The organism is Flavonifractor sp. An52 (assembly GCF_002159385.1).
Lineage (GTDB): Bacteria > Bacillota > Clostridia > Oscillospirales > Oscillospiraceae > Flavonifractor > Flavonifractor avicola.
The window spans coordinates 1-113,999 of sequence record NZ_NFIB01000002.1; the positions used below are offsets into that span (position 1 = coordinate 1).

General features: G+C 61.6%; 108 protein-coding genes, 3 pseudogenes and 1 other annotated feature (1 of these 112 running past the window's edge). Of the genes and pseudogenes, 52 read left to right on the forward strand and 59 right to left on the reverse strand.

Going from position 1 to position 113,999, the window contains the following annotated elements:
* Together B5G06_RS13980 and B5G06_RS00810 are read left to right on the forward strand one after the other, a co-directional pair.
* Positions 1-398 (forward strand): annotated as a pseudogene (locus B5G06_RS13980) (hypothetical protein); the annotation flags it as partial.
* Positions 399-602: 204 nt separating this feature from the next.
* A complete protein-coding gene (locus B5G06_RS00810; protein WP_087187211.1) occupies positions 603-1,163 on the forward strand; it encodes a recombinase family protein in 561 nt (186 codons plus the stop codon).
* Between the two features lie 183 nt (positions 1,164-1,346).
* Here the strand turns inward: B5G06_RS00810 and B5G06_RS00815 are convergent, their stop codons facing one another.
* Complete coding sequence (locus tag B5G06_RS00815; protein WP_087187212.1) at positions 1,347-2,639, reverse strand: hypothetical protein; 1,293 nt, start codon at positions 2,637-2,639, stop codon at positions 1,347-1,349.
* Positions 2,640-2,726: 87 nt separating this feature from the next.
* On the opposite strand from B5G06_RS00815, the gene B5G06_RS00820 reads away from it, so the two are divergent.
* The 5 genes and pseudogenes from B5G06_RS00820 to B5G06_RS00840 form a co-directional block, all read left to right on the forward strand.
* Positions 2,727-4,535, forward strand: a complete 1,809-nt coding sequence (locus B5G06_RS00820) for a type IV secretory system conjugative DNA transfer family protein (protein ID WP_158094649.1) — start codon at positions 2,727-2,729, stop codon at positions 4,533-4,535.
* A gap of 56 nt (positions 4,536-4,591) precedes the next feature.
* Positions 4,592-5,362 (forward strand): MobA/MobL family protein, encoded by a 771-nt coding sequence (locus B5G06_RS00825; protein ID WP_087187214.1) that lies wholly within the window; start codon positions 4,592-4,594, stop codon positions 5,360-5,362.
* Between the two features lie 113 nt (positions 5,363-5,475).
* Positions 5,476-5,655 carry a hypothetical protein gene (locus B5G06_RS00830; protein WP_087187215.1) on the forward strand — a complete coding sequence of 60 codons (180 nt, stop codon included), beginning with the start codon at positions 5,476-5,478 and terminating at the stop codon, positions 5,653-5,655.
* A gap of 93 nt (positions 5,656-5,748) precedes the next feature.
* Entirely contained in the window at positions 5,749-7,284 is a 1,536-nt protein-coding gene (locus tag B5G06_RS00835; RefSeq protein WP_087187216.1) for a recombinase family protein, read from the forward strand.
* Positions 7,271-7,417: pseudogene (locus tag B5G06_RS00840) on the forward strand (sporulation transcriptional regulator SpoIIID); the annotation flags it as partial. The gene B5G06_RS00835 and the pseudogene B5G06_RS00840, both read left to right, overlap by 14 nt.
* 255 nt (positions 7,418-7,672) lie before the next feature.
* Here B5G06_RS00840 and rny read toward each other — a convergent pair.
* From rny to B5G06_RS00855, 3 genes are all read right to left on the reverse strand, one after another.
* Positions 7,673-9,220, reverse strand: coding sequence for a ribonuclease Y (rny, locus tag B5G06_RS00845; protein ID WP_087187217.1), 1,548 nt, complete (start codon positions 9,218-9,220; stop codon positions 7,673-7,675).
* Positions 9,221-9,476: 256 nt separating this feature from the next.
* Positions 9,477-10,259 carry a TIGR03915 family putative DNA repair protein gene (locus B5G06_RS00850; RefSeq protein ID WP_087187218.1) on the reverse strand — a complete coding sequence of 261 codons (783 nt, stop codon included), beginning with the start codon at positions 10,257-10,259 and terminating at the stop codon, positions 9,477-9,479.
* Positions 10,260-10,288: 29 nt separating this feature from the next.
* The gene (locus B5G06_RS00855) at positions 10,289-11,539 is read right to left on the reverse strand and encodes a putative DNA modification/repair radical SAM protein (RefSeq protein ID WP_087187219.1); all 1,251 of its coding nucleotides are present in this window, start codon (positions 11,537-11,539) and stop codon (positions 10,289-10,291) included.
* Between the two features lie 193 nt (positions 11,540-11,732).
* On the opposite strand from B5G06_RS00855, the gene B5G06_RS00860 reads away from it, so the two are divergent.
* The 6 genes from B5G06_RS00860 to B5G06_RS00885 all read left to right on the forward strand — a co-directional run bounded on the left by B5G06_RS00860 (position 11,733) and on the right by B5G06_RS00885 (position 17,168).
* Entirely contained in the window at positions 11,733-12,560 is an 828-nt protein-coding gene (locus tag B5G06_RS00860) for a purine-nucleoside phosphorylase (RefSeq protein ID WP_087187220.1), read from the forward strand.
* Positions 12,561-12,605: 45 nt separating this feature from the next.
* The gene (locus B5G06_RS00865; protein ID WP_087187221.1) at positions 12,606-13,907 is read left to right on the forward strand and encodes an amidohydrolase family protein; all 1,302 of its coding nucleotides are present in this window, start codon (positions 12,606-12,608) and stop codon (positions 13,905-13,907) included.
* Positions 13,908-13,919: 12 nt separating this feature from the next.
* The gene (locus B5G06_RS00870; protein WP_242955297.1) at positions 13,920-15,680 is read left to right on the forward strand and encodes a putative polysaccharide biosynthesis protein; all 1,761 of its coding nucleotides are present in this window, start codon (positions 13,920-13,922) and stop codon (positions 15,678-15,680) included.
* A gap of 36 nt (positions 15,681-15,716) precedes the next feature.
* The gene (gene mazG / locus B5G06_RS00875; protein WP_087187222.1) at positions 15,717-16,505 is read left to right on the forward strand and encodes a nucleoside triphosphate pyrophosphohydrolase; all 789 of its coding nucleotides are present in this window, start codon (positions 15,717-15,719) and stop codon (positions 16,503-16,505) included.
* A gap of 60 nt (positions 16,506-16,565) precedes the next feature.
* On the forward strand, positions 16,566-16,841 hold the full coding sequence (locus B5G06_RS00880; RefSeq protein WP_087187223.1) for an HU family DNA-binding protein: 276 nt from the start codon (positions 16,566-16,568) through the stop codon (positions 16,839-16,841).
* Between the two features lie 81 nt (positions 16,842-16,922).
* Complete coding sequence (locus tag B5G06_RS00885; RefSeq protein WP_087187224.1) at positions 16,923-17,168, forward strand: RNA-binding S4 domain-containing protein; 246 nt, start codon at positions 16,923-16,925, stop codon at positions 17,166-17,168.
* Here the strand turns inward: B5G06_RS00885 and B5G06_RS00890 are convergent.
* Entirely contained in the window at positions 17,161-18,594 is a 1,434-nt protein-coding gene (locus B5G06_RS00890) for a M20/M25/M40 family metallo-hydrolase (protein ID WP_087187225.1), read from the reverse strand. The two genes, B5G06_RS00885 and B5G06_RS00890, sit on opposite strands and share 8 nt — an antisense overlap.
* A 382-nt stretch (positions 18,595-18,976) precedes the next feature.
* On the opposite strand from B5G06_RS00890, the gene B5G06_RS00895 reads away from it, so the two are divergent.
* Positions 18,977-20,065, forward strand: coding sequence for a PTS transporter subunit IIC (locus B5G06_RS00895; RefSeq protein WP_087187226.1), 1,089 nt, complete (start codon positions 18,977-18,979; stop codon positions 20,063-20,065).
* Positions 20,066-20,137: 72 nt separating this feature from the next.
* On the opposite strand, the gene B5G06_RS00900 is transcribed toward B5G06_RS00895, so the two are convergent.
* Positions 20,138-20,665 carry a nitroreductase gene (locus B5G06_RS00900; RefSeq protein ID WP_087187227.1) on the reverse strand — a complete coding sequence of 176 codons (528 nt, stop codon included), beginning with the start codon at positions 20,663-20,665 and terminating at the stop codon, positions 20,138-20,140.
* 310 nt (positions 20,666-20,975) lie between these two features.
* Between B5G06_RS00900 and B5G06_RS00905 the strand changes: the two genes are divergently transcribed.
* Positions 20,976-22,226 (forward strand): M16 family metallopeptidase, encoded by a 1,251-nt coding sequence (locus B5G06_RS00905; RefSeq protein ID WP_242955298.1) that lies wholly within the window; start codon positions 20,976-20,978, stop codon positions 22,224-22,226.
* Positions 22,227-22,438: 212 nt separating this feature from the next.
* On the opposite strand, the gene B5G06_RS00910 is transcribed toward B5G06_RS00905, so the two are convergent.
* Complete coding sequence (locus B5G06_RS00910) at positions 22,439-22,771, reverse strand: branched-chain amino acid transporter permease (protein WP_087187229.1); 333 nt, start codon at positions 22,769-22,771, stop codon at positions 22,439-22,441.
* Positions 22,765-23,475, reverse strand: coding sequence for an AzlC family ABC transporter permease (locus tag B5G06_RS00915; protein ID WP_087187230.1), 711 nt, complete (start codon positions 23,473-23,475; stop codon positions 22,765-22,767). The genes B5G06_RS00910 and B5G06_RS00915 overlap by 7 nt, the downstream gene beginning before the upstream one ends.
* A gap of 205 nt (positions 23,476-23,680) precedes the next feature.
* On the opposite strand from B5G06_RS00915, the gene B5G06_RS00920 reads away from it, so the two are divergent.
* Genes B5G06_RS00920 through B5G06_RS00955 form a run of 8 tightly spaced genes read left to right on the forward strand, consistent with a single transcriptional unit; the run spans position 23,681 to position 32,082 of the window.
* On the forward strand, positions 23,681-24,574 hold the full coding sequence (locus tag B5G06_RS00920; protein ID WP_087187231.1) for a diacylglycerol/lipid kinase family protein: 894 nt from the start codon (positions 23,681-23,683) through the stop codon (positions 24,572-24,574).
* 48 nt (positions 24,575-24,622) lie between these two features.
* On the forward strand, positions 24,623-26,431 hold the full coding sequence (mnmG, locus tag B5G06_RS00925) for a tRNA uridine-5-carboxymethylaminomethyl(34) synthesis enzyme MnmG (RefSeq protein ID WP_087187232.1): 1,809 nt from the start codon (positions 24,623-24,625) through the stop codon (positions 26,429-26,431).
* A 9-nt stretch (positions 26,432-26,440) separates the two neighbouring features.
* A complete protein-coding gene (mnmA, locus tag B5G06_RS00930; RefSeq protein WP_087187233.1) occupies positions 26,441-27,454 on the forward strand; it encodes a tRNA 2-thiouridine(34) synthase MnmA in 1,014 nt (337 codons plus the stop codon).
* A gap of 27 nt (positions 27,455-27,481) precedes the next feature.
* Positions 27,482-28,795 carry an aminotransferase class I/II-fold pyridoxal phosphate-dependent enzyme gene (locus B5G06_RS00935; protein WP_087187234.1) on the forward strand — a complete coding sequence of 438 codons (1,314 nt, stop codon included), beginning with the start codon at positions 27,482-27,484 and terminating at the stop codon, positions 28,793-28,795.
* A gap of 51 nt (positions 28,796-28,846) precedes the next feature.
* Positions 28,847-29,170 (forward strand): cyclic-di-AMP receptor, encoded by a 324-nt coding sequence (locus tag B5G06_RS00940; protein ID WP_087187235.1) that lies wholly within the window; start codon positions 28,847-28,849, stop codon positions 29,168-29,170.
* 1 nt (position 29,171) lies between these two features.
* Positions 29,172-30,167 carry an ATP-binding protein gene (locus B5G06_RS00945; RefSeq protein WP_087187236.1) on the forward strand — a complete coding sequence of 332 codons (996 nt, stop codon included), beginning with the start codon at positions 29,172-29,174 and terminating at the stop codon, positions 30,165-30,167.
* A gap of 34 nt (positions 30,168-30,201) precedes the next feature.
* Positions 30,202-31,467 carry a PSP1 domain-containing protein gene (locus B5G06_RS00950; RefSeq protein WP_087187237.1) on the forward strand — a complete coding sequence of 422 codons (1,266 nt, stop codon included), beginning with the start codon at positions 30,202-30,204 and terminating at the stop codon, positions 31,465-31,467.
* Positions 31,468-31,515: 48 nt separating this feature from the next.
* On the forward strand, positions 31,516-32,082 hold the full coding sequence (locus B5G06_RS00955) for a sugar O-acetyltransferase (RefSeq protein WP_087187238.1): 567 nt from the start codon (positions 31,516-31,518) through the stop codon (positions 32,080-32,082).
* A gap of 262 nt (positions 32,083-32,344) precedes the next feature.
* On the opposite strand, the gene jag is transcribed toward B5G06_RS00955, so the two are convergent.
* The 5 genes from jag to rpmH all read right to left on the reverse strand — a co-directional run bounded on the left by jag (position 32,345) and on the right by rpmH (position 35,305).
* Positions 32,345-33,103 (reverse strand): RNA-binding cell elongation regulator Jag/EloR, encoded by a 759-nt coding sequence (gene jag / locus B5G06_RS00960; RefSeq protein ID WP_087187239.1) that lies wholly within the window; start codon positions 33,101-33,103, stop codon positions 32,345-32,347.
* A gap of 38 nt (positions 33,104-33,141) precedes the next feature.
* The gene (locus B5G06_RS00965; RefSeq protein ID WP_087187240.1) at positions 33,142-34,470 is read right to left on the reverse strand and encodes a YidC/Oxa1 family membrane protein insertase; all 1,329 of its coding nucleotides are present in this window, start codon (positions 34,468-34,470) and stop codon (positions 33,142-33,144) included.
* 31 nt (positions 34,471-34,501) lie between these two features.
* Complete coding sequence (gene yidD, locus B5G06_RS14125; protein ID WP_204220704.1) at positions 34,502-34,720, reverse strand: membrane protein insertion efficiency factor YidD; 219 nt, start codon at positions 34,718-34,720, stop codon at positions 34,502-34,504.
* Between the two features lies 1 nt (position 34,721).
* Positions 34,722-35,069 carry a ribonuclease P protein component gene (gene rnpA, locus B5G06_RS00975; protein ID WP_204220706.1) on the reverse strand — a complete coding sequence of 116 codons (348 nt, stop codon included), beginning with the start codon at positions 35,067-35,069 and terminating at the stop codon, positions 34,722-34,724.
* Between the two features lie 101 nt (positions 35,070-35,170).
* Entirely contained in the window at positions 35,171-35,305 is a 135-nt protein-coding gene (rpmH, locus tag B5G06_RS00980) for a 50S ribosomal protein L34 (protein ID WP_006570963.1), read from the reverse strand.
* Positions 35,306-35,831: 526 nt separating this feature from the next.
* Here rpmH and dnaA point away from each other — a divergent pair.
* The 13 genes and pseudogenes from dnaA to bilS all read left to right on the forward strand — a co-directional run bounded on the left by dnaA (position 35,832) and on the right by bilS (position 47,547).
* Positions 35,832-37,148: a chromosomal replication initiator protein DnaA gene (gene dnaA / locus B5G06_RS00985; RefSeq protein ID WP_087187242.1), complete on the forward strand. Its 1,317-nt coding sequence runs from the start codon at positions 35,832-35,834 to the stop codon at positions 37,146-37,148.
* Between the two features lie 346 nt (positions 37,149-37,494).
* Positions 37,495-38,607: a DNA polymerase III subunit beta gene (gene dnaN / locus B5G06_RS00990; RefSeq protein WP_087187243.1), complete on the forward strand. Its 1,113-nt coding sequence runs from the start codon at positions 37,495-37,497 to the stop codon at positions 38,605-38,607.
* Between the two features lie 37 nt (positions 38,608-38,644).
* Positions 38,645-39,085 carry an acyl-CoA thioesterase gene (locus B5G06_RS00995; RefSeq protein ID WP_087187341.1) on the forward strand — a complete coding sequence of 147 codons (441 nt, stop codon included), beginning with the start codon at positions 38,645-38,647 and terminating at the stop codon, positions 39,083-39,085.
* The gene (locus tag B5G06_RS01000) at positions 39,082-39,294 is read left to right on the forward strand and encodes an RNA-binding S4 domain-containing protein (protein ID WP_087187244.1); all 213 of its coding nucleotides are present in this window, start codon (positions 39,082-39,084) and stop codon (positions 39,292-39,294) included. The genes B5G06_RS00995 and B5G06_RS01000 overlap by 4 nt, the downstream gene beginning before the upstream one ends.
* Positions 39,291-40,397, forward strand: coding sequence for a DNA replication/repair protein RecF (gene recF / locus B5G06_RS01005; RefSeq protein WP_087187245.1), 1,107 nt, complete (start codon positions 39,291-39,293; stop codon positions 40,395-40,397). The genes B5G06_RS01000 and recF overlap by 4 nt, the downstream gene beginning before the upstream one ends.
* A gap of 40 nt (positions 40,398-40,437) precedes the next feature.
* Positions 40,438-40,749 carry a Tat pathway signal protein gene (locus B5G06_RS01010; protein WP_087187246.1) on the forward strand — a complete coding sequence of 104 codons (312 nt, stop codon included), beginning with the start codon at positions 40,438-40,440 and terminating at the stop codon, positions 40,747-40,749.
* Positions 40,750-41,013, forward strand: a complete 264-nt coding sequence (locus B5G06_RS01015; protein ID WP_087187247.1) for an extracellular matrix regulator RemB — start codon at positions 40,750-40,752, stop codon at positions 41,011-41,013. It begins immediately after the preceding gene.
* Positions 41,014-41,081: 68 nt separating this feature from the next.
* Positions 41,082-43,031 (forward strand): DNA topoisomerase (ATP-hydrolyzing) subunit B, encoded by a 1,950-nt coding sequence (gene gyrB, locus B5G06_RS01020; RefSeq protein WP_087187248.1) that lies wholly within the window; start codon positions 41,082-41,084, stop codon positions 43,029-43,031.
* A gap of 110 nt (positions 43,032-43,141) precedes the next feature.
* Positions 43,142-45,649, forward strand: coding sequence for a DNA gyrase subunit A (gene gyrA, locus B5G06_RS01025; RefSeq protein WP_087187249.1), 2,508 nt, complete (start codon positions 43,142-43,144; stop codon positions 45,647-45,649).
* Between the two features lie 3 nt (positions 45,650-45,652).
* Positions 45,653-46,027, forward strand: coding sequence for an SHOCT domain-containing protein (locus B5G06_RS01030; protein ID WP_087187250.1), 375 nt, complete (start codon positions 45,653-45,655; stop codon positions 46,025-46,027).
* Between the two features lie 68 nt (positions 46,028-46,095).
* A pseudogene (locus tag B5G06_RS14250) lies at positions 46,096-46,413 on the forward strand (endonuclease domain-containing protein); the annotation flags it as partial.
* A gap of 90 nt (positions 46,414-46,503) precedes the next feature.
* Positions 46,504-46,941, forward strand: a complete 438-nt coding sequence (gene rnhA, locus B5G06_RS14255; RefSeq protein WP_242955305.1) for a ribonuclease HI — start codon at positions 46,504-46,506, stop codon at positions 46,939-46,941.
* A gap of 99 nt (positions 46,942-47,040) precedes the next feature.
* Positions 47,041-47,547: a flavodoxin family protein BilS gene (bilS, locus tag B5G06_RS01040; RefSeq protein ID WP_087187252.1), complete on the forward strand. Its 507-nt coding sequence runs from the start codon at positions 47,041-47,043 to the stop codon at positions 47,545-47,547.
* A gap of 41 nt (positions 47,548-47,588) precedes the next feature.
* On the opposite strand, the gene B5G06_RS01045 is transcribed toward bilS, so the two are convergent.
* The 5 genes from B5G06_RS01045 to coaBC all read right to left on the reverse strand — a co-directional run bounded on the left by B5G06_RS01045 (position 47,589) and on the right by coaBC (position 54,846).
* Positions 47,589-48,245 (reverse strand): helix-turn-helix transcriptional regulator, encoded by a 657-nt coding sequence (locus B5G06_RS01045; protein WP_087187253.1) that lies wholly within the window; start codon positions 48,243-48,245, stop codon positions 47,589-47,591.
* A gap of 188 nt (positions 48,246-48,433) precedes the next feature.
* Positions 48,434-49,807 (reverse strand): sodium-dependent transporter, encoded by a 1,374-nt coding sequence (locus tag B5G06_RS01050; protein WP_087187254.1) that lies wholly within the window; start codon positions 49,805-49,807, stop codon positions 48,434-48,436.
* Positions 49,808-50,195: 388 nt separating this feature from the next.
* Positions 50,196-51,587, reverse strand: a complete 1,392-nt coding sequence (locus B5G06_RS01055) for a tryptophanase (RefSeq protein ID WP_087187255.1) — start codon at positions 51,585-51,587, stop codon at positions 50,196-50,198.
* 238 nt (positions 51,588-51,825) lie between these two features.
* Entirely contained in the window at positions 51,826-53,262 is a 1,437-nt protein-coding gene (locus B5G06_RS01060) for a glycine--tRNA ligase (RefSeq protein WP_087187256.1), read from the reverse strand.
* Positions 53,263-53,389: 127 nt separating this feature from the next.
* Positions 53,390-53,591, reverse strand: a binding site (T-box leader).
* Between the two features lie 55 nt (positions 53,592-53,646).
* A complete protein-coding gene (gene coaBC, locus B5G06_RS01065; RefSeq protein WP_087187257.1) occupies positions 53,647-54,846 on the reverse strand; it encodes a bifunctional phosphopantothenoylcysteine decarboxylase/phosphopantothenate--cysteine ligase CoaBC in 1,200 nt (399 codons plus the stop codon).
* Between the two features lie 254 nt (positions 54,847-55,100).
* Between coaBC and B5G06_RS01070 the strand changes: the two genes are divergently transcribed.
* On the forward strand, positions 55,101-55,787 hold the full coding sequence (locus tag B5G06_RS01070; protein WP_087187258.1) for an ECF transporter S component: 687 nt from the start codon (positions 55,101-55,103) through the stop codon (positions 55,785-55,787).
* 1 nt (position 55,788) lies between these two features.
* Complete coding sequence (locus tag B5G06_RS01075) at positions 55,789-56,529, forward strand: type III pantothenate kinase (protein ID WP_087187259.1); 741 nt, start codon at positions 55,789-55,791, stop codon at positions 56,527-56,529.
* Positions 56,530-56,719: 190 nt separating this feature from the next.
* Here the strand turns inward: B5G06_RS01075 and B5G06_RS01080 are convergent, their stop codons facing one another.
* Together B5G06_RS01080 and rpsT are read right to left on the reverse strand one after the other, a co-directional pair.
* Positions 56,720-57,589 carry a YihY/virulence factor BrkB family protein gene (locus tag B5G06_RS01080; protein ID WP_087187260.1) on the reverse strand — a complete coding sequence of 290 codons (870 nt, stop codon included), beginning with the start codon at positions 57,587-57,589 and terminating at the stop codon, positions 56,720-56,722.
* A gap of 135 nt (positions 57,590-57,724) precedes the next feature.
* Entirely contained in the window at positions 57,725-57,988 is a 264-nt protein-coding gene (rpsT, locus tag B5G06_RS01085) for a 30S ribosomal protein S20 (RefSeq protein WP_087187261.1), read from the reverse strand.
* Between the two features lie 199 nt (positions 57,989-58,187).
* On the opposite strand from rpsT, the gene gpr reads away from it, so the two are divergent.
* A complete protein-coding gene (gene gpr / locus B5G06_RS01090) occupies positions 58,188-59,090 on the forward strand; it encodes a GPR endopeptidase (protein ID WP_087187262.1) in 903 nt (300 codons plus the stop codon).
* A gap of 307 nt (positions 59,091-59,397) precedes the next feature.
* On the opposite strand, the gene lepA is transcribed toward gpr, so the two are convergent.
* The gene (lepA, locus tag B5G06_RS01095; RefSeq protein ID WP_087187263.1) at positions 59,398-61,206 is read right to left on the reverse strand and encodes a translation elongation factor 4; all 1,809 of its coding nucleotides are present in this window, start codon (positions 61,204-61,206) and stop codon (positions 59,398-59,400) included.
* Positions 61,207-61,394: 188 nt separating this feature from the next.
* On the reverse strand, positions 61,395-62,090 hold the full coding sequence (locus B5G06_RS01100; protein ID WP_087187264.1) for a helix-turn-helix domain-containing protein: 696 nt from the start codon (positions 62,088-62,090) through the stop codon (positions 61,395-61,397).
* A gap of 181 nt (positions 62,091-62,271) precedes the next feature.
* Between B5G06_RS01100 and pta the strand changes: the two genes are divergently transcribed.
* Entirely contained in the window at positions 62,272-63,255 is a 984-nt protein-coding gene (gene pta / locus B5G06_RS01105) for a phosphate acetyltransferase (RefSeq protein ID WP_087187265.1), read from the forward strand.
* 353 nt (positions 63,256-63,608) lie between these two features.
* Complete coding sequence (locus B5G06_RS01110; RefSeq protein WP_087187266.1) at positions 63,609-65,096, forward strand: peptidoglycan DD-metalloendopeptidase family protein; 1,488 nt, start codon at positions 63,609-63,611, stop codon at positions 65,094-65,096.
* Positions 65,097-65,154: 58 nt separating this feature from the next.
* Here the strand turns inward: B5G06_RS01110 and B5G06_RS01115 are convergent, their stop codons facing one another.
* The 6 genes from B5G06_RS01115 to B5G06_RS01140 are packed head-to-tail and all read right to left on the reverse strand — an operon-like array spanning position 65,155 to position 70,765.
* Positions 65,155-65,898: a 2Fe-2S iron-sulfur cluster-binding protein gene (locus B5G06_RS01115; protein WP_087187267.1), complete on the reverse strand. Its 744-nt coding sequence runs from the start codon at positions 65,896-65,898 to the stop codon at positions 65,155-65,157.
* Complete coding sequence (locus tag B5G06_RS01120; protein ID WP_087187268.1) at positions 65,895-67,688, reverse strand: NADH-quinone oxidoreductase subunit NuoF; 1,794 nt, start codon at positions 67,686-67,688, stop codon at positions 65,895-65,897. Before B5G06_RS01120 ends, B5G06_RS01115 begins: the two co-directional genes overlap by 4 nt.
* Entirely contained in the window at positions 67,685-68,158 is a 474-nt protein-coding gene (locus B5G06_RS01125; protein WP_087187269.1) for a complex I 24 kDa subunit family protein, read from the reverse strand. The genes B5G06_RS01120 and B5G06_RS01125 overlap by 4 nt, the downstream gene beginning before the upstream one ends.
* Before the next feature lie 44 nt (positions 68,159-68,202).
* Positions 68,203-68,484, reverse strand: coding sequence for a MoaD/ThiS family protein (locus B5G06_RS01130; protein WP_087187270.1), 282 nt, complete (start codon positions 68,482-68,484; stop codon positions 68,203-68,205).
* A gap of 4 nt (positions 68,485-68,488) precedes the next feature.
* Positions 68,489-70,291, reverse strand: a complete 1,803-nt coding sequence (locus B5G06_RS01135) for an aldehyde ferredoxin oxidoreductase family protein (RefSeq protein ID WP_087187271.1) — start codon at positions 70,289-70,291, stop codon at positions 68,489-68,491.
* A gap of 3 nt (positions 70,292-70,294) precedes the next feature.
* Entirely contained in the window at positions 70,295-70,765 is a 471-nt protein-coding gene (locus B5G06_RS01140) for a 4Fe-4S dicluster domain-containing protein (RefSeq protein WP_087187272.1), read from the reverse strand.
* A gap of 283 nt (positions 70,766-71,048) precedes the next feature.
* Between B5G06_RS01140 and B5G06_RS01145 the strand changes: the two genes are divergently transcribed.
* The 5 genes from B5G06_RS01145 to B5G06_RS01165 are packed head-to-tail and all read left to right on the forward strand — an operon-like array spanning position 71,049 to position 77,455.
* Positions 71,049-71,960, forward strand: a complete 912-nt coding sequence (locus tag B5G06_RS01145) for a LysR family transcriptional regulator (protein ID WP_087187342.1) — start codon at positions 71,049-71,051, stop codon at positions 71,958-71,960.
* Complete coding sequence (gene glp / locus B5G06_RS01150; RefSeq protein ID WP_087187273.1) at positions 71,938-73,155, forward strand: molybdopterin molybdotransferase MoeA; 1,218 nt, start codon at positions 71,938-71,940, stop codon at positions 73,153-73,155. Before B5G06_RS01145 ends, glp begins: the two co-directional genes overlap by 23 nt.
* A gap of 22 nt (positions 73,156-73,177) precedes the next feature.
* On the forward strand, positions 73,178-75,079 hold the full coding sequence (locus B5G06_RS01155; protein ID WP_087187274.1) for a molybdopterin biosynthesis protein: 1,902 nt from the start codon (positions 73,178-73,180) through the stop codon (positions 75,077-75,079).
* A gap of 29 nt (positions 75,080-75,108) precedes the next feature.
* Entirely contained in the window at positions 75,109-76,560 is a 1,452-nt protein-coding gene (locus B5G06_RS01160) for an NAD(P)/FAD-dependent oxidoreductase (protein WP_087187275.1), read from the forward strand.
* On the forward strand, positions 76,547-77,455 hold the full coding sequence (locus B5G06_RS01165; RefSeq protein WP_087187276.1) for an NAD(P)/FAD-dependent oxidoreductase: 909 nt from the start codon (positions 76,547-76,549) through the stop codon (positions 77,453-77,455). Before B5G06_RS01160 ends, B5G06_RS01165 begins: the two co-directional genes overlap by 14 nt.
* Before the next feature lie 54 nt (positions 77,456-77,509).
* On the opposite strand, the gene aspS is transcribed toward B5G06_RS01165, so the two are convergent.
* From aspS to B5G06_RS01260, 19 genes are all read right to left on the reverse strand, one after another.
* Complete coding sequence (gene aspS, locus B5G06_RS01170) at positions 77,510-79,303, reverse strand: aspartate--tRNA ligase (protein WP_087187277.1); 1,794 nt, start codon at positions 79,301-79,303, stop codon at positions 77,510-77,512.
* A gap of 73 nt (positions 79,304-79,376) precedes the next feature.
* On the reverse strand, positions 79,377-80,306 hold the full coding sequence (locus tag B5G06_RS01175) for a hypothetical protein (protein ID WP_087187278.1): 930 nt from the start codon (positions 80,304-80,306) through the stop codon (positions 79,377-79,379).
* A 71-nt stretch (positions 80,307-80,377) separates the two neighbouring features.
* On the reverse strand, positions 80,378-81,727 hold the full coding sequence (hisS, locus tag B5G06_RS01180) for a histidine--tRNA ligase (RefSeq protein ID WP_087187279.1): 1,350 nt from the start codon (positions 81,725-81,727) through the stop codon (positions 80,378-80,380).
* Positions 81,728-82,525: 798 nt separating this feature from the next.
* A complete protein-coding gene (locus B5G06_RS01185) occupies positions 82,526-82,942 on the reverse strand; it encodes a methylglyoxal synthase (RefSeq protein WP_087187280.1) in 417 nt (138 codons plus the stop codon).
* A 27-nt stretch (positions 82,943-82,969) separates the two neighbouring features.
* Positions 82,970-83,713, reverse strand: coding sequence for a septum site-determining protein MinD (gene minD / locus B5G06_RS01190; protein ID WP_087187281.1), 744 nt, complete (start codon positions 83,711-83,713; stop codon positions 82,970-82,972).
* 87 nt (positions 83,714-83,800) lie between these two features.
* Positions 83,801-84,562, reverse strand: coding sequence for a 16S rRNA (guanine(527)-N(7))-methyltransferase RsmG (gene rsmG / locus B5G06_RS01195; protein ID WP_087187282.1), 762 nt, complete (start codon positions 84,560-84,562; stop codon positions 83,801-83,803).
* 64 nt (positions 84,563-84,626) lie between these two features.
* Positions 84,627-86,441, reverse strand: coding sequence for a WG repeat-containing protein (locus B5G06_RS01200; RefSeq protein ID WP_087187283.1), 1,815 nt, complete (start codon positions 86,439-86,441; stop codon positions 84,627-84,629).
* Between the two features lie 52 nt (positions 86,442-86,493).
* Positions 86,494-86,847 carry a hypothetical protein gene (locus B5G06_RS01205; RefSeq protein ID WP_087187284.1) on the reverse strand — a complete coding sequence of 118 codons (354 nt, stop codon included), beginning with the start codon at positions 86,845-86,847 and terminating at the stop codon, positions 86,494-86,496.
* On the reverse strand, positions 86,840-87,259 hold the full coding sequence (gene mscL, locus B5G06_RS01210) for a large-conductance mechanosensitive channel protein MscL (RefSeq protein ID WP_087187285.1): 420 nt from the start codon (positions 87,257-87,259) through the stop codon (positions 86,840-86,842). The genes B5G06_RS01205 and mscL overlap by 8 nt, the downstream gene beginning before the upstream one ends.
* 52 nt (positions 87,260-87,311) lie before the next feature.
* Complete coding sequence (gene serS, locus B5G06_RS01215; protein WP_087187286.1) at positions 87,312-88,613, reverse strand: serine--tRNA ligase; 1,302 nt, start codon at positions 88,611-88,613, stop codon at positions 87,312-87,314.
* A gap of 173 nt (positions 88,614-88,786) precedes the next feature.
* Complete coding sequence (locus B5G06_RS14265; RefSeq protein WP_242955299.1) at positions 88,787-89,338, reverse strand: hypothetical protein; 552 nt, start codon at positions 89,336-89,338, stop codon at positions 88,787-88,789.
* The gene (locus B5G06_RS01225; protein ID WP_087187287.1) at positions 89,335-90,225 is read right to left on the reverse strand and encodes a ParB/RepB/Spo0J family partition protein; all 891 of its coding nucleotides are present in this window, start codon (positions 90,223-90,225) and stop codon (positions 89,335-89,337) included. The genes B5G06_RS14265 and B5G06_RS01225 overlap by 4 nt, the downstream gene beginning before the upstream one ends.
* A gap of 2 nt (positions 90,226-90,227) precedes the next feature.
* Complete coding sequence (locus B5G06_RS01230) at positions 90,228-91,013, reverse strand: ParA family protein (RefSeq protein WP_087187288.1); 786 nt, start codon at positions 91,011-91,013, stop codon at positions 90,228-90,230.
* Between the two features lie 186 nt (positions 91,014-91,199).
* The gene (locus B5G06_RS01235) at positions 91,200-92,006 is read right to left on the reverse strand and encodes a ParB/RepB/Spo0J family partition protein (RefSeq protein WP_087187289.1); all 807 of its coding nucleotides are present in this window, start codon (positions 92,004-92,006) and stop codon (positions 91,200-91,202) included.
* A gap of 102 nt (positions 92,007-92,108) precedes the next feature.
* Positions 92,109-92,798 carry a response regulator gene (locus B5G06_RS01240; protein WP_087187290.1) on the reverse strand — a complete coding sequence of 230 codons (690 nt, stop codon included), beginning with the start codon at positions 92,796-92,798 and terminating at the stop codon, positions 92,109-92,111.
* Between the two features lie 3 nt (positions 92,799-92,801).
* Positions 92,802-93,158: a helix-turn-helix domain-containing protein gene (locus B5G06_RS01245; RefSeq protein ID WP_242955300.1), complete on the reverse strand. Its 357-nt coding sequence runs from the start codon at positions 93,156-93,158 to the stop codon at positions 92,802-92,804.
* Between the two features lie 174 nt (positions 93,159-93,332).
* Entirely contained in the window at positions 93,333-94,589 is a 1,257-nt protein-coding gene (locus B5G06_RS01250; RefSeq protein ID WP_087187291.1) for a peptidylprolyl isomerase, read from the reverse strand.
* A gap of 156 nt (positions 94,590-94,745) precedes the next feature.
* Entirely contained in the window at positions 94,746-95,603 is an 858-nt protein-coding gene (locus tag B5G06_RS01255; RefSeq protein ID WP_242955301.1) for a YitT family protein, read from the reverse strand.
* Between the two features lie 34 nt (positions 95,604-95,637).
* Positions 95,638-97,293 (reverse strand): S-layer homology domain-containing protein, encoded by a 1,656-nt coding sequence (locus B5G06_RS01260; RefSeq protein WP_087187292.1) that lies wholly within the window; start codon positions 97,291-97,293, stop codon positions 95,638-95,640.
* 256 nt (positions 97,294-97,549) lie between these two features.
* On the opposite strand from B5G06_RS01260, the gene B5G06_RS01265 reads away from it, so the two are divergent.
* The 5 genes from B5G06_RS01265 (at position 97,550) to B5G06_RS01285 (ending at position 103,248) form a co-directional block, all read left to right on the forward strand.
* The gene (locus tag B5G06_RS01265; protein WP_087187293.1) at positions 97,550-98,122 is read left to right on the forward strand and encodes a xanthine phosphoribosyltransferase; all 573 of its coding nucleotides are present in this window, start codon (positions 97,550-97,552) and stop codon (positions 98,120-98,122) included.
* Positions 98,123-98,224: 102 nt separating this feature from the next.
* Complete coding sequence (locus tag B5G06_RS01270; protein ID WP_087187294.1) at positions 98,225-99,493, forward strand: BMP family ABC transporter substrate-binding protein; 1,269 nt, start codon at positions 98,225-98,227, stop codon at positions 99,491-99,493.
* Between the two features lie 107 nt (positions 99,494-99,600).
* A complete protein-coding gene (locus B5G06_RS01275; RefSeq protein ID WP_087187295.1) occupies positions 99,601-101,181 on the forward strand; it encodes an ABC transporter ATP-binding protein in 1,581 nt (526 codons plus the stop codon).
* Positions 101,174-102,256: an ABC transporter permease gene (locus tag B5G06_RS01280; RefSeq protein ID WP_087187296.1), complete on the forward strand. Its 1,083-nt coding sequence runs from the start codon at positions 101,174-101,176 to the stop codon at positions 102,254-102,256. The genes B5G06_RS01275 and B5G06_RS01280 overlap by 8 nt, the downstream gene beginning before the upstream one ends.
* Positions 102,257-102,258: 2 nt before the next feature.
* A complete protein-coding gene (locus tag B5G06_RS01285) occupies positions 102,259-103,248 on the forward strand; it encodes an ABC transporter permease (protein WP_087187297.1) in 990 nt (329 codons plus the stop codon).
* A gap of 365 nt (positions 103,249-103,613) precedes the next feature.
* Here B5G06_RS01285 and B5G06_RS01290 read toward each other — a convergent pair whose 3' ends face one another.
* The 4 genes from B5G06_RS01290 to B5G06_RS01305 are packed head-to-tail and all read right to left on the reverse strand — an operon-like array spanning position 103,614 to position 106,440.
* Positions 103,614-104,369 (reverse strand): XdhC family protein, encoded by a 756-nt coding sequence (locus B5G06_RS01290; RefSeq protein ID WP_087187298.1) that lies wholly within the window; start codon positions 104,367-104,369, stop codon positions 103,614-103,616.
* Positions 104,357-105,160, reverse strand: coding sequence for a selenium-dependent molybdenum cofactor biosynthesis protein YqeB (yqeB, locus tag B5G06_RS01295; RefSeq protein WP_087187299.1), 804 nt, complete (start codon positions 105,158-105,160; stop codon positions 104,357-104,359). Before yqeB ends, B5G06_RS01290 begins: the two co-directional genes overlap by 13 nt.
* Complete coding sequence (yqeC, locus tag B5G06_RS01300; protein WP_087187300.1) at positions 105,148-105,864, reverse strand: selenium cofactor biosynthesis protein YqeC; 717 nt, start codon at positions 105,862-105,864, stop codon at positions 105,148-105,150. Before yqeC ends, yqeB begins: the two co-directional genes overlap by 13 nt.
* 3 nt (positions 105,865-105,867) lie before the next feature.
* Positions 105,868-106,440, reverse strand: a complete 573-nt coding sequence (locus B5G06_RS01305) for a manganese efflux pump MntP (protein WP_204220714.1) — start codon at positions 106,438-106,440, stop codon at positions 105,868-105,870.
* A 113-nt stretch (positions 106,441-106,553) separates the two neighbouring features.
* On the opposite strand from B5G06_RS01305, the gene B5G06_RS01310 reads away from it, so the two are divergent.
* Positions 106,554-106,997, forward strand: coding sequence for a nucleoside deaminase (locus B5G06_RS01310; protein WP_087187301.1), 444 nt, complete (start codon positions 106,554-106,556; stop codon positions 106,995-106,997).
* A gap of 396 nt (positions 106,998-107,393) precedes the next feature.
* On the opposite strand, the gene B5G06_RS01315 is transcribed toward B5G06_RS01310, so the two are convergent.
* From B5G06_RS01315 to B5G06_RS01350, 8 genes are all read right to left on the reverse strand, one after another.
* Entirely contained in the window at positions 107,394-107,813 is a 420-nt protein-coding gene (locus tag B5G06_RS01315; protein WP_087187302.1) for a hypothetical protein, read from the reverse strand.
* A 323-nt stretch (positions 107,814-108,136) separates the two neighbouring features.
* The gene (locus tag B5G06_RS01320; protein ID WP_087187303.1) at positions 108,137-108,511 is read right to left on the reverse strand and encodes a lipocalin family protein; all 375 of its coding nucleotides are present in this window, start codon (positions 108,509-108,511) and stop codon (positions 108,137-108,139) included.
* Positions 108,512-108,696: 185 nt separating this feature from the next.
* Entirely contained in the window at positions 108,697-109,254 is a 558-nt protein-coding gene (locus tag B5G06_RS01325; RefSeq protein ID WP_242955302.1) for a nucleotidyltransferase family protein, read from the reverse strand.
* 5 nt (positions 109,255-109,259) lie between these two features.
* Complete coding sequence (gene hydA, locus B5G06_RS01330; protein ID WP_087187304.1) at positions 109,260-110,642, reverse strand: dihydropyrimidinase; 1,383 nt, start codon at positions 110,640-110,642, stop codon at positions 109,260-109,262.
* Between the two features lie 15 nt (positions 110,643-110,657).
* On the reverse strand, positions 110,658-110,996 hold the full coding sequence (locus tag B5G06_RS01335) for a hypothetical protein (protein ID WP_087187305.1): 339 nt from the start codon (positions 110,994-110,996) through the stop codon (positions 110,658-110,660).
* Positions 110,997-111,025: 29 nt separating this feature from the next.
* The gene (locus B5G06_RS01340) at positions 111,026-112,264 is read right to left on the reverse strand and encodes a threonine synthase (protein ID WP_087187306.1); all 1,239 of its coding nucleotides are present in this window, start codon (positions 112,262-112,264) and stop codon (positions 111,026-111,028) included.
* 14 nt (positions 112,265-112,278) lie between these two features.
* Positions 112,279-113,745: a pyridoxal-phosphate dependent enzyme gene (locus tag B5G06_RS01345; RefSeq protein WP_087187307.1), complete on the reverse strand. Its 1,467-nt coding sequence runs from the start codon at positions 113,743-113,745 to the stop codon at positions 112,279-112,281.
* Between the two features lie 171 nt (positions 113,746-113,916).
* Positions 113,917-113,999, reverse strand: the 3' portion of a protein-coding gene (locus tag B5G06_RS01350) for a hypothetical protein (RefSeq protein ID WP_143382689.1). 1,819 nt of this gene lie beyond the right edge of the window; only the last 83 of its 1,902 coding nucleotides appear in the window; its start codon lies off the right edge, out of view; the stop codon is at positions 113,917-113,919.

Sequence of the window (113,999 nt, forward strand, 5' to 3'; positions counted from 1 at the left end):
AGGGGGATAACCCGCTGACCATCTGGCATTACCCGCGGCTGGGGCTGTACATCTACGCCTCAACCCTGGCCATTCTGCATCAGGCAGTAAACCGCACCTGGCTGGCCGGGGAGCCCTTCCGGGAGGTACCGGTTTCTGACGGGGAGATCCTGAGATGGGACAAGCATGGCCTGACCACGGCGGGACAGTTCATGATGACCTATCCGATCTATCGCCCATGGCATCCCTGCGCCCGCTCGTATCAGCCGGACCGGAGCTATCTGCGCACCCTCAAGAACATTGCCTCCGCGCTGGGCTATACGCCGGAGGACATCGACGAGCTGCTGGAGGCCGGGTACTCCACCGATGAGATCGAGGAGGAGCTGTACGGAATCCCCAGCTGGCAGGGGTATCGTTAGGGTATACCTCAGCGAGACATAGATAAAGTCCCAACATAGTAACCTGGCCTAAGGAACAATTTCTGTAGTCTCAATAACCTTCGTTTTTAAGACAAGAGTGAAAAGGAGTCAAACGACACCTTTTGTACCTCTGTTTCTGTTGCAAAACCCGTATCAAAATCAATATATCAATTACCATACGTTTTTGAGACAGAGGAGGGAACTATGCATCACCAATTGATTGGATATGCCAGAGTATCCACTGCTGACCAAAATCTGGAGCGGCAGTTGGACATGCTTCGGCAACATGGAGCGGAAATTATCTTTCAGGAAAAAATGAGCGGTACCAAACGAGAGCGGCCAGAGCTAAACAAGCTGCTTTCCCACATAGCGTCAGGAGATACAGTCATTGTGGAGTCCCTTTCCAGACTGGGCAGGAGCACCAAAGACCTCATTGAATTGGTAGAGCAGATGAACAAAAAAGGGGTGCAGTTGGTGAGCCTCAAAGAGCAAATCGACACCAGCACCTCTACTGGCAAGCTACTCTTCACTCTCATGTCTGCCCTGGCTCAATTTGAACGGGATGTAATCGCCGAGCGTACCCGGGAGGGGTTAAATGCCGCCCGGGCCCGTGGTAGAAAAGGTGGACGGCCCCGGTGCAACCCGCATAGGTTGAACCAAGCACTCAAGCTCTATGTGTCTGGCCAACATACCGTGGCTGAAATCGAGGACTTAACGGGCATCAAAAAAGCTACCTTGTATAGATACCTGAAATATCAGCAATAGAGCCCTTGTCCACCGGGCACCTCGACACCAGCCCTGCCTAAATTTTCCATAAGCTTTACCTTTATTGTCACTGCCCCACTTAAGCAAATCCAGTTGCTTACGGAAAATTTATTCAGCTCTGGGATCTCACCGCCCGGTGGACAAGGCTTCATAATGAAATACTGGGAAATGGTTTCTATAAAATTAAATCAACAAATCCATAATGCTAAACTTAAAATTACACGCCATGTGAGTTTCAATAAACACACCTGCATGAAGTAGCCGGATAAATTTCTCTTGGGCATGATCTGCCATAAAATCGCGTGTATTTAACTCTTCTTTTGCTTTTTCGGGATTATAAAATACTTCATCAGCCATTCCATTTACTTTATTAAGGAGCATAGCCTCCCACTCTTCCCCTAAAAAGCCTTTTTCTACCAGCACATCAAGAATCAAATTACTGATTACCATCTCGTCGTTCAAGGTATAGTAAAATTCATTTGCATAACGATCAATGAGGCCAACTGGGTTAGGCAGGAGATCCTCGTAGATCTTCGGGAAACAGATTTCATTTAAGAAAACCGTTTTGAGCAACAATTCAGCTTCTAATTCTGGAGAGCTGCACTCCGTCAATTTTTTTACTTCATTTATGATTTTATGAGGCTGAAGCCGTCTTTCAAGTCTGTATAGATTTATTCCAAGATACTTATTATCTTTTGTGCTTTTGCAAATACGGGTCAAATCTGCTTTATAAAGCTCTAAAAAATCTTCATATTTTATTTTCCTTAATTTCGACAAGAATTTCTTATACGATTTCTGCACCCTATCTTGATACCCGCCGTCTTGCTCTGTATTTAAAGCATCCTTGATTCCCTTGTAAAGATTTCCGATGCGTTTGTCCACTTTACTGACAACATCATCTGTTTCCTCCAAATCGTAATAACGAGTCCATTCATACTCGCTATCTTTGGTTATCGCATTCCACTGAGTACCTTCCTTGATATATACCCGCCCTTGATTTAAGCGACGCTGGCGGAATTTCCGCAGTTTGTCTGCCTCTGATTGTAACAGGAATGGTTCCCTGTAATTTGGAGAGTCTGGATTTACAAAATCGAGTGGATGATTTTTCTTTACAAAGTCAAGATATGTCATTGCTTTCACTCGCTTACTTGCGTGCAAAAAGGAACTACATACAGCAAATACATATGCCTCATAAGCGTGGTGTGCAAGTGGAGAGTCCACACAGAATAGCTGGGATGCCAAATCTGACTTTTTTATCATATCATATATTTTTCGGAGGACTCGATCCAAACGTTCTGATGGAGAGAGTTCTTTAATAAAACTGTTTTCGCAAAATTTTGCAATCACCTCTCCGAGTATTTCCAGATCCAAAAAACAATCTTTGTCTTCACGGTACTGTTTCTCTAAGGGCGCTGAATTCCAACGGAAGTTCTTTGTGCGGCTAAACACACTGTCTTCGGGGAAATAGGTCTTCATGATTACCTCCAAAAATTTTTGTCCCAACTCTCCCGGCTCAAATTGGCTAGAATTGTAGCCAGAAAGTCAAGTGAAGAGGTGATGCATTTGTCCAAAAGGGAGAAAATCAAGCTACCCGTCAAAGCGGGCATCTACGACTACGAACAGCGTGCGGGGGCAATTTCCCTAAGAAAAAAGTATCAATTTCAAATAGAAAGGGGTGATATTGGAGAAGCACCTAACTGTCTGCTTCTCAAGGATGATGCCAGTGGGTTCACTTTCGGTTATCTTGAGGCGGATGACCAAGACTCTCTTGTCGGGATACCCGAAGGGGAAGAGGGAAATATCCTCGTGGTTGGTGGAAATGGGAGCGGAAAAAGTTACGGAGTCGCAGCGCCTACACTAAAAAGTTGGCACGGTGCGATTTGTGCGACAGATATAAAGGGCGAGCTCTCTAAGCGGTACGAAGTGTTATACCAAAGCGGAACCGCTGTCCGTCCATACCTTATCTTCGATCCCACTCAAACGGATGGTCCCAGTTATGACCCATTCTGGTGGCTGTTGGAGGATTCTGCAAGCAATCTTATGAGTAATATCTGGGAAATTGTCCTGGCGATTGTCCCCGCTGCTATGGAGGACAACCAGCCCTTCTGGGTTGAGTCTGAGCAAGCCCTATTCGCTGCGTCACTCCTCTATTTTTTCAAACTTGGCCTGAGTTTCAGTGAAACAGTCTGCGAAATTATGAGTACCGACATTTCTTCTCTATGTGAGACGATCTCTGTCAGCGAGGACGTTCAGGTAAAGATGCTCCTAGGAAGTCCTATGGCTCTGAAAGCTGATGTACTGGCTGCAATCGACCGTGGCCTGCGTAATAAACTCATGCTTTTCGCCAGTGATCCTTACATCGGTCACGCCTTCCGAGGTGTGAGAGAGGGGGCCATGTGCTTTAACTGGAATGATCTGGAGCACACCAATATTTTCTTGCATATTCCGGCAAACAAAGTGGAGCAGTGGGGCGGAGCAGTCAATCTTATGTTGACACAACTTCTGCGTTACTTGGAGCGGCGGCCAGAGAAATACTGCCTGGAAGCAGAACAAATCCCACAGACGCTCTTACTGCTGGACGAATTTGCGCGATTTGGAAAGCTGGAAATGCTCCCGGCTGCCATGGCTACTCTGCGGAGCAAGAAGGTCAACATCTGTCTCATGGTTCAGAGTATCGCCCAGATCGATGCAATCTACGGGGAATCAGAGCGACGCATCATCTTGGACAACTGCCAGTTCCAAGCCATTTTGCGGGCTAATGACCCAGAGACCCAAGAAACCCTTTGCAAGCTGATCGGAACGCGCATCCAACGGCATCATAGCGTCAGCCAGCAACTAGGTACTTCCATGAAGGACACTGTTGAGTACAGTATTCAGACTAGCGAGGTGAGGGACTGGATGGTCTGTCCCCACGAACTTGCCACATTAAAGGATGTTCTGCTATTAACTCCGCACGGTTTTTTGCGCGTACAAAAGTTTGCTCCAAGTGAAATTAATGTACCTTCTAGGAGCTTTACCAATACCCACTCGAACCCATTCTTTTGCAACGAGGGAGCAGTGATACTCATGATTGAGGAGAGGATAAAGAACGCTGATAGGCGAACCCGATCTATGGAACACCAGAGACGGCTGGCTCAAAAGCAGGCCAACGATAATAAGCGCAAACAGAAGGATCAGCTTAAGTATATCCTCGGCGGCTTGGTATTGAAATACTTCCCGGAGCTGAGCGAGATCGTCCCAGAAAGAACAGAGACTGAAACACAGGAACGATTTCGACATATAGAAGTCCTCCTGTCCTACCTCTCCAACAGGCGTGATCTGGTTCAGCAGCTCCAAGATAATGCCAGCAGCAAAGCGTCAACTATCTCCTAGGACATCGATGTGTAAGTGGACAGGCAGAAAAAAGTCTAGAGAAAGGAACGGTATCCATGGCTAACTACCATCTCGAAGTGCAAGTCATCAGCCGCGGCAAGGGCCGCTCTGTTACTCGTTTGGCAAACTATATCAGTGGTAAACGACTGTGCGACCCCTATCAGAGTACGACCTACTACAAGCAGCGAAAAGATGTACTATATTACAATATATTCCAGCCTGCCAATGCACCGCCTGCATTCCACGACCTCCAGCATCTCTGCAACGCCATTGAGGAAGCAGAGCACCGCTATGATGCCCGAACTGCAAGGGAGTTTAAAGGGTCACTCCCAAACGAACTCCCCCGGCAGGAATTAATTCAGATCATCAGTGAATTCATAGAGACAAACTTCTTGAGTCGAGGACTATGTGCAATCGCTGCAATACACGAAGGACGCAACTATCAAGATCCTTCAAGGAATAATCCCCATGTTCATATCATCGTTCCCACCCGCACAGTAGAGTTGGATGGGTTCAGCAAGAGGAAAGACCGTGAACACAATAAGCGGAAATACATTGATATCTGGCGGGAGCAATGGGCACTTGTCCAAAATCTAGCCTATGAGCGCAACGGTCTAGATGTCCGAGTCAGCCACGAAAGTCTCTTCGTGCAAGGTCGCTATGGCCGAGAACCAGTCAACCATCTCTCGTTAGTGGATTGGCAAAAGGAACAGCGAGGAGAGATCACACCTGCCGGAGCGCGCAGGCGGGAACTAGAGGCACAAAACAAGGCTCGTATCCTGCGTCCCCAGATAGACCTGGAAATTGACCACATGTTGAGGCGATAAAGGTTGCTATTACTTATTATATCACAGATGTAGCCCGTAGAGAGGGGACATTTTTTACAACGGTACGCATATATTGGGGATAAAGCCTTGGAAACAGGAGGTGAGCTACTGCTGTGAAGGAGCGCAGGCTAAATTACCGGTTTCACAATCCAAATTCAGCGGTAGCCACCGCTGATTACATATTAAAAGTTTTTGTGGAAGCAAGTCAGGAAAAGGCACGGCTTGCCATACAGCAAGCCGCCGATGGGCCGGATGACGCCAGAAAAAAGGACAGTGAGGGACACCCTGCATGAGTGGGGTGTCCCTTTTCCTGTTGTACTATTAATCACTTCATGATAAAATAAAGATGCAACAGGAAGGCTTGATTTTAACAGAGAGGTTTTGCTATGAACATCGCTGCTTACTGCCGCGTTTCTACCGACAAGGAAGATCAACTCAACAGCCTGGAAGCGCAGAAAGAGTTCTTTTCCGAATATACCAAACGCACTGGAGATAATCTTGTGCGCCTCTATGCCGACGAGGGTATTTCCGGGACAAAAATAAAGAACCGCAAGGAGTTCCTGCGGATGATGGCGGATGCAGAGCATGGGCTTTTTGAGATGGTGGTAGTCAAAGACATTTCACGCTTTGCTAGAAATACCGTTGACCTCTTACAAAATGTTCGTAAATTAAAGGCACTAGGAATTGAAACGCAGTTCCTGACCGCCAACATGACCAGCATGGGCAACAGCGAATTTGTGCTGACCATCTTCGGGGCTCTGGCCCAGGAGGAGAGCGCCAACACCTCCAAGCGCGTGAAATTCGGCAAGAAGATGAACGCGGAAAAAGGCCGCGTCCCCAACATTGTCTACGGGTACGATAAGACCATTGGTGACTACTTCAATCTTGCTATCAATGAGAAAGAGGCTGCGGTGATCCGCCAAATTTACCAGTGGTACCTCAAAGATGGCTACGGTGCAGCTAAAATCTCTATCCTGCTCAACGAGCGGGGGTTGCGTACCAAGCGAAATTGCCAATGGAGCCAGGCTGGCGTCTGCCGTATCCTGACCAATGAACTCTATACGGGGAAGATTATCAACGGCAAACAGGAGGTCACTGACTTTTTGACCGGCCAGCGGGCAGACAAGGATGTCTCGGAATGGATGGTCGTAGAACGTCCGGAACTGCGTATTATTGACCCGGAGTCCTTTGAACAGGCTCAGCGTATGATGGAGGAGCGAGGACGTCAGTTCAAAGTGGAAAAAATGAGACAAAGCAATAAGTATCTGTTCTCCACTCTGATTCGATGTAAAGAATGCGGTTGGTCCTTCCGGCGGACTGTCCGCACCTATAAGAACACCTATGTCCGCTGGGTCTGCTCCGGCCACAACGGCAAAGGGGCAGACAACTGTCCCAACGCTGTGACGGTAGACGAGGAGGAACTCATTGAGGTTTTGCAGGAATACTTCGCCGGGCTGCTGAAAGCAAAGAAGAATGTCATCCGCTATGTGGTAGGGGAATTCCAGCGGGTCTACAGGGCAAAGGATGAAAACCTGAACTATGAAAAGGAACTGACTTCCCAGCTTACCAAGCTGCAAAAGACCCGGCAGAAATACATGGATATGTATGCTGACGATCTGATTAGCCGGGAGGAACTCAACGACAAGATTGGCGGAATGCGCAAAGAGATCGAGCGGCTGGAAAATGAGCTGAAAATGGTGTCCTACCACCTCACCAAGGGGGAGCAGCTGGAAACCATCCTGCATCAAACCTTCAAGGAGATTGAGGACATTGCCGATGTACGGCAGATGACCAACGCCCAGCTCAAGCGGATCATCCAGAAGATCGAGGTGGACAAGGACGGGAATGTGGACATTTATCTGCGCCTGTTCGGTGATTTGGGCCTGGATGAAACCGTTCTGATTCGTCACGACGAAACATAAGGACCTCAGTGAACGCCTGCCCTCCTTCAACCGGCCCCTGTACCTCCAGGTAAAGGGGGTGCTGGAGGAGAACAAGGCCGAGCGCCACATCCGGGGAGGCATCGCCACCCGGCGAAAATACAAAGGCATCTAAACAAAAACCGGCGGGCTGCTGATGCAGCCCGCCGGTTCAGACAGTCAAAAAAGTGGCTGCGGCCACTTTTTTGACTGTCTGCTAAACTTTTGAGGCCTTCCATAAGTCCTCAAAAGTTGTTTGATTGCACGCGAAAGGGAACCCTGACGGTTCCCTTTCACACTATCCTTCCCTCCGAAACCTTTGGCCAGGGGTCTTTTTCGACAGTCTAAACCGGCGGGCTGCTGATGCAGCCCGCCGGTTTCATCCCTCTGATTACTTGGCGTAATCCACCACTTTGGTCTCCCGGATCATGTTCACCTTGATCTGGCCGGGGTATTCCAGCTCTTCCTCGATCTTCTTGGCGATGTCCCGGGCCAGCAGCACCATCTGGTCCTCGCTGACCTTGTCGGGAGCCACCATGATGCGGACCTCCCGGCCCGCCTGGATGGCGTAGGACTTCTCCACACCGGGGAAGGAAGAGGTGACCTCCTCCAGCTTCTCCAGACGCTTGATGTAGTTCTCCAGGTTCTCACGCCGGGCACCAGGCCGGGCAGCGGAGATGGCGTCGGCCGCCTGAACCAGGCAGGCCACCACCGTCTGGGGCTCCACATCGTTGTGGTGGGCCTGGATGGCGTGGATCACGTTCTCGCTCTCCCGATATTTCCGGGCCAGCTCCACGCCGATCTGGACGTGGGAGCCCTCCACCTCGTGGTCGATGGCCTTGCCCAGGTCGTGGAGCAGGCCGGCCCGCTTGGCCTCGGTGACGTCGGCGCCGATCTCGGCGGCCAGCAGGCCCGCCAGGTGGGACACCTCGATGGAGTGGTTGAGCACGTTCTGGCCGTAGCTGGTGCGGTAGCGCATCCGGCCCAGCAGCTTGATGAGCTCGGGGTGCAGGCCGTGGACGTTGGTCTCGAACACGGCGCGCTCGCCCTCGGCCTTGATGGTGGCGTCCACCTCCCGCTTGGCCTTCTCCACCATCTCCTCGATGCGGGTGGGATGGATGCGGCCGTCCTGGATCAGCTTCTCCAGCGCCAGCCGGGCGATCTCCCGGCGGACGGGATCGAAGCAGGAGACGGTGATCACCTCGGGGGTGTCGTCGATGTTCAGGTCCACGCCGGTCAGGGTCTCCAGCGTGCGGATGTTGCGGCCCTCGCGGCCGATGATGCGGCCCTTCATCTCATCGTTGGGCAGGGGTACCACAGAGACGGTGGCTTCCGCCACATGGTCCGCGGCGCAGCGCTGGATGGCCAGGGACAGGATCTCCTTGGCACGCTGGTCGGCCTCCTCCTTGAACTGGGCCTCGATCTCCCGCACCTTCATGGCCGACTCATGCGTCACTTCCTCGGCCAGCTGGCTGATCAGGTAATCCTTGGCCTCCTCCGCGGTGAAGCCGGAAATGCGCTCCAGCACTTCCATCTGGGTCTTTTTAACGGTGGCCACCTCTTCCCGGGCCTCTTCCAGCTCGGCCAGCTTGCGCTGCAGGGTGTCCTCCTTCTTCTCAATGTTCTCGGTCTTGCGGTCCAGGTTCTCTTCTTTCTGCTGCAAGCGCCGCTCCTGCTTCTGCAGGTCGGCCCGGCGCTCTTTTACTTCTCGTTCGTACTCGTTGCGGGCCTGGAGGATCTCCTCCTTGGCCTCCACCAGGGCCTCGCGCTTCTTGCTCTCGGCGCTCTTGATGGACTCGTTGATGATGCGCTTGGCCTCCTCCTCCGCGCTGGAGATCTCCTTCTCCGCCACGCGGCGGCGGTACTGGATGCCGAGCACAAAAAACACCACAGCCGCGACCACGAACGCGATGACGGCTGCTAATATAATAGGCAACATGAGCCGGGTTCACACCTCCATCTGTTTGGATTTTTTGTTCAATCGTTTTGTTCAATTCCCATGTGGGCGGCGGGCACGGATTTGTCCGACCCGCACAAAAATTTGAAGAGCGTACCCCTTGCTCTTCAAAAAATGCACCGAATCTATTTTAAGGCTGTCCGCCTCTTCTGTCAAGAAAATTCGTCTCCGGAAGAATCCCTTCCTGCCTGATTTCCCGGGAAAAAACAGGACGCGCCGCAATTTTGCAGCACGTCCGTCAGGTCTGGGTGGCCAGACCGGGGGCAGGGGGCTCCTCCCGCTGAAACTCCGTCATGGTACCCCAGTATCGTTTGGGCATATGGGTCATGCGGCATTTGGGGTTATAGCGGCCCTCAATGGCGATGGTATCATAAAACCGCCGCCACAGAGCCCGGTAATCCAGCTCACCCGCCCTTGGCGGGGCCAGGTCGAACCGGTCCAGAGGCACAATGGCCCACTTCCCCTTCTGGCAGAACAGGGCCTCCCGGTGGGTGCGGTCGTAGAGCACCAGGGTCTCCCCGGGATAGCGGGCGGCAAAGTGGGGCCGCAGCAGGGGGAGCACCCGGTTTTTGGGCTCGATCTCTCCCACCAGGGCCCCGTCCTGGTCGGAGAAGCGGGTAAAACCCTTAAGCAGGTGGGCCTCGTTTGTCAGGTGCCCGACCGCCTTGCCCAGGACGGACACCCGGGGATCGGTGAGATCCCGCACCACCGACGGCCCCCGCTCATAGCCCAGCCGGAGGAAGTCCCACAGGGCCAGCTCCCGCTCCTCCAGGCAGGTGAGAAAGCCGTAGGTCACCAGGCGGCGGCCCTGCTGGCCCATGCTCCGGTCCAGAGAGCGGTACACCCGCCGGGCCTTCTGGTCGTCGGTGTCCACCGTCCGCTGGGGCCACAGAGTCACCCGGCCGTCCCCGTAGGTGAGGAAGCAGGCGGGCTCCTCCTTGTTGGCGTAGGCCGCAAAGACGCAGGTGAGGAATCCGGCAAAGCTGCCATCATATTCGTAGGCAAATCTGGGCCAGTCCATGGGGACCTCCTTTCCAGAGGGCGTAACCTTCAAAACAACGACAACTGCTCCGGCTCATTACCCGCCAGGGCGGGCCTTTCCAGAGCCACCAGGTGGTGGAGCACCCCGTCGGGGTTCACCCTTAACCCCTCCAGCATTTTTCCCGAGCAGGTGATGAAATACTGGGCCCGTTTCAGCACCACCCCCAGGGTTTTCAGGCCCAAGAAGGTGAGGGGCCCCACCCGCCGGGCGGTGAGAATCCGCCGGGCGGACACCACCCCGATGCCGGGCACCCGCAGCAGGGTCTCGTAGTCGGCTTTGTTCACCTCCACCGGGAACCGTTCCATATGTCCCAGGGCCCAGGCACACTTGGGGTCCACCCGGGTGTCGAAGTTGGGGTGGGCCTCGTCCAGCAGCTCCTCCGCCCGGAAGTGGTAGAACCGCAGCAGCCAGTCGGCCTGGTACAGCCGGTGCTCCCGCAGCAGGGGCGGCTTGAAGTCCTGCCGGGCGGGGAGGAGGGAACTGTCGGACACAGGCATATAGGCGGAGAAAAACACCCGTTTCAGCTTGTACTGGTCATATAAAGCCTGAGTCAGGGTCAAAATGTGCTTGTCGCTCTCAGGGGTGGCCCCAATGATCATCTGGGTGGACTGGCCCGCCGGGGCAAACCGGGGAGCGTGCTTATACTTCACCAGCTCCCCCTTGGCCTGAGTGATGCCGTCCCGGATCTGGGCCATGGGGGCCAGAATGGCCTTTTTCTCCTTGTCGGGGCACAATTTATGGAGGCTGTCCTCGCTGGGCAGCTCAATATTCACCGAAAGCCGGTCGGCCAGCTGACCCAGCCGCTGGGTAAGGAGCGGGTCGGCCCCGGGGATGGCCTTGGCGTGGATATAGCCATGAAAGCCGTACTCCTGCCGCAGGAGGGTGAGGGCAGATATCATCTCCTCGGTGGTGCGGTCGGGGCTGACCCACACCGCGGAGGAGAGAAACAGCCCCTCAATATAGTTGCGCCGGTAGAAGCCCATGGTCAGCTCCGCCAGCTCCCTTGGGGTGAAGGCCGCCCGGGGCAGGTCGTTGGACCGGCGGTTGACGCAGTAGGCGCAGTCGTAGATACAGCGGTTGGTGTACAGTACCTTCAAAAGGGAGATACACCGGCCGTCGGCGGAGAAGGAATGGCAGCACCCGGCGGCCATGGTGCTCCCCATGCCTTTGCCGCCCCGCCGGTCCACCCCGCTGGAGGTGCAGGCCGCATCGTACTTGGCCGCATCCGCCAAAATGGTCAGCTTATCCATCAGGTCCACCGTGCTCCCCCCTTTGGCCCCATTATATATCGAACAAACGTACCAGTCAAGAGGGGAGTTCTGGAACTTTTGTTCCTCATTCCACACAGCAATCCTCATTGCTTTTTCCTATTACAAGGTGTATAATTGCATAGATTAACCTTTCATAGGACCGAAAACTTTTACTTTCATCCGCTGTTAAGGAGGATCTGTTATGCACTATACCTTTGCGCAGTATCAGGAGAGCGCCGACTACATCCGCAGCAAGATCGGTACCTTTGCCCCCAAGGTGGCCATGATCCTGGGCTCCGGCCTGGGCTACATGGGGGATATTGTAGAGAACGCCGTGGCCGTGCCCTACGGGGAGATCCCCCACTTCAAGGCCTCCACAGCCCCCGGCCACAAGGGCCGCCTGGTATTCGGCACCCTGGAGGGCCAGAGCGTGGCCGTCATGCAGGGCCGGATGCACCACTATGAAGGCTACTCCTACGAGGAGGTGGCCTACGCCGTCCGGGTGCTCAAGCTGCTGGGCTGCGACACCCTCATTGTCACCAACGCCGCCGGCTGCGTCAACACCAGCTGGAAGGCGGGCGACCTGATGCTCATCACCGACCAGATCAAGATCTTCATGGAGTCCCCCCTGCGGGGCGAGAACCTGCCCGAGTTCGGCGTCCGCTTCCCCGACGCCTCCCACCTGTACACCCCCGCCCTCCAGGACGTGGCCCGGAAGGCCGCCGGGGAGCTGGGTATTGAGCTGAAGGAAGGCGTGTATATGTACTTCCCCGGCCCCCAGTACGAGACCCCCGCCGAGGTGCGCTTCGCCCGCATCGCCGGGGCCGACGCGGTGGGTATGTCCACCGCCCCCGAAGTCATCGTGGCAGGCCACTGCGGGATGCAGGTGCTGGGCTTCACCCTCCTGTCCAACATGGCCGCCGGCATCCTGGATCAGCCCCTCTCCGAGGAGGAGGTGCTGGAGGCCGCCGAGGCCTGCAAGGACAAGTTCTCCCGGCTGGTACTGGCCTGCCTGAAGCAGATCGGGTAAGACGGGGCTTTCTTCTGTATCACAAACAAAGGAGATCAACAGTTTATGTCCATTCTCATTCACAACTGCACCGCCGTGCTGATGGACGAGGCGGGCACCGTAATGCCCGGCGCCTATGTGGCGGTGGAGGGCACCAGGATCGTCTCCGTGGGCACCGTCCGCCCTCAGGGGACCTTTGACCAGGAGATTGACGGCCGCGGCAACGTACTGATGCCCGGCTTTGTCAACGCCCACACCCATGTGCCTATGACCGCCATGCGGGGCTACGGCGACGGCAACAACCTCCAGGACTGGCTGAACAACTACATCTTTCCGGTGGAGGCCCGCTGGGACGACCGGGCCGTCCGGTCCTGCACCGCCCTGGGTCTGGCGGAGATGATCGCCTCCGGCGTCACCACCATTGCCGATATGTATATGCATACCGACATCATTGCCCAGGAGGCTGCCTCCGCCGGCATCAGCGCCAACCTGAGCTGCGGCGGCGTCCTCTTCGGGGAGGGCTTTGATCCCGACACCAACCACGACTGCGTGGCCCAGCGGGAGCTCACCGAGAAGTGGCACAACTACAACGACGGCCAGATCCGCATCGACGCCTCCATCCACGGGGAGTACACCTCCCATAAGGAGCTGTGGCAGTGGATGGCCGGCTATGCCCGGGAGCACAAGCTGGGGATGCACGTCCACATCTCCGAGACCCGCGCCGAGCACGAGGCCTGCCTGTCCCGCCACGGCAAGACCCCCATCCAGATCCTCAATGACTACGGCGTGTGGGACGGCCGGGCCATCGCCGCCCACTGCGTGTGGACCACCCCGGAGGACTGGGCCATTATGGCCGAGAAGGGGATCTCCGCCATCCACAACCCCATCTCCAACCTGAAGCTGGGCAGCGGCATCGCCCCGGTGCCCGCCATGAAGAAGGCGGGGGTCAACGTGTGTCTGGGCACCGACGGCGTGTCCTCCAACAACTGCACCGACTTCTTCAGCGACCTGAAGTTTGCCGCCATCCTCCACAACGGGGCGGGCTGCGATCCCCTGGCCCTGCTGCCCCTGGACGCCCTGAAGATGGCCACCCGGGACGGCGGCGTGGCTCTGGGCCGCCAGACCGGCGTCATCCAGGCCGGGTATGAGGCCGACCTGATCCTGGTGGACTTCTCCCACCTGAACCTGACCCCCTGCCACAGCGTCATCTCCAACCTGGCCTACGCCGCCCATGGCTCCGATGTGTGCATGAATATGGCCCGGGGCAAGGTCATATACAAGGATGGGGACTTTTTGACCATCGACCTGGAGCGGGTACGACGGGAAGTGGCGGACTACGCCCTGCCCCTGCTGTTCCAGAACAACTAAGGGGGACTACCGTTGTCAAACCAGCAGAAAAAAAATACCTTCTACGGCGCGGCGGCCTTTTTGGCCATGACCACCATCATCGTCAAGGTCATCGGCGCCATCTACAAGATCCCGCTGACCGCCCTGCTGCCTGACGAGGCCTACGGCGACTTTAACGCCGCCTACAACATCTATACCTTCTTCCTCACCATCTCCACCGCCGGCCTGCCTGTGGCCCTGTCCAAGACGGTGAGCGAGTGCAACACCCTGGGCCGCCAGAACCAGAAGAGCAAGGTGTTCCAGGTGGCCTTCTTCGCCTTCCTGTTCATGGGCCTGTTCAGCTTCGTGTGTATGTCGGTGTTCTCTCCCATTGTGGCCAAGTATGTGCTGCAGAACGAGAAGGCCGTCTTTGCCGTGCTGGCCTTGTCCCCGTCGGTGCTGTGCACCTGCATCTGCTCCGCTTTCCGGGGCTACGCCCAGGGCCACATGAACATGGTGCCCACCGGCATCTCCCAGGTCATTGAAGCCCTGTCCAAGATGTTCCTGGGCCTGGCCCTGGCCTTCCTCATCCTCAACTCCGCCATCCCCGACCAGGATCTGAAGAGCCGCCTGTCCGCCTCCGGCGCCCTGCTGGGCGTGTCCATCGGCTCCATTTTGTCGGTGGCCTTCCTGGCCTTTAACCACATCCGCACCAACAGGCGGGAACAGACTACCTCCAGCGATACGCCCGACACCTCCAAGCAGATCCTGTCCCGGCTGCTCAAGCTGGCCATTCCCATCACCCTCAGTTCCTGCACCCTGACCATCGTCAACCTCATCGACACCGGCCTGGTGCAGAGCCAGCTGCAGACCGTATTTACCGCCATTCAGGACGGCCTCACCGGCATCTCCAACAGTGTGCTGGACATCTTCCCCAAGGCGGTGGCCATCTTCCAGGACAACCTGGCCGCCTTCCAGACGGAGGTGCTGGTCAATCCGGGCACCCAGCTGGACCCCATCCTGGACTCCGCCCGGGAGCTGTACGGCGTGTACAGCAAGACCATGAGCATCTACAACCTGCCCTTTAACCTGATGGTGCCCCTGACCGCCTGCATCGTGCCCGGCGTGTCCGCCTGCATCGCCCGGCGGGACCGGCGGGGCGCCCAGCGCACCACCGAGTCCGCCATGCGCATCTCCGCCCTCATCGCCCTGCCCTGCGGCTTCGGCCTGTTTGCTCTGGGCACCCCCATCATCCAGCTGCTCACCGTGGGCAACGTGGACGAGACCATTGCCGGACCCCTGCTGTCCATCCTGGGCATCGCCGCCCTCTTCGTGTGTATCCAGGTGGTGGCCTCCGCCATCCTCCAGGCCAACGGCATCGTCAACCTGCCCATCATCACCATGGTGATCGGCGGCGTGGCCAAGGTTATCGTCAGCTACACCCTGGTGGGCAATCCCAAGTTCATGATCTTCGGCGCCCCCATTGGCACCCTGACCTGCTTTGTGGTGGTGTCGGTACTCAACCTCATCGTCATCAAGCGCATGGTGCCCAATCCCCCCCGGCTCATTCCTGTCTTTGTCAAGCCCCTCATCGCCTCGCTCTTTATGGCGGCTGCCGCCTGGGGCTGCCAGGGCCTGCTGGCCCGGTATTTCTCCGGCTCCTTTATCAAGAACGCCATCTCCACCGGCGGCGGCATCCTGGCCGGCGTGGTGGTATATGCCATCCTCATCGTGGTGCTGAAGGTGCTGTCCAAGGAGGACCTGGAAATGATGCCCAAGGGTGATAAGATTGCGAAACTCTTGCGGATTCGCTGACTTTTTTGAAAAAGAGGTTGCAGGAGGCTTTGAAATATGGTAGATTTTCAGTATAAAGATTTCTATGACGTTCGGGACCTGGAGGAGATCGTCCGCATTCTCCGCGCCCCCGGCGGCTGCCCCTGGGACGCGGAACAGACTCATGAGTCTATCCGCCGCAACTTCCTGGAGGAGGCCTATGAGGCCGTGGAGGCCATCGACGAGCAGAACCCCGACCACCTGAAGGAGGAGCTGGGGGACGTGCTGCTCCAGGTGCTCTTCCACGCCCGCATGGAGCAGGAGGCCGGCCGGTTTAATCTGGACGATGTGGCCGACGGCGTGTGCAAAAAGCTCATCTACCGCCACCCCCATGTGTTTGGGGACGTGAGCGTGTCGGGCACCGGCGAGGTGCTCACCAACTGGGAGGAGCTCAAGCGCAAGGAAAAGGGCCAGGCTACCAACACCGACGCCCTGGACGCCGTGGCCCGTTCTCTGCCCGCCCTGTGGCGGGCCGAGAAGGTGCAGAAAAAGGCCAAAAAGGCGGGCTTCGACTGGCCGGATATCTCCGGCGCTCTGGACAAGCTGTCCGAGGAGCTGGAGGAGCTGAAAACCGCCGTGGCTGAGGGCACCAACGTGGAGGAGGAGCTGGGCGACTTGCTCTTCTCCGCCGTCAACGTCTCCCGCTTTTTGAAGGTAGACCCGGAGGTGGCGCTGGGCAAAGCCACCGACAAGTTCATCAGCCGGTTCTCCAAGGTGGAGGCGCAGGCCGCCGCCCAGAATCAGTCCATGGAGGGCATGACTCTGGAAGAACTGGACAAGCTATGGGAGCACGCCAAGGAAACTTAAAGGCACACTGCCTTAAGTAAATATCAAGTACAACAGAGCAAAACAGGAGGAACGCACCAAATGAACAAGGCTGAACTGATCAATGCGGCCGCCGAGAAGGCCGGCCTGTCCAAGAAGGATACCGAGAACGCCATCAACGCCGCCATCGAGGTCATTTCCCAGTGCCTGGCCGAGGGTGATAAGGTCCAGCTGGTGGGCTTTGGCGCCTTTGAGGTGAAGTGCCGTGCCGAGCGCACCGGCCGCAACCCCAAGACCAAGGAGAGCATCAAGATCCCCGCCTCCAAGGTGCCCGTATTTAAGCCCGGCAAGGCCCTGAAGGACGTCGTGGCTCAGTAATCTGACCTGATAAAAAGTGCCAGTCCGGAAGGACTGGCACTTTTGTAATATTACGTTTTTATATAACAAGGAGGACTCAATATGCGCCTGGATAAATGGCTCAAGATCTCCCGGCTCATCAAGCGCCGGACGGTGGCCAACGAGGCCTGCGACAACCAGCGGGTCACCGCCAACGGCCGGCCGGTAAAGGCCAGCTACGACGTGAAGGTAGGCGACGTGCTGGAGCTGCGCTTCGGCGAGCGCACCGTGAAGGTGGAGGTGCTGTCGGTGGCCGAGCACGTGGGCAAGGCCGACGCCCCCGCCCTGTACAAGGAGCTGCTCAGCTGAGGGGCTCCTCCAGCAGCCCCGCCAGCAGCAGGGCGTAATCCGCCAGCCCCGCCAGCGGCGCCCGCTCGTCCACCGAGTGGGCGTCCATGATATCCGGTCCCGTGGAGGCCATCACCAGTCCCGGCGCTTTCGCCCGGAACACCGAGGGCTCCAGCCCCACATGGACCATATTGATTTCCAGCCCCCGCCCGGTCTGGACCCGGTACACCCGGTCCAGGGCCTGGGCCAGGGGGTTGTTTTTATCCCCCGGCCAGCCTGGGTAGCTGGTGACCTTGAGGGAGAAGCCCGCCCCCTCCGCCAGGGTGCGGTTGTCCGCCGCCATGGCCCCCTCATCCTCCTCCCGGGCAGCCCGGAGGAAGAGGCGGACGGTGAAGGTATTTTCCTCCCGCCGGGCCATCCCCAGATTGACCGAGGCCCCCACCACGCCGGGGAACTGGGGGTCCATGGCAAACACACCGTGGCCCAGGGCGGTGAGCAGGTCCAGCACTTCCCGGCGGAAATCTACCGTCCACACCGTCTCGGGCCGGGAGGCGAGGGACAGGTCCAGTTTCAGGTTGGGATCGGTGGTCCGAAAGGGGAGAAGGGCCTCCTCCAGCGCTCCCAGATCGGGCTTCTGACCCACCACCACAGCCTCTGCCCCGGCGGGGATGGCGTTGAAAGCGGAGCCGCCGGTGAAATCGGCCACCGCCAGGGCGGGCCGGTCCTTCAGATAAGCGGCCAGCACCTTGATAGGGTTGATGCGGCCCAGGTGGATGTCATCGCCGGAGTGGCCGCCAGTGCCGCCGGTCATGGAGATGCGCCAGGCCTCGCCAACCGGGGCGGGGCAGGTATCCAGGGTCCGGATCCAGCACTCCCGCCGCCCTCCGGCGGAGCCCACAATGGCTCTGCCCAGATGGAAGCCGTCGGTGTTGAGCAGCCAAGCCGCCCCCGCCAGCCAGGCCGGGTCCACCACCTTGGCTCCCTCCAGGCCCATCTCCTCGCCTACGGTGAAGAGGAAGCGCAGGGGGCCGTGACTTATCCCCCGGCTCACCACCCACAAGGCGGCGGCATTGCCCAGGTTGTTGTCCGCCCCCAGGGAGGAGCGGCGGTCGGTACACAGATATCCGTCCTGTTCCAGAATGGTCACCGGATCGGTGAGGGGATCGAACCCGTTGCCGGGAGCCACGGCGCACACCATGTCCATGTGGCCCTGGAGGATGAGCAGAGGCTCGTCCTCCCGGCCGGGGGTGGCGGGGCAGTCCGCCATCACGTTGCCCGCCTCATCCCGGACGGGGGAGAGGCCCAGGCCCCGGAGAAACTCCATGTAGTCCTGACCTACCTCCTCCTCGTGGTGAGAGGGGTGAGGGTGGCGGGACAGGATGCGGAAGGTAGTAATCACCCCGGCGGTGATGGCCGCCCGGGAACCGAGACGATCAGATAATGTCATATGCGTTCTCCCTTTTTCTCTGGCGTGTTTTCTTCATTGTACCACATTCCCCCAAAGGGGGCATCTTTTCCTTGACAAAATTTCTTCCCTCGTTATAATAATGTCTATTGAATAAACCGTAAATCGGTTTATTCGCGCGGCGGCAGCCGCGCAATTCCATAAAAACGGCTTAAGAAAGCCGCTTTTATGGAATTCAGCCATTGTTACAATGCGTATTTCCGCTGGTGCGTCTCAACGCATCAGCGGAAGGTGCAAGGTTTTTGAAATATTTTGTCCAAAAACCTTGCACCTGAACAAAGCCAGGGCTTTGTTCAATACGCATTATAATAGTGCATTAATATGTCATGACACCTGTAATGACTTTTTGACAGAGGAACTGGTTATGGGACAGATTTCGGCATTTCTCAAAAAGAAAAACATTGTAATTTCCGCCAAGCGGTACGGCGTGGACGCCCTGGGAGCCATGGCTCAGGGTCTGTTCTGCTCCCTGCTCATCGGCACCATCCTGGACACCCTGGGCAAACAGCTGGGGCTGGCCTTCCTGGTGGAGGTGGGCGGTTACTGCTCGGCCATGAGCGGCGCGGCCATGGCGGTGGCCATCGGCTACGCCCTCCAGTCGCCCCCCCTGGTGCTCTTCTCCCTGGCCACGGTGGGCTATGCCGCCAACGCCCTGGGTTCCACCACCCTGGACGGCGGTAAGGGAGCCGGCGGACCTCTGGCGGTGCTCTTTATCGCCATCATCGCCGCCGAGCTGGGCAAGGTGGTCAGCAAAGAGACCAAGATTGATCTGCTGGTTACCCCTCTGGTGACCATTCTCTCCGGCGTGGGACTGTCCGCCCTGTGGGCCCCCGCCATCGGTACGGCGGCCTCCGCCCTGGGTGACTTCGTCAAGTGGGCCACCGTCCTCCAGCCCTTCTGGATGGGCATTCTGGTATCGGTGGTCATCGGCATCGCCCTCACCCTGCCCATCTCGTCGGCGGCCATCTGCGCCGCCATCGGCCTCACCGGCCTGGCGGGCGGCGCCGCGGTGGCGGGCTGCTGCGCCAACATGGTAGGCTTTGCGGTGCTCTCCTTCCGGGAGAACCGCTGGGGCGGCCTGGTGAGTCAGGGCCTGGGCACCTCCATGCTCCAAATGGGCAACATCGTGAAAAATCCGAAAATCTGGCTGCCTGCCATTCTCACCTCCGCCATTACAGGGCCTCTGGCCACCTGTGTCTTTGGATTCCAGATGAACGACCCGGCCTCCGGCGTGGCCTCCGGCATGGGCACCTGCGGCATGGTGGGCCCCATCGGGGTATACACCGGCTGGGTCAACGACGTGGCCACCGGGGCCAAGGCCGCCATTACCGCCTTCGACTGGACGGGAATGATCCTGATCTGCTTTGTGCTCCCCGCCGTCCTTACCTGGCTGTTCGGCCTGTTCTTCCGCAGGATCGGCTGGATCAAAGAGGGAGATCTGAAGCTGGACTGACGTAAAGCCGAATTAGCCCTCATTAACACAAAAAGCGCGCCTTTCGGCGCGCTTTTTGCTTATTTTCGGCTTTTACCGCACATAATAGACGTAGTTGTCCTTGCGGGCGGCGGGGGCGGGCTTCTCGTCGGCCCGGTAGCCCAGGATGCAGTGGCCGATGCCCTCGTAGTCGCCCTGAATGCCCCACTTGGCCAGCAGAGCCTTGCCCTCGGCGGACTCAAACTCCTCCTTGGCCCGGTGAATCCAGCAGGAGCCCAGCCCCACGGCCTCGGCGGCGTTGAGCAGGTTATCCATGACGCAGCAGCCGTCATAGAACCAGGTGGGGAACTGCTTGTCGGCCAGCACGATGAGCACGGTGGGGGCGCCGTAGAAGGGGTCCATGTCCGGCTTGCCCATAATGGCGGCGTTCTGCTTGCTCAAAGCGGCGATGATCTCCTTGTCCTGCACAGCAACAATGATGGGGGACTGTCTGCCCATGCCGGTGGGGGCGTAGGTGCCCGCCTTGAGCACCGCCTGCAGCTCCTCCTCGGTGATCTGCTCCGGCTTGTAGGCCCGGCAGCTGCGCCGCTCTTCCAGCACTTTCAGCGCTTCCTGATTCATAATCCAACTTCCTTTCCGCCTCTGGGGCTGTGATTACTAAACTCAGTATACTCGTTTCCAGCCCCATCGTAAAGGAGGCGATTTTCACAGAATTTTCTATTTTGCCCCCTGGGCCCTTTGTTTTTCGGCTGACAAGCCATTTCAGGTATGATATAATGTCGTGCAGGGCAATCTGAGGAGAGGAGCGGCACGGCATGAAAATGAAAGTCATCGGATACCTGGCCCTTGTCCTGGCGATCACCGGGGTGGTACTGCTCCTGATCGCCCTCCGGGGTTGATCCCCACACAAATGAATGTGAGGTCCTTTTGTTTGAAGTATGAAAAACGGACGCTCCCCAACGGGGTGCGTATTCTCACCGAGCAGGTGCCCGGTGTGCGCTCGGCCTGCCTGGGCATCTGGGTGGGCACCGGCTCCCGCCACGAAAAGCCGGGGGAGGGGGGCGCCGCCCACTTTATCGAGCATATGCTCTTCAAGTGCACGGCCACCCGCACCGCCGCCCAGCTGGCGGAGGAGATGGACGCCATCGGCGGGCAGGTCAACGCCTTCACCACCAAGGAATGCACCTGCTTCCACGCCCGGGTGCTGGACACCCATCTGCCTATGGCCACCGACATCCTGTGCGATATGTTCTTCCACTCCAAATTTGACGACGGCGACGTGGAGACCGAGCGTGGGGTCATTTTAGAGGAAATCGGAATGTACGAGGACAACCCCGAGGACCTGTGCGCCGAACGGCTGGCCGGGGTGGTCTTTCAGGGTTCCCCTCTGGCCCGGCCCATTTTGGGCAAAAAAGCCACCCTGGAACAGATGGACGGGGCCTGGCTGCGCCGGTACAAAGACAGCCACTACGGCCCGGAGTCCATTGTGGTGGCCCTGTCGGGCCGGTTCACCCAGGCCGGCGTGGATGATCTGGCCGCCCGGTTCTCGGTGCTGGAGCCCCGCAAGCCCATCATCAGCAAGCCCGCCGCCTACCGCAGCGGCATTGTGGTTAAGAAGAAGGCCATTGAACAGAACCACCTGACTCTGGCCTTCCCAGGGCTGTCCTTCTCCGACCCCCGGCGGTTCACCCTCCAGTTGCTGTCCTCCATTCTGGGCGGCGGGATGTCCTCCCGGCTGTTCCAGCAGGTGCGGGAGCAGAAGGGGCTGTGCTACTCCGTCTATTCCTACGGCACCTGCCACGACGACGCGGGCTACTTCGGCATCTACACCGCCCTGGGCAAGGAGACCGAACGCCAGGCTCTGGACACCATTCTGTCCGTCATCCGGGATTTCAACGAACACGGTGTCACCCAGGAGGAGCTGGACCGGGCCAGAGAGCAGTCCAAGGCCAATGTGCTGATGGGGCTGGAATCCACCCAGGCCCACATGAGCAGCCTGGGCCGGGGAGAGATGCTGGTGGGCCGGGTACTGGACGAGGATGAGATCATCGCCGCCTACGACGCCGTCACCCGGGAGGATGTGCGCGTTCTGGCGGAGGAGCTGATGGATCTGTCCCAGGCCTCCCTGTCCGCCGTGGGCCGGGTAGGCAAGGCGGAGGAGTACCAGGCACTGCTTCATTAACCTATGTGGAAAACCATGTGGATAATGTGCAAAACTCTTTTCTTAGGTAAATAGAAGGGGCGCCGCTGCGCGGCGCCCCTTCTTTCTGTTTTTCTTTCAAACCTTTGTGCCCCAATGGGTTGGGGCAATCATGATCTGGCAGGTTGGAAAATGAGCCGGAGTTAACCCCGGCCCTTTCGCCGGTGGAAAAACGGCCCTGTGGAGGGACAGCTTTACACAAAGACGGCCTGGACCAGAACCATGTACAGGATGGTGCCGCCGAAGATACTCAGCAGGTTGTTGTGCTTCCACAGGTGGAGCACCACCACCACCGCCACCGAGATGAGCTGGGGGACCCAGCCTCCGGCCTGGGCAAAGGAGATGTCCTTCAGGCAGTAGATGATGAGCATGGCGATGACGGCAGGGGGCAGCACCCGGCCCAGATAGAGGATGATCTTTGGGGGCGCGCTCCCCCGGTCAAAGAGCAGGAAGGGGAGGGCCCGGGTGAGAAAGGTGACGACGGCCATAACCGCGATGGCGGCAATGGCCCCGGCAGTGGTCAGCATGGTGTTTCCTCCTTTTCCTCCAGCTTGTCCCGCAGGATGAGCAGCAGTAGCACGATCACACCCAGGGAGACAATAAGCATCTGCTGCTGGCCGAAGATCTGGCCCAGAATGATGAGAAATACGATGGTAACCCCAAACCCAAGCAGGGCGGGCAGGTGCCTGCGGTAGGCCTTCCACTGGTCCACGGCGATGACCACAAAGAGGGCGGTCATGGCAAAGTCGATGCCCTTGGTATCCACCGGGATGAGGGCCCCCGCCACGGCGCCGATCACCGAGCCGATGATCCAGTAGCTCTGATCCAGCAGGGCGATGGCAAAATAAAAGTTTCTGGGGTCCACCCCCACCGGGGCCTGGGCGGAGGAGAGCAGGGCGTAGGTCTCATCGGTGAGGGAGAAGATCATGTAAAATTTCCGCCAGCCCATGCCCCGGAATTTCTCCAGCATGGACAGGCCGTACACCAGATGGCGGAAATTGATGAGCAGGGTCATGAGGGCCACCGTGCCCAGGGAGGCGGCGGTAGCCAGCAGGGTCACCCCCAGGTACTGGCCCGACCCGGCATAGATGGTGAGGGACATGAAAAAGGCCCAGATAAAGTTGTAGCCCACGGCCTGGAGCATGAAGCCGAAGGCCATGCCGATGGCCAGATAGCCCATCAGCACCGGCACCGTCACCGGAAAGGCGGCGGACAGGGCTTTGCGGTCCATAGCGTACACTTCCTTTGTGCTGAGATCGAATCCATATTTTACACACTTTAGCGCAGAAAAGCAAGTGGGGCCGGGCATTTTCCTGTTTTCGGAGGAATCTGGGCGGTTTGTGCGTAAAAGAGTTGTGTTTTCCCACTGTGGCGGTATATAATATGGAACAATGTTATGTTGGGACCCACCGGCGTCCCGTTTTGGAGCGAGAAAGATGAAAAAGCTGTTATTTATCTACAATCTGTACGCAGGCAAGGGCACCCTGCGGGGACGTCTGGCCCCCATTCTGGACGCCCTGACGGCAGAGTGGGACGTGACGGTCCATCCTACCCGTGGGACGGGGGACGCCACAGCGGTGGCCCGGGACCGGGCTGGGGAGTTTGACCGCATCGTATGCTCCGGCGGCGACGGCACCCTCCACGAGGTGGTGACCGGTCTGATGGAACTGCCTCCCGAGGCGCGGCCCACGGTGGGCTACATACCCGCCGGGTCCACCAACGACTTTGCCAAAAACCTGGAACTGCCCCGCACCCTGGAGGAGCTGGCGGTAGTGGCGGCGGCAGGAAAGCCCAGGCCGGTGGACGTGGGGAAGTTCAACGATCAGGATTTCCTCTATGTGGCTGCCTTCGGGGCCTTTACCGACCTGTCCTACAACACCCCCCAGCAGGTCAAGCACATTTTCGGCCACATGGCCTACCTGATGGGGGTGCTCTCCCGGCTGGGGTCCATCAAGCCCTACTCCATGACGGTGGAGCACGACGGCAAGGTGGAACTGGGCAGCTACTGTCTGGGGTTTGTGTCCAACACCCACTCCATTGCCGGTATCCAGGCCAATCCGCACCGGCCCATCGCCCTGGACGACGGCCTGTTTGAGGTGATGCTGGTGCGTCAGCCCAAGACCCTGCTCCAGCTCCAGCGGATCTTGAAGGCCCTCACCAATGTGGAGAGCGACGACAAGGGGCTGGTGACCTGCTTCCGCGCCAACAAATTGCGCATCATCAGCGACCAGGATCTGGCCTGGACTCTGGATGGGGAGTACGGCGGGGACCACCGGGTGGTGGAGGTGGCCAACTGCCACCAGGCGGTGACCATCGTATACGGGGCGTAACACCTGTCCCCATGATTTTATTTTGGAATAAAAGGACTTGGACCTAATATGACGACTTACGACGCTGGAACCTTTGATATTGCTGTGATTGGAGCGGGCCACGCGGGCATTGAAGCTTCGCTGGCCGCCGCCCGGCTGGGCCTGCGTACCCTGTGCTTTACCGTCAATCTGGACGCGGTGGGCAATATGCCCTGCAATCCGGCCATCGGCGGCACCGGCAAGGGCCACCTGGTCCGGGAGCTGGACGCCCTGGGGGGCGAAATGGCCAGAGCTGCCGACCAGGCCTGCATTCAGTACCGGCTTTTAAACCGGGGCAAGGGCCCGGCGGTGTGGTCCCTCCGGGCCCAGGCCGACCGCCGCCGGTACCAGGAGGTCATGAAGCACACCCTGGAACAGCAGGACAACCTGTGGGTCAAGCAGGCGGAGGTCACCGATATTCTGACGGAACACGGCCAGGTGACCGGCGTGCGCACGGTGTACGGCGCTGCGTATAAGGTCCGGGCGGTGGTGGTGGCCTCGGGCACCTTCCTGGGGGGCCGCACCATCATCGGCGAGGTGACGAGAGATTCCGGCCCCGACGGCCTGGCCGCCGCCCTCCCCCTCACCGACAGCCTGAAAGGGCTGGGGGTCACCCTCCGCCGGTTCAAGACGGGCACGCCCCCCCGCATCCACGCCCGCAGCGTGGACTTCTCCCAGCTGGAGGTCCAGCCGGGAGACCAGCAGGTGGTGCCCTTCTCCTTTGAGACCAAAACACCCCCGGAAAACAGGGCCATCTGCTGGCTGACCTACACCAATCAAAAAACTCACGACATCATCCGGGCCAATCTGGACCGCTCCCCCCTGTACGACGGCACCATCGAGGGGGTGGGCCCCCGGTACTGCCCCTCCATTGAGACCAAAATCGTCCGCTTCCCCGACAAGGAGCGGCACCAGCTCTTTTTGGAGCCCATGGGGCTGAATACGGAGGAATTGTACCTTCAGGGCTTTTCCTCCTCGCTGCCCGAGGACGTGCAGATCCAGATGCTCCACACCATTCCCGGCCTGGAGCACGCCGAAATGACCCGCCCTGCCTACGCCATCGAGTACGACTGCGTGGACCCCACCGAGCTGCTGCCCACCCTGGAGCACAAGAAGGTGAAGGGCCTCTACGGCGCGGGCCAGTTCAACGGCTCCTCCGGCTATGAGGAGGCCGCCGTTCAGGGCTTTGTGGCGGGTGTGAACGCCGCCCTCAAGCTGCTGAGCCGGGACCCCCTGATCCTCCGGCGGGACCAGGGGTACATCGGGGTACTCATCGACGATCTGGTGACCAAGGGCACCAACGAGCCCTACCGCATGATGACCTCCCGCACCGAGTACCGGCTGCTCCACCGGCAGGACAACGCCGACCGGCGGCTGTGCCCCATCGGCCACGCCATCGGGCTGGTCAGCGATGAGCGGATGGCGGCGGTAGAGGAGAAATACGCCGCCGTGGACCGTGAGATCAAACGCCTCACCCACACCGGCACGGCGGAGGGCCGTCTGGTGGACCTGCTGCGCCGGCCGGAGAATACTTACCACAGTCTGGCCGCGGTGGACCCCAACCGGCCGGAGTTATCCACAGAAGTGACTGAGGCTGTGGAAATCTCGGTAAAATATCAGGGGTACATCGACCGGCAGCTGCGGCAGGTGGCCGAGCAGCGGAAGATGGAGGACCGGCCCCTGCCTGCCGATCTGGACTACCTGTCCATGGAGGGCCTGCGGCTGGAGGCCCGGCAGAAGCTGGACCAGATCCGGCCTTTGAACCTGGGCCAGGCCTCCCGCATTTCCGGCGTCAGCCCGGCGGATATCGCGGTGCTGATGGTGGCCCTGGAGAAATAAGGAGTTTATATGGAAAAAATCGTTCTGGGCCTGTCCGGCGGGGTGGACTCCGCCGTGGCGGCCAGCCTGCTGAAGGAGCAGGGCTTTGCCGTCACCGGCCTCTATCTGGACATCGGCCTGGGGGGCACCGGAGCTGAGGACGCCGCCGCGGTGGCGGAGCGCCTGTCCATCCCCTTTGAGGTGGCCGACATCCGGGCCGATCTGGAGGAGCAGGTGTGCGCCCCCTTCGCCGCCGCCTATCAGAGCGGCCGCACCCCCCTGCCCTGCGCCCTGTGCAACCCCACGGTGAAATTCCCCGCCCTCTTCCGGCTGGCTGACAAAATCGGGGCCCGCTATGTTTCCACCGGACACTACGCCAATGTGGAAAACGGGGTGCTGAAAAAGGGGAGACCCGCCAACGATCAGTCCTATATGCTGGCCCGATTGACCAGAGAACAATTACAGAGAGTTATTTTTCCGCTCGGAAATTACGAAAAGACAGAGGTTCGGGCCCTGGCCCACAACTTCGGCATTCCCGTGGCGGACAAACCGGACTCCATGGAGATCTGCTTCATCCCCGACGGGGACTATGCCGCCTGGCTGGACCGCCGTGGGTTTTCCACACGGTCGGGCAATTTTGTGGATAAGGAGGGCAAGGTTCTGGGCCGCCACAAGGGGATCCACCACTACACCCTGGGCCAGGGGAGAGGGCTGGGGGTATCGGGGCCTCACCGGTACTTCGTCACCGCCCTGCGGCCCGCTACCCGCGAGGTGGTACTGTCCGACGGCTCCGACCTGGGCAAGGCCACCGTGTTCTGTTCCGCCCCCAACTGGATCGGGGTGGAGGGGCTGACGGAACCTCTGGAGGTGTCCGTCCGCCTGCGCCACTCCCGCACCCAGGCGGAGGGTATCCTCTATCCCCACGAAAACGGGGTGCGCATCGAGATGAAGGCCCCCGCTCGGGCCCCCACGCCGGGCCAGCTGGCGGTGTTCTATCTGGGGGACACGGTAGCCGGGTCCGCCTGGATCGAGGGGGCCATGTGATGATGCTCCACAAAGGAGGGAAACCCTGTGGAAAATACACCGCTGTATGACGCCCTGACCGCCTTTGCGGCCCGGGACCCCCTGCGGATGCATATGCCCGGCCATAAGGGCAAGCCCCTGCCGGGGCTGGACAATCTGGCCGCCATCGACTTCACCGAGCTGCCCCCCACCGGCAACCTGTTCGACGGAGGCGGGGCCATCGGGGAGGCGGAGGAACTGTGGGCAAAGGTATTCCACATGGACAGCTGCCTCTTTCTCACCGGCGGCTCCACCCAGGGGGTGCTGGCCGCCCTTACCCTGGCCTGCCAGCCGGGGGACAGGGTGCTGCTGGACCGGGGGAGCCACCGCTCGGCCTACAATGCTCTGGCTCTGCTGGACTTAAAACCGGTGTACCTGGACCGGCCCTGGCTGGACCAGTCTGGGGTAGCCGGACCCATTTCCCCAGAAAGGGTGGAGGAGCAGCTGGAGGCCAACCCGGAGATCAAGGCCTTGTGTCTCACCTCTCCTACTTATTACGGCGTTCTGTCCGACCTGCCCGCTCTGGCAAAGATCATGCACCGCCATGGGGGCGTGCTGGTGGTGGATGGGGCCCACGGGGCTCATCTGCCCTTTCTGGGGGATTACGGGCTGAATGCCGCCGATCTGCTGGTGGTGTCCGTCCACAAGACTTTGCCCGCCCCGGGGCAGACCGCTCTGCTGTTCTCCAACGGTACCTTCTCCCACGCCGACCTGCGGCGGGCGGGAAGCATTTACGGCTCCTCCAGCCCCTCCTATGCCATGATGGCCGCACTGGACCTGTGCCGGGCCCATATGCTGGAGGGAGGGGCGAAAGCCTACCGCAAAACGGCGGAGGAGGTGGCCCGGCTGCGGAATACCTTCCCCGCCCTCACGGAGGAAGTGGCCCCTCTGGACCCCACCCGGCTGGTGGTGTGCGCCCCCGACGGCTACGCCGCCCAGGATGCTCTGGAGGCGCAGAATGTATGGCCCGAGATGGCCGACGGGGGCCATGTGGTGTTCATCCCCACCTGTGCCGACGGTCGGTCGGACTTTGCAAGGCTGGAGGAGGCACTGAGGCAGGTGGATCTGGGGCCATGCCCCGGTTATCCCGCCCCACCGGAGCCGCCGGAGATGGTGCTTACCCCCCGGCAGGCCCTCTTTGCACCCCGGAAAAGCCTCCCGCTGGAGCAGGCGGAGGGACAGGTGGCCGCCTGCCAGGTGGCCCCTTATCCGCCGGGGATCCCCGTGGTGGCCCCGGGGGAGCGGGTGGACAAAAAAAGTATCGCATATTTGAAACAAATAGGTTATAATACACTGGAAGATGTTTCTGTGGCCGTCCTGTGAAAAGCGGCCTCAGCGCCGGACTTTCGGCATCTTTAAGCAGGAGGGATACCCATGAAACTGGTTCTGGCTATCATCAATCACGACGACGCCAACACTGTCACCCAGGCCCTGACGAAAAAGGGCTTTTCGTCCACCAAGCTGGCCACCACCGGCGGCTTCCTCATGGCGGGCAACGTGACCATCCTCATCGGCGTGGATGAGGAGAAGGTGCAGAACGTCATTGACATCATCAAGGAGCACTCCCACTCCCGCAAGCAGATGATCCCCACCACCACCGAGATGAGCTACGGCTACTATCCCAGTATGCCCGTGGAGGTGGTGGTAGGCGGCGCCACCATCTTTGTGGTGGACATCGAGCGGTTCGAGCGGGTATAAGATGGACCTTTCCTTATTGGCGGGCAATTCTCCTCTCAAGCGGCAGCTCTCCCTGGAGACTGCCCGGCGGGGACTGTCCCACGCCTATATCATCAGCGGGCCGGCGGGGTCGGGCAAGCGCACCCTGGCCGGCCTGCTCTCCGCTGCCCTGGTGTGCACCGGCGGCGGGGAGGTCCCCTGCATGGCCTGCTCCGGCTGTAAAAAGGCCCTGGGCGGCATCCACCCCGACGTGATCCACGCCGGAGGGGAGGGGGACGAGCTCAACGTGGCCCGCATCCGGGCCATCCGCAACGACGCCTACATCAAGCCCAACGAGGCCCCCCGGAAGGTGTACCTCCTGGAGGGGGCCCAAAACATGAAGGACCCCAGTCAGAACGCGCTGCTCAAGCTGCTGGAGGAGGGTCCGGCCTACGCCGCCTTTCTGCTGCTCACCGACAACGCCGCCGCCCTGCTGTCCACGGTGCGCTCCCGGTGCGAGGTACTGGCTCTCTCCCCGGTGACGGTACAGGAGGCGGAGACTTGGCTGACCGCCCGGTATCCCGACCGCTCCCCGGCGGAGATCTCCAACGCCGCCGCCCGGTGCGAGGGCATTCTGGGCCGGGCCGTGGACCAGCTGGAGGGCAAGGCCGCCGACGGCAAGGCTCTGGAGGGGGCGGCAGCCCTGCTGGAGCGCTTCTGCGCCAAGGACGAGCTGGCCCTGCTGGAGTTCTGCGCCGGACTGGAGCGGGACAAGTGGGACCGGGATTCTCTCAACGCTCTGCTGGATGAGTTTTTGCTGCTGGTGCGGGACTGCCTGGTGTGTGCCGCCGGGGCCCTCCATGAGAGCGACCCCCGCCGCCGGTCGCTGGCAGAAAAGGGGGCCAAGGCCCTGTCCCCCAAGGCCCTCACTGGGGCCGCCGCTCTGACGGAACAGCTGCGCACCGCCTGCGGCTTCTATGTGGGCCCCGGCCACATGGCCGGCTGGCTGGGGGCGGGACTGGCCCAGCTGTGCCGGTAAATCCGGCCCCAACATTTCCAATTTGGAGGTAACCATGACCGAGATCATCGGCGTCCGCTTCAAAAGCGGAGGCAAGCAATACTATTTCGATCCCCAGGGAGAGCAGGTCGCGCCCGGCCAGGGGGTCATCATTGAGACCTCCCGGGGCCTGGAGTACGGCGAGTGCGTCCAGGGCAACACCATGGTGGAGGACGAAGCGGTGGTGCAGCCCCTCCGCCCCATGGTGCGCATCGCCACCGACAAGGACCTGGAGACGGTGGAGAAGAACCACGAGAAGGAGAAGAAGGCCTTCGCCATCTGCCAGGAGAAGATCGCCGCCCACGGGCTGGACATGAAGCTGGTGGAGGTGGAGTACAACTTCGAGGGCAACAAGATCCTTTTCTTTTTTACCAGCGACGGCCGGGTGGACTTCCGGGCCCTGGTGAAGGATCTGGCCGGGGTGTTCCACGCCCGCATTGAGCTGCGGCAGATCGGCGTCCGGGACGAGGCCAAGATGCTGGGCGGCCTGGGCATCTGCGGCCGGCCCCTGTGCTGCGCCTCCTTTTTGGACGAGTTCCAGCCGGTGTCCATCAAGATGGCCAAGACCCAGAACCTGTCCCTCAACCCCACCAAGATCTCCGGCACCTGCGGTCGGCTCATGTGCTGCCTGAAATACGAGCAGGAGGCCTATGAGGACGCGGTCCACCGGATGCCCAAGAACGAGTCCTTTGTGGAGACCCCTGAGGGGGCGGGCAACGTGTGCCAGGTGGACCTGCTGAAGGAGACGGTAAAGGTACGGCTGGACAGCGCCCCCGAGACCCCCAAGTGCTTCCACAACTGCGAGCTGCGGGTGATCCGCAACGGCAAGGGCAAGCGGCCGGAGGACTATGTGGAGCCCTCCGCCCAGGAGCTGGCCAAGCTGCGGAAGGTAACTCCCGTGGAGGAGCCCCGCACCCTGACCGGCAGCGTCAACGCCGCCCTGGCCGGGCTGAGCGCGGCCCTTGAGGAGGAGAACGCCCCCGCTCAGGAGTCCCGCCGGAGCCGCAGCCGCCGCCGGAAGAGCGGCGGCGAGCAGCAGCCTCAGGCCCAGAGCAAGAAGGAGGAGGCCAAGCCGGCTCCTCAGAAGGCCCAGAGCCGTCCCCCCAAGGGAGAGGGCAAGTCCCGGCCTGAGAGCAGACCCAAGGCCCAGGAGAAGCCCGCGTATGAAAAAACTGCCGCCGAGGGCGGACAGGCCAATGCCGCCGGTGAGAAGAAGCGGCCCCGCCGCCGGTATCACCGCCGTCCCCGTGGGGACAAGCCCCAGAATCCCAATCCCCAATAAAACAGAACGGGCGGCCAAAAGGCCGCCCGTTTTTTGGAGGTATGCGCTATGACAGAACTGGAAAAGATGATTGCCGGTGAGCTGTACAACGCCGAGGTACCGGAATTGCAGGCCATGCGGACCCGGGCGGCTCAGCTGTGCCACCAGCTGGAACAGCTCTCCCCCACGGAAGGAGAGGCCCGCCTGGCTCTGCTGAAGGAGCTGCTGGGCAAGACCGGGGAGCATCTCACCATCAACCACGGCTTTAAGTGCGACTACGGCTCCAACATCACGGTAGGGGAGCATTTTTACGCCAACTACAATCTGGTAGTGCTGGACTGCGCCCCGGTGGTCTTTGGGGAGAATGTGTTCATTGCCCCCAACTGCGGGTTCTACACCGCAGGCCATCCCCTGGACGCCCCCATCCGCAACAGCGGCCTGGAATTTGCCAAGCCCATTACTGTGGGAGACAACGTATGGATCGGCGGCAACGTGACGGTACTGCCCGGCGTCACCATCGGCAGCGGGTCGGTAATCGGCGCGGGCAGCGTGGTGGTCCATGACATTCCCTCCAATGTGGTGGCGGTGGGCAATCCCTGCAAGCCGGTGCGGGCCATTGAGAACCCCTCCGTCTGAGAATGCGGGCGACCATAAAGGTCGCCCCTACAAGCGAAAAAAGTCCCTGAGCCTATGTCTCAGGGACTTTTTTCAGCCTCGCAGAGTTCCACCGCCCGCAGGCGGTGGAATCAAATCAAAATTCGTCCTTTCCGGGGACATGAGCCTCGGAAAGGACTCTTCTCATGAGGAATGGGGTGACAATTTCGTCAGAAATCGAACCTCATTCCTCATGCAGCCCCCTGACGGGAAAGACCCGCAGGGTCTTTTTCGTCAAATTTTTTTACCGGTGCTCGCCCCGGCTGTAGGCCACCACGGTCCGGCGGTTGGGCTCGGTGCCGATGGAGTAGGTGGTCACATCGGGGGTATCCTGCAGGGCGGTGTGGATCACATGGCGCTCATAGGCGTTCATGGGCTCCAGGGTCACGTTCCGGCGGTACTTGACCACTTTGCCGGCCACCTTGTGGGCCAGACGGATGAGGGACTCCTCCCGCTTGGCCCGGTAACCCTCGGCGTCCACGTGGATGCGGACACGCTTGGACTGGCCGTGGTTGACGGCGTAGCCGGTGAGCTGCTGGATGGCGTCCAGGGTCTCGCCCCGGCGGCCGATGAGACCGCCCAGGTCCTGGCCCACCAGCTCCACCTGATAGGTGCCGTTCTCGTCCATTTTGATCACCGGCTTGGCGGCCGCCCCCATGTGGGACAGCAGGCCGGTGAGAAAGGCGTCGATCTGCTCTGCCTTCTCCCCCTGGGCGGCGGCGGGAGCCTCAGCCTCCACCACGGGAGCGGGCTTCTCCTCCTTGACAGGCTCGGCCACAGGAGCGGCGGGGACCTCCTCCACAGGGGCGGGGGTCTCGGGCTCGTCGGGAGCCTCGTAGGTTACTTTCACTTTAGCGGGACAGCTGCCGATCCCCAGGAAGCCGGACTTGGCCCGCTCCAGGACCTCCACAGATACCTCGTCCCGATCCATGCCCAGCTTCTGCAGGGCGGCCTCGATGGCGGCCTCCTCGCTCTTGCCGGTGCTCTCGATCCATTTCAGCATTTTGGGTATCTCTCCTTATGAATCCACGGCAGGTGCCGTTATTCCTTGGTCTCGCCGTCACCGGCGGCAGGGGTGTCAGCGGCAGAGGTGTCAACCTGGGGAGCGGCCTCCAGAGCGGGGGCCTCCTCCACCGCGGCAGTCTCCTGCACAGGGGCGGCCTTGTCCGGCTTTCTGCCGAAAATGGGGGCCTCGCCGGGATAGCAGGTGGGGCCGTCCTCGCTGTAGCGGTAGGGATCATAGGCACGGCCGCGGGCGTACTGCCGGATACCCACCCGGCTGTACTCCTTCACGATGCCGGGGATCTTCTCCTCGTCCTCGTTCTTCTTCTCGGCCTTTTTCTTCTTGCCCTTGTTGAGCTTCTCTTCCTCGATGCGGCGGGCGCGCTCCTCGGCCTTGCGGCGGCGCTCCTCCTTCTCCTCTTCCTTCTCCTGCTGCTCGCGCTCGGCCTGCTTGCGGGCGGCCTCCTCGTAGTCCTTCTTCAGGATACGGCTGCACAGGAACTCCTGGATCATACTCAGCACGTTGTTGGCCACCCAGTAGAGACACAGGGCGGCAGGCATGGTGAAGCCGATCCACAGGGAGATCAGGGGGGAGATGATGAGCATGGTCTTGGCGGTACTATTGTTGGCCTGAGCGCTCTGCTTGTTGATCACGTTGGTCTTCATGGAGATCAGGGAGAAGACCACGCCGGACACAGCGGAGATCACAGGCAGCAGGAACAGACCAAAGCCGCCGGCAATGGTCCAGAACTGCAGCTGAGGGATCTGGGACAGGTCCACCAGACCAAACAGGCTGAAGTTGATGGAGAACACGTTGGCGCCCACACCGCCGGCGGCAGTTACCGCCTGCTGCACGGCAGCCAGGTTGTTCTCGTTGATGAGGGAAGCCAGATACAGCTGGTTATAGGCGCTGTTGGTAAAGGTATCGGCGGCTTCCTTGATCCAGCCCATGTTCACGGCCTGGGTGCTCCAGTCCACGGCCTGGGCAATGGCATTGAGGGAATTGGCGTCGTTGATGCCCATCATGTAGTGGATGGGCTCACGGATGATGGGGTAGAGGATCATCAGGATGATCAGGGGGATGAAGGACCACAGGCAGCCGCCCATGGGGTTGATCTTCTCCTTCTGATACAGCTTCTGGACCTCCAGATTATAGCGCTGCCGGTCTTTGCCGTACTGCTTCTGCAGCTTCTGCATCTGGCCCTGGAGAATGTTCATCTGGATCATGCTGCGCTTGCCCTTCAGGGAGAGGGGGAAGAGCACCACCTTGACCACCAGGGCAAAGAACACCAGAGCCAGGCCATAGCTGCCGCAGAAGCTGTAAAAAGCCTTCAGCAGCCACGCAAAGGGGGTGAGGATAATTTCCATTTGTGCGCCTCCAAGTTACATTGTCTTGCCGTTACGGCACGGGGTCGTACTCGATGGATTCCTGCTTATGGAAGGGCTGACATTTGAGGATACGGCGAATGGCCAAAAATCCCCCCTTGAGCGCACCGTATTTCTCCACCGCCTCCAGCGCATACTGGGAGCAGGTAGGGATAAAACGGCAGCAGGGGGGACGGGCAGGAGAGATATGCTTGCGGTAAAACCGAATGAGAGCGAGCAGAAGGCGCTTCAATTCAGGCCTCCTCCTTTCGGAGCAGACCCAGCTTGTCCGCCAGAGAGAGGAGACTGCGCTCCACCTCCCGGTACCGGCTGTGGCCGGCCCGGACACGGGCCACCACCACCAGGTCGTAGCCCGGCAGAAAGCGGTCCTCATGGATGCGGTAGGCCTCCCGGATGCGGCGGCGGGTGCGGTTGCGCACCACCGCCTTGCCCACCTTCACCCCCACGGTGATGCCCAGACGGCTGCGGGGGGAGTTGTTCTTCCGGCAATAGAGTGCAAGACAGGGATTGACCGCGCTCTTACCCTTGCTGTAAAGGCGGCGGAACACATGATTTTGCTTCAGGGATACGGTGTGCTCCACGGCGGTCCTCCTTTCCCGGTCCAAACTTCCGTATGCTGCGCAGGGGCGGTGGGAAAAGCTCCCCCGCCCCTATGAAATGCCCTATTCCATTTGCGGACCCATCAGTGGGTCAGACGGGCGCGGCCCTTCGCGCGGCGGCGAGCCAGGACCTTGCGGCCGTTGGCGGTACGCATACGCTTACGGAACCCGTGCTCCTTGGAGCGCTGGCGCTTCTTGGGCTGATAGGTACGAACCATGTTGGGACACCTCCTGTACAAAAATCAAGCGGGTTGCCCCGCCCACCACAACAGCCTTTCGGCTGCGGTCGTCAAACAAAACTGCTTTACACCATAGCAGTTTACATGATGCACATGGTATTATAGCCTATTTCAAAATGGGCTGTCAACCACTAATTTGGTTTCTTTTTTGGTTTTTTTCTGGGTCCGGTAGGGAAATACCATATCTTGTGGCCCCTGTTGAGCACACCCCCACGCATAAGCCCTTCTGCCCTATTTTTTGAGGCTCCGGGCAGGGGCGGCCGTTCCGGATGCCCGCCGGCCACCGTCAGACTGTGTGGAAACCTGTGTGGAAAAGTAGTTTCTTTTTATAATTGTATCGTTGCTTTCCACAGGGTGATTTGCTATAATGGTATGCGTTAAATTATCTGTACTCCCGCCGCTGGCGGCAGCATCCACGACCCAGGTCTTGAAAGCCCAGGCTTTCAAGGTCTTGTTTTGCTGCGCCCACAGCGGCCATCTATTCTACAAAAGAGGTGGTCTTTCCGTGAATCTACCGGCCGATCTCTGGGCCAAGGTCCTCTCCCTGATGGAGGGGGAGATGACAGCCACCGCCATCAACACCTGGTTTGACGACGCCACCCCCGTGGCGCTGGAGTCCAACCGGTTTGTGCTCCACACCCCCACCAACTTCAAGCGGGATATCATCAATTCCCGCTACATTCCCAACATCCAGAAGGCCCTCCATGAGCTGTTCTCCTCCGACTTTGAGGTTGTGGTGCTGGGGGAGGGGGAGCTGGAGGGCTACGGCAAGAAGAAGGTGGACGATGTATTTCTCCCGGGCACTGAGGAATACACCTTCGATCGCTTTGTGGTGGGCGCCTCCAACAAGTTTGCCCACGCCGCCGCCCTGGCGGTGGCCGAGCAGCCCGCCCAGACCTACAACCCCCTGTTTATCTACGGCGAGTCCGGCCTGGGCAAGACCCACCTGCTCTACGCCATCGCCCACAAGATCCATCAGTCCCACCCCGATTACCGCATCGTGTATATCAAGGGTGACTCTTTCACCAACGAGCTGATCCAGGCCATCCGGGAGGGCCGCAACCCGGAGTTCCGGGAAAAGTACCGCTCCGCCGACGTGTTCCTCATGGACGACGTGCAGTTTATCGCCGGCCGTGAGTCCACCCAGGAGGAGATGTTCCACACCTTCAACACCCTGTACGAGGCCAAGCGGCAGATCGTATTCACCGCCGACCGCCCCCCCAAGGAGATGCTGCGGCTGGACGACCGGCTGCGTACCCGGTTCGAGTGGGGCCTGCCCGTGGACATCCAGCCCCCCGACTATGAGACCCGTGTGGCCATCATCAAGACCAAGGCCATCCGCCGGGGCATGAACCTGCCCGATCCCGTCCTCCAGTATATCGCCGAGAACATCACCTCCAATGTGCGGCAGATCGAGGGCACCGTCAACAAGATCCTGGCCTTCCAGGAGCTGATGGGGGAGAGCGTGGACGTGGACACCGTCACCCGGGCCGTCCGGGATATGTTCAAGGACAAGGCGGAGTTCCTCCCCTCGCCGGAGATCATCATCGATGAGGTCAGCAAGTTCTACAACATCGACGAGGAGGCCCTCCGGGGCCAGGGCCGCACCAAGGACACCGCGCTGGCCCGCCAGATCGCCATGTATCAGATCCGCCGCATGACCAACCTGTCTCTGAAGGAGATCGGCAAGGAATTTGACAACCGGGACCACACCACCGTCATGCACTCCATTGACCGCATCGAGAAATTGACCAAGCAGAGCCCCGAAATTGCAGAAGTCATCAAGGACATCAACGCCAACATCAACGCCCGGTATGAATAAGGCTGAATGGCATATGAATATTCATGCATAAATATGAGTGAAACCGGATTCCCACTGGAAATCCGGTTTCCAGACTCCTTTCCACATTTCCACCCTCTTTCGGGGACATGTGGAAAAGTGAATGTGGAAAACTTTTTTGCTCCTTTTCCCCTGTGGAAACCCCCTCTTTTTTGTCCACACCCCCTGTGGACGGGCCAAACCATGGGCCTCAAGGAGTTTCGCCACTTTTCCACAATGTTTTCCCCTACGGCTTACTATTACGAACTATATCCCTCCTCTCTCCGGAGGAGCGCGAGAGATCCCGGGGAGCCCCTTCTCTCCCCACGAAACGGAGGACCGAACAAATATGAAATTTTCCTGCGAAAAAGCCCTGCTGCAATCCGCCATCTCCACCGCCTCCCGTGCCGTTTCCCCCAAGAGCTCCATTCCCGCTCTGGAGGGCATTCTGCTGGAGGCCGGACAGGAGCTGCGGCTCACCGGCTACAATCTGGACACCGGCATCCGCACCATCGTCCCTGCCGACATCAGCGAAACCGGCACCCTGGTGCTGGCCGCCCGGCTCTTCGGCGAGATCATCCGGAAGCTGCCTGACGACATCGTCACCTTCCAGACCGACAACTATATGGTCCACATCACCTGTGGACCCAGTGAGTTCAATATCCTGGGCACCGACCCGGAGGAGTTCCCCGAGCTGCCCACGGTGGAATATCAGAACTCCCTTACCCTGTCCCAGTCCAAGCTAAAATCCATGATTTCCCAGACCATTTTCGCCGTCAGCGACAACGAGAGCCGCCCGGTCCACACCGGTTCCCTCTTTGAGGCCGACGAAAACGGCCTCACCGTGGTGTCGGTGGACGGCTTCCGGCTGGCCCTCCGCCACGAGGCCATCGACAAAAAGGACGGCGCTCCGGAATTCTCCTTCGTGGTCCCCGGCTCCGCCCTGTCCGAGGTGGAAAAAATCTGCACCGACTGCGACGAGCCGGTGTCGGTGACCCAGGGCGCCCGGCACGTCATGTTCAAGGCCGGCTCCACCATGCTGGTGACCCGCCGGCTGGAGGGTGAGTTTTTGGCCTACCGCCAGGCCATCCCCCGCAGCAACGACATCTGCCTGGAGGGCGAGACCCGAGCGCTGCTGTCCTCCATTGAGCGCGTCTCCCTCATCATCACCGAAAAGCTGAAATGTCCCCTGCGGTGCGTGTTTGAGGACGGTTTGATGAAGATTTCCACCAAAACCGCCATCGGCGACGCCTACGACCAGTGCCCTGTCACCGGCGACGGCAAGGGTCTGGAGATCGGCTTCAACAACAAGTACCTGATGGATGCCCTCAAGGCCGCCCCCGCCGACAAGGTGCGGCTGGAGCTGTCCACCAGCGTGTCCCCCTGTGTCATCCTGCCCACCGAGGGGGAGGAAAATTTCCTGTATATGGTACTGCCCGTCCGCCTGAAGGCCGGGGAATAAATTGGGCACAGAGGTTCTGAAAGAAAGGAAAAATACCTTGGAACTGCATCCTTACCTGCATAAGGTTCAATTTTATGAGACCGACGGCATGAGCATCGTCCACCATGGAAATTATATCCTTTGGATGGAAGAGGCCCGTACCGACTTTATGGACCAGATCGGCTGGAGCTACCACAGAGCGGTGGACGCGGGCATCGACTTTGCCGTTACCAACGTGAGCTGCAAGTACTGTTCCATGACCCGGTTTGGGGAGACGGTAGCCATCCACATGGCGGTGGAGTCCCTGTCTCCTGCCAAAATGCAGCTGTCCTACAAGATGGTCAACGCGGAAACCGGCCAGCTGCGGGCGGAGGGCACCTCCGGCCACTTCTTCTATGACCGGGCAAAGGCCCGGCCGGTGGCCCTGAAAAAGGCCCTGCCCGACCTGTGGGAACTGCTGCAATCCCTGCACGAAGAAGGGAGAAATTCGGAAGTATGAAGACCATTCAGTCCAAAATCACAACGGAATTTATCAAACTGGAATCCCTGCTGAAATTTGAGGGTCTGGTGGAGACCGGCGGGGAGGCCAAGGAGCGCATCCAGGACGGAGAGGTCCAGGTCAACGGCGAGGTGTGCACCATGCGGGGCAAGAAGCTGCGCCCCGGCGACGTGGTCACCCTGGATGACCTGCGCGTAGAAGTTTTATGATCGTAAAGTCGGTCTGCCTGGACTTTTTTCGCAATTATCTTCACTTTGAGGGGAGCTTTTCTCCCAACGTCAATGTGATCTGGGGGGAGAATGCCCAGGGCAAGACCAATCTGCTGGAGGGCATCGCCTACCTGTCCACCGCCTCCTCCCACCGGGCCCGGTACGACCGGGAGCTGATCCAGATGGGGGTGGACCACGCCTTTGTGAAGGCGGAGGTCTTTTCCCGGGGGCGGGACTTCACCCTGGAGGCCAAGCTGGGCCGGGGGGTGCGGCGGCAGCTCTTCTCCAACGGCGTGAAATTAAAGACCGCCGGGGAGCTGGCGGGGGTGCTCAACACGGTACTCTTCTGCCCCGAGGACCTGTGGCTCATCCGGGAGGGGGCCGCGGTGCGCCGCCGGTTCCTGGACGACTGCATCTGTCAGCTGCGGCCCCGCTATGCCGAGGCTTTGGCGGAATACCGGCGTCTTTATGAACATAAGACCCGGATTTTGCGGGACTGGGAGGAGCATCCCTCGCTGCTGGACACTCTGGACGAGTTCAATCTGCGCATGGCCCAGACCGGGGCCATGCTCATCCACTACCGGGCCTACTTCATCAAGCGGCTCCGGGAGGTGACGCCTCCCATCCACCGGGATTTCTCCGGCGGACGGGAGGAGCTGGGGCTGAGCTACCAGACGGTGAGCACCATCGATGATCCATTGGCCCCTACCCGTACTCTGCTGGAGCAGCTGCTGAAACATCAGGACTCCCACCGGAAGGCGGAGCTGGAGGCCCGGCAGTGCCTGTCGGGGCCCCACAAGGACGATTTGGTGGTGGAACTGGACGGGGTGAGCGCCAAAACTTTCGCCTCCCAGGGCCAGACCCGGACGGCGGCATTGTCCCTCAAGCTGGCTTCCCGGGAAATTTTCTTCCAGGAGACGGGGGAGTGGCCGGTGCTGCTGCTGGACGACGTACTGTCCGAGCTGGACCATAAACGGCAGGAATTTGTCCTCAAACGCATCAATGGGGGCCAGGTTTTTATCACCTGCTGCGAAGAAATGAGTCTGGACCGGCTGGGGGAGGGCAAGACCTTCCACATTCACAACGGCGTACTGGTGGGATGACAAACCGGCCCGTGATACAGATCAGATTCAGGAGAACACTATGATACTTTTGATCCTTGCCCTGGTCCCCCTGGTGGGGGGCTTTCTGCTGGAATTTCTGGTGTGCCAGTTTACCCGGAAGGGAAGCAAGCTGTGGAAGCTGATCCCTCCGGTGGCCGCCGTTCTGGTGACAGACGCCATTGTGGTCCACCGGCTCAACCTGTGGGAGGCGGATACCTCCCCGGTGACCCAGCTGCTCTTCATTCCCGGCCTGCCCGCACTGGGCTTCTTTGTGGGGCTCTTTCTGGGCTGGAAGCTGTACCGCTGGCTGTGGAAGCCCAAAATCGTCCGGGACAAGAAGGAGGGCAAGTAGATGTATCTGCACATCGGTCAGAACGTGGTGGTGCCCTTTGGAGACGTGGTGGGGCTCTTCGATCTGGACAACACCTCCTCCTCCCACCTGACCCGGTCCTTTCTGGAGCGGGCGGAAAAGGAGGGGCGGCTGGTCAACGTGTCCGACGATCTGCCCCGCTCTTTTGTGCTGTGCGCCCGGCGGGAGGGGCCGCCGGTGGTTTACCTGTGCCAGCTCTCCGCCGCCACCCTGCTGCGCCGGGCGGAGAACAACAGTTTTGAATAAAAAAATTTGGGGTATGGCCGCTCTCACAGAGCCATACCCAACCTATGGTTAATCTAGCGGAGGTTATTATGTCTGACGAGTTAGAATTGGAACTGAGCACCACCCAGGTGGAGCATGAGTACGGCGGCTCCGAGATCCAGGTGCTGGAGGGTCTGGAGGCCGTCCGCAAGCGCCCCGGTATGTATATCGGCTCCACCAGCGAGTCTGGCCTGCATCACCTGGTGTACGAGATCGTGGACAACTCCATCGATGAGGCTCTTGCCGGTTACTGTGATGAGATCACCGTCGCCATTGGGGAGGGTGACATCATCACCGTGGTGGACAACGGCCGCGGTATCCCCGTGGACATCCAGCCCCAGACCGGCCTGCCCGCCCTGGAGGTGGTGTTCACCATCCTGCACGCCGGCGGTAAGTTCGGCGGCGGCGGCTACAAGGTGTCCGGCGGCCTCCACGGCGTGGGCGCCAGCGTGGTCAACGCCCTGTCCGAGTGGCTGGAGGTCCGGGTCCACAAGGAGGGCAAGATCTACGAGATGAAGTTCTCCCGGGGCAAGGTGACCCAGCCCATGCAGGTGGTGGGGGACACCGACCGCCACGGCACCGAGGTGGTGTTCAAGCCCGACCCCGAGATGTTCGAGGTCACCGAGTATAACTACGAGACCCTCCACACCCGGATGCGGGAGGAGGCCTTCCTCAACGCCGGCCTGAAGATCCACACCATCGACAACCGCCCCGGCAGGGAGCAGAGCGACACCATGCACTACGCCGGCGGTATCCGGGAGTTCGTGTCCTACATCAACCGCTCCAAGGACCCCATCCACCCCGACGTGATCTATATGGCGGGGCAGAAGGAGGACTCCATGGCGGAGGTGGCCTTCCAGTACAACGACGGCTACAACGAGACCATCGTCTCCTTCGCCAACAACGTCCACACCCCCGAAGGCGGTATGCACGAGGAGGGCTTCAAGCGGGCCCTTACCACCGTGCTCAACAACTACGGCAAAAAAATGAAGATCCTCAAGGACGAGGACAAGGTGTCCGGCGAGGACTGCCGTGAGGGCATCGCCTGCGTCATCTCCGTCAAGCTCACCGAGGCCCAGTTCGAGGGCCAGACCAAAGCCAAGCTGGGCAACGCCTCCATCCGTACCCTGGTGAACAACATCGTCACCGAGAAGCTGTCCGAGTACCTGGAGGAGAACCCCGCCGTGGGCAAGGCCATCCTGGAGAAGGCCCTCATGGCCAACCGGGCCCGTGAGGCCGCCCGGAAGGCCAGAGAGTCCATCCGGAGAAAGACCGCCCTGGGCGGCGCCGCCATGCCCGATAAGCTGCGGGACTGCAACGAGGTCAACCCCGAGCTCACCGAGCTCTACATCGTGGAGGGCGACTCCGCAGGCGGCTCGGCCACCCAGGGCCGGGACAGCCGGTTCCAGGCCATCCTCCCCCTGTGGGGCAAGATGCTCAACGTGGAGAAGGCCCGGGCCGACAAGGTGTACGGCAACGATAAGCTGACCCCCGTCATCACCGCCCTGGGCGCCGGCATCGGGGACGACTTCGACCTGGACAAGCTGCGCTATCACAAGATCATCATCATGGCCGATGCCGATGTGGACGGCTCCCACATCCGCACCCTGCTGCTGACCTTCTTCTTCCGCTTCATGCGGCCCCTCATCGAGCACGGCTACGTCTATGCCGCCGTGCCTCCGCTGTACAAGCTGACCCGGGGCAAGACCACCCGGGTGGCCTTCTCCGATGAGGAGCGGGACCAGGTGTCCGCCGAGCTCCGGGGCGACAACCCCAACGCCAAGGTGGATATCTCCCGGTATAAGGGCCTGGGCGAGATGAACCCCCATGAGCTGTGGGAGACCACCATGGACCCGGAGCGGCGCACCCTCAAGCGCATCGAGCTGGACGACGCCGTGCTGGCCGACCAGACCTTCACCGTCCTCATGGGCGAGAAGGTGGAGCCCCGGAAGGAGTTCATCGAGCGCAACGCCAAGTACGCGGTGAATTTGGACTATTAAGGGATGGTCGGGCGACCATAAAGGTCGCCCCTACACGGCCCTGACGTAGGGGCGGCCCTTGCGGCCGCCCGCCGTGAACTACCCTATCATAAAGATTGAGAGGCAACAGCATGAGCAAAAAGCCACAGTACGATCCGGAGGAAATCCGGTATCCGGACCAGACCATCGTCACCTCGCCCCTGGTGAAGGAGATGGAGCAGTCCTATATTGAGTACGCCATGAGCGTCATCAAGGGCCGGGCCCTGCCCGACGTGCGGGACGGCCTGAAGCCGGTCCACCGGCGTATCCTGTACGCCATGTACGAGGACAACCTGACTGCCGACAAGCCCTTCAAGAAGTCCGCCACCTGCGTGGGCGATGTGCTGGGCCGGTACCATCCCCACGGCGACGCCAGCGTGTACGACGCCCTGGTCCGTCTGGCCCAGGACTTCTCCATGCGCTATCCCCTGGTGGACGGCCACGGCAACTTCGGTTCCATCGACGGCGATCCCCCGGCCGCCTACCGTTACACCGAGGCCCGGATGTCCAAGATTTCGGACGAGATGCTCCGGGACATCGAGAAGGACACGGTGAACTGGGACCCCAACTTCGACGAGAGCCGGAAGGAGCCCCGTGTGCTCCCCTCCCGGTTCCCCAACCTGCTGGTCAACGGCTCGGCGGGCATCGCCGTGGGCATGGCCACCAACATCCCGCCCCACAACCTGCGGGAGGTCATCAATGCCACCATCTGCGTGCTGGACAATCCGGAGGCCACCCTGTCCGACCTGATGGAGCACGTGAAGGGCCCTGATTTCCCCACCAAGGGCATCATTATGGGCCGCTCCGGCATCCGGGCCGCCTACGCCACCGGCCGGGGCCGGGTGTGCGTCCGGGCCCGCACCGAGTTTGAGGAGTTCGGCCAGAACCGTACCCGCATCATCGTCACCGAGATCCCCTACCAGGTCAACAAGCGCCAGCTCATTAAGAATATGGCCGACCAGGTGGAGGACAAGCGTCTGGAGGGCATCTCCGACATCCGGGACGAGTCCGACCGCAACGGTATGCGGGTGGTCATCGAGCTGAAGCGGGACGCCAATCCCCAGGTGGTCCTCAACCGCCTGTTTGCCCAGACCCAGCTGCAGACCACCTTCGCCATCAATATGCTGGCTCTGGTGGACGACCAGTCCCAGCCCAAGATCCTGTCCCTGCGTCACATCCTGGACGAGTACATCGCCTTCCAGGAGGAGATCATCATCCGCCGCACCAAGTACGACCTGAAGAAGGCCCAGGAGCGGGCCCACCTGCTGGAGGGCCTGCTCATCGCCCAGGACAACATCGACGAGGTCATCCGCATCATCCGCTCCAGCTACGACAACGCCAAGGAGAACCTGATGAACCGGTTCGGCCTGGACGACGTGCAGGCCCAGGCCATTCTGGATATGCGCCTGAAAGCCCTCCAGGGCCTGGACCGGGAGAAGCTGGAGGCCGAGTACAAGGAGCTGGAGGAGCGCATTGCCTACTTCCAGCAGCTGCTCTCCTCCGAGGAGATGCTGCGTGGGGTGCTGAAGGACGAGCTGTCCGCCATCCGGGACAAGTACGGCGACGACCGGGTCACCGAGATTCAGGACGTGGAGGACGAGATCGACATTGAGGACCTGATCGAGGAGGAGGAGTGCGTCTTCACCCTCACCGACGGGGGCTACATCAAGCGCACCCCCGCCTCCACCTACCGCACCCAGCGCCGGGGCGGCAAGGGCATCACTGCCATGGCCACCAAGGAGGAGGACTACGTGGATACGGTGTTTACCGCCTCCACCCACGACTACATCCTCTTCTTTACCAATAAGGGCCGGGTCCACCGGAAGAAGGGCTATCAGATCCCCGAGGCCGGCCGCACCGCCAAGGGTACCAACCTGGTGAACGTGCTGCCCATCGAGCAGGACGAGAAGGTCACCGCCATGATCCACCTGCGGGAGTTCCCCGAGGACCGGTATCTGGTGATGGTCACCCGGGCAGGTACCGTCAAGCGGATCCAGCTCTCCTCCATCTTTACCGCCCGCAAGGCGGGCATCCGGGCCATCACCCTGGAGGAGGGAGACGAGCTCATCACCGTCCGGGAGACCGACGGAGAGCAGGCCATCCTCATCGTCACCCACGACGGTATGGCCATCTGCTTCAAGGAGACCGACGTGCGCTGCATGGGCCGCGACGCCTGCGGCGTCCGGGGCATCAGCCTGCGGGAGGGCGACTTCGTGGTGGGGGCCGCCCGGGCCAAGTACGACCATCAGGTGCTGATGATCACCGAGAACGGCTACGGCAAGCGCACCGAAATGGACGAGTATATCCGTGCCGATGGTCCCCAGAAGAGAGGCGGCTACGGCCTGAAGGGCTACAACGTCACCGAGAAGACCGGCCCCGTGGTGGGCGTCAAGGTGGTCAACGACAACGACGACGTGCTGGTCATCAACGACGCCGGCGTCATCATCCGTATGGCGGTGTCCGGCATCTCCACCTACGGCCGCACCGCCCAGGGCGTCAAGATCATGAACCTGGAGGAGGGCGTGAAGGTCATCTCCTTCGCCCGTACCGACCACGAGGAAGAAGAGGAGGACACCGGCGCCACCGAAGGGGAGGAATAAGCTATGTCCAGGAAACGGGTAACCTACCGTCCCAGTAAGACCGGCTCGGTGGCGGGCGGCGTGATAGGCTGCGTCTTTGTGCTTATCGGTCTGTTCGTCGTCATTCCCCAGTTTGCTATGGCGGGGGGCTTCGGCCTCATTTTCGGCATCATTTGGACCGTCATTGCCGCTGTGATCGCCGGTACCAACTTCTATTCTGCCTTCGGCAAGAAGTATATCGGTCCCGAGATCCACATCGAGGAGGAGGGGGTGTCGGTGGACGATCCCAAGGGCACCCCGGAGCAGCGGCTGGAGCAGCTCCAGTCCCTCTATGACCGGCGGCTCATCACCAAAGAGGAGTATGAGCAGAAGCGGCAGGAGATTTTGAAGGAGCTGTAAAAAGCCTTCCCCTGAGGGAAGGTGCCCCAGTGCGCACACTGGGGCGGATGAGGGGAAGAGGTGCGCCTATGGAAGATATCACCCGCATTCGCGCACAGAAACTGCGAAAAAATGCCACAAAAGAAGAGAATCATCTGTGGTATGATTTTTTGCGGACCTATCCCGTCCAATTTCTCCGACAAAAGCCATTTGGTCCTTATATTGTGGATTTTTATTGTTACAAAGCCAGGTTAGCCATTGAATTGGATGGTTCCCAGCATTATGAGGGAAATGGTCCAGAACTGGACGCCGCCAGAATGGCTTACTTGCAAGAAGTGGAAAAAATCAAGGTTTTGCGTTTTACAAATCTTGAGATCAAACAGAATTTTGAGGGTGTGTGTGCCGTCATTGACCGGCAGGTAAAGGCGGCGTTCCCCTCATCCGTCTGGCCTTCGGCCAGCCACCTTCCCCCAGGGGAAGGCTATAATAGGAGATCTATGAAAACAGTCACCATTTACACCGACGGGGCCTGCTCGGGCAATCCGGGCCCCGGCGGGTGGGGGGCCATTCTGCAATACGGGGAGTTCAAAAAGGAACTCTCCGGCGGGGAGGCCCACACCACCAACAACCGTATGGAGCTTACCGGCGTCATCACCGCCCTGAAGGCCCTGAAGGAGCCCTGCATCGTGGAGCTCTACTCTGACTCCAAGTACGTCATTGACGCCCTGGAGAAGGGCTGGGCCCGGGGCTGGAAGGCCAGAGGCTGGGTGAAGGGGGACAAGAAGCCCGCCCTCAACCCGGATCTGTGGGCCACCCTGCTGGACCTGTGCGACTATCACACCGTCCATCTCCACTGGGTCAAGGGCCACGCCGATAACCCATTTAATAACCGCTGCGACGAGCTGGCGGTGGCGGAGAGCCGGAAATTCCGGTGACCCTGGGGGCGACCATAAAGGTCGCCCCTACATTGCCTACACAGAAAGAAGATTCGTAGGGGCGGCCCCAAGGGCCGCCCACCGTCCAAAGGAGGACCTATGAAAATCGCCATTGTATTCGACAGCCAGACCGGTAACACCGCCCAGGTGGCTCAGGCCATCCGGGAGGCCTGTGAGGGCCACGACATTGTGGCCTTCGGCCCGCCGCCCCAGAACGTGGACCAGGCGGAGCTGGTCTTTGCCGGGTCCTGGACCGACAAGGGTACCCTCACTCCGGCTATGCAGGAATTTTTACATAGCCTGTACGGCAAACGGGTGGCCATCTTCGGCACCGCCGGTTTCGGTATCTCCGAGCTGTACTTCGCCTCCCTGTCCGACCGCTTCAAGGCGGAGGTCCCCAAGGGCAACCAGGTGGTGAGCAGTTTCTTCTGCACCGGAAAGATGCCCCAGACGGTGAAGGACCGGTACGAGGCCCAGCTGAAGGCCGACCCGGACAACGCCAAGCTGAAATCCATGATCCAGGCTTTTGACCTGGCCCTGACCCACCCGGACCAGAGCGACCTGGACCAGGCCGCCGATTTTGCCCGGGAGGCCATAAAGGCGTAAAAAAACGTGCTGCCTTTGCAGCACGTTTTTTATGAAATCGTTCAGGATTGTTCCTGAAGCTTGTTCAAATAGCGGTAAATGCTGGTTTCGGTGGTCTTGAGGGCGGAGGCCAGCTCGGCAATGGCTCCCTTTACCAGGAAGATACCCTTTTCGTCCAAACGACGCACCATCTCCATCTTCTCCTGGTAGCTCAGGCGGGTGGGTTCCACCCCAAAGCTGTCCAGCTCTTCCCGGATAGAGGTGGATACCAGCCCCTCCACCGATACCTCAAAGCTGTTGTAGAAGGGGCTCTCGGCGGGAGCCTCATAGGGCCGATAGCCCGAAATCATTACATTGAGGGCATCCCGCAACTCCACCAGCCGCTCCACGTTGATGTTGACGGTAATCATGCCCCGCAGCTGCCGCTCTGGGTTGTTTTTCAAAAAGAAGGTGGCGGATTTCAGCTTATGCTTGGAGCGGGAAAGTGCTCGGTAATTGACGATAAAATCTTCTTTTTCATAGATCTTCGAGTCCAGAAGGTTCCGCTCCAGCGAGCGCATCTCGCTGCCGGGTACCATCTCATCGTCCATGGGGTTGAGGACCTGATACACCACCCGGTCATCCACGTCGTATAAAATGATCTCAGCATCCGGTCCCAGCATCTCTGCGAAAAAGCGCATCAGCGGCAGAACGGATTCCAGCTGTTTCTTCTGTTCCATGGATGGCTCACCTCATTGGGGCGGCAGTTGATATATCTGCGCTCCCTTTCTTCTTCATTTCAGTTTAAACCAAAACCACCCGATTGTCCAGAGGAAGCGGCGGAAAAACAGAGGTACGGCAGGGTCCGGCGCCAAACCGGGCCCTGCCGCACCAGGGAATAAGAAGAGGGCTGAATGAAAGAGGGAGGCTAGAATGTGATCACGCCGATCAGCTGCAGGAACATCAGGATGATGGCGATGGGGGCGATATAGCGGATGGTAATGGTGTAATAGCGGTTCACCTTCAGGCCGTCGCCGATGTTCATCTCGTCCAGGATGGTCTTGGGCTTGAGGATCCAGCCCACCAGAATGACCATGAGCAGGGCGCCCAGCGGCAGCAGGATGGCGGACACCACGGTGTCGTTGAAGAAATCAAAGATGGTCTTGCCAAAGATGAGGAAGTCGGCCAGCGGCCCGAAGGACATCATCATCACCGAGCCGATGACAAACACCACGCCGGCCACGATCCAGGTGGCCTTCTTCCGGGCGATCTTCAGTTCATCCACCAGGAAGCCCACAATGGCCTCCATGATGCAGATGGTGGAGGTCAGGCAGGCGAAGAACAGCATGATGAAGAAGATGGAGGCGAAGACCATGCCGAAGGGCATCTGGGCAAAAATGGCGGGCAGGGTGATGAAGACCAGCGGGGGGCCCATGCCGGCTTCGATGTTGAAGGCGAAGGCGGAGGGGAAGATGATCAGGCCGAACAGGATGGCGGCGGAAGTGTCACCCAGAGCCACCATGATGGTACTGGAGCCGATGGTCTTTTTCCGGTCCAGATAGGAGCCGTAGATCACCAGGTTGCCGCAGCCCACACCCAGGGAGAAGAAGGCCTGGCCGATGGCGGCCATGACGGTCTCCGCGTTCAGGTTGGAGAAGTCGGGGATCAGGTAGAAGGCCAGACCGGCGTCGGCGCCGGGGAGCATGATGGCCCGGATGGCCAGGAAGATGATGAATACGAACATGATGGGCAGCAGGATGTTGCACACCTTTTCAATGCCGCCCTTGACGCCCCGCAGGACGATCACGGTGGTGATGAGGAGCATGACGCCCAGCCAGAATACCATCTGGAAGGGGTCGGCGGAGAAGCTGCCGAACATGGCGCCGATCTCATCGGCACCCATGCCGCTGTAGGAACCGGTGATGGACTTGGTCAGATAGGCCACCGTCCAGCCGGCGATGCCGCCGTAGAAGGACAGGGTCAGGGTCAGGGCGATGACGCCGATGATGCCCAGCAGATACCACTTCTTGCCGGGCAGCAGCTTTTTCAGGGCGGTGGTGTAGCTGGTGCCCGTCTTGCGGCCGATGGCGAATTCCGTCATCAGCACGGGTGTGGCCACCAACAGCAGCGCCAGAAGATAGACGACAATGAAGGCTGCGCCGCCGTGCTGTCCCACCAGGTAGGGGAATTTCCAGATGTTGCCGAGGCCGATGGCGCCGCCCATGGAGGCCAGCACAAAGGCGATCCGGCTGCCGAATTGTTCACGATCAGGGGTTTGCAGGGTGTTGTCAGGTTTTCCCATTTGTTGTCCCTCCTATCCTCTTTGCAAGCGTACAGGGATGTTGGAGACCGGCGGCATGGGAACAAGATTCAATTTGATGCTGGCGGCAGGTGGCCGCCGCCCTGCGCGCCCACCTCTTGACAGAGATGGATGATGGGCATATAATATAATTTAATGTTCAGGATTCCCATCCGTATGGATGGGTTTTCTGCCCATTGGCCGCGGAAAAGTGCCAGCTTTTCCGCGGTTTTTTTGCGCTGAGCCGTTCGACCGGGCGCACAGGCGCGCCTGTCCAAACAAAGCGAAGTGGACTTTGTTCCGGCTGGGTAAGGTCTCCAGATACAGATGTACCCGTTGTGGTTTTTTGCGGACCGGGGCTTTTGAGGGCCCCGGTCCGGGGCAGATGGGCTTACAGCAGCTCGAAGCCGGCGGTGAAGTGACGCAGGGCGGTGATGGGGCCCTCATAGATCAGCTTCATGCCCTTGTACTCGTCGCGGTGCTGATAGATGTACTCCATGGCATCCACGATGCAGTCCAGGTGGTTGTTGGTGTACACCCGGCGGGACACCGAGATGCGCATCAGCTCCAGAGCGGGCCAGATGGGCTCGCCGGTGACGGGGTCCTTGCCGCCGAAGGCGCAGGCGCCCATCTCTACGGCCCGGATGCCGGCCTCCTGATAGAGGGCCACCACCAGCCGCTGGGCGGGGAACTCGCACTGGGGGATGTGGGGGAAGAACCGGCGGGCGTCCACATAGATGCCGTGGCCGCCGCTGGGCTCCACGCAGGGGATGCCCTTCTCCTTCAGGCGGTCGCCCAGGTACTTGACCTGATTGATGCGGTACTCCAGGTACTCGTCGGTGGTGGCCTCCCGCAGACCCACCGCCAGAGCCTCCATGTCACGGCCGGACTGGCCGCCGTAGGTGATGAAGCCCTCGTGGACAATGGCCTGGACGTTGGAATAGAGGTAGAAGTCGTGGTTGCGGGTGACGATCAGGCCGCCGATGTTCACCAGGCCGTCCTTCTTGGAGCTCATGGTGGCGGTCTCGCAGTAGGAGAACATCTCCCGGGTAATTTCCTTGATGTCCTTGTTCTCATAGCCGGGCTCCCGGGTCTTGATGAACCAGGCGTTCTCGGCCAGACGGGCCGAGTCGATGACCACGGGAATGTTGTGGGCCTTGGCAAACTCGCTGACCGCCTTGATGTTGGCCATGGACACGGGCTGGCCGCCGTTGTTGTTGCAGGTGACGGTGATGATGATCACCGAGATGGCGTCCTCGCCGTGCTCGTCAATGATCTTCTGCACCTTGTTCAGGTCGATGTTGCCCTTAAAATCCTCGGCGGGGCTGGCGGCGTCCAGGCCGGCGTCGATGACGCAGTCCACAGGAATGGCGCCCAGGATCTCGGCGTTGCCGTGAAAAGTATCAAAGTGCATATTGCCCACGGCATACTTGCCGGGCTTGGCGTAATACTGGGCCATGATGAAGTCGGCGCCGCGGCCCTGGTGGGTGGGCTGGACGTAGGGCATACCGAACACTTCCTGGGCGGAGGCCTCCAGCTTATAGAAGCTCTTGCAGCCGGCGTAGCTCTCGTCGCCCAGCATCATGGCGGACCACTGCTCGGTGCTCATGGCGGAGGTACCGGAATCGGTGAGGCAGTCCACATACACGTCCTCGGCCTTCAGACGAAAGGCGTTGTACTGGGCGTCCTTCAGAGCCTGGGTGCGGTAGGCCCGGGTGGTCTTCTTGATGGGCTCCACCACTTTGATGCGGAAGGGCTCAGCGGTCTGGAAGTTGCGTTCCATAAAAGACACTCCTTTTAAAAATATTTTCGCGGCGATAAAAAACTTTACCTTATGTGAAAATATTATCATCATTGAAGCTGTGTGTCAATTATGTAATAATAAATCAAACTATGTAAGAAAAATTGTGAGATTTAGACAAATATACATGATGTAAGAAAAATTAACATCACTATTTGGCGGGTTTTGACAGAAAAAAGCTCCGGTTCACAAAGAACCGGAGCTTTTTTGTCCTTTATACTCAGAACTTCACGCGCTCAGCAATATAATTCTTAACCTCAGACATGGGGATGCGCACCTGCTCCATGGAGTCGCGCTCACGGATGGTGACGCAGTTGTCGGCGGGGGTGTTCTCGTCGCCCACGGTCTGGAAGTCCAGGGTGATGCAGAAGGGGGTGCCGATCTCGTCCTGGCGGCGATAACGCTTGCCGATGGAGCCGGCGTCGTCGTAGTCCACCATGAAGTCCTTGGCCAGCTCGTCACGCAGCTGCTGGGCGGGGCCGGCCAGCACTTCCTTCTTGCTCAGGGGCAGCACGGCGCACTTGAAGGGGGCCAGAGCAGGGTGGAGGCGCAGCACGGTGCGGATGTCGTCGTTGCCCTTCTTGTCCTGGCCCACCACCTCCTGATCGAAGGCGTCCACCAGGAAGGCCAGGGTCACGCGGTCGGCGCCCAGGGAGGGCTCCACCACGTAGGGGATATAGTGCTCGCCGGTCTCCTGGTCGAAGTAGGTCATATCCTTGCCGGAGACGTTCTGGTGCTGGGTCAGGTCGTAGTCGGTACGGTCGGCCACGCCCCACAGCTCGCCCCAGCCGAAGGGGAAGAGGAACTCGAAGTCGGTGGTGCCCTTGGAGTAGAAGCACAGCTCCTCGGGGCTGTGGTCACGCAGCCGCAGGTTCTCCTCCTGCATACCCAGGCTCAGCAGCCACTCCTTGCAGAAGGAGCGCCAGTACTGGAACCACTCCATGTCGGTGCCCGGCTTGCAGAAGAACTCCAGCTCCATCTGCTCGAACTCACGGGTGCGGAAGGTGAAGTTGCCGGGGGTGATCTCGTTGCGGAAGGACTTGCCGATCTGGCACACGCCGAAGGGCAGCTTCTTGCGGGTGGTGCGCTGGATGTTCTGGAAGTTGACAAAGATGCCCTGAGCGGTCTCAGGCCGCAGGTACACGGTGTTCTTGGCGTCCTCGGTGACGCCCTGGAAGGTCTTGAACATCAGGTTGAACTGACGGATGTCGGTGAAATTGTGCTTGCCGCAGGTGGGGCAGGGGATGTTGTTCTCCTCGATGAAATTCTTCATCTCCTCCTGGGAGAAGGCGTCGATGGGCTTGGGCAGTTCCACGCTGTTCTCAGCGCACCAGTCCTCGATGAGCTTGTCGGCGCGGAAGCGCTCCTTGCACTCCTTGCAGTCCATGAGAGGATCGGAGAAGCCGCCCAGATGGCCGGAGGCCACCCAGGTCTGGGGATTCATCAGGATGGCGGCGTCCAGACCCACGTTGTAGGGATTCTCCTGGACGAACTTCTTCCACCAGGCCTTCTTGACGTTGTTCTTCAGCTCCACACCCAGAGGGCCGTAGTCCCAGGTGTTGGCCAGGCCGCCGTAGATCTCGGAGCCGGAGAAGATGAAGCCCCGGCCCTTACACAGGGTGACGATCTGCTCCATGGTCTTTTCGGTGTTTTTCATGGTACAATCAAACTCCTTTTGTTTGTAATTTATACATATATGGTACCGTTTCCCTCATCCGCCCCAGTGTGCGCACTGGGGCACCTTCCCCCAGGGGAAGGCTAAGAAAAAACCGCCCTGAGCCTAAGCTCAGGGCGGAAAAATCCGTGGTACCACCTGAATTCGGACAAGTTGTCCGCACTCGAACCCGGTAACGGCGGGGGACCGGCGGGGCATTGCCTCCCCGCGGCTCACGGGCGCCTTCCCTCCACCTCCGCCGGAGCCTTGCACCGTCCGGCTCCTCTCTGGTGCGGAAACATGGGGGTACTCTTCCCGATCACTGCCTTATCGCGGGCTATTCTATCATTTTTTCCCCCTACCGTCAAGGCAAAAAGGGGGGAATCCTCACCGGCGGTCCATAATTTCGTCCAGCAGGGTGTGGGCGGCCTCCTCCTTGCTCATGAGGGGTAGTTCCTTGGCTCCGTCGGCGGCGATGAGGGTGAGTACGTTGGTATCCACCCCAAAGCCCGCACCCGCCTGCTTCAGGTTGTTGGCGGCAATGAGGTCGATGTGCTTTTTCTCCAGCTTCTTTTTGGAGTTTTCCACCATGTCACGGGTCTCCATGGAGAAGCCGCACAGGAACTGGCCGGGCGCCCGGTGCTCCCCCAGCCAGGCCAGAATGTCGCTGGTGCGGGCCAGGGGGAGGGATAGATCGGAATCATTGCCGCTCTTCTTGATCTTATCCTCCGCCAGGTTAGCGGGGCGGTAGTCGGCCACGGCGGCGGCCTTGATGATGATATCCTGGTCGGGGGCACGGCTGGTCACCGCGTCAAACATATCCTGGGCGGACACAATGTCCACCACCTCCATGTAAGGGGGCTTTTTCAGGTTCACCGGCCCGGACACCAGGGTGACCTGGGCCCCCCGGGCGGCGGCGGCTTTGGCGATGGCGTAGCCCATCTTGCCGGTGGAGTGGTTGGTGAGATAGCGCACCGGGTCCAGAGCCTCCCGGGTGGGACCGGCGGTGACCAGCACCTTAAGGCCGGTCATGTCCTTCTCATGGCTGAGGGCGTGGAGGACACATTCCAGCAGATCCTCCGGCTCGGGCATCTTGCCCTTGCCCACGGCCCCGCAGGCCAGACGGCCGCTGGCGGGCTCCACGATCTCCCAGCCGTATTTCCGCAAAATGTCCAGGTTGTCCTGGGTGACGGGGTTCTCGTACATCTTGGTGTTCATGGCGGGGGCGGCGATCTTGGGACAGTTGCAGGCCAGAATGGTGGTGGTGAGCATATCGTCGGCCAGGCCGTGGGCCAGCTTGGCCAGCACGTTGGCGGTGGCGGGAGCCACCAGTACCAGGTCGGCCTGATCGGCCAGAGCGATGTGCTCCACCTGGAACTGGTAGTTGCGGTCGAAGGTGTCCACGCTCACCCGGTTGCCGGTGAGGGACTCAAAGGTGTGGGGACCGATGAACTCGGTGGCATTTTTGGTCATGAGCACCTGGACGTTGGCCCCCTGCTTCACCAGGGCGGAGGCCAGGTTGGCGGATTTGTAGCAGGCGATGCCGCCGGTGACCCCCAGCAGCACGGTTTTTCCTTTTAACTGCATAGCAAGAAGCTCCTTATAATCTGTAGGGACGGCCTTCCGCCGCCGTGATGTGTCCCTCAATTATAGCAGACACGAAGTAAGTTTTCCACATTGCCATTGCATTTTGGGGATAAAACCGCTATAATAGCTCCGGCTGTCCCCGTCCGGGGCCGCTGTACTCTCAGGAGACGGCAGGTCCCAGCCCATCGGTGGTCAGTCACCCAAAATATGCGCTGTATCCTCTTAAGAGGAACGGCAGCTGGAGGTAATTGAATATGAAAAAAGCGCTCACCCGGTCTCAGCGGAGCAAGCAGGTGCAGGGCATGGCCATTCTGGCTATGTTTACCGGCATCATCTTTTTGCTCACCTTTACACCCCTGGGTCTCATTGACCTGCCTGTGATCAAGGCCACCATTCTCCATGTGCCGGTCATCATCGGTTCCATTCTGCTGGGGCCCAAGAAGGGCGCGTTCCTGGGAGGAATGTTCGGTCTGTCCAGCATGATCAAAAATACGCTGGTACCCGGTCTTTCCTCCTTTGTGTTTTCCCCCTTCATTCCCGTGCCCGGCCTGGACCGGGGCAGCCCCTGGGCCCTGTTCATCTGCTTTGTGCCCCGTATCCTGGTGGGTGTCACCCCCTGGCTGGTGTACACCCTCATTAAGACCCTCTTCCGCAAGTCCAACGCCGGTATCCAGACGGTTGGCATGGTGATCGCCGGTATTGTGGGCGCTCTCACCAACACCGCCCTGGTGATGGGCTCCATCGGCGTCATTTTCACCGAGGCCTATGCCGCCGCCCAGGGCATCCCCGCCGACGCGGTGCTGGGCTTCATCCTGGGCATCGTGGCCGCCAACGGCGTGCCTGAGGCCATTGTGGCCGCCGTCATCACCCCCGCGGTGTGCGTGCCCATGGTGCGGGCTCTCAAGCTGGAGAAAGCTCCCGCTGCCGTTCAACCCGCCTGAGATGCTGCTCACCGTTGACATTGGCAACACCACCGTTGCCGTAGCGGGCCTGCGGGGGGATCAGGTGGCCTTTGTAAAAAAGCTGCCCAGTGACCCCGCTCTGGACTGGACCGCATCTCTCCAAGATCTGCTGGAGGGGGTGGAGGCCAAAGGGGCCGTTCTCTCCTCGGTGGTGCCCGCCCTTACCGGCCCGGTAGGGGAGGGGCTGAAGGCCATCACCGGAAAGCCTGTCCTGGTGGTGGACAAAACCACCCACACCGGTCTGGATCTCAGCGGCTACGATACCGCCAACCTGGGCATGGACCGGGTGGTGGACTGCGTGGCCGCTCTGGCCCGGTATACGCCCCCGGTGGCCGTCTTTGACATGGGCACCGCCACCACCCTGTCGGTGGTGGACAGGGGCGGCCTCTTCCGGGGCGGCATGATCCTGCCCGGCCTGGCTCTGGGCCTGGAGGCCCTGTCCGCCCGGGCCGCCCAGCTGCCCCCCATCACCCTGTCCACGCCGGAGGGGCTGCTGGGGTCAGACACCGTGTCCTGCATGAAGCACGGAGCCCTCTACGGGGCCGCCGGGGCCATCGAGGGCATTGTCAGGCGGCTGGAGGAGGAGCTGGGTCCCCTGACGGTGGTGCTCACCGGCGGCAACAGCACTCTGGTACGCCCTCTGCTCTCCATCTCCACCGCCTGGGAGCCTCACCTGACCTTCCTGGGGTTAGCAGAGATTTGGAAGCAAAATAACCGATAAAAAAGGGCCTGTTGCAAAATAGCTGTTTTGCACAAACCTGTCATTGCGAGCCAGTGCGCACACTGGCGTGGCAATCCGTTTCCCCGGCAAAAGGGACGGATTCCCACGAAAAACGGCCGCCCGGTGGGCGGCCGTTTTTCTCGGAATGACGGGTCTTTGTACGAGCTGCACATTTTGCAACAGGCCCTTTTTATTTCTCTTCTTTTTTCAGATCTTTCAGCAGCTTCAGCTTTTTGTGCTTGTACCACACGCAGTTGAAGATGTTGCCGATGATGAGGATATTGCCGCACAGGTAGAGCCACACCAGCATGATAATGATGGAGGCCAGGGACCCGTACACCAGGGAATACCGGGAGGACAGGCCGATGAACCAGGAAAACAGGATGGAAAAGATGGAGAGCACCACCGCGGTCAGAAAGGCCCCGGTCATCACCGGCGGGCGTGGTTTACCCTGGGGTGCGGCTACCCGGTACACCAGCATCACGAAGAGGAACACCAGCAGAAAGAGGAGCAGAAAGCGCATCCACTGCCAGTCCCAGGGCAGGGAGTTGGTATCCAGATGGAGCAGCCGCTCCGCCGCCTGGAAGAGCCAGCCGCCGGTGAGAAGCACCACTAAAGAGAGGAAGATGGTGACCAGCAGCAGCAGGGCAAAGAGCACGCTGGCGATCACCTGCCGCAGGCCCCGGTAGCCCTTACGGCCATAGATCTCCTCCATAATGTTCATCAGGGCCCGGAAGGCCGCCGAGGCAAAGAACACCGTCATGAAAACCCCTGCAATGAGCAGGCCGGGAGACTGATTGGTGGTGATATAGCCCACATACTCCATCAGAATATCCCGGGCCGCCCTGGGCAGCAGGGGGGAGGCGGCAGCCAGCACCTCCTCCAGATCCACCGGCAGCAGGCTGATAAAAGCATTGATGCAGATGAGCAGGGGGAAAAAGGACAGGATGAGAAAGTAGGCCAGCTCCGCCGCCGAGCGGGAGATGTGCTTGGAGAAATAAATGTCCACCATCTCCAGCGCAAATTTCACCGGCTTCTTTTTCAGCAGCTCTTTGGGCATGGGCCCACCTCCCGGACACAGGTTCCTTTTAGATATACCATAAAATGGAAAATAATGCAAGGGGAGAGACCGGCCGGTCCCGTTTGGGCAGCAAAAAACCGCCTGCATGGCAGGCGGTTTCATGTTGACCACAGATTAGGCCAGCTTGTTCAGCTTGATGGTCATGGCGCTCTTCTTGTGCGCAGCGTTGTTCCGGTGCAGCAGACCATGAACCACGGCCTTGTCGACCGCCTTAACGGCCACCTTGTAAGCGCCCTCGGCCTCGCTGCGGTTGCCTTCAGCCAGCGCAGCCTCAAACTTCTTGATGTCGGTCTTGAGAGCGGACTTCGCGGCCTTGTTCTGCATGGCCTTGGTCTCGTTCACCAGGACACGCTTCTTGGCAGATTTAATATTCGGCAAACCAAACACCTCCTCCGATGACGATAGTAAATACACATAGTTTGCCTGTGCATTTTTACATTCTAGCAGGAAGCAAGAGAAATTGCAACAGTTTTTTTTAGGTTTTTTCACTTTTTTTGTATATGGGGCCGCTCTCCGCAAAAAATAGAGGCAAGCAGCATACAAAACACCATATCTTGGGGTGTACAGGAGGACGCATATGGAACAAAGAAGGACGGATTTGGCGCTGGAGGCCGCCCAGCTGTGGCGGGAGGGGGGAAATACCGGGGAGCTGCCCGGCGTGACTCAGGAGGAATCCACCCGGGAGGGCTACCCGGTGACCACAGTCAAAGTGCTGGACGACCGGGGGGCCAAAGCCATCGGCAAGCCGGTGGGCACCTACGTGACGGTGGACCTGTCCGCTCTGGTCCGCCGGGAGGAGGACGCCTTTGGCCGGGCGGCCCGGGCGGTGGCGGCGGAGCTGAAAGTCCTGCTCAAGCTGCCGGAAGGGGCCCCTGCCCTGGTGGTGGGGCTGGGCAACCGGGCTATCACCCCGGACAACATCGGCCCCGCTGCCGCCGACCACACCATGGTCACCCGCCATCTGGTGGAGCAGGTGCCGGAGCACTTCGGCTCCTTTCGGCCGGTGGCCGCTCTGGCGGCGGGAGTGCTGGGCACCACCGGCGTGGAGAGCGGGGAGCTGGTGCGGGCGGTGACCGAAAAGATCCGCCCCTCCTGCGTCATCGCGGTGGACGCCCTGGCCTCCCGCAGCCTGAGCCGGGTGTGTACCACCGTCCAGCTGGCCGACACCGGCATCACCCCCGGCTCCGGGGTGGGCAACGCCCGGGCGGCTCTGGACCGGGCCAGCCTGGGGGTGCCCGTCATTGCCGTGGGGGTGCCCACGGTGGTGGATGGGGCCACCCTGGCCGCCGACCTGCTGGCTGAGGCGGGCCAGGCCCATCTGGACCCCCAGGCCCTCCGGGGGGCGGGGGAGGGGCTGATGGTCACCCCCAGGGACATTGACGCCCGGGTCACCGACCTGGCCAAGGTGGTGGGGTTCGGCATCAACCTGGCCCTCCAGACCGGCCTGACGGTGGAGGATGTGGAGCTGTTCCTCAGCTGAGGAGGCGGATACAAAAAAGACCTGCTGCAATCATGCAGCAGGTCTTTTGCCTTATTCTTCGTCCAATTTAAGCACGGCCATAAACGCCTCTGTCGGGATTTGAACCGTACCAAGGCTCCGCATCTTCTTCTTGCCCGCCCCACAAAGAGTTTGCTCTTTGTGGGGACCCCATTTTATTTCATATGCTCGGCGGAAGTGAATTCCGCCTGCGCCAAGGTTTTGGGACGTTGCCCCAAAACGCTTGTACGGCGCACAGCGCCGCCCCGCCTTGCGGGGCCCCGGAGGGCAACAAGAAGATGCTTTCCGTTTACTCCTCGTCCAGCTTAAGCACAGCCATGAACGCCTCTGTGGGAATTTGCACCGTACCCAGAGAGCGCATCTTCTTCTTGCCCTCTTTCTGCTTTTCCAGCAGCTTCTTCTTACGGGTGATGTCGCCGCCGTAGCACTTGGCCAGCACGTCCTTGCGCATGGCCTTCACGGTTTCCCGGGCAATGACCTTGCCGCCGATGGCGGCCTGGACCGGGACCTCAAAGAGCTGACGGGGAATGTTCTCCTTCAGCTTCTCGCACAGACGGCGGGCACGGGGATAGGCCTTGTCCTTGTGGGCGATGAAGGAGAGGGCGTCCACCTGGTCGCCGTTAAGGAGCATATCCACCTTCACCAGCTCGGAGGGCTCGTAGCGGTCCATCTCATAGTCCAGAGAGGCATAGCCCTTGGTACGGGCCTTCAGGGTGTCAAAGAAATCGTAGATGATCTCGCCCAGAGGCATGGAGTAGTGGAGCTCCACCAGATTGGTGTCCAGATACTGCATATCCTTATACTCGCCCCGGCGCTCCTGGCACATGGGCATGATGTTGCCCACATAGTCGGGGGGCGAGACGATGGACACCTTGGCGTAGGGCTCCTCCGCCATTTCAATGACGGCGGGATCGGGGTAGTTGTGGGGGTTATCCACCATGACCACGGTGCCGTCGGTCCTGGTGATGCGGTAAATGACGGAGGGCAGGGTGGTAATCAGGTCCAGGTCAAACTCCCGCTCCAGCCGCTCCTGGATGATCTCCATATGGAGCATCCCCAAAAAGCCGCAGCGGAAGCCGAAGCCCAGAGCCACGGAGGATTCCGGCTCGAAGGACAGGGAGGCGTCGTTGAGCTGGAGCTTCTCCAGGGCGTCCCGCAGGTCGGGGTACTTGGAGCCGTCCTCGGTGTAGATGCCGCAGTACACCATGGCCCGGGCGGGGCGGTAGCCGGGCAGAGGCTGGTTGGCGGGAGAATCGGCGCCGGTGATGGTGTCGCCCACCTGGGTGTCCTTCACGTTCTTGATGGAGGCGGTGAAGTAGCCCACCTCGCCGGCGATGAGCTCTTTGCAGCTCTCCATGCCCAGGGGGAGCAGGTGACCGCACTCCAGCACCTGATAAGTGGCGCCGGAGGCCATCAGCTTCACGTTCATGCCGGTCTTGATGGTGCCTTCCATCACCCGGAAGTAGACGATGACGCCCCGGTAGGCGTCGTACTGGCTGTCAAAGATGAGGGCCTTCAGGGGGGCATTGGGGTCCCCCTTGGGGGCGGGGACATTCTTCACGATGTCCTCCAGCACGGCGGGGATGTTGATGCCCACCTTGGCGGAGATCTCGGGGGCGTCCTGGGCGGGGATGCCGATGATATTCTCGATCTCGTCCTTCACCCGCTGGGGGTCGGCGGCGGGCAGGTCGATCTTGTTGACCACCGGCAGGATCTCCAGGTCGTGCTCCATGGCCAGGTAGGTGTTGGCCAGGGTCTGGGCCTCAATGCCCTGGGCGGCGTCCACCACCAGAATGGCGCCCTCGCAGGCGGCCAGGGACCGGGACACCTCGTAGTTGAAGTCCACATGGCCGGGGGTGTCGATGAGGTTGAGCTCGTAGGTGTTGCCGTCCTCGGCGGCGTAGTTGAGCTTGACGGCCCGGGCCTTGATGGTGATGCCCCGCTCCTTCTCCAGGTCCATGTTGTCCAGCAGCTGGGACTCCATCTCCCGGGCGGTGACGGCGTTGCACTGCTCGATCAGCCGGTCGGACAGGGTGGACTTGCCGTGGTCGATGTGAGCAATGATCGAGAAGTTACGAATCTTGGATTGATCAGTCATAGACAAACCTCCAGTTGGGGGATGAACCAAATCAAAGCCCAGCGCAGCGGGTTTGATTTGGAGAGGACGAGCAACGGAATGAGTGAGCTTTGCCCGTCAGGGGAAAGCGAAGGATATGGAGTTTGGGAGGACGAGGTCATACCTCCCGTAATGATGTGATTTTGGTGATGGGGTGGGGGGAAGGTCTGTTACTTCTCCCGGCGCTCTGCCGTCCGGCGGTTGATACGTTCGCCGGTATTGTGGATGATCTGGAGCAGGGACTGGTACAGGCCGGGATAGTTCTCCATCAGGGCGTCGTTGTTCATGGGAGGGAAGGCGCCCTTGTCCTTGGCGTGGGCGGCCAGGGCCTCGGTGTAGTCGGCCTCGGCGCAGATCATGTCGGCAAAGGGCACCCCGGCGGTGAACTGCCGGGCGGGAACGGAGAAAAAGTCTTCGTTCTGGGTGCCGTCCGCCCGGTAGAGGTGGCGGAACAGCTTGTAGATGGCGGTGCCCAAATAGTCGGCGGCGGCGTTGATGGCCTCCTTCTTGCCGGTCTTGCCCAGCAGGTCGAAGAGCACGCCGGTGGAGTTGACCAGCAGCTTCTTGTTCAGGGTGGCCAGGATGGAGCCGTGGAGCACGTTGTCCTTCTCGGTGGAGTAGTCGTACAGCTCCTCGGCGGCGATGGTGGTGCCGTCCCGGCTCAGGGTCCGGCCCAGCAGGAAGTCGGCGGATACGTTATAGTAGTTGCAGGCCTTGATGACGAAGGCCAGGCCGGGCTCCCGGACGCCGTTTTCATAGTGGGACAGCAGCGCCTGGCTGATGCCCAGGTCCTTGGCCACCGCCCGCTGAGACGCGCCCTTCTCCTGCCGCAGCAGAGACAGGCAGCGGGAAAAATCAGAAGTCATAGCACACCTCTCCTAAAAAACAGTGTGTATAGTATAATTGCAAAAATACCAAAAGTAAAGCGAATTTTTCCACAATATTTTTTCGTACTGGTCCTTGTGATTGTCCTGAGAGCAGGTGTATAATAGCTATACCGCCAAGTATTTGGCAAAAGTACGGAACTTTGAAATGGAGGAGATTCCCATGGCTATTCATATGTTTCAGACCCTGATTGACACTCTGAAGAAGAGCCCCAAGAAGATCATTTTCACCGAGGGTACCGACCCCCGTATCCTGGAGGCCAGCGCCCGTCTGCTGGCCGGTACCTTCCTGACTCCCGTGCTCATCGGTAACGAGGAGGCGGTTCACGCCGCCGCCGAGGAGGCCGGCTACAACATCCGGGGCGCCGAGATCATTGACCCCGCCACCTATCCCGAGATGGATAAGCTGGTGGACGCCATGGTGGAGCTGCGTAAGGGCAAGATGACTGCCGACGAGTGCCGCGCTGCTCTGAAGAAGGGCAACTACTTCGGCACCATGCTGGTGAAGATGGGCGTGGCCGACTGCCTGCTGGGCGGCGCTACCTACTCCACCGCCGACACCGTCCGTCCCGCCCTGCAGCTGATCAAGACCAAGCCCGGCAACAAGATCGTGTCCTCCTGCTTCATCCTGGTCCGTGAGGGCGTGGGCGAGAACACCGTGCTGGCCATGGGCGACTGTGCCATCAACATTGACCCCACCGAGGACGACCTGGTGGAGATCACCACCGAGGTGGCCCACTGCGCCCGCACCTTCGGCATCGACCCCAAGGTGGCCATGCTGAGCTACTCCACCAAGGGCTCCGGCAAGGGCGAGACCGTGGACAAGATGCGCCACGCCTACGAGAAGGTGATGGCCACCAACCCCGACTTCGCCGTGGACGGCGAGCTGCAGTTCGACGCCGCCGTGTCCCCCAAGGTGGCTGAGACCAAGTGCAAGGACTCCAAGGTCGCCGGTCAGGCCAACACCTTTATCTTCCCCAACATCAACGCCGGCAACATCGGCTACAAGATCGCCCAGCGTCTGGGCGGCTTCGATGCCTACGGCCCCGTGCTGCTGGGCCTGAACGCCCCCATCAACGACCTGTCCCGCGGCTGCAACGCCCAGGAAGTCTATTCTATGGCTATTATCACTGCTGCGCTGGCTTAATCAGTTACTTACGGAAACCGGAGCACTCGTCAGGGTGCTCCGGTTTTTTATATATGGAAGGCTTCCGGCAAATTGACAAAAAAGTTTGGCGGACAGGGGCGGAAAACCGCCGGTCTTGGGGGTGGGGCGGTTCCTTTTTTGTCCTATCCACCAGATGTCGTGGTGTGAAAATTCCTTTCTCCACAGGGAGAGAAACTGTTCGCTTTTCCCGGAAAGCCTTGACTTTTGGATCAGATGCGTGTATCATTACGACTGTAACCATTTGTAACCTTTTCGTTTCCGGCTGTTACCGATCGGATACAGTCCGGATACAGACTCATTGATATTCCACGATATAGGAGGGGAATCCCCCCATGGACGAGATCCTTCATATTCCACAGGAACGGGAGACTGAGAGTCTGACCGCCCGGCTGCGGGCCAAGGCTCAGGCTGCCGGCGGCGCGATCCGCGTTGGCGCCAAGCGGTTCCAGCACTGGGCCGACGCCGCCACTGCCGGCGGCGGCCGCATTGTCAGCCCGTTCCACTTCCTGGCTGTGGCCGCCGTTGTGGGCGTGGCCGCTGTGGTCACCTCCGTTTACACCCCCGCCTATGTGGTGGAGATGAACGGCGTGGCTCTGGGCACCGTCACCTCTCCTCAGGTCTTTGAGGACGCGGTGGATCGGGTAGAGGCCCGGGCCACGCAGATCCTGGGATATGACTACACTCTGGACGGTGATATTGCCTACTCCTTCGCCCTGGTTGAGCAGGAGAACATTACCCCCGCCGCTGAGTTTGAGACCTATCTCTTCGATCAGATCGGCGACGTGATGAAGAACTATGTGCTCACCGTCAACGGCCAGTTTATCGGCGCCGCCCAGGACCGTGAGACTCTGGATATCGTTCTGGACCAGGTGAAGGCCCCCTATATCAATGAGAACACCATCTCCGCCGAGTTTACCTCCGGCGTGTACATCACCCACGAGTACACCGCCTCCGACGTCAACCAGGATGCCGACGCCATGGTGGCCGCCCTCACCGCCAATCAGAACGGCCAGACCACCTATGAGGTGCAGCAGGGCGATACCTTTGTGGACATCGCCGTGGCCAACGGCATGACCCTGTCCGAGCTGGAGGCCCTCAACCCCGGTGTGGACAGCAGCCGCATTTACATCGGTCAGATCGTCAACGTGAAGGAAGAGATCCCCTTCCTGTCCGTTAAGACGGTGGATCACGTGATCTACACCGAGGAGATTGCCTGCCCTGTGGTGGAAGTGGAGGATGACTCCATGTACCAGGGTGAGTCCAAGGTACTGGACGCCGGCGTGCCCGGCGAGCAGGTGGTCACCGCCGATGTGTCCTACCTCAACGGCGTGGAGCAGGAGCGCACGGTGCTGGAGACCCAGGTCACCCGTGAGGCCACCAACAAGGTCATCGCGGTGGGCACCAAGGTGCGGCCCTCCTGGCTGCCTACCGGCACTTACATCTGGCCGGTGTACGGCAACATCACCTCCAGCTTTGGTTACCGCTCCATCTTCGGCTCCTACAGCTACCACAGCGGTCTGGACATCGCCACCTCCTACGGCACCACCATCAAGGCCGCCGACGGCGGCACCGTGGTGTGGTCCGGCACCGGTACCGGCAGCTACTGGAGCTACGGCAACTATGTGGTCATCGACCACGGCAACGGCAAGCGCACCCTGTACGCCCACTGCTCCAGCCTGCTGGTTTCCACCGGCGACAAGGTGTACCAGGGCCAGCCCATCGCCCGTGTGGGTTCCACCGGCCGGTCCACCGGCAACCACTGCCACTTTGAGATACAGATCAACGGCACTGCCGTCAACCCCCTGGCCTACCTGGGGTAAGATCATCAAACATAAAAAGCCCGGCGCGTCATACGACGCGCCGGGCTTTTTTGTGCTGTTATTGGTCTCCGTAGGTGTGGGCCAGCACCTGGGCCAGGGCGGCCTTCCGGCAGCGCTCACACAGCTTCTCCGGCTCCTCGCCCGCCTTTTGGGCGGCCAGGGCCAGCTCCTCCGCCGTGCCGATCACCGCGCCGCACTGGGCGCAACGCACCAGGGTAAAGGTTTTGCCCCAGATGGTGCGGGTGTCCGCCGTCTCGGTGAGGGGGATGGCGTCGGTGGGGCACACGCTGGCGCAGGAGCCGCAGCCCACGCACACCGGGCTGGGGTCGTGGTAGGGGGTGGCTACCTCCTTGGTGACTCCACGGTTGACCGTAGAGATGGCCCCCACGCTCAGCTCGGCGCAGGCCCGGGCGCACAGCCCGCACAGGATGCACTTGCCGCTGTCCACCGGCTTGAGGCGCTCCAGCGGGGGCGCGCCGTAGTGGGTACACATCTGGGCAATCAGTTCGCTGTCCGGGGCCCGCTTGTGGAGGAGGGACAGAATCATCCCCCGCTGGCGGCGGACCTTGTGGCTGTTTGTGGAGACGGTACATTCCCGCTCCACCGGGTAGACGCAGGACACCACGATCTTGGGGCCCCTGCCCTCGTCCACCTCCACGATGCACACCCGGCAGCAGCCCTGCCCGGGCAGGGCCTCGTGGTGGCACAGGGTGGGGATGTAGATGCCGTTGCGCCGGGCCACCTGGAGGAGAAATTCCCCCTTCTCACAGCTGCACTGCTTTCCGTCTATGGTAATGATCATCCCGCCACCTTGCCTTTCGTCTCCACCGCGCCGAACTTGCAGGCCTCCCGGCAGGAGCCGCAGGCGATGCACCGGGCGGGGTCAATGACATGGGGCTCCTTCACGCCGCCGGAGATGGCCCCGGCGGGGCAGGCCCGGTTACAGGCCCCGCAGCCCACGCACTTGTCTTTCTCAATGGCAAAGCTGGTGAGGGCGGGGCACACGCCGGCGGGACAGCGGTGCTCCAGGATGTGGGCCTCGTACTCCTGCCGGAAATACTTCAGGGTGGTGAGCACCGGGTTGGGGGCCGATTTGCCCAGGGCGCACAGGGCGCTGCCCTCCAGGGTCTCGCATAGCTGCTCCAGCAGATCCAGGTCGCTGAGCTGTCCCCGGCCCTCACAGATATCGGTAAGGAGCCGGAGCATATGCCGCAATCCCTCCCGGCAGGGGGTACACTTGCCGCAGGACTCCTCCGAGAGGAACTTGATATAATACCGGGCCACTTCCACCATGCAGCTGCGGTCATCCATGACGATCATGCCGCCGGAGCCCATCATGGCTCCGCGGCTTTTCAGGGTGTCGAAGTCCACCGGCAGGTCCAGCAGCTCTGCCGGGATACATCCGCCGGAGGGGCCGCCGGTCTGCACCGCCTTGAAGGGCCGGTCTCCCTGGATGCCGCCGCCAATATCGTAGATCAGGTGCCGCAGGGTGACCCCCATGGGTACCTCCACCAGGCCGGTGCGCTTCACCTTGCCCACCAGGGCGAATACCTTGGTGCCCTTGGAGCCCTCGGTACCCATTTGGGCGAAGGCGTCGCCGCCGCCGGAGAGGATCACCGGAACATTGGCCAGAGTCTCCACGTTGTTGAGGACGGTGGGCTGGTTCCACAGGCCCCGCTGCACTGAGCGAATATATTTGGCCCGGGGTTCGCCCACCCGGCCCTCCACCGAGGCCATCAGCGCCGTGGACTCGCCGCACACGAAAGCGCCGCCGCCTCTGACAACGGAGAGTTCTAATTTCTTGTCAGATCCCAGAATGTGATCACCCAGTGCGCCGTAGGCCTGGGCCTGGGCGATGGCCTCCCGCACATTTTTCACCGCCAGAGCGTACTCGTCCCGGATATAGAGGAAGCCCTCCTCCGCGCCGATGGCCAGGGCACAGATGGCCATACCCTCCAGCACGCTGTGGGGGTCCCCCTCCAGAATGGAGCGGTCCATAAAAGCGCCGGGGTCGCCCTCGTCGCCGTTGCAGGCTACATATTTGGGGAATTTGTGGTATCCGGCGGCAGTGCGCCACTTCCGGCCGGTGGGGAAGCCCGCGCCCCCCCGGCCCCGCAGGCCGGAGCGGTCCATCTGGTCCAGAATCTCTTCCGGGGTCATGGTGAGAGCCTTGCGCAGCGCCTGATAGCCACCGTGGGCCACATAGTCCTCCACACTGGTGGGGGAGATGGCGCCAATGTTGCGCAGGGCGATTTTGTGCTGGGGGGCGTAGAAGGGGTTTTCCCGCTGGCTGCGCACCCGCTGGCCCTGGTCGTTTTTGTAGAGGAGGCGGTCCACCGTCTCACCGCCCAGGACGGTCTTTTCCACGATCTCGGGGACGTCCTTTACCTGGACTTTGTAGTAGGTGATATCATCCGGGTCGATTTTGACCAGAGGTCCGTTCTCACAAAAGCCGTTGCAGCCGGTCTCCTTTACCAGCCACGCCACGGCGTGGTCTGAGCCCTCCAGCAGGCGGTGGAATTCGGCGGCCACCTTGGCGCTGCCGTTGGCCAGGCAGCCGGTGCCGCAGCACACCAGGACGGTCTTGCTCATGAGGAACGCACCTCCTGATATTGCGCCAGGATGCCGGGGAGTTTCTCCAGCTTCACCTTGCCGTAATAGGTTTCGTCAATGACCATCACCGGGGCCAGGGCGCAGGAGCCCAGGCAGTTTACCAGCTCCAGGGAGAACTGCCCGTCCTCCGAGGTCTCCCCGGCGTCGATGCCCAGCAGCCGCCGCACCCCGTCCAGCAGGGTGGTGGAGCCACGGATGTGGCAGGCGGTGCCGTCGCACAGCTTGATGATGTGCCTGCCCTTGGGCTTGAGGCTCAGGGCCTTGTAGAAGGTGGCCATGGCGTACAGGGAGGACAGGGGGCAGCCCAGATAGGCCGCCAGGGCCTCCATGCCCTCCCGGGGGATGTAGTTGAATTTATGCTGCATATCCTGGAGCATGGCCAGGCTGAACCGCTGCTCCGGGGGATAGGCCTGTAAGATGGCCTGAATGTCCTCCATGGGGATATCCATATGGGTTTCACCGCCTTTTTTGGGTTTGGCGGGGGAGCGGGGGCTCAGCCCCCGGCCACCACCGGGAAGATCTGCACCGTGTCGCTGTCTTTCAGCGGGGTGTCCAGGCCGGAGAGAAACTCCACCCGGCGGCCGTTGACCAGCACGATGATTTTTTCCCCCAGTGCGTCCCTGGCGGGGGAGAAAAACTCCCCCCGGAACCGGGGGCCAAAACGCCGGGACAGGTCCTCCCCCAGCGCCCCCACGGTGGGGGGCGGGGAGAGGACCAGCTCCTTGGTCCCGGCAAACTCCTTTTCCCGCAGATAGGCAAAGAATTTCACCGTCATGGGCTTATTTCAGGTTGAGGGAGGCCAGCTTCTCCGGGGTGGGGATGCCCTCCGCCGTCCAGCCACGGGCGGCGTAATACTCCGCCAGCATGGTGTACAGGTCGTTGACCTTGCCCGCCGCCGGGCCCTCGGGCAGCTTCTCCCGCAGCAGCCGGGGAGGCAGGGTGTCCTTCTCCACCCCGGCGGCAATGTTGAACTGCTTCTCCAGGTTCCAGATCCGCTCACCTTTCAGCAGGATCTCCTCGTCGCTCTCGTCGCTGCCCACCGCCTCCCGGTACTGGGCGGCCACCTCGGGCAGGCCGATGCCGAAGGTGGTGAACAGGCAGATGCCGGTGGCGTCCACCAGGGCGGTGAGGTCCTGGAAGGTTTTCAGCAGACCCGCCTTGCCCTCGGTGACCAGGGGGTCCATCTTCATGGGGATGCCCAGCACCTCGGGGGAGATCATGTAGCCCCGGACGTGGCAGCCGCCCCGGTTGGAGGTGGCGTACTCCAGGCCGATGCCCTGGATGGCCCGGCCGTCATAGGCGGGCATCTCCTGCTTCTTCACCGACATGGACAGCTCGGGATGGCCGTATTGTTCCGCCATGCGGTAGGAGCCCAGGCCCATGATCTTGCCGAAGCCCTCCCCCTTGCAGGTCATCTCCACCGCCTTCACCATGGCCGCCGCGTCGCCGAAGCGGAGGGGGAAGCCGATGTCGGACTCGGGGATGGCTCCCATCTCAAAGAGCTCCATGGCACAGGCCACGGTGGCTCCCATGGTGATGGGGTCGATGCCGTACTGATTGCACAGGAAGTTGGCGTCGCACACCGCCGCCAGATCGTTGATGCCGCAGTCGGCGCCGAAGGACCAGCCCGCCTCGTACTCGGGACCCTCGCCCTTGGAGGCGAAGGGGCCCTCCTTGATTTCCACCGCCCGGCCGCAGCCGATGGAGCAGCCGAAGCAGCCCTTGTTCCGCAGCAGGTACTTGGCGGCCAGGGTCTCGCCGGAGATGTCGTCGGCCAGATCATACACCGAGCCGTCCCGGCCGTTGCGCAGGGGCAGGCCGCCGGTGGCGTTGACGATGTTCACCAGGATCTGGGTGCCGTAGGCCGACAGGCCGGCCCCGGTGACCGGGTGGGCCTTCAGCTTGGTCCGGGCGTCCACGCAGGCCTCAAAGAAGGTTTCGGGCCGGGCCACCGTCACCGAGCCGGTGCCCCGGACGGCGATGGCTTTCAGCTTCTTGGAGCCCATCACCGTGCCCATGCCGCCCCGGCCCGCCGCCCGGTGCTTGTCGTTCATGATGGCGGAGAAGAGGCAGCCGGTCTCCCCGGCGGGGGCGATGCAGGCGATGCGGAACTCGTCCCCCAGCTCCTCCCGCAGCAGGTCGGTGGTCTCGAACACGTCCTTGCCCCACAGGTGGGAGGCGTCCCGCAGCTCCACCGTGCCGTCGTTGATGTAGAGGTACACCGGCTTCTCCGAGCAATTCTCAAAGATGATACCGTCGTACCCGGCGTATTTCAGCTCAGGGCCGAAGTGGCCGCCGGAGTTGGCCGCCCCGATGGTGCCCGTCAGGGGGGACTTGGCCACCGCGTTGTACCGGCCGGAGGAGGTGGCGCAGGTGCCCGTCAGAGGGCCGGTCATGAAGATCAGCTTGTTGTCCGGCCCCAGAGGGTCGCAGTTGGGGTCGCACTCGTCGCAGTAATACTTGGTGCCCAGACCACGGGCTCCCACATACTCCTGGGCGTTCTTCTGGTTCAGGGGCTCCCTGCGGATGGACCCCGCCGCCAGATCAATGCGTAAAATCGTGCCGGTATATCCGTTTCCCATGGCTCACCCCTCCGTTCCCATGGCGGCCACAATCTTGTCCGCCGTCAATTTTTTTCGTACGTCCCGCGCGTCCGGGTCCTCAAAGCTCAGGGCCCCGCCGGGGCAGTACTTGACGCACTTGGGGTCCCCGCCGCACAGGTCGCATTTGAATACCTTCTTCACGATGGTGGAATAGGACATATTGCCCAGGGGACAGGCGCTGCGGCACATCTTGCAGCCGATGCACTTGTCGTAGTTGATGACGCAGGCCCCGTTTTCGTCCCGGCGGATGGCCTTTACCGGGCACACCTTCATACAGCTGGCGTCCTCGCACTGCTGGCACACCACCGGCACCGCCAGAGTGGCGGCCTCATACTCCAGCACGGTGATGTTGGCCAGGCGGGGGTTGAACTGCTGGTAGTGGCCGAAGGAGCACACCAGCTCGCAGGTGCGGCAGCCGATGCATTTCTCCGGCTTGACAACGAGTTGTTTCATCCCTTTCCTCCCATTCCCGGCGGGAACGGAGGCACACCTCCTTTTGAAACAGAATTTGAACTCCTAATTTTAGTGTAGGAGCACGGGGGCGGGAAGTAAAGGGAAGGACTGGGAATTCATATTGCTTTTGTGCATAAAGGGCCTTATAATAAACACAGCTAAACTGTACGTTCTGCCATCAAAACCGGGGTAAGGAATTGCCCCTGTAAGGCGGGAGCCTGTTGCCGCCGGGGATTGGCGGCCCACCCCCGCATATACCTTTTGGCTATAAGGAGGGAGCAGCTTGCAGATCGCCCAGATCCGATATTTCGTCACCGCCGCCCAGCTGCAAAACCTGTCCAAGGCGGCGGAGGCCCTCCACCTCAGCCAGCCCTCCCTGTCCCGCAGCATCGCCCGGCTGGAGGAGGAGCTGGGCACCCCGCTGTTTACCCGCTCCGGCAAGCGTATCCTGCTCAACGAGCCGGGCCGCCGGTTTCTGGAGAGCGCCCGGGCCATGCTCCGGGACCTGGACGACACCCTGCTGGAGCTGGGGGAGCTGTCCGCCGGGCCGGTGAAGCGGCTGTCGGTGGGGTGCTGCGGCGGAGAGGAGAAGGTGGCCGCCTGTCTGGCCGCCTTTGCCGATACCCGGCCAGGGGTGGAGTTCCAGCTGGACTGCCGCATTGAGGAGCTGGAGGTCCCCGACATCAACAAATACGATATGCTGCTCTGTCCCGACGACAGCCGGTATGAGAAGTTCCGGGGCTACCCCCTGGGCAGCGAGCGCTACCTGCTGGCCCTGCCTGCCCACCACCCTCTGGCCCGCCGGGAGCCGGTGGATTTGAAGGCCCTGGAGGGCCAGCCCATGGTCTTTCTCAGCAGCCCCGGCCACTGGCTGGAGGAGCCCTACTACCTGTGCGCCGGGCTCAATCTCCATCCGGCCACCCGCTGTCTGGTCAACGACCGGGAAGGCCACAGGCAGGTGGTGGCCGCCGGACTGGCCCTGGGCTTTGTGCCCGAGGGGGCCGCCGCCCCCTACCGGGCGGACTCCCGCATTGCCCTGGCCCGGCTGGCCAGCGGCCGGTTTGCCCGGCCCCTGATGCTGTGCTTCAAGCGGGAAAAACATCTCAGCCCTGTGGGGCTGGAATTTCAAGCCTTCGCCCTGGACTTTTTCGGGGTGGGAAAGGAGGGGGACCATGCTCACCGTCATGACCCCTGAGGAACTTTTGACACGGATTGCAAATATTTTCGGCCCTCTGGACCGGCCTCCGGAAACCGTGGGGCTGGACTGTGCTCTGGGCCGGGTGCTGGCCCAGGATATTCTGGCTGAAGAATATGTGCCCGGGTTTGACCGCTCCACCGTGGACGGCTACGCCCTGCGGGGGGCGGACACCTTCGGGTGCAGTGAGTCCATCCCCGCCCTGCTCACCTGCACCGGGGCGGTGGAGATGGGGAAGGAGCCCGCCTTTGCCGTGGGCCCCTATGAGTGCGCCGCCATCCCCACCGGTGGGGCCCTGCCGGAAGGCGCCGACGCCGTCCAGATGGTGGAGCACACCGAGGACTACGGCGGCGGGGAGATTGGCATTGTGAAAAGCGTTCCCCCGGGGGCCAACCTGATTTTTAAAGGGGACGACGTGAAGCCGGGGGACCTGGTGCTGCGGAAGGGCCGCAGGCTGGAGCCCCAGGACGTGGGGGCTTTGGCGGCCCTGGGGGTGACTCAGGTGCCGGTAGTCCCCAAACTACGGGTGGGCCTGATCTCCACCGGGGACGAGCTGGTGCCCCCGGAGCAGGACCCCGGCCCCGGACAGGTGCGGGACGTGAACGGCCCCCTGGTGGCCGCTCTGCTGGCCCAGGCGGGGGCGGAAGCGGTGCCCCTGGGCATTGTCCCCGACCGGGAGGAACTGCTAAAGAAAGCGGTGGAGGGAGCTCTGGAGAAATGTGACTGCGTGGTGCTGTCGGGAGGCAGCTCGGTGGGGGAGAAAGACGCCGCCTGCCGGGTGATGGCAGCGCTGGGTGATGTGCTGTGCCACGGGGTGGCTATGAAGCCGGGCAAGCCCACCCTGCTGGGAAAGGCGGAGGGCAAGCCCATCCTGGGCCTGCCCGGCCACCCGGTGGCCGCCCTGTTTACCGCAAAGCTCTTCCTCATCCCACTGCTGGCCCGGCTGGAGGGGCGGACCTGGGTGGAGCGGACGGTGTCGGCACGTCTGGCCCAGACCGTCCCCGCCAACCACGGCAGGGCCCAGTACACCGGCGTCACTCTGGAGGAGAAGCCCGACGGGCTGTGGGCCGTGCCCATCTGGGGCAAGTCGGGGCTCATTACCACCCTGGCCGGGGCGGACGGCTTCTTCTGCGTCCCCCGGGACCGGGAGGGCATCCCGGCGGGGGAATCTGTAGAGGTGTCCCTCTTCGGGTAGTTTTATATCAGGAGGCGTTTTTATGCCCTTTACTTATCTGACCAACCTCCCCCTGGAGCAGGCGGAGGAGCGCTACCCCGCCTGGCTGGCGGAGGGGGGATTTCAGCCCAAAACCGAGACGGTGCCGGTGGCCCAATCGGCAGGCCGGGTGACCGCCCGGGCGGTCTACGCTACCCTGTGCGCCCCCCACTATCCCGCCTGCGCCATGGACGGCATCGCCGTGGCGGCGGCGGACACCTTCGGGGCCACCGAGACCACGCCGGTGACCCTGGAGCCGACGCAATTCACCGTGGTGGACACCGGTGACCCCCTGCCCGAGGGGGAGGACGCGGTGGTAATGATTGAGGACGTGCTGTGGGAGGGGGAGAAGGCCGTCCTCCATGAGGCCGCCGCCCCCTGGCAGCACATCCGGCAGATCGGGGAGGACGTGTGCGCCGGGGAGATGCTCCTCCCCGCCCATACCTCCATTACCCCGGCCGCCATCGGGGCCATGATCGCCGGTGGCGTGCTGGCAGTGGAGGTGTTTACCCGCCCGGTGGTGGGGATCATCCCCACCGGGGACGAGGTGGTGCCTCCCACCGATCACCCCCAGCCCGGGGACGTGCTGGAGTTCAACTCCTCCATCTTCTCCGCTATGATTGGGGAGTGGGGCGGGACGGCCAGGACCTACCCCATCGTGAAGGACAACAGGGCCGACCTCACCGCCGCCCTCACCAGGGCCGCAGAGGAGTGCGACCTGGTGGTGCTTAACGCCGGGTCGTCGGCGGGCCGGGAGGACTACTCCGCCGCCGTCATCGGCACGGTGGGGGAGGTGCTGTGCCACGGGCTGGCCATCCGCCCCGGCAAGCCCGCCATTCTGGGCCGGAGAGGTCCGGTGCCCGTGCTGGGGGTGCCCGGCTATCCGGTCAGCGGCATTTTGGTGCTGGAGCACCTGCTCCGCCCCCTCATCGAACACTGGACCGGCAAGAAAGCCCCCGCCCGGGAACAGGCGGAGGCGGTGCTGGCCCGGCGGGTGGTGTCCGGGCTGAAATACCGGGAGTTCGTCCGGGTACGGCTGGGCCGGGTGGGGGACAAGCTGGTGGCCTCCCCGCTGGCCCGGGGGGCCGGGGTGGTGTCCTCCTTCCTGAAGGCCGACGGCATCCTGGACATCCCCCAGGGCAAGGAGGGCCTGGAGGCGGGGGAGAGGGTCACCGTCTCTCTCCTGCGGCCCCGGGAGGAGTTGGAGCACACCCTGGTGATGATGGGCAGCCACGACCCCCTGCTGGACGAGGTGGCCGACCTGCTCCACCAGACTTACCCCCACCTATACATGAGCTCCACCCATGTGGGCTCCATGGGGGGCATTATGGCCCTCCGCCGGGGGGAGGCCCACGGGGCGGGGTGCCACCTGCTGGACGAGGCCGACGGCAGCTACAACACCTCCTATCTGGAGAAGTATTTCCCCCACGGAGGGGTGTATCAGGTGGAGTGCGTGGGCCGCACCCAGGGCCTGATGGTGGCCAAAGGCAATCCTCTGGGTATCAAGGGCTTTGGGGACATTGCCAACCTGCGGTACGTCAACCGGCAGAAGGGCTCGGGCACCCGTATTCTGGCCGACTACCTGTGCCGGAAGGAGGGCATCGACCCCGCCGCCGTGTACGGCTACGACCGGGAGGAGCTGACCCACACCTCGGTGGCCGCCCAGATCGCCGCCGGCACCGCCGACGCCGGCATGGGCATTCTGTCCGCCGCCCGGCTGTATGACCTGGATTTTCTGCCGGTGTGCGTGGAGCAGTACGACCTGCTCATCCCCGACTACGCCTGGGGCACCCCGGCGGTGGAGGCCCTGCTGGAGGTGCTGCAAAGCCCGGCGTTCCGGGAACGGCTGGAACAGTTGGGGGGTTACACCATTGACCAGCCCGGCCGGGTGCGGCGGCATTTTTAACGGGGCACATTAAGAGAGGAGGATGGACCATGGAGCGCTACGACGTGGCGGTACTGGGCGGCGGGCTGCTGGGCTGCTTTATGGCCCGGGAGCTGCGCCGCCACCCCCTGAAGGTGGCCCTGGTGGAGGCCCGGGAGGACGTGTGTACCGGCATTTCCCGGGCAAACACCGCCATTGTATATACCGGCTGCGACACCAAGCCGGGCACCCTCAAGACCCGGCTGTGCGTGTCGGCCTGTAAGGGCTTCGGGGACCTGTGCCGGGAGCTGGGGGTGCCCTTTGCCCGGCGGGGCTCCTTAATGGTAAGTTACGGGCCCAACGCCGACCAGACGTTACAGCGAAAGATGATCCAGGGCATGGAGAACGGGGTGGAGGGCCTCAAGCTCATGTCGGGCCGGGCGGCCCTGGAGTGGGAGCCGGGGCTGGCCCCCGGCGTGTCCTCCGCCCTCTACGCCCCCGACACCGGGGTGACCGACCCCTGGGAGCTGTGCTACGCCGCCTGGGAGAACGCCCTGGCCAACGGTGTCGCCCCCTGGCTCAACGCCCCGGTCACCGACCTGCTGCCGGAGCACGGCGGCTGGCGGGTGGTTACCCTCCGGGGGGAGCTGTGGGCGGCGGCGGTGGTCAACTGCTGCGGCCTCCACGCCGACCAGGTCCAGGAGCTGGCCGCTCCGCCTACGGTGCGTATCACCCCGGAGAAGGCGGACTATCTGATCCTGGACCAGGGGGCGGGCCACTATGTCAATCATGTCATCTTCCATGAGCCGGAGGAGAAGGGCAAGGGCCTGACCATGGTGCCCACCCTGGACGGCAAGCTGCTGCTGGGTCCCTCGGAGCAGCCGGGGGTGGGGCCTCTGTCCGCCACCACTGAGGCGGGCCTGGCCAAGCTGCGCCAGCTGGCGGCCCAGGTGGCCCCCGAGCTGGATCTGGAGCTGACCATCCGCTCCTTTGCCGGGGTGCGGCCCAAGCCCTACAACGTGGTGCGGGCCCAGAGCATCCACGATTTCACCGTTACCAATCCCGCCAGAGGCCTGTGGAGCCTCATCGGCATCAAGACCCCCGGCCTCACCTGTGCCCAGGCTCTGGGGGCCTGGCTGGCCCCCCAGGTGGCGGACCAGCTGGGGAAGGGGGAACTGGACTCCACCTTCCGGCCGGAGCGAAAAGCACCGGTACGGCCCCGCGAGCTGACACGGGAGGCCCGGGCGGCGCTGGTGGCCCGGGACCCGGCCTATGGCCGCATTCTGTGCCGGTGCGGCGGCATCACCGAGGGGGAGGTGCGGGACGCCATCCACCGGGGTGCGGTCACCCTGGACGGGGTGAAGCGGCGGACGGGCACCGGCCTGGGCCGGTGCCAGGGGGCCTTCTGCGGGGACCGGATCATGGCCCTCATGGCCCGGATGCTGGGGGTGCCCCCGGAGGATCTGCAAAAGGATGGGCCGGGTTCCCGGCTGCTGACAGGAGGACGGCATGGAGAAGGTTGATCTGTTGGTGGTGGGCGGCGGCGCGGCGGGGATGTCTGCCGCACTGGCCGCCGCGGGCGCGGGGCCGGTTTCGGTGCTGCTGGTGGACCGGGAGGAGCGGCTGGGGGGCATTTTGCCCCAGTGCATCCACCAGGGCTTCGGCCTGGGCTACTTCCAGCGCAACCTCACCGGGCCGGAGTACGCCGGGCGCATTGTGGCCCAGATGGAGGGGGCGGCGGTGAGCGTGCGCCTCAACACCACCGTGCTCTCCCTGTCCCAGCGGCGGACGGCGGAGCTGTCCGGCCCCGGCGGGTATGAGCCGGTGGCCTTCCGGCGGCTCATTCTGGCTACTGGCTGCCGGGAAAAGACCATCGGTTCCCTCCCCGTCACCGGCACCCGGCCCGCCGGGGTGTTTACCGCCGGGGAGGCTCAGCGGATGATCAACCTGCGCCACTGGCGGCCGGGAAGAAAGGTGCTGGTGTTGGGCAGCGGGGATCTGGGCCTCATCATGGCCCGCCGGTTCGTGCTGGAGGGCTGCCAGGTGCTGGGTGTGGTGGAGCAGAAGGGGAGCTGCGGCGGCATGGTACGCAACTACCGCTCCTGTCTGCTGGAGCACCGCATCCCTCTGATGACCCGGACCACCGTTACCCGCCTCCACGGCGAGGGGCGGCTTACCGGCGTCACCCTCCGCCATCTGGACAGCGGCAAGGAGGAGCAGGTGGCTTGCGACACCCTCATTACTGCCCTGGGCCTTATCCCCGAGCGGGAGCTGCTGGCGGGGCTGGGGGGCAAGCTGCCGGGCTGGGCCTCCCTGTGCGGTAACTGCGACTACGTCCATGAAATCGTGGACACCGTCACCGCCCAGGCCGAGGAGCTGGGCCGCCAGGTGGGCATGGAGCTGCTGGGCAAGAAATAAAATGAAAAACGGCCCCCATCGGAGCATATCCGATGGGGGCCGTTCTGTTTGGTTTTATTCCTCGTCCTCTTTCTTGGTACACACGATGTTCAGCTCGTTGAGCTGGGCGTCGGTGACGAAAGAGGGCGCGCCCATCATCAGGTCCTGGGCGTTCTTGTTCATGGGGAAGGGGATGATCTCACGGATGGAGTCCTCGCCGGCCAGCAGCATGACCATACGGTCCACGCCGGGGGCGATGCCCGCGTGGGGGGGCGCGCCGTAGGTGAAGGCGTTGTACATGGCGGGGAACTTGGCCTTCACGTCCTCCTCGCCCAGCCGCACCAGCTGGAAGGCCTCGATCATGATCTCGGGGTCGTGGTTCCGCACGGCGCCGGAGGACAGCTCCACGCCGTTGCACACCAGGTCGTACTGGAAGGCGGTGATGCTGAGGGGGTCCACCTCGCCGGCAGCGGCCTTCTTCAGGATCTCCAGGCCGCCGTTGGGCATGGAGAAGGGGTTGTGGCAGAACTCCAGCTCGCCGGACTCCTCGCCGATCTCGTACATGGGGAAGTCCACGATCCAGCAGAACTCGTAGCGCTCCTTGTCCATGTGGTTGGGGCAGAAGTTGCCCAGCTTGGAGCGAAGCACACCGGCGGTCTTCTGAGCGGTGAGCAGCTTGCCGGCGGTGAGGCCCACGAAGCAGCCGGGCTCCAGACCCAGAGCGGACACCACGGCGTCCTTAATGGGCTGGACGAACTTGGCGATGCCGCCCACGATCTCGCCCTTCTCATCCAGACGGAACCAGTAGGCCTTGTTGCCGGACTGGACCTCCACCTCGTTGCAGATGCCGTCGATCTGCTTGCGGGTGCCCTCAAAGCCGGACACCACGATGGCCTTGACGGTGTTGCCCTCGAAGGGACCAAAGCCGCAGGAACCCAGTACCTCGGTGGCGTCGGTAACGGTCAGGTCGATGCGCAGGTCGGGCTTGTCGGAGCCGTACTTGTCCATGGCCTCCAGGTAGGAGATCCGCTGGAAGGGAGCCTCAGAGGCCACGTTGTAGGTGCCGTACTGGGCGAAGATGGGGGGAAGCACCTGCTCCAGAACGGCAAACACATCCTCCTGACCGGCGAAGGCCATCTCCATGTCCAGCTGATAGAACTCGCCGGGGGAGCGGTCGCCCCGGGCGTCCTCGTCCCGGAAGCAGGGGGCGATCTGGAAGTACTTGTCGAAGCCGGAGGCCATCAGCAGCTGCTTGAACTGCTGGGGAGCCTGGGGCAGGGCGTAGAACTTGCCGGGGTGCTTGCGGCTGGGCACCAGGTAGTCACGGGCGCCCTCGGGGGAGGAGGCGGTCAGAATGGGGGTGGTGATCTCCATAAAGCCCTGAGCGGTCATGGCCTGCCGCAGGGCGGCCACCACCTGGGAGCGGAGGATGATGTTGTTCTTCACGGCGGGGTTACGGAGATCCAGGTAGCGGTACTTCAGCCGCTGGGTCTCGTCGGCCTCGCGGCTGCGGTTGACCTGGAAGGGCAGCTCGTTGTGGCGGCAGCGGCCCAGCACCTCGATCTTCTCGGGCACCACCTCAATGTCGCCGGTGGGCAGCTTGGGGTTCTTGGAGTCACGCTCCCGCACCACGCCGGTGACGGCAATGGTGGACTCCTTGTTCAGAGCCTTGATGGTCTTGACCATCTCCTCGGTCTCGGCCACCACCTGGGTGGTGCCGTAGAAGTCCCGCAGGACGGCGAAGCCCAGGCTGGCGCCCACCTCACGGAAGTTCTCCAGGAAGCCCGCCAGGGTGACGGTCTGGCCTACCTGCTCCATGCGGAGCTCCCCACAGGTGTGGGTGCGGTAGGCGGTTTTGACATTAGCCATGTGAAATCAACTCCAAATTGTATTATTTCTTTTCTATATTACAAAATAGCCGGGTTTTTGCCCTTGTTTGCAATTAACCCCGCAGGTCGATGACCTTGCTGTAGTACACCTGCACGTCGAAGTTCTTGTACAGGTCGGTGCCCTCCTTGGCGGTGACACCGAAGTGGGTGAGGGCGGTGTTCTTCACGTAGTCCAGGAAGGTGACGCCGTCCACGGTGTTGAACCAGTTGAACTCCATGCCGGCGGCGGCGCAGTCGGCCTCCAGGCCGTCGATCAGCTCCTGCACATAGGGCAGGTATGCCCCGGCGGTGGTGCCGTTGGTGAACAGCACGTCGGAGGGCTTGAGACCAGCGGCGGTGAAGGGGGTGTAGTCGGCGGGGGTGAAGGTCTGGCGCAGGTCGGTGCGGGCCACACGGGCCACCATGGCGGCGGTCTCGGCACGGGTCAGGCTGTTATTGGCAGCGAAGGTGCCCCAGTCGTCCACGCCGGTGAGGATGCCCGCGTTGTAGAAGCGCAGCACGGCCTCGTCCTTGGTGTCGGGCAGGGTGGTGATGGTGTTGATGGGGGAGAGCATCTCCTCGGGCACCACAGCGGCCAGGATGGACACAAACTCCTGACGGGTGGCCTGCTTTTCCGGGTCGGGCACGTCAATGCCCAGGTCCTCCAGGTACTTCACATAGGAGAAATACCAGGGCAGAGTCTTGCCGGGCTTGGGAGTGGCCATGGGGATAGGGTCTCCGGTGATGGCCTCGTTCATGCGGGCGGCGATGGCGGCCACCTCGCCCACGGTGAGGACGCCGAAGGGGGCAAAGGCGTGGCCCGTGCCCTGCATCAGTCCCACCTCGGCACAGATGCGGGCGGGATCTTCGTACCAGGAACCGGCCTCCACATCAATAAAGCCGGGGTATTCGTTGACCGAGGGGAAAGCCTCCTCGGGGGAGATGGCGGCGGCGGAGCCCACCAGCAGGGCGGCGGACAGGACCAGAGCGGCAAGCTTTTTCATGGAATGATTCCTCCTTGTCAAATGGCACAGGTTTGTCTTTTATAGACGGCTTGAAAGGGGGAAAGTTCCATTCAGTCCTTGTCCCGGATGGGAGCGCCGGCGGACCGGGCGGTGAGACCGGCCTGGACCAGAGCCACCGCCTCAGCGGGGGTCACGGTCTGCTGCTCGCCGGTGGTCAGGTCCTTCACGGTCACCTTGCCCTGAGCGATCTCGTCCTCGCCCAGGAAGGCGGCGTAGGGAATGGACAGCTTGTCGGCGTAGGACAGCTTCTGCTTGAACTTCTTCTTCTCGCAGTGGAGCTGGGCCCGCACGCCCGCCTCCCGCAGGGTGGTGGCAAAAGAGATGGCGGGGGAGAGGTCCTCCGTCATGGGCAGGATCAGCACGTCTGCGGGAGCGGTGTTCATCTCCTCGTTCAGGTAGCCCTGGGCCTCCAGCACGGAGAACAGGCGGGTCAGACCAATGGAAATACCCACTCCGGGGAGTTGTTTATCGGTATAATATTCCGCCAAGTTATCATATCGCCCGCCGGAGCAGATGGAGCCCACCTCGGGGTGGTCCAGCATGACGGTCTCATACACGGTGCCGGTGTAGTAGTCCAGGCCTCGGGCAATGGTCAGGTCCACCATGAAATGGTCCTCCGGTACGCCGTAGGCGGACATATACTTGACCACGGTCTCCAGCTCGGACACGCCCAGGTCAAAGAGCTCGTTCTTGCCCTTGAAAGGCTCCAGGGCGGCCATGGGGTCCTCAGCCGCCAGCAGGCCCAGCAGGGTGTCGGCGGTGTCGGCGGCCACGGCAAAGTCGTCCACCAGGATGGCCTTCACCTTCTCGGGGCCGATCTTCTCCAGCTTGTCGATGGTGCGCATCACGTCGCCGGCCTGCTCCTCCAGGCCCAGCAGGGCAAAGAGGCCGTTGAGGACCTTCCGGTTGTTCACCCGGATCTTAAAGCGGCGCAGGCCCAGGGCGGTGAAGGTCTTGTAGATGATGGAGGGGATCTCGGCCTCATTGGTGATGTCCAGGGCGCCGTCGCCGATGACGTCGATGTCGGCCTGATAGAACTCCCGGTAGCGGCCCTTCTGAGCCCGCTCACCCCGGTACACCTTGCCGATCTGGAACCGGCGGAAGGGGAAGGTGAGCTCGTTCTGGTGGAGGGCCACATACTTGGCCAGAGGCACGGTCAGGTCAAAGCGGAGGGACAGGTCGCTGTCACCCTTGGTGAAGCGGTAGATCTGCTTCTCGGTCTCGCCGCCGCCCTTGGCCAGCAGCACCTCGCTGGCCTCGATGGCCGGGGTGTCCAGGGGGGTAAAGCCGTAGAGGGAGTAGCTCTTGCGGAGGATGTCCACCATCCGGTCGAACTGCACCTGGCGGGCAGGCAGCAGCTCCATAAAGCCGGACAGGGTACGGGGTTTGATCTGGGCCATAGTGATGCTCCTTTGTAGAGTAATAGAGGCTGCTGCCTGCCAACGCCGCAAGTGCGGCGTCAAGCGTTTTGCGCAGCAAAACCTTGAAATAGGCCGAATTCAGTTCGGCCTATTTGAATCAAATCCGGGGCCCCCGGCGGGTCACCGACCCGCTGGGGCCAGCAGCTCCATAAAACCGGACAGGGTACGGGGTTTGATCTGGGCCATAGTGATGCTCCTTTGTATCGTAACATTTGGGATTTTGGCTCGGTGAGGGCGGATATCCGCAAAAAGGCGCTCTCGTCCCTTGTCACGGGACGAAAGCGCCTGCTTTCGTGGTGCCACCCATGTTCGGCGCTCGAAAAGCGCCCTCTGGCCTTCTGTTGCGGGAAGGGGACCGCGCCCGTCTCCGGGCCCGCTGGTGGAGCCGTCTCCCGGCCGCCTGCCGCAGGTCCTTCCAGCCAGGGGACCCTTCTCTGGTGCGGCGGTGTGAGCGGTACTTGCTCCGTCATTGCGGTTTCAGCTCTTACGATATTATCCCGAAAAGGGGGAAAAGTCAATCCTTTTCCACGCTTTCCGGCAATAAAACGGGCGGCCCGCAGGGGCCGCCCGTCTGAATCACGCGGTAAAGGGCTTGGTCTTGGGATTGATGATGTCTCTCCAGTCCAGGTCGCCCCGCGCCCCACCCGATGGTATCCATCGTGCGGGGACCCCAGTGATTTCAGATGCGGCCGCCGGAAGTGAATTCCGCCGGCCTTCGGCGGCATGAGCCGCCGCGCCGCCGGGGCGGCGTGCTGGAGCGGGGCGATGGTTTGCTGTTTAGGCGGTAAAAGGTTTGGTCTTGGGATTGATGATGTCTCTCCAATCCAGATCGCCCCGCTCCAGACCATGAATCAGCATCTCAGCGGTGGCCACGTTGGTGGCAACCGGGATATTGTACTGGTCGCACAGGCGGGTGATATACTTCAGATCCGCGTCCAGATCGCTGGACTGGGGATCGGAGAAGAAGAGCACCATATCGATCTCATTGTAGGCGATACGGGCGCCGATCTGCTGGCTGCCGCCGTGCTCATGGGACAGGAAGAGCTGGACGGGCAGACCGGTAGCCTCCGCCACCAGACGGCCTGTTGTGTTGGTGGCGCAGATCGTGTGCTTGGACAGGATGCCGCAGTACGCAATACAGAATTGCACCATCAGCTCTTTTTTTCGATCGTGGCTCATCAACGCGATATTCATACTACACCTTCTCTTCCTTTCGAGATATCAGGCTCGAAGCTTCATCAGGGGGACTTTTTGTCCCGTCAGCCGCTTGGCAATGTTTAAGTAGGCGATGGCAGCCCCTCGGCTGGCGCACAGGATGAGGGGTTCTCCCCGGTTGGCGCTGAGGATGACCTGGGGGTCCTCCGGCACGATGCCCAGCAGGGGCAGACCGGCGGTATCCATGGCGTCGTCAATGGTGGTGTGGAGCCGCCGCAGGATCTTGGGCTGCACCCGGTTGACCACCAGGTGGAGCTGGGGCAGCTGCTTGCGCAGCACCGACACGGTGCGCTGTGCGTCCCGCAGGGCGGAGGAATCGGTGGTGGAGACCACGATGGCCCGGTCCGCGGCACAGCAGGCCAGCCGGAAGCCCTCGCCCAGTCCGGCGGGGGAGTCCATCAAAATATAGTCGTACTTCTGCTTGGCCTGGCGGACCAGATCCCGCATGGCGTACTCGCTGAGGGGCTCGTCGGGCAGATTCACCGGCGCGGTGATCAGGTTCAGACCCTGGATCACCGGGTGGGGGACCGCCGCCCGCTCCAGCGGACAGCGTCCGCAGAGCACGTCGGTAAAGTCCATCAGGGCCCGGTCGCTGAGGCCCAGATTCAGGTCCAGGTTCCGCAGGCCGATATCCATATCGATGCACAGGACCTGATGTCCCAGAGCGGCCAGGCAGGAGCCTACGCCGCCGGTGAGGGAGGTCTTTCCTGTGCCGCCCTTCCCTGAAGTGATAACGATTGCTGTGGACATAGGTTCACTCCCGACATACAAGATTAGAATAACACATTATTTCGTCAGACGCAATGCTTAACTTAGTAACATATGCACAAATCTGCCTTAAAGGGGGGATTTCTGCATTCTGGCCCACCGGCGGGGATAGCCCTTGGGGGTGGGGGAGACCTTCTCCACCACCACCACCCGGTGGGTGACGCCGGTGCCGGGGATCTCATAGTCCACCCGGGGCAGCAGGCGCCCTCCCAGCTTGGCGATGGCCCGGGAGGCCTTGTCCACCTCGTCGCCGCTGTCCACGCTCTTCATGGCCAGGAACTTGCCGCCCACCTTCACATAGGGCAGGCACAGTTCGCTGAGCAGCTCCAGAGAGGCCACCGCCCGGGACACGGCGAAGTCAAAGCTGTCCCGGAAGCCCTCCTGGTGAGCCTGCTCCTCGCCCCTGGCGTGGAGACAGGTAACTTCGTCAAGGGAAAGTACTTTACATACAGTTTCCAACCAGTTGACCCGTTTGCCCAGACTGTCCAGCAGAGTGACCTTCAGAGAGGGCTCCAGGATCTTCAGAGGCATACCGGGGAATCCGGCGCCGGTACCCACATCGATGAGGGTCTTGTCTTTGAAGTCCTCGCCGATGGTAAGCAGGGCGGCGCAGTCCAGGAAGTGGAGGTCCACCACCTGGTCGGGATCGGTGATGGCGGTCAGATTCATGACCTGATTCTGCTCCAGCAGCATGGCGCCGTATTGGGCCAGGGCTTCCGCGCCTCCCGGCGTGTGGATGCCCAGGGTATCCAGCCCCTGCTGAATGCGGGGCAGCTGGGCGTCCAGACGAAAGGATGTGGAAGTCTGGGTGGTGTTTTTCTCGTCGGCCATGGATGTGACTCCTTTTTTCAGATACGTTTCCCCAAAGAGGGGAGGGGATGTGGAAAACCAACCCTTAGTTCAAGGTGATCCGGTAGGCGGCCCCGTCCATACCCACAAAGGCCTGCCCGTTTTCATCCACCGGCCCGGTCCAGTCGAAGATCTGGGGGGTGACGGGCTGGAAATTTCGGTCCAGGTAGTAGGTGCCGCAGGGGAAGTAGTTTCCGGTGAGGGTGATGTTCTGGCCGTTGTAGGAGGCGGCGGCGGCAGGTACGGCGGAGCCGTCGGCGGCAAGCCACTGGCCGGAGCTGCTGTAGAACCAGGGGCCGCCCCGGTGTTCCAGACTGGGCTGGGCGCAGGGGATGACCAGCTTGCCGGTGGTGTCGATGACCCCCCAGCCGCCCTCCTGCTTGACGGCGGCATAGCCGTCACGGAAGTATTTGACCTCAATATACTGGGCCGGGATGACCCACTGGCCCTTGGTGTTCACAAAGCCATACAGCCGGGCGCTCTCATCCAGGCAAGGGGCCAGTCCGTCGCTGAGCACGTCCCAATGGCCGTCGCCGGTGAGGGTGGCAATGGAGGCGCCGGTCCGGTCGTGGAGGATGGGATCGGCCCCATAGGAGGGCTGGCTGATAAACAAACCGTCGCCCAGCAGCTTGCAGGACCAGTTGGGCGTAAAGGGAACGGCGGCCCAGTCCTTGGTGCTGTCCATCACGGCGTAGCTATCGTCGGCGGCCTCCATCATCACCAGGCCGTCCTCGTTGGCGTCCAGAAACGCCGTGCCCGCCTCCGGGGTGTACCAGCTGCCGTCGGCACGGTACAGGGCCCAGTGGTCCTCATAGGTCACAGGGAGCAGGGAGGAGGTGGACCAGCTGCCCTCGGCCTTGCCCCCCTTCAGATCCAGGGGCGTGAGGGTGTAGCGGCTGTCGTCCACTGTCTTAATGGTGAACTCCTGGCGCAGCTCCGGCCGAATGAGCCGGGCCGCCATGGTGGCCATCTCCGCCCGGCTCAGGGTGCCGTTGGCACGGAAGGTGCCGTAGTCGTCGGTGCCGGTGAGGATGCCCGCCTGATAGAAGGGGAGGACCACATCCTTGGTCTCCTGGGTGGCGTCGGGGAAGTCGGTGATGTCGTTGATGGGCTCCAGCAGGTCGCCGGATACCAGGGAGAGCAGCTTCACGAAGTCCAGCCGGGTGGCGGTTGTGCCCAGGCCGTTGATCTGGTCGGGACCGGTGTGGAGCACCGTCTCCAGATAGTAGGCGGTGTTCCGGCTCCAGTCGCCGGGGGCGGGCCGCCAGAGGGCATCCCACAGATCATCGTAATACTGCTGGTAGTTCTGACTGTGGAAGTCAGGCTGGAAGTAGAACGGCGGCTTCCAGTTCTGGGTCTGCCAATTGAGAGTGCCGGTGTAGTTGGTGCCGTTGAGGGTGAGGGTGACGGTCTGGCCAATGGCGGCCTTCCAGCTCTCATCCAGATTGAAACAGAGCTGGAGGCTCTTTTCATCCAGCCAGAAGCCGGTGGATTGATTCTGCTGGAGACCGACGGACACACCGTCGGCCCGGGTGAGGACCACCTGGCCCCACTCGGCCGGCGCTTCAGGCAGGGTGCCGTCCCCGCCGTTCAGGATATGGTGGATGCGGGCGGCCAGAGTGGCCGCCTCGCCGATGGTGACGGAGCGGGTGGGGGAGAAGTTCCCGTTGCCGGTGCCGTTGAGCAGGCCGGTGACATAGCACAGCCCGGCGGCGTCGGTATACCAGCTGCCGCCGGCCACGTCGGCGAAGGACGCGGGCTCCCGCACGGCAGGGAAGGAGTCCTCCACGCCGGTCTGGGCGGCCAGGACGGGTGTTACAAGCAGAGAGCCGGTCACAAGCAGGGAAAGCAGTCGTTTCATTGCGCTTACCTCCGTTTCACGGTGGGACGTAAGGTCCCAGGGCTTGTTCCATTCAGATACCGAAATTGGCCAGCAGGGGAGGGATGCCCAGCGCCAGACTTACCACGAAGCCCACGGCGCAGAGCACCGCCAGAATGGCCATGGATACTTTGCGGGAATAGGTGCTGTCCGGGTGGCGGGTCAGATAGAGGGAGATGGCGAAGAACCCGGCGATACCGGGGCAGGCAAAGAGGGGGGCGATACCGGTGAGATAGTTCCCCTGATTGAAGAAGGGGTAGATGTTGAGGATCACAAAGCCCACCATGTAGACAATGCCCACCCAGGCCATGATACGCTTGACCGGGGAGGCGGGAACGTAGGGTTCCCGCTCCTCCCGGTTGGTGTTGTTGTCGGGCCGGTCAGTCATGGTTCTGCTCCTTCAGCAGATCACGGATCTCCGTGAGCAGCTGCTCCTGGGTGGTGAGCACAGGCTCTGCCGGAGCGGTCTCGGCGGCCTCCTCCTTCTTGCGGTGGAAGCGGTTGATGCCCTTCACCAGACAGAAGATGACGAAGGCCATGATGAGGAAGTTGACCACCGCCTGGATAAAGCTGCCGAAGGCGATGGTGGCGCCTCCCAGCTGGAAGGTGAGGGCGGCGAAGGTGGACTCGCCGATGAACAGGCCCACGAAGGGCATAAGAATGTCGTTGGTCAGGGAATCCACGATGGTCTTGAAGGCGCCGCCGATGATAACGCCGACAGCCAGATCCATTACGTTGCCACGGGCAATAAACTTGCGGAACTCGGCCATAAAGCCTTTGGTTTTCTCTTTTGCGGACATTTGGTACTCCTTTATTCTGTGCGGGCGGCCACAAGGGCCGCCCCTACGTTCATTAGTGCTTGGGCACCAGCACTTCCTTGCCGCCCATGTAGGGGCGCAGGACCTCGGGAATCTTCACGCTGCCGTCGGCCTGGAGGTTGTTCTCCAGGAAGGCGATGAGCATACGGGGAGGAGCCACCACGGTGTTGTTCAGGGTGTGGGGCAGGTAGGTGCCCTTCTCGCCCTTGACCCGCATCTTCAGGCGGCGGGCCTGGGCGTCGCCCAGGTTGGAGCAGGAGCACACCTCAAAGTACTTCTGCTGACGGGGAGACCAGGCCTCGATATCGCAGGACTTGACCTTCAGGTCGGCCAGGTCGCCGGAGCAGCACTCCAGCTGACGGACGGGGATGTCCAGGGAGCGGAAGAGCTCCACAGAGTAGCGCCACATCTGCTCATACCACTTCATGGAGTCCTCGGGCTTACAGACAACCACCATCTCCTGCTTCTCGAACTGATGGATGCGGTACACGCCCCGCTCCTCGATGCCGTGAGCGCCCTTCTCCTTGCGGAAGCAGGGGGAGTAGGAGGTGAGGGTCTGAGGCAGCTTCTCCTCGGGGATGATCTGGTCGATGAACTTGCCGATCATGGAGTGCTCGGAGGTACCGATCAGATACAGGTCCTCGCCCTCGATCTTGTACATCATGGCGTCCATCTCGGTCTGGGACATAACGCCCTCCACCACGTTGCCGTGGATCATGAAGGGGGGCACGCAGAAGGTGAAGCCCTTGTCAATCATAAAGTCACGGGCGTAGGCCAGCACAGCCTCGTGGAGGCGGGCAATGTCGCCCATCAGATAGTAGAAGCCGTTGCCGGACACCCGGCCGGCGGCGTCCATGTCGATGCCGTCAAAGGACTCCATGATCTGGGTGTGGTAGGGAATCTCATAGTCGGGGGTGACGGGCTCGCCAAAGCGCTGAACCTCCACATTGCAGGAGTCGTCGGGGCCGATGGGCACAGAGGGGTCGATGATGTTGGGGATGACCAGCATGATCTTACGGATCTCCTCGGCCAGCTCGGTCTCCCGGTTCTCCAGGAAGGCCAGACGGTCGGCGTCCGCCTTGACCTCAGCCTTCAGGGCCTCGGCCTCGGCCAGCTTGGAGGGGTCCTTCTTGGACTGGCCCATCAGCACGCCCACCTGCTTGCTCTTGGCGTTGCGGGCGGTACGCAGATCCTGGGCCTCCTGGATGGTCTTGCGGTTCTCAGCGTCCAGGGCGATGACCTGGTCCACCAGGGGCAGCTTCTCGTCCTGGAATTTCTTCTTGATGTTTTCCTTAACGATCTCGGGGTTCTCACGAACAAACTTGATATCCAGCATGGTGTGATACAACCTTTCTGATGTGTGATAGGGAAGAGAAGGCAGGCGGTTTTGTTCCGCCTGCCGTTTCACGTGAAACAATGTGCGGGGCAGAATGTTGTGACAGGTGGCCCGAGCCTTCTGCTCGGCTATCATGTCTTCGGTAAGGTGGGCGTTATATCCCACTAAACCGTTTAATACAGGGCTTCGTAGATCTCCTGATAGCGGTCGTAGGGGGAGAAGCGGTCGTTGTCGGTGATGCTCTCCTTGGGCAGGTACTCCGGCAGCTCTTCGCCCATATCCTCAATGAGGGTGCGGGCCTGGGTGTAGCGGCCCCGCACATAGGCTTCGTTGATCTGCCAGAACCAGTCCATGGCCTGGGTGCTCTTGGTCAGCTCCTCGTTCTCCTGCTCCAGTTCCTCCAGACGGTCCTCCTGATCCCGGATGGTCTGCTGGTTGTCGGAGACAGCGGATTGCAGATCTTCCACCTGTTTGGTCAGGGTTTCATTCTGGGCAATGGTATTTTGCAGGGACTGGGTGGCGGAGTTGGAGGTCTCCTGCAGGTTGTCGATGGCCTCCTGATTGGCCCGACGCTGCATGAGGAAGGACATGAGCAGCAGCAAAAAGGCTGCTGCGAACAGGATCATCAGATAGAAGAGCACCGGGTTGCGCTTGGTTGGCTTTTCATGCTCGGCCTCGTGCTGGAGGCGGCTGCGCTCCTGCTTCTCGGGATCGGGTTTGCTCAAAGGTCGGCACCTCCCTGATTGGAGGAAGGCAGCTGTTCCAGCAGGTCCAGCAGCGTGTTCAGATCCTCCGGATTATAGTATTCCAGCTCTATTTTACCCTTTTTCTTGCCGCTGATAATGTTAACCTTGCGGCCAAACCGGGCGGCCAGGGATTTTTCCGCCGCCCGCAGGTAGATGGACAGGTCGGGGCCGGGCGGGGGAGAGGGGGGCTCCTTTTCGCCGGCAGCCAGCCGCTTGGCCAGGGCCTCGGTCTGCCGGACGCTCAAGTCCTCAGCAATGACCTTCTGGGCCAGCTTCTTTTGCAGCTCGCCGGTGGGGGCGGCCAGAATGGCCCGGGCGTGTCCGGCGGACAGCTTACCCTCCTCCAGCAGCTGGTGGACGGGATCGGGGAGAGCCAGCAGACGCAGGGCGTTGGCCACCGCCGGGCGGGATTTGCCCACCCGCTGGGCCACCTCCTCCTGGGTGAGGCCGTACTCGTCCATCAGGACTTTGTAGCCGTTGGCCTCTTCCACCGGGTTCAGGTCCTCCCGCTGGAGATTTTCAATGAGGCCCAGCTCCATGACCTTCCGGTCGTCGGCCTCGATGATGACGGCGGGGATTTCGGTGAGGCCCGCGATCTTGGCGGCCCGCCACCGGCGCTCACCGGCGATGATCTGATAGTAGCCTGAGGCCAGCCGCCGCACAGTCAGGGGCTGAATGACCCCGTGGGTGCGGATGGAGTCGGCCAGGTCCTGGAGGGATTCCTCGTCGAACCGCTTCCGGGGCTGCTTCAGGCCGGGTTCCACTTGGGAGATGGGGAGGGAGAGGGAACCACCCTCCTGGGACTGGAGGGCGGCGTCGCCCAGCAGCGCGCCCAGGCCTCTGCCCAGGCCGCGTTCCAATGCCATAGTCATTCGCTCCTTTCTTCCCGGGTAATGGCAAATTGGTTGTGTTCCAGCAGTTCGGCCGCCAGGGCTCCATAGGCCTCAGCCCCCCGGGAATAGGGGTCATAGGCCTGCACCGGCTTGCCAAAGCTGGGGGCCTCGGACAGGCGGACGTTGCGGGGGATTACCGTGGCGTACACCTGACCGGGGAAGTGGCGCTTGACCTCCTCCGCCACCTGCATGGACAGATTGGTCCGCCCGTCGTACATGGTGAGGATGACTCCTTCCAGTCCAATTCTGGGGTTGAGGGACCGCTTGACGATGCGGATGGTAGAGAGCAGGTCGCTCAGTCCTTCCAGTGCGTAATATTCACACTGTACCGGCACCAGCACGGAATCGGCGGCGCACAGGGCGTTGAGGGTGAGCAGCTCCAGAGAGGGGGGACAGTCAATGAAGATATAGTCATAGTCTGTCTCCAGGGTATCCAGGGCGTTTTTCAGCAGATACTCCCGGTGGTCGGCGGTGATCATCTCCACCGTGGCGCCTGCCAGAGATTTGTTGGCGGGGATCACGTCCACATAGGGAGTGGACACCACAGCCTTGTGTACGTCGGCGCCGTTGAGAAGCACATCGTAGATGTTGGGGGAGATGGTCTTGTCCACACCGAAACCGGAGGTGGTATTTGCCTGGGGGTCAAAGTCGCAGACCAGCACCCGCTGGTCCAGCTTTTTCAGGGCGGCGGCCAGGTTGACGCAGGTGGTGGTTTTGCCCACCCCGCCCTTCTGATTTACAATAGCGATGGTTTTTGCCATAGCGCACCTGCCTTTTTCTTGTAAAGGTTCAGGCTCTATTATATCCCCTTGCCTGACGCAATTCAACAGCAAAAGAAAAAGAATGGTTGTTCCTTAAGTTGTTTCACGTGAAACACAGCTTAATTGTCAAACAGAAAAAGGAGTGTTTCACTGTTTCACGTGAAACACTCCAAAAGAGAGGGAAGGCTATGATTTGGGAATGGTAATGGTCAGCTGGATGGAGTCCGCCGTCTCCTGGCGCTTGCAGTTGGCGTTCACCCCGGCGCTTTTCATGATGGACAGCCCACGGGTGACGGTGTTGAGGAAGAGCCGCACATCCTTAATAATAAAGGCGGGCTTCTTTCGGGCGGGCTTGTCCGGGGCGGGGTGGAGCAGCTCCTCCACATATTGCTCGGTCTTGGCCACCGTCAGGCCCTCCTCCGCCACATAGCGGGCAGCCGCCTCCTGGGCGGCGGGGTCGTCCAGTTTCAGAAGGGCCCGGGCGTGGCGCTCGGTGCAGCCGTGCTCCCGGAGGACCGACAGGGCGGCAGGGGGGAGCCGCAGCAGCCGCAGCTTGTTGGCCACGGCGGACTGGGACTTGCCCACCCGTTTGGCGGCCTCCTCCTGGGAGAGACGGTAGGTCTGAATGAGAGAGGACAGGGCGGCGGCCTCCTCCACAAAGTCCAGGTCCCGGCGCTGTAAATTTTCCACTAGGGCCAGCAGGGAGGACTCCTGCCCGTCTACACTGACAATAATACAGGGCACTTCGGTGAGCCCCGCCAGCTTGGAGGCCCGCAGACGGCGTTCTCCCGACACCAGTTCCAGCCCGGTGCTTGTCCGGCGCACCGACAGGGGCTGGAGCACCCCGTGCTCCTTAATGCTGGCCGCCAATTCCTCCAGCCCGTCCTGGGCAAAGACCTTTCTGGGCTGGGCCGGATTGGGGGAGATGGCGGAAATGGGCATAAACTGGACCCGGTTGCTTTCAAACAGGCCCTTTCGACGTAGCAACGGCATAAAAGCGCCTCCTTCGCGGTGGTAAGTAGTTGGTCTGACTATAGATTACCATATTTTTCCGCAAAAGAGGCCTAAGGGTGTCGAATGGGAAATATTTTCCATTTACCCGCCGCCCTGGTCCAGAGCCCGGGCCAGGTGTCGGAGAAAGATCAGATTGCTGGGCCGCTGGGGCGGCAGGCCGTCCATAAGGGCCAGATAGCCGGGGGATGGGTTGGTGTGGAGCTTGTCCACCATGGAGCGGATATTCTTTTCCACGCTGCCGTAACAGGTGCGCTGACCGGCAATGGTGGGGGCGTAAGCCTCCTTCAGCAGGGCGTTGGGGTGCTGATGGAGGACCACAGCGGCCCGTGCAGCCGCCTCCATGCCCAGGCCGGAGGCTCCCATGGAGGACAGCAGTTCCAGAGCCTGGCGCTCCAGAGGCGCGCCGCAGAGGAACTGGAGCAGTTCCGGCAGGGCCTGGACATTCACTGGCTTGACCAGATAGTAGCTGGCGCCCAGGGAGAGGGCGCACCCCACCACCCCCTGGTGGGAGATCTGGGAGGTGACCACCACCACAGGGCCATCCCGCCGCCGGCCCATGGCCCGCAGCACCCCCAGCCCGTCCAGGTTGGGCATCACCAGGTCCAGCAGCACCGCGTCGGGCTGCAGCAGGTCTATGAGGGCCAGGCACTCCAGCCCGTCGGCGGCCACACCGCACAGGGAGAGCCCGGGCAGCCGGGGCAGGGCTTCGCTCAGCAGCCGCCGGGCGGCGGGGTCGTCCTCCGCCACCAGCACCCGAATGTGGGCAGCCATGCCCTATTCCTCCGGGCCCATGGCCTCTGCCGCCTCCAGGGCCAGCAGAAGCATATGGGCGGCCAGTTCCCGGTCCAGAGGAGAGGTCTGGCGCAGATGGCGCTCCAGTCGATCCACCGCCGGGTCCTCCGGCGGAGTGCCGTGGGCCAGGAAGTCCAGTCCTACTCCCAGCACCTGACTCATCTCTACAAAAATAGACATAGACATACACTTTTTACCCTGCTCAATGTCGCTGACGTACTGAGCTGTAATGCCAAGCTGCTCGGCCAGCTGTTCCCGGCTCATGCCCAGCTGGGCGCGGGAGTTCCACACCCGTGTGCCCACTTCACCCAGCCACCGCTTTTTCTTTTGTTTTTCCACAGCAGCCACCCCGCATATCTGAGGATATCCCAACTATAGATATAGGGTGTCACAACTCAGTATTTTTACAAGAAACTATCGTTTTAAATCAAATAATTATAGTTGAAAGAATGAATAAAAAACGCAGCAGCCGGGACAAAGCCGGGCTGCTGCGTGGGGATGCGAAAAAGGGCCTCAGGCTGCGGGGGAGGCGGAAGGCTCCGCCGCGGGGGATTCGGTCTCAGGAGCGGGGCTCTCGGTCTCCGCCGAGGGGCTGGCAGAGGCGGCGGCCTCGGCCTCAGCCTGCTGCTCCTCCTGCCACTCCAGGACCATGTTCATCATGAAGTCGTAGAAGGCCTTGGGGTCCAGGTTGTCATAGGCCTCGGTGGTCTCCACCTTGGCGTCCGCCGTCCACTGGTCCAGCAGCTGGTTCATGGCATAGTCGGTGTAGGCGGTGCGGGTCTCCTCATTGTCGGCGTCCTGCCGCAGCAGGATGTGGTAGCCGTAGTCGGTCTCCACGGGCTGGCTGATCTGGCCCACCTCCAGCTCGGTACCGGCGGTGACGAACTCGGTAACCAGGGAGCCGCTGCCGTCCACCATGGCGCCGGTGGACAGGAAGGTGTAGCCCTCAGGCTTATACAGCTCGCCGGTGGTCTCGTCCCGGCCGTCGTCGCTCTGCTCGTTCATGGCGGCGTCAAAGGCGGCGGCGGGATCGGCAGCAGCGGTGATCTCAGCATACAGGGCGTCGGCCTCCGCCTTGGTGGCCGCCTTCTCCTCATCGGTGGGATCGGAGCCGTCGTCGTGCTGGGGGAAGGCCAGCAGGATGTGCTTGCAGCTGTAAATGCCCTCGGAATCGATCATGTTCCGGATGTCATCATCGGTGGGGTCCAGCTCGCCGGACTCCTTCAGGGACTCCTCCAGGCCGGACACCAGGTAGTAGGCGTCGTTCAGGCCCAGGTAGCCCTCCCGGCTGATGCACTGCTGGTCCAGCCACTCCTGGGTGGTCAGGCCGTAGTAGGCCTCATACATGGCGCCCATCTGGTCCAGCTGCTCCTCAGCCTCGGCCCGCTGATCCTCGGTGACCACGATGCCCGCCTCATCGGCGTGGTTGGCCACGGAGGCGTACAGCTTGCTGATCTCCAGGGCCTGCTCCTTCAGATAGTCGGCGGTGGGCTGACCTTCGATCTCCTCCTCCCAGGCCTCGTCGTCGGCCAGATAGCCGGCGCTCTTGGCGGTGGAGATGCTGGTCAGCAGCCAGTACAGGTACTGGTCGGCGGTGACCTCCCGGCCGTCCACGGTGAAGAGCACGGTGTCCCGGCTCAGGCCGGTGGCCTGGTAGGCGATGTCGTCGGCAGCGGGGGTGGGCTGAGGCTCCGCCGTGCTGCAACCGGCCATGGCCCCGGCCAGAAGCGCGCCGCTCAGTCCGGCGCACAAGAGCTTCTTCCAATTCATATCTCGTTCCTCCTTGTGATTGCCGGACTGTTCCGGCGAAACAGCACTAGTGTACACCTTTTTTTCTCTACAGGCAAGAAAACCGGGGCGGCGTTCATCGAAAATTCACAAACGCCGCCCCGGTACAGGGGGTATAGATCTATCGGTGTTCTGCCCCTACGCCCGCAGGAAGCCCTTGCCGAAAATCTCGCTGGAGTTGGCCACGATCATAAAGGCGTGGGGGTCCACCTGCTTCAGATAGCGGCGCAGGGTGACCGCCTGCCTGCGGGAGAGAACGGTGAGCACCACGTGGTGGACGTCGTGGGTGTAGGCGCCCTGAGCGGTCCAGACGGTGGCGCCCCGCACCAGTGTGTGGGTCACATAGTCGCAGACGTGTTCCGGGTCGGAGGTGATGACAAAGAAGGCCTTCCGGCGGTTGAGGGACTCGATGGCCGAGTCCACCAGCACCGACTTGAGGGCCAGACCCAGCAGGGAGCACAGGCCCGCCGTGGCGTCAAAGACGAAGAGGGCGGCGGCCGCAATGGCCACGTCCGAGATGAGCAGGGCGGTGCCCACGTCCAGACCGGTGTACTTCTTCAAAATCATGGCGGCGATGTCGGTGCCGCCGGAGGAGGCGTCAATGTTGAACAGAATGGCGGCCCCCAGGGCGGGCAGGATGACCGCGAAGAAGAGCTCCAGCATCAGCTGATCGGTGAGGGGGGCGGTGAGGGGCCACACCCAGGAGAATACCTGGATCAGGCCCGCCGACAGCAGGGAGCAGTACACCGTCCGGAACCCAAAGCTCTTGTCCAACATCAGAAAGCCCAGGATGAGGAAGAGCACATTAATAATGGTGTTGTAGGAGGAGGCCGACAGCACGGGCAGCACCTTGCCCAGCAGGATGGACAGGCCGGACACACCGCCCATGGAGAAGTTGTTGGGGAATTTGAAGCAGTAGACGCCCACGGAGATCATGACCGTGGCCACGTTCATCCAGAAAAATTCCTTCCAGAATCGCTTTTTGTCCGATATCATGTCCATCTCTCCTTTTCGTCAGGGGGGAGTCCTGTCATCGGGCGGCCTGGACGGCGCTCCACACGTCATAGCCCTCGGCGGCGGGAATGACGCCGATCCGCCACAGGGAGACCCCGGTGACCCCGAACATCCGGGCCAGCTGGAGCTTGTCGGCTACGCTGCGGGCGTCCTCGTACCAGACCTTGTAGCGGCTGCCGTCCTCGGCGGTGTAGAGGGCGTAGGGATTGCGGTACTTGTCGCTGTAGGTCACCACCGTGTCCGGCTGGGCCAGCCGGGCGGCCAGGGTGGAGGCGCCGGGGTGGTAGATGGTGGTGTCCAGGAGTTTTCCATCCTCGTCAATATGGAACCCGGCGGTGCCGAAGGAGATGGCCAGGGCGATCTTGCTCACATCCCGGACGCCGGTATCCGGATCGGTGATGTCCCGCAGGGCCTCGTACACGCTGGCAATGGGGGTGACGGGGGAGTCGGTGTTGCCGGTGCCCACATAGGACTCGGGGATGGAGATCCACTGGTAGTCGTGGGCCATGAGGATCACCTTGTCGCACACCTCACCCAGGCCACGGTAGTCAAAGCCGGTGTACCAGGTGTCGGGCTGGACGCACACATACAGGGTCTTGCTGTCGGGCAGAGCGGCCCGCAGCTCCTGCATGAAGGTGACATAATTCTTCTTTATGGTATCCCCCTTCAGCCCCTCGAAGTCGATGGTCAGGCCGGCGTAGTCCCCGGCGGCGGCCACCAGGGCGTCAATGGCCTGGGCCCGGGCGTTGGAGTTGTTGACCACAGCGGCCACGGTGGAGGTGGTGGAGCCGTCGGCCAGGGTCACCGAGTCGGTGGCCGAGCCAAAAACGCACAGGTTGTAGTCTACCCCGTGGCTGGTAAAGTAGTCGGTGGCGGGGGTGGGATCGGAGGGTTTCACCCAGTCGTTGCCGTTTGTGCTGGTGGAGTTGAGGGTGGGGCCGTTTTCGCCGTACTCCAGCCGGGCCCAGCCCACGCTGACGGCGTCCATATCGGCGGTCAGGTTGATCTGGGAGTAAGAGGAGAAGGCGTAGAAGCCGTGGAGCCAGTCCACCTTGGAGATGTACCGCTCATATACCCGCACCAGCATGGCGGCGGCCTCCTCCCGGGTGGCGGAGTGGGAGGGCAGGAACTTGAGCTGACCGTTGGGGCCGGCCACCCCCTTGATCATGCCGATGTCATAGGCAATGGCGATGTAGCCCGCGTTGCTCTTCACATCGTCAAAGGGGAGGGACAGGGAGGACAGGTCCTGGGCCAGGGTGTCGTACCCCAGGGCCCGGACCAGCATCACCGCCATCTCCTCCCGGCTGATGAGATCCAGGGGCCGGAAGGCGCCGTTGGGGTCCATCACGTCGTGGGCCCGGGCGGTCTCCACCGCGGAGTAGTACCACTCCTTGGTGCCGCAGTCTATGTAGGAGGGGGAGGACGGGGAGATCATGTCCCAGTCAAACATCCGGCACAGGACGGTGACAAATTCCGCCCGGGTGATGTCGTCGCCGATGCCGAACCGGCCGTCGGGGTAGCCCTCCATCAGGCCGTAATCCCGGGCCTTGTCGATGTCGGCCTGGGCCCAGTGGCCGCTGGTATCGGAAAAAGCCCGGGCGGCGGGGGAGAGGGGTGCGGCGCAAAGCAGTAAAACGGCGGTGAGAGCCGCCGCACAGATCCGGCGCTTCATGAAAAAAAGACCTCCTTTATCATGGGTAAAACAGGGATCTGGGTCTCACACCCCCTATTTTAGCAAAGGAAAGGGGAAAGTACAACGAAAAACGGAGGGCCTCCCGGGCGGGAGGCAGAAAAAACCCTGTATAAATCAGACAAAATGAATAAAAAGAGGTGACGAGAGCGCTGTTTTTTGATAGAATATGGTCGGTTGCAGAGGGATGCAGAATTCGATACAATAAATATGAATTTTTTGTTAAGGAGACGGCGGTATGAAATTGCTGGAAGATCGCATCCGCACCGACGGCATCATTCGGGAAGGCGGCGTGCTGAAGGTGGACAGCTTCCTCAATCATCAGATGGATGTCAAGCTGTTTCAGGAAATGGGTAAGGAATTTTTGCGTTTGTACAAGGACTGCGGGGTTACCAAGATTTTGACCATCGAGGCATCGGGGATCGGGATCGCGTGTGTGGCCGCGCAGTTTTTTGATTGCCCGGTGATCTTTGCCAAGAAGAACAAGACCAAGAACATCGCCGGCGACGTGTATACCTCCAAAGTGGAGTCCTTTACCCACGGCAAGGTATACGATATCATTGTGGCCAAGCAGTTCCTGCTGCCCGAGGACCGGGTGCTCATCATTGACGACTTTCTGGCCAACGGCTCTGCCCTCCAGGGCCTCATCAAGCTGGTGCGGGACGCCGGGGCTGCCCTGGTGGGCGCCGGTATCGCCGTGGAGAAGGCCTTCCAGCCCGGCGGCGACCTGATCCGCGGCATGGGCGTGCGGGTGGAATCTCTTGCGAGAATTAAGAGTATGAGTGTAGAGGACGGCGTGGAGTTCTGCTGAGCGGCCTGCCGTCATGAGTGTGTTCAGACCAGCCTGTAGGGAAGCAGGCTGTTTTGAAGGAAAGAATGGAAGATTTTGTGGATCAAAGGAGGAAACTTGGACATGAAGAAGAGAAAACTGCTTGCACTGCTCCTGGCCGGCGCCATGATGGTGGGCCTGGCTGCCTGCGGCGGCGGTGGGGACAGCGAGACCCCCGCTGGCGGCGAGACCACTTCCGGCAGCACCGAGACCCCCTCTGGTGAGGGCAAGAGCGTCAAGGTGGGCCTGATCTGCATCGGCGACGAGAACGACCAGGGCTACACCTACAACTTCATCCGCGGCAAGGAGGCTGTCACCGAGAAGCTGGCCGCCAAGGGCATCAACATCGACTGGCAGGTCAAGTGGAACATCGGCGAGGACTCCTCCTGTGAGGACGCCAACATCGAGCTGGCCGAGGCCGGCTGCGACCTGATCATCAACAACTCCTACGGCTTTGAGCCCTTCATGCTGAAGGTGGCTCCCGACTACCCCGAGATTGAGTTCATCGCCTGCACCAACCAGGCTTCCTGGAACGACGGCCTGGACAACACCCACAACGCCTTCGCCAACATCTATGAGGGCCGCTACCTGGCCGGCGTGGTTGCCGGTATGAAGCTTCAGGAGATGATCGACAACGGCGAGATCACCGCCGACCAGGCCGTTATCGGCTATGTGGGCGCTTACTCCTTCGCCGAGGTGATCTCCGGCTTTACCGCCTACTACCTGGGCGCCAAGAGCGTGTGCCCCAGCGTGACCATGAAGGTCCAGTTCGTGGGCTCCTGGTCCGACGCCTCTGAGGAGGGCAATGCCGCCCAGGCTCTGTGCGACGCCGGCTGCGTCATGATCTCCCAGCACTCCGACAACACCACCCCCGCCACCGCCGCCCAGAACAACGGCGCTTTCCACACCGGCTACAACAACGACATGATCTCCGTGGCTCCCGATTCCTCCCTCATCGGTACCCGCATCGACTGGTCCGTGTACTTTGAGTACGCCATCGAGGCCGTGGCCAACGGCGAGGAGTTCGACCAGGATTGGTGCCACGGCATGGACGAGGGCGCTGTGGTTATGACCGAGCTGAACACCGACATCGCCGCCGAGGGCACCGCTGAGAAGCTGGCCGAGGTGGAGGAGCAGATCCGTTCCGGCGAGCTGCAGGTGTTTGACACCTCCACCTTCACTGTGGAGGGCCAGCCCCTCACCACCTGCATGGCCCTGGATACCGACGGCGACTTCGTGGCCGATGACCAGGAGGCCGTGTTTGACGGCGCTTTCCATGAGTCCTACTTCCAGTCTGCGCCTTACTTCACCGTGCAGATCGACGGCATCGAGTGGCTCAACTCCGCCTATTGATGACCTTAACCCAAAAGAGGGCTGCACACGCAGCCCTCTTTTCTGTCCTTTCCCGGGAAATCCCGTAAAGCACCCACCCACGTCTCATCACAGGAAGGATGACAGCCTTGGAAACTGTCCATGCAATTGAACTCAGGCACATCACCAAACGCTTCGGCAAGGTGGTGGCCAACGATGGCATTGACCTGGCCATCAACCGGGGGGAGATCCTCTCCCTGCTGGGAGAGAACGGCAGCGGCAAGACCACGCTGATGAATATGCTCTCCGGCATCTACCTCCCCGATGAGGGAGAGATTCTGGCCGACGGCAAGCCGGTGACCATCCGCTCTCCCAAGGACGCCTTTGCCCACGGCATCGGCATGATCCACCAGCACTATAAGCTGGTGGAGGTGTTCACCGCCGCCGAGAACATCGCCCTGGGCCTGAAGGGGAAGGAGCACGACCGCAAGGCGGTGGCCGCCCAGGTCCAGGCCATCAGCGACAAGTACGGCTTCGGCATCGACCCCAACAAGAAGGTCTATGATATGTCGGTGTCAGAGAAGCAGACGGTGGAGATCGTCAAGGTGCTCTACCGGGGGGCCGAGATCCTCATCCTGGACGAGCCTACCGCCGTCCTCACCCCCCAGGAGACCGAGCGGCTCTTCAACATCCTCCGGGCCATGAAGGCCGACGGCAAAGCCATCGTCATCATCACCCACAAGCTCCACGAGGTGATGGCCCTGTCCGACAAGGTGGCGGTCCTCCGCAAGGGCAAGTACATCGGCACCGTCAACACCTGCGACACCAACCCCCAGAAGCTCACCGAGATGATGGTGGGCCACGCCGTCACCCTGAACATCGACCGGCCCCAGGCCAAGTACAAGGACCTGCGGCTGGAGGTGAAGGGCCTCAACTGCCGCAACGGCGAGGGCCTGCCGGTGCTGAAGGACATCTCCTTCCAGGCTTTCGGCGGCGAGATCCTGGGCATCGCCGGTATCGCCGGTTCCGGCCAGAAGGAACTGCTGGAGGCCATTGCCGGCCTGCAAAAGGCGGACTCCGGCCACATCTTCTACTATCCGCCCCACCCTGAAAGCGACATCGCCGGCCACCATGTGCCGGTGGACAAGGCGGGGGAGGAGCTGGTGGGCAAGACCCCCGGCCAGATCCGCAAGGTGGGCGTCTCCCTGGCCTTCGTGCCCGAGGACCGGCTGGGCATGGGCCTGGTGGGCGGCATGGGCATGGTGGACAACATGATGCTCAAGACCTACAAGGACACCCCTGGCCCCCTGGTGGACCGAAAGACCCCCAAGGCTCTGGCTGAAAAGCTCATTGACGAGCTGGAGATCGTCACCCCCGGAGTGGCCACCCCGGTGCGCCGTCTGTCCGGCGGCAACGTGCAGAAGGTGCTGGTGGGCCGTGAGATCGCCTCCACCCCCACCGTGCTCATGACCGCCTATCCCGTCCGGGGCCTGGACATCAACTCCTCCTACACCATTTACCGGCTGCTCAACGAGCAGAAGATGAAGGAAGTGGCGGTGCTGCTGGTGGGCGAGGATCTGGACGTGCTGCTGGAGCTGTGCGACCGGATTCTGGTGCTGTGCGGCGGCCAGGTGTCCGGCATTGTGGACGGACCCACCGCCACCAAGGAGCAGGTGGGCCTGCTCATGACCCATGTGGGCGGCGGAAAGGAGGGAGAGAGCCGTGCATGAATCCAATACACCCCTGATCCGTCTGGCCAAGCGGGATGGAATGCCCAAGGGCCAGGTGTGGGCCATCCGCGGAGCCTCCTTCCTTGCGGCCATCCTCATCAGCGCCCTCATTTTCCTGCTCATGGGCCACAACCCCTTTGGGGCCTTCGGCACCATGGTGGGCGGCTCCCTGGGCAAGCCCACCGCCATCCGCCAGACCGTAAAGATTGCCGTGCCCCTGCTGGGCACCGCCCTGGCCATCGCCCCCTGCTTCAAAATGCGCTTCTGGAACATCGGCGCCGAGGGCCAGATCACCGCCGGCGCCGTGGGCGCCTCCTACTTCGCCCTGTTCTGGGCGGATAAGCTGCCCGGTCCCGCCCTGCTGGTGGTCATGGCGGTGGCCGGCGCCATCTGCGGCGGCCTGTGGGCCCTGGTGCCCGCCTTCTTCAAGGCCAAGTGGGGCACCAACGAGACCCTGTTCACCCTGATGATGAACTATATCATGATCGGCGTGGTGAAGTGGCTCCAGGGCGGCCCCTGGGAGGGCCGTCCCGGCTCCCAGATCATTCCCCAGTTCGACTCCGCCGCCGTGCTGCCCAAGGTGCTGGGGGTCCACTGCGGCTGGATCATCGTCCTGGTCCTGACGGTGGCCATGTTCTTCTACATGAAGTACACCAAGCAGGGCTACGAGATCGCCGTCATCGGCGAGAGCGAGAACACCGCCCGGTACGCCGGTATGAACGTGGGCAAGATCATCATGCGGACCATGTTCCTCTCCGGCGCCATCGCCGGTCTGGTGGGCTTCATCGTCTGCTCCGGCGCCGACAACACCCTGTACTCCGGCGTGGCCGCCGGTGTGGGCTTTACCGCCATCACCGTGGCCTGGCTGGCCCAGCTCAATCCCTTCGCCATGGTGGGCATCTCGGTGCTGCTGGCGGTGCTGGACAAGGGCGCCGACACCCTTCAGACCCAGCTCTCTGTGCCCGCCTCCATCTCGGACATCATCACCGGCATCTTCCTGTTCTGTATGCTGGGCTGTGAGTTCTTCATCAACTACCGCCTCATCTTCCGGGGCAGCCATAAGGAGGTGGCCTGATTATGGGTATTAACAGCAATGCGGTCCTGCTCCTGATCATGGCCGCCGTTCTCAACGGTGTACCTCTGCTCTACGGCACCCTGGGTGAGATCCTGTCGGAGAAGGCGGGCAACCTGAACCTGGGCGTGGAGGGCATGATGTTCATGGGCGGAGCCATGGGCCTGGGCGCTGCCTTCTACTTCGAGGGGGCCGGCGGCACCAGCGGCGTGCTGGCCGTCATCCTGGCTCTGTTCTTCGCCTTCCTGGGCGGCGCCATCGGAGCCCTCATCTACTCCTTCCTCACCATCACCCTCCGGGCCAACCAGAACGTCACCGGTCTGGCCCTGGCCATCTTCGGTACCGGCGCCGGCCAGTTCATCGGCGAGTATATGCGGGTGACCTCCGGTGGCTATGTGGCGGTGAGCAACGACCTGAAGGCGGTTTTTCTCAATTCCCCCTTCCCGGCGGCCCTGCAGGAGCTGCCGGTGGTGGGACCCCTGCTCTTCGGTCACAGCATCTTCCTCTACCTGGGCATCGTGCTGACGGTGGGGATGCACCTGTTCCTCAACAAGAGCCGGGCGGGCCTGTCCCTGCGGGCGGTGGGCGAGTCCCCCGCCACCGCCGACGCCGCCGGCGTCAACGTCACCCGGTACAAATATCTGGCCACCGTCATCGGCGGCGGCATCTCGGCCATCGGCGGCATGGTGTACATCATGACCATCGCCAGCTGCGTGTGGAACCATGAGGCCCTGTCCGGCGAGGGCTGGCTGGCGGTTGCCCTGGTCATCTTCTGCCTGTGGCGGCCCCTCAACGCCATCTGGGGCTCCATCCTCTTCGGCGCGCTGATGATCCTGTACCAGCGGCTCCACCTGGGCTTTATCCCCGACGAGCTGTACAAGATCCTGCCCTATGTGGTCACCGTCATCGTGCTGATCTTTACCTCCCTGCGCAACAGCAAAGACAAGCAGCCCCCGAACTCCCTCGGTTTGCCCTACTTCCGGGAGGAGCGGTAAGCCGGATTGATTGCCAGTGTAAAAGCTGCTTGTCTTGGGACCCGCCGCAGGCGGGACGCGCCTTGGCGCGCGGGCCGGGGGAATTCATTTTCCCCGGCCGCAAATAGAAATCGGGGGGGTCCCCGCGGGACAGGTCCCGTGGGGGTCAAGCAGCCGCCAAACTCCCTCGGTTTGCCCTATTTCCGGGAGGAGCGGTAACAAAATCAAAGAGCGGCCCCGCTGCACAGCGCAGCGGGGCCGCTCTTGCTACCGCTCACCCCCATCGGACCGGCAGTGAGCAGGGTGATGAGCCACAGGGAGGCTGCCGAGCCGCCGAAGGATTGGTCCGGCGCTCTCCGGCCGGGTCACCGGCGGCTTCTGTATGGTCAGATTTTTTTCGGCGTAAAGCGGACCTTCACCCGGCCGCCGCACACCATGCCCAGCTCGGCGGCGGCGTGGGACAGGTCGTACTCCACGACCTCCTCCGATCCGCCGGACTGCCACAGCGCCAGGGCATGGTTCTTGGCCTCATACTCCACGGCGCCGCCGCCGATGGTACCGGCGCAGCTGCCGTCGGGGTGTACCAGCATCCAGGTACCCACACCCCGGGGGGCGGAGCCGTGCTTCTCGATGATGGTGCACAGCACCCCGGACTCCTCCGGCGGCTTGACAGCGCCGGGGCCCCGCTGGGCGCGGACCTGGATCAGCTGGGCGGCAATGGCCACGGCGATCTCCGCCGGGGTCTGGCCCCCGATGGACAGGCCGATGGGGGAGTACACCCCGTCCAGCATTTCCTGGGAAAAGCCCTCTTCCCGGAGGGCCTTGTACACGGCGGTCACCTTGGTGCGGCTGCCGATCATGCCCACATAGGCGTACTGCCCCCGCAGCACCTGGGCCAGGCAGCCCTTGTCAAAGGCGTGGCCCCGGGTAAGAATGGCGAAATAGTCGCTGTCCCGGCTGCCCAGCTGGCTGAGAGCCTGGTCAAAGGGCATACACAGCACCTGATGGGCCATGGGGAAGCGGTCAGTGTTGGCAAACTCCGGCCGGTCGTCAATGACGACCACCTCAAACTCCAGCCGGGCGGCAACATAGGCCAGCTCCAGGGAAACGTGGCCGCCGCCGCACAGAATCAGTCGTTCCACAGGCGCAATCTCCTTCCAAAGTACAGAATACCCTCCAGCACGCCGCCGCCGATGGCCCGGGCCTTGTCGGACACGGTGAAGCAGTGGCGCACCTCGCACCGGGGGTCGATGTCACCGGCCTTCATCCCGGCGGTTACCGGGATGCCGGCGGGGAGCATCCCCCGGACGATGCCGGTGAGCTGGGCGGTGACGGGGATGCCGTTGACTTTTGCCACCACGTCCCCCAGATTGACCTGCTGGCCGATCTGAGCCACCGGCTCAAAGGGCCCGTCGGCGGGAGAGCGGATAATGCGCTCCTTGGTGTAGCCTCCCACGTCGCCGGGCACGCCGGTGTTGGGGATGGCGGACCCCTCCAGGATGAGTCGGCCCAGATCGTGGCCCCGCTTGGTCTCAATGACGCCGTGGCAGTCGGTGCCGGCGGTGAAGCCTGGGCCCAGGGCCAGCACGATGGGGGCGTCGCTGATGGTGGTGCCCAAATTCTTTTTGGCCAGAATGGCGTCCACCACTACCATAAAGGGCAGCTGGGCCAGGATGGCGGCCTGGGGGTCCACCAGCACCGGGATCTCCCCGGCGGCCAGAATGTCCCTGACCTGGTCCCGGTTTTCCGCCTTCCGGGCGGTAATTCCCTCCACGGTGGTTTGACCGTCGTAGATACACTGGGAGAAGGCCACGGTTCGCCGCACCGCCGTGGGCTGGGCAATGTCCGTCATGACCACCTGAAAGCCCGCCCGGTACAGCCGCACCGCCGTGCCGGTGGCCAGATCTCCTGCGCCTTTCACTAGAATAAGCATGATCCGCCCCGCTCCTCTTCTTTGTAGTAAGTAATGGCGCTGTGGATGCCCTGCTGGGCCAACAGCCCCTGAATTTCCGTGCCCCAGGTCCACCGCTGATCGTCGTCCGCCTTGTTCAGCAGACAGCGGAAGGCCATGGCCTGTCCCACGTCTTTTCGTCCGCCCAGAGGGCTGGACAAAATGGCCGCCACGTCGGCGGGGGTGATTTTGTGGTCGGGCTCCACCCCCAGCAGGGCGCATACCCGCTCCGGCCGGTGGCAGATCTCCTCCACAGGTTTGCCCAGGCTGTCCAGGCCTGCCGACGCGATAACGGCGTGGCAGGAGGGAGGGATCACCGGCTCATGGTCCGCCGGAGCCTTGAGAGGCCGCAGCTTGGCCCCGTCAGCCTCAATGAGCACCACGTCGGCCAGCTCCAGACAGGCCCCGGGATCGCCCGCCCCGGTCAGCTTGCCCCGGCTGTCGTAGGCCCCCAGGGTGACCACCCGGTGCTTCTTCAGCAGGGCAGCCAGCTGGGCCAGATCCCCCGCCAGAGGCAGGCCGGGATGGGGAAGGATGTGGGTGGTGGTGGTGACCACCGCCTTCCGCCCGCTGTCCGCTGCTTGCTTGGCCATGGCGTACATGGTGGACGACTTGCCGCCGCTCCCCACCAGGGCCACCATGCGGTGGACCGCCGGGTCCAGGTCCAGACGTTCCCAAATGCCCACGGTTCAGCCTCCCATCGTATGCTCCACCAGAATTTTAATGCCGATGCCCACCAGTACCAGACCGCCCACCAGTTCAGCCCGCCGCTGGAACAGGGCCCCCAGCCTGCGGCCCGCCAGGCCGCCCACCACAGACAGCACAAAGGCCACCACACCGATGACCACAGCGGAGAGGAGCACCGGCACATTCATAAAGGCCATGGACACGCCCACGGCCAGAGCGTCGATGCTGGTGGCGATGGCCAGCAGGCACAGCCGCCGGGCGGACAGGTCGGAGGGGGTTTCCTCCTCCTCGCCGGCGCCGCGGCGCAGAGCGCCCCACACCATCCGGCCGCCGATGATGGCCAGAAGGGCGAAGGCCACCCAGTGATCCACCGCCTCGATGTACTGACTGACGCTGGTGCCCAGCAGCCAGCCGGTGAGGGGCATGGCAAACTGGAAACCGCCGAACCAGAGTCCCATTTTCACGGCCTGCCGGCCGCCGAAGCCGGGAATGGAAATGCCGCTGGACACTGAAACGGCAAAGGCGTCCAGGGCCAGACTGACGGCGATGAGGAAAATTTCGACCAAAACAATCACCTGCAAAAAAGTTAGGTTTCCTTCAAATAGTATAGCATAGCCTTTGAAATTATGCTATAACAAATATAAGGACACATGACCACAAAAGCCGTGTGAGAGAAGGAGGAGAGCGGATGGAGCATCGGGATTACATGGCCCGCGCCCTGGAGCTGGGCCGTCAGGCCATGGAGGAGGGCGAGGTGCCGGTAGGCTGCGTCATCGTAAAGGACGGCGTGGTGGTGGGGGAGGGCCGCAACCGGCGGGAGACCGCCCGCACCGCCCTGGGCCACGCCGAGATCGAGGCCATCCATCAGGCCTGCACCGCCCTGGGGGGCTGGCGGCTGACGGGCTGCACCCTGTACGTCACTCTGGAGCCCTGTCCCATGTGCGCCGGGGCCATCGTCAACGCCCGCATCCCCGCCCTGTACTACGGGGCCAAGGATGACAAGGCCGGGTGCTGCGGGTCGGTGCTCAATCTGTTTGAGGAGCGGTTCAACCACCATCCCCGCATCTACGGCGGCCTGATGGAGGCGGAATGTACCGCATTACTCCAGAGCTTTTTCCAGAATTTGAGGTAAAGAAGACGGCTTTTTTGTACATTTAATCAAATTGTAACAAACAGAGCTACTTTTTTTAACAACCCACTGTTAGGATATCACTTGCAAGAGACAAAGCTTCTTTTCATTCTATCCTCCAATCATAAGAAATGGGCAGCGAGCGCAACGCTGCCCGTTTCGCTTTTCTTCACAGGATCTTTACAGAATGGATGGCAGATTTAACGGAATTGTAACACCTGGGGATTTTTTCGTTAACATCTCTCCGGTATCATAATCCTTGCAAGAGACAGTTTCTTTTCATTTCATTGTATCCTCTTTCCTTCGGCAGGGGCCGGGCGCCAGGAGCGGGCGTCCGGCCTCTGCCGTTTTTACAAAAAACCGCGGCAGACGGGGGTTCCGTCTGCCGCGGTTCTCGGTTCAGCTCTTTTCAAATACCAGGCTCTGGTCGTTCTGCTCCAGGGTCAGGACCCCGTCGGAAAAGGTGACGGGCAGTTCCTCGCTGTCGGTGGCAAAGGTAATGGCGCCGTCCTTCTGGCTCCAGGTGCCCGAGATGGTCTCCTGCCGGTTCAGCTCCGGCATGGCGGAGTCCATAACAAAGGTGCCGTCGGCCTTCACCTCCAGCTGGATAGAGATCTGGGTGCCCATGGTCTCGCTCAGCGCATCGGCGTCCAGATCCAGCCCGGCGGCGGAGATGTGCTGCAGGCGGTAAATGCCCACCACGTCGGCACTGGTGTCGGTGGGAGCGGGCTGGGAGGAGCTGCCGCAGGCAGTCAGCCCCACGGTCAGAAACAGCGCTGCCAACAGGGGCAAAAGGAGTCGGGTTCGGATCAGCTTCATGAGGTCCTTCCTTTCTGGCTGGTATGGCAGGGGGGACGGTGTTTTCTTAATAGGGATCCATTATAGCACGAAGGGTCGAAAGGGCGCAAGGTCATAGACTGGAAGAAAGGGCCTGTTGCAAAATAGCTGTTTTGCACAAACCTGTCATTGCGAGCCAGTGCGCACACTGGCGTGGCAATCCGTTTCCCCGGCAAAAGGGACGGATTCCCACGAAAAACGGCCGCCCGGTGGGCGGCCGTTTTTCTCGGAATGACGGGTCTTTGTACGAGCTGCACATTTTGCAACAGGCCCTACAGGCGTTTTCAATAAGTAAGAGACAAGACTTACTGCTTCTCAAAGGTGAGGGACTGGCCGTCCTGCTCCATCACCAGGGTCTTGCCGCTGATAGTGGCGTTCACGTCCTCGCCGTCGGAGGTGAGGGTGACGGTGCTGCCGCTGGAGGTCCAGGTGCCGGAGACGCTGCCGGTGCCCAGAGCGCTCATGTCCAGGGTGAAGTTGCCGTCGGCCTTCAGCTCCAGGGTAACGGTCATATCCACGCCGGCCAGAGCAGCCAGGTCGTCGATGTTCATCTCAACGCCGGCGGCGTTCATCTTGGTCATCTTATAGGAGCCGGCAGCACCGCTGCCGCCGCCGCCACAGGCAGCCAGGCTGACGATCATGGCCAGAGCCAGGAGCAGAGTCAATGCGCGCTTCTTCATAACATTCTTCCTTTCTTTTTCAGCCGCGATGCGGCGGGTCGAAACAAATGGAGCGCATTTATTTCGTAATCTAGATTATAACATAGGAGGGGAATGGTGGCAACCTGAAATAAAGCTTAAAGCCAAACTAGTTTTGGAAAAAGATACAAAAACAGGGGCGGCCCCCTTGGGGTCCGCCCCTGTTTTTATCGCTTCAGATCCTCCGGTTTATCCACATCGGACAGCTCCTTTGGGGAAAAAGCCTCCACCAGCACCAGCCGCTCCGGGTGGCGCTTTACCACCGCGCCGCCGCCGGTGTCCCCGGTGAGGGCGGCCAGCTCCCCCAGCAGATCGGCAGGGAAGAGGACGGGATTGCCCCGTTTTCCACCCCAGGACAGGGCACAGATGGCGTCTTTTGATTCCTCAAAGGTATCTTTCAATCGAATAATACTTTTTGTGGTCAGAAAAGGCTGGTCGCACACCGAGAAGAGCACCCCGTCCATGTCCCCCATCCGGGAGACCCCCAGGCGGATGGAGGCGGAGATCCCTTCTGCACCATTGGGGTTGTACAGGGGGAGAAAGCCCAGCTCCTCCCCGTCCTCCAGCACCTCCTGGTAGGGGGAGCACACCGCCAGCCGGTCCAGCCCCGCCCCTGCCAGGGTGGTCATGGCGCGGCGGTAGAGGGGCACGCCCTCTACCAACCTCAACAGCTTATTGGAGCCGAACCGCCGGCCCAGACCGGAGGCCAGCAGCACGGCGCCCACCCGTTTCACCGCCAGAACTGGGAGGGACCGCGGGACACATAGTGACCCAGACCTTCCTGGACCACCTTGCCGTCCCGTACCGCCACCTGGCCGTCCAGCAGCACCGTGTCGGTGCGGCCTGCCATTTCCATGCCCTCGTAGGGGGTGTAGTCCACCCGCTGGTACTGGGCCTCGGCGGTAATACGCCAGGTATAATTGGGATCAAAGATTACGATATCGGCGTCGCTGCCCACCGCCAGAGCGCCCTTCCGGGGGAACATACCGAAGAGCTGGGCGGGGTGCTGGGCCAGGGCCAGCATCATCTGATGGGGGGTGATGCGGCCGGATTTCACGCCGCAGGTGTACATGATGGGGGGGCGGTGCTCGGTGCCGGGGATGCCGCCGGGGATAGCGGAGAAGTCGTCCTTGCCCAGCATCTTGGTGGGGTTGAAGTTGAAGGAGCAGTGGTCGGTGCCGATGGTGTCGATCTCACCGTTCTCCAGGGCCTCCCACAGGGCGTCCACGTCGGACTGGGGCCGGGCGGGGGGAGCGCACACATACTTGGCGCTCTCGAAGCCGGGCAGGTGGTACTTGTCCTCGGTGAGGGTGAAGTACTGGGGGCAGGACTCCAGATAGACCTTCTGGCCCCGCTTGCGGGCGGCGCGGGCCGCCTCCAGGCCCCGCCGGGTGGACAGGTGGACCACATTGACGGGGTAGCCTGCCTGCTCGGCCAGAGCCAGCCAGCGGTCCACCGCCTCCGCCTCCATGACGGCGGTGTGGGACAGGGGATGGCTGGCGGGGGAGAGCTTGCCGGCGGCCTTCAGCTCGGCGATGGCCCGGTCGATGAGGTCGCCGTTCTCACAGTGGCAGCCCACCACGCCGCCCTCCTTGCCCACGGCCTTGATGACCTCGTAGGCCACACCGTCGGAGATGCGGATGTTGGCGTAGGCCAGGTACACCTTGTAGGAGGTGACGCCCTGGGCGGTCATCTGGGGGATTTCAGCGATGATGCGGGGGTCCCAGTCCTTGATGGTCATATGGAAGCCGTAGTGGCAGCTGGCGTGGCCGTCGGCCCGGGCGTGCCACTCGTCCAGGGCGGACTGAAGGGAGGCCCCCCGCTCCGGCTCGGCAAAGTCCAGCACGCAGGTGGTGCCGCCGGCCAGAGCGGCCCGGGTGCCGCTCTCCCAGTTGTCGGCGGTCTCCCGGATGGTGCCCTTGTTCATCTCGAAGTGGGTGTGGGTGTCGATAAAGCCGGGGAACACCAGCTTGCCGGTGGCGTCAATGACCTGGCTGTCGCCCACCGGCAGGGCGGGGCTGATCTCAACGATCTTGCCTCCATCCACCCGCAAGCCGGCCTGCACCGGACCTTCCGGGCAGATCAGGGTGCCGTTTTGGATGAGGATAGACATGGAACAGACCTCCTTTTACAGCTGCATGATGAGGATGGGGGCAATGATCTTCACCGCGCCCACGATGAGGGTCATAAAGGTGAGCAGGGCCAGGGCGCTGGAGCGTTTGCCGAAGGCGTCCTGCCAGCGGTCCAGCATCCGGGTGAAGTTGGTCATCCGGCGCTGGGGGCCCAGCAGGTCGGCCATGCCCCGGAACAGGGTGTAGGCCAGATAGCCCAGCCACACGGCGATGAGTACGAAGGTGAGGGTGCCGTCATGGCGCCAGAACAGCAGAAGATAGAGGGAGAGGATAAAGCTGGCCAGGGTCAGGATAAAGTGGGCCCAGACCCCCATTTTGGCGGCGCGTTCATTCATGGTGATAGATTTCCTTTCTTTGGTTGGTTTCAGGGACGGATGCCCGCCCGGTCAAAGGCGGAGAGCAGCGCGTCCATATCCGGGGATACCAGCAGGGGTTCCCCGGCGGCTTTGATGCCGTTTTGCACGTCTTTCAGACCGTTGCCGGTGACAATACTCACCACGGTACTGTCGGGAGAGATGAGGCCCAGCTCCAGGGCCTTCTTCACCCCGGCGGTGCCGGTGACGCCCGCGGGCTCCCCAAACACCCCCTGGGTGCGGCCCAGCAGGCGCATGGCGGCGAGAATCTCCTCATCGGACACATTGACGGCCACGCCGTGGGAGGCCCGGATGGCGCCCAGGGCCTTGTCCGGGTTGCGGGGCACCCCAACGGCGATGGAGTCGGCCAGGGTGTTTTCCTCCGTAGGGGACCAGGGCTGTCCGGTCAGGATGGCCCGGTTCAGGGGGCAGCAGCCCTCGGCCTGGACGGCGATGAGCCTGGGCAGCTTGTCAATAAGCCCCACCTCATACAGATCGGTGAGGCCCTTCCAGGCCCCGGCGATGGTACAGCCGTCCCCCACGGAGAGGGCGATATAGTCGGGCGCCTGCCAGTTCAGCTGCTCCATAATCTCCAGGGTCACGGTTTTTTTGCCCTCGGACAGGTAGGGGTTGATGGCGGCGTTGCGGTTGTACCAGCCCCACTTGTCGATGGCGGCCCTGGACAGCTCGAAGGTGTCCTCATAGGAGCCGTCCACGCTGATGACGGTGGAGCCGAAAATCCGCAGCTGGGCCACCTTGCCCTTGGGGGCCCGGCTGGGCACGAAGATGTAGGTATGCAGGCCCGCCGCGGCGGCGTTGCCCGCCAGGGAGGAGGCGGCGTTGCCGGTGGAGGAGCAGGCGATGGTGTCCGCCCCCGCCTCCTTTGCCTTGACCACCGCCAGGGCGGAGGCCCGGTCCTTCAGAGAGGAAGTGGGGTTCTGGCCGTCGTCCTTGATGTACAGCTTTTTCAGCCCCAGTTCCGCCCCCAGACGGTCCGCCTCATAGAGGGGGGACCAGCCCACCCGCAGGGGCGGGGGAGCGGACTCCTCCTCGATGGGCAGCAGGGGTCGGTACCGCCACATGGAGCGGTCCGGGTTTTGGGCCAGCTTTTCCCGGGAAAGGTCCCGGCGGAGGGCGGCGTAGTCGTACTGGATATCCAGAATGCCCCCGCAGGAGCAGGTGGTGAGGTCGGGGACGGCGGCATATTCCCTGCCGCACTTGACGCACTTGGCGCCCAGAACGTATTTCATGGAGGAACCTCCTTTTACAGGCCCTTCAGCACCCCGGTCTCCTCGTTGAAGGCCCGGATCAGCTCATCCAGGGCGTCGGCCTGGCTGTGGACGTCGGCCCACTCGGTGCCGTACCACAGGGCGTCCAGTTCGTCGGTGGTCTTGCCCTGCTGCTCCACCCAGGTGTAATACTTCAGGTTGTGGACCCGCTTGCGGTCGTAGTAGCCCAGCTCCGCCATGCAGTCGGTTTTCAGGCCCATCAGGTGGAGGGCAAAGTCATAGGCGGCGGCTTTGGCGTCGTACTCGCCCAGCTGGGCGGTCAGCTCCGCCAGACGGGAGCGGTACATATTCGCCGAGTCGGTGAGGACGGTGCATACCACGTCGTGCTCGGTGAGCTCATAGTACTTGGCCAGCTTGATGCAGCACAGCACGTTGGCGATGCCCGAGATGCCCATAAGGGACAGCTGCTCCACCAGCTGGGGGTCCACCCCGGCGTCCATGAGCTGGGCCTTGCCCGCCGGCTCGTTGAACAGCCGCAGCAGGGCCATGGCGTCGTTGTCGTCCACATCCACCACCATGTCGGTGTTCTTCACGTCGTGGATCCAGGGCACGTGCTTGTCGCCGATGCCCTCCACCCGGTGATCGCCGAAGCCGTTGTTCAGGATGGTGGGGCACTGGACCGCCTCGCCCACCGCCAGTTTCATGGCGGGGTAGACCTCCTTCAGGTAGTCGCCGCAGCCGATGGTGCCGGCGGAGCCGGAGGTGAAGCAGGCGCCCGCCAGCCGGTCGCCGGGGCGCTTGGCGTCCTCAAAGGCCTCGGCCACCGCCGCGCCGGTGACCTTGTAGTGCCACAGATGGTTGCCCATCTCGGCAAACTGGTTGAAGATCATGCAGGAGGGGTCCCGGCTGAGCTCGTTGGTCTTGTCGAAGATCTCCTTCACGTTGGACTCGCAGCCGGGGGTCTTGATGACGTCGGCGTCGATGGAGGCCAGCCAGTCAAACCGCTCCTGGCTCATGCCGGCGGGGAGGATGGCCACGCCGTGGACCCCCAGCAGCTTGGAGTTGAAGGCGCCGCCCCGGCAGTAGTTGCCGGTGGAGGGCCACACCGCCTTCTGGGAGGAGGCGTCAAACTGGCCGGTGACCAGCCGGGGAGCCAGACAGCCGAAGGAGGCGCCCACCTTGTGGCAGCCGGTGGGGAACCACTTGCCCGGCAGGCACAGGATGCGGGCGGGCACGCCGGTGAGGGCGGGGGGCAGCTCGATGTAGTTGGGGGCGGAGCGGTACAGACCGCCGGTGGGCACCGGCTCGTTCTTCCAGGTGATGCGGAACAGGTTGGCCGGGTCCACATCCCACAGGCCCACATGGGTCAGCCGGTCCCGGATGGGCTGAGGTACCGTCTCCGGATGGATCATATTTTCAAACGTAGGAATCACCACGCCGTTTTCCCGGGCAATACGGATGTTATGCTCCAGGCCCTGGCGATGGATGGTCAGGTCGATCATACACAAGCCTCCTTACCGAGATACTTACCAACATGATAGCACATGACGCTGAGAAATCAAGGAAAAGTATCCCACAACACTGGGAAAAAGACCGTCGGATTTGTGAAGAGACAACAAAGGGGCGCGCCGTCACTGTGGACGGCGCGCCTCTGAAGGAACGAGGGGAAAGGCTCAGTTGCTGCTCAATGCATTGACCTCCACCTGGGAGAGGAAGGCGTGGGGGTAGTCCTTGAGTACCTCCATGGTGTGGACGG

Bases quoted from the DNA above. Each gene is read 5' to 3' on its own strand.
- B5G06_RS01250 (WP_087187291.1), bottom strand. From the start codon at position 94,589: ATGAATTGGAAGAAGCTCTTGTGCGCCGGACTGAGCGGCGCGCTTCTG.
- rnhA (WP_242955305.1), top strand. From the start codon at position 46,504: ATGAAAACAGTCACCATTTACACCGACGGGGCCTGCTCGGGCAATCCG.
- lepA (WP_087187263.1), bottom strand. From the start codon at position 61,206: ATGACTGATCAATCCAAGATTCGTAACTTCTCGATCATTGCTCACATC.
- B5G06_RS00890 (WP_087187225.1), bottom strand. From the start codon at position 18,594: ATGACATTATCTGATCGTCTCGGTTCCCGGGCGGCCATCACCGCCGGG.
- bilS (WP_087187252.1), top strand. From the start codon at position 47,041: ATGAAAATCGCCATTGTATTCGACAGCCAGACCGGTAACACCGCCCAG.
- recF (WP_087187245.1), top strand. From the start codon at position 39,291: ATGATCGTAAAGTCGGTCTGCCTGGACTTTTTTCGCAATTATCTTCAC.
- hisS (WP_087187279.1), bottom strand. From the start codon at position 81,727: ATGGCCCAGATCAAACCCCGTACCCTGTCCGGCTTTATGGAGCTGCTG.
- rpmH (WP_006570963.1), bottom strand. From the start codon at position 35,305: ATGGTTCGTACCTATCAGCCCAAGAAGCGCCAGCGCTCCAAGGAGCAC.
- B5G06_RS01080 (WP_087187260.1), bottom strand. From the start codon at position 57,589: ATGCCCAAAGAGCTGCTGAAAAAGAAGCCGGTGAAATTTGCGCTGGAG.
- coaBC (WP_087187257.1), bottom strand. From the start codon at position 54,846: ATGCAGTTAAAAGGAAAAACCGTGCTGCTGGGGGTCACCGGCGGCATC.
- B5G06_RS01135 (WP_087187271.1), bottom strand. From the start codon at position 70,291: ATGGGAAACGGATATACCGGCACGATTTTACGCATTGATCTGGCGGCG.
- B5G06_RS01175 (WP_087187278.1), bottom strand. From the start codon at position 80,306: ATGAAAAAGCTTGCCGCTCTGGTCCTGTCCGCCGCCCTGCTGGTGGGC.
- B5G06_RS01310 (WP_087187301.1), top strand. From the start codon at position 106,554: ATGGAGCATCGGGATTACATGGCCCGCGCCCTGGAGCTGGGCCGTCAG.
- B5G06_RS00850 (WP_087187218.1), bottom strand. From the start codon at position 10,259: ATGGACTGGCCCAGATTTGCCTACGAATATGATGGCAGCTTTGCCGGA.
- minD (WP_087187281.1), bottom strand. From the start codon at position 83,713: ATGTCCACAGCAATCGTTATCACTTCAGGGAAGGGCGGCACAGGAAAG.
- B5G06_RS01165 (WP_087187276.1), top strand. From the start codon at position 76,547: ATGGAGAAGGTTGATCTGTTGGTGGTGGGCGGCGGCGCGGCGGGGATG.
- B5G06_RS01265 (WP_087187293.1), top strand. From the start codon at position 97,550: ATGAAATTGCTGGAAGATCGCATCCGCACCGACGGCATCATTCGGGAA.
- B5G06_RS00950 (WP_087187237.1), top strand. From the start codon at position 30,202: ATGACCGAGATCATCGGCGTCCGCTTCAAAAGCGGAGGCAAGCAATAC.
- rsmG (WP_087187282.1), bottom strand. From the start codon at position 84,562: ATGGCCGACGAGAAAAACACCACCCAGACTTCCACATCCTTTCGTCTG.
- mnmA (WP_087187233.1), top strand. From the start codon at position 26,441: ATGGAAAAAATCGTTCTGGGCCTGTCCGGCGGGGTGGACTCCGCCGTG.
- B5G06_RS00815 (WP_087187212.1), bottom strand. From the start codon at position 2,639: ATGAAGACCTATTTCCCCGAAGACAGTGTGTTTAGCCGCACAAAGAAC.
- B5G06_RS01045 (WP_087187253.1), bottom strand. From the start codon at position 48,245: ATGGAACAGAAGAAACAGCTGGAATCCGTTCTGCCGCTGATGCGCTTT.
- B5G06_RS01240 (WP_087187290.1), bottom strand. From the start codon at position 92,798: ATGGCTGCCCACATTCGGGTGCTGGTGGCGGAGGACGACCCCGCCGCC.
- B5G06_RS00910 (WP_087187229.1), bottom strand. From the start codon at position 22,771: ATGCTGACCACTGCCGGGGCCATTGCCGCCATCGCGGTTATGGCCGTC.
- pta (WP_087187265.1), top strand. From the start codon at position 62,272: ATGGCTATTCATATGTTTCAGACCCTGATTGACACTCTGAAGAAGAGC.
- B5G06_RS01225 (WP_087187287.1), bottom strand. From the start codon at position 90,225: ATGGCATTGGAACGCGGCCTGGGCAGAGGCCTGGGCGCGCTGCTGGGC.
- B5G06_RS01055 (WP_087187255.1), bottom strand. From the start codon at position 51,587: ATGGAACGCAACTTCCAGACCGCTGAGCCCTTCCGCATCAAAGTGGTG.
- gpr (WP_087187262.1), top strand. From the start codon at position 58,188: ATGGAACAAAGAAGGACGGATTTGGCGCTGGAGGCCGCCCAGCTGTGG.
- B5G06_RS00865 (WP_087187221.1), top strand. From the start codon at position 12,606: ATGTCCATTCTCATTCACAACTGCACCGCCGTGCTGATGGACGAGGCG.
- B5G06_RS01230 (WP_087187288.1), bottom strand. From the start codon at position 91,013: ATGGCAAAAACCATCGCTATTGTAAATCAGAAGGGCGGGGTGGGCAAA.
- B5G06_RS01205 (WP_087187284.1), bottom strand. From the start codon at position 86,847: ATGACTGACCGGCCCGACAACAACACCAACCGGGAGGAGCGGGAACCC.
- B5G06_RS00895 (WP_087187226.1), top strand. From the start codon at position 18,977: ATGGGACAGATTTCGGCATTTCTCAAAAAGAAAAACATTGTAATTTCC.
- B5G06_RS01075 (WP_087187259.1), top strand. From the start codon at position 55,789: ATGCTGCTCACCGTTGACATTGGCAACACCACCGTTGCCGTAGCGGGC.
- B5G06_RS01140 (WP_087187272.1), bottom strand. From the start codon at position 70,765: ATGAAACAACTCGTTGTCAAGCCGGAGAAATGCATCGGCTGCCGCACC.
- aspS (WP_087187277.1), bottom strand. From the start codon at position 79,303: ATGGCTAATGTCAAAACCGCCTACCGCACCCACACCTGTGGGGAGCTC.
- B5G06_RS01000 (WP_087187244.1), top strand. From the start codon at position 39,082: ATGAAGACCATTCAGTCCAAAATCACAACGGAATTTATCAAACTGGAA.
- glp (WP_087187273.1), top strand. From the start codon at position 71,938: ATGCTCACCGTCATGACCCCTGAGGAACTTTTGACACGGATTGCAAAT.
- B5G06_RS00915 (WP_087187230.1), bottom strand. From the start codon at position 23,475: ATGGACCGCAAAGCCCTGTCCGCCGCCTTTCCGGTGACGGTGCCGGTG.
- B5G06_RS01235 (WP_087187289.1), bottom strand. From the start codon at position 92,006: ATGCCGTTGCTACGTCGAAAGGGCCTGTTTGAAAGCAACCGGGTCCAG.
- B5G06_RS00955 (WP_087187238.1), top strand. From the start codon at position 31,516: ATGACAGAACTGGAAAAGATGATTGCCGGTGAGCTGTACAACGCCGAG.
- B5G06_RS01030 (WP_087187250.1), top strand. From the start codon at position 45,653: ATGTCCAGGAAACGGGTAACCTACCGTCCCAGTAAGACCGGCTCGGTG.
- rny (WP_087187217.1), bottom strand. From the start codon at position 9,220: ATGTTGCCTATTATATTAGCAGCCGTCATCGCGTTCGTGGTCGCGGCT.
- gyrB (WP_087187248.1), top strand. From the start codon at position 41,082: ATGTCTGACGAGTTAGAATTGGAACTGAGCACCACCCAGGTGGAGCAT.
- hydA (WP_087187304.1), bottom strand. From the start codon at position 110,642: ATGTCTATCCTCATCCAAAACGGCACCCTGATCTGCCCGGAAGGTCCG.
- B5G06_RS01200 (WP_087187283.1), bottom strand. From the start codon at position 86,441: ATGAAACGACTGCTTTCCCTGCTTGTGACCGGCTCTCTGCTTGTAACA.
- serS (WP_087187286.1), bottom strand. From the start codon at position 88,613: ATGCTGGATATCAAGTTTGTTCGTGAGAACCCCGAGATCGTTAAGGAA.
- yqeB (WP_087187299.1), bottom strand. From the start codon at position 105,160: ATGCTTATTCTAGTGAAAGGCGCAGGAGATCTGGCCACCGGCACGGCG.
- B5G06_RS00825 (WP_087187214.1), top strand. From the start codon at position 4,592: ATGGCTAACTACCATCTCGAAGTGCAAGTCATCAGCCGCGGCAAGGGC.
- mnmG (WP_087187232.1), top strand. From the start codon at position 24,623: ATGACGACTTACGACGCTGGAACCTTTGATATTGCTGTGATTGGAGCG.
- B5G06_RS01320 (WP_087187303.1), bottom strand. From the start codon at position 108,511: ATGAAGAAGCGCGCATTGACTCTGCTCCTGGCTCTGGCCATGATCGTC.
- jag (WP_087187239.1), bottom strand. From the start codon at position 33,103: ATGCTGAAATGGATCGAGAGCACCGGCAAGAGCGAGGAGGCCGCCATC.
- B5G06_RS01260 (WP_087187292.1), bottom strand. From the start codon at position 97,293: ATGAAGCGCCGGATCTGTGCGGCGGCTCTCACCGCCGTTTTACTGCTT.
- B5G06_RS01155 (WP_087187274.1), top strand. From the start codon at position 73,178: ATGCCCTTTACTTATCTGACCAACCTCCCCCTGGAGCAGGCGGAGGAG.
- B5G06_RS01125 (WP_087187269.1), bottom strand. From the start codon at position 68,158: ATGGATATCCCCATGGAGGACATTCAGGCCATCTTACAGGCCTATCCC.
- B5G06_RS00945 (WP_087187236.1), top strand. From the start codon at position 29,172: ATGGACCTTTCCTTATTGGCGGGCAATTCTCCTCTCAAGCGGCAGCTC.
- mazG (WP_087187222.1), top strand. From the start codon at position 15,717: ATGGTAGATTTTCAGTATAAAGATTTCTATGACGTTCGGGACCTGGAG.
- B5G06_RS01285 (WP_087187297.1), top strand. From the start codon at position 102,259: ATGGGTATTAACAGCAATGCGGTCCTGCTCCTGATCATGGCCGCCGTT.
- B5G06_RS01010 (WP_087187246.1), top strand. From the start codon at position 40,438: ATGATACTTTTGATCCTTGCCCTGGTCCCCCTGGTGGGGGGCTTTCTG.
- B5G06_RS01110 (WP_087187266.1), top strand. From the start codon at position 63,609: ATGGACGAGATCCTTCATATTCCACAGGAACGGGAGACTGAGAGTCTG.
- B5G06_RS01270 (WP_087187294.1), top strand. From the start codon at position 98,225: ATGAAGAAGAGAAAACTGCTTGCACTGCTCCTGGCCGGCGCCATGATG.
- B5G06_RS00835 (WP_087187216.1), top strand. From the start codon at position 5,749: ATGAACATCGCTGCTTACTGCCGCGTTTCTACCGACAAGGAAGATCAA.
- B5G06_RS01185 (WP_087187280.1), bottom strand. From the start codon at position 82,942: ATGAATATCGCGTTGATGAGCCACGATCGAAAAAAAGAGCTGATGGTG.
- B5G06_RS00900 (WP_087187227.1), bottom strand. From the start codon at position 20,665: ATGAATCAGGAAGCGCTGAAAGTGCTGGAAGAGCGGCGCAGCTGCCGG.
- B5G06_RS01255 (WP_242955301.1), bottom strand. From the start codon at position 95,603: ATGATATCGGACAAAAAGCGATTCTGGAAGGAATTTTTCTGGATGAAC.
- B5G06_RS01120 (WP_087187268.1), bottom strand. From the start codon at position 67,688: ATGAGCAAGACCGTCCTGGTGTGCTGCGGCACCGGCTGCCTGGCCAAC.
- B5G06_RS01100 (WP_087187264.1), bottom strand. From the start codon at position 62,090: ATGACTTCTGATTTTTCCCGCTGCCTGTCTCTGCTGCGGCAGGAGAAG.
- B5G06_RS01060 (WP_087187256.1), bottom strand. From the start codon at position 53,262: ATGAAAAACACCGAAAAGACCATGGAGCAGATCGTCACCCTGTGTAAG.
- B5G06_RS01340 (WP_087187306.1), bottom strand. From the start codon at position 112,264: ATGAAATACGTTCTGGGCGCCAAGTGCGTCAAGTGCGGCAGGGAATAT.
- dnaN (WP_087187243.1), top strand. From the start codon at position 37,495: ATGAAATTTTCCTGCGAAAAAGCCCTGCTGCAATCCGCCATCTCCACC.
- B5G06_RS00860 (WP_087187220.1), top strand. From the start codon at position 11,733: ATGCACTATACCTTTGCGCAGTATCAGGAGAGCGCCGACTACATCCGC.
- B5G06_RS01115 (WP_087187267.1), bottom strand. From the start codon at position 65,898: ATGATCATTACCATAGACGGAAAGCAGTGCAGCTGTGAGAAGGGGGAA.
- B5G06_RS01345 (WP_087187307.1), bottom strand. From the start codon at position 113,745: ATGATCGACCTGACCATCCATCGCCAGGGCCTGGAGCATAACATCCGT.
- B5G06_RS01050 (WP_087187254.1), bottom strand. From the start codon at position 49,807: ATGGGAAAACCTGACAACACCCTGCAAACCCCTGATCGTGAACAATTC.
- B5G06_RS01130 (WP_087187270.1), bottom strand. From the start codon at position 68,484: ATGACGGTGAAATTCTTTGCCTATCTGCGGGAAAAGGAGTTTGCCGGG.
- B5G06_RS00880 (WP_087187223.1), top strand. From the start codon at position 16,566: ATGAACAAGGCTGAACTGATCAATGCGGCCGCCGAGAAGGCCGGCCTG.
- B5G06_RS01315 (WP_087187302.1), bottom strand. From the start codon at position 107,813: ATGAAGCTGATCCGAACCCGACTCCTTTTGCCCCTGTTGGCAGCGCTG.
- B5G06_RS01335 (WP_087187305.1), bottom strand. From the start codon at position 110,996: ATGAATGAACGCGCCGCCAAAATGGGGGTCTGGGCCCACTTTATCCTG.
- B5G06_RS00920 (WP_087187231.1), top strand. From the start codon at position 23,681: ATGAAAAAGCTGTTATTTATCTACAATCTGTACGCAGGCAAGGGCACC.
- B5G06_RS01015 (WP_087187247.1), top strand. From the start codon at position 40,750: ATGTATCTGCACATCGGTCAGAACGTGGTGGTGCCCTTTGGAGACGTG.
- mscL (WP_087187285.1), bottom strand. From the start codon at position 87,259: ATGTCCGCAAAAGAGAAAACCAAAGGCTTTATGGCCGAGTTCCGCAAG.
- B5G06_RS00810 (WP_087187211.1), top strand. From the start codon at position 603: ATGCATCACCAATTGATTGGATATGCCAGAGTATCCACTGCTGACCAA.
- B5G06_RS01160 (WP_087187275.1), top strand. From the start codon at position 75,109: ATGGAGCGCTACGACGTGGCGGTACTGGGCGGCGGGCTGCTGGGCTGC.
- B5G06_RS00940 (WP_087187235.1), top strand. From the start codon at position 28,847: ATGAAACTGGTTCTGGCTATCATCAATCACGACGACGCCAACACTGTC.
- gyrA (WP_087187249.1), top strand. From the start codon at position 43,142: ATGAGCAAAAAGCCACAGTACGATCCGGAGGAAATCCGGTATCCGGAC.
- B5G06_RS00885 (WP_087187224.1), top strand. From the start codon at position 16,923: ATGCGCCTGGATAAATGGCTCAAGATCTCCCGGCTCATCAAGCGCCGG.
- B5G06_RS00965 (WP_087187240.1), bottom strand. From the start codon at position 34,470: ATGGAAATTATCCTCACCCCCTTTGCGTGGCTGCTGAAGGCTTTTTAC.
- B5G06_RS01070 (WP_087187258.1), top strand. From the start codon at position 55,101: ATGAAAAAAGCGCTCACCCGGTCTCAGCGGAGCAAGCAGGTGCAGGGC.